This is a genomic window from Corynebacterium sp. HMSC064E08 (assembly GCF_001811805.1).
GTDB lineage: Bacteria > Actinomycetota > Actinomycetes > Mycobacteriales > Mycobacteriaceae > Corynebacterium > Corynebacterium jeikeium_D.
In genome coordinates this window covers 57672-151172 of record NZ_KV806703.1, presented here as the reverse complement: position 1 = coordinate 151172, position 93501 = coordinate 57672, and the positions used below count along the sequence as shown (strand labels likewise).

Annotated in this window: 77 protein-coding genes, 1 tRNA gene, 1 pseudogene and 2 riboswitches; of the genes and pseudogenes, 26 read left to right on the top strand and 53 right to left on the bottom strand. The window is 59.2% G+C overall.

Annotation, left to right across the window (positions count from 1 at the left end; translation table 11 throughout):
- The coding region (locus tag HMPREF2820_RS10285) for a G5 domain-containing protein (RefSeq protein WP_083308479.1) at positions 1-4960 on the bottom strand (4960 nt) is incomplete at its 3' end.
- A gap of 441 nt (positions 4961-5401) precedes the next feature.
- Positions 5402-7204: a BCCT family transporter gene (locus tag HMPREF2820_RS10280; RefSeq protein WP_069359126.1), complete on the bottom strand. Its 1803-nt coding sequence runs from the start codon at positions 7202-7204 to the stop codon at positions 5402-5404.
- Positions 7205-7413: 209 nt separating this feature from the next.
- Here HMPREF2820_RS10280 and HMPREF2820_RS10275 point away from each other — a divergent pair, with 209 nt between their 5' ends.
- Positions 7414-9000, top strand: coding sequence for an alkaline phosphatase D family protein (locus HMPREF2820_RS10275; RefSeq protein WP_070603958.1), 1587 nt, complete (start codon positions 7414-7416; stop codon positions 8998-9000).
- 36 nt (positions 9001-9036) lie between these two features.
- On the opposite strand, the gene HMPREF2820_RS10270 is transcribed toward HMPREF2820_RS10275, so the two are convergent.
- The 4 genes from HMPREF2820_RS10270 to thiO are packed head-to-tail and all read right to left on the bottom strand — an operon-like array spanning position 9037 to position 12536.
- Complete coding sequence (locus HMPREF2820_RS10270; protein ID WP_070603957.1) at positions 9037-10239, bottom strand: ThiF family adenylyltransferase; 1203 nt, start codon at positions 10237-10239, stop codon at positions 9037-9039.
- Positions 10239-11084: a thiazole synthase gene (locus tag HMPREF2820_RS10265; RefSeq protein WP_070603984.1), complete on the bottom strand. Its 846-nt coding sequence runs from the start codon at positions 11082-11084 to the stop codon at positions 10239-10241. The genes HMPREF2820_RS10270 and HMPREF2820_RS10265 overlap by 1 nt, the downstream gene beginning before the upstream one ends.
- A 29-nt stretch (positions 11085-11113) precedes the next feature.
- Positions 11114-11347, bottom strand: coding sequence for a sulfur carrier protein ThiS (gene thiS, locus HMPREF2820_RS10260; RefSeq protein ID WP_070603956.1), 234 nt, complete (start codon positions 11345-11347; stop codon positions 11114-11116).
- Between the two features lie 13 nt (positions 11348-11360).
- On the bottom strand, positions 11361-12536 hold the full coding sequence (thiO, locus tag HMPREF2820_RS10255; RefSeq protein WP_070603983.1) for a glycine oxidase ThiO: 1176 nt from the start codon (positions 12534-12536) through the stop codon (positions 11361-11363).
- A 7-nt stretch (positions 12537-12543) separates the two neighbouring features.
- A riboswitch (TPP riboswitch) is annotated at positions 12544-12666 on the bottom strand.
- Between the two features lie 71 nt (positions 12667-12737).
- Here thiO and HMPREF2820_RS10250 point away from each other — a divergent pair.
- Positions 12738-13496: a thiamine phosphate synthase gene (locus tag HMPREF2820_RS10250; protein ID WP_070603955.1), complete on the top strand. Its 759-nt coding sequence runs from the start codon at positions 12738-12740 to the stop codon at positions 13494-13496.
- Between the two features lie 4 nt (positions 13497-13500).
- The gene (locus tag HMPREF2820_RS10245) at positions 13501-13842 is read left to right on the top strand and encodes a cupin domain-containing protein (protein WP_070603954.1); all 342 of its coding nucleotides are present in this window, start codon (positions 13501-13503) and stop codon (positions 13840-13842) included.
- Positions 13843-13852: 10 nt separating this feature from the next.
- Here the strand turns inward: HMPREF2820_RS10245 and HMPREF2820_RS10240 are convergent, their stop codons facing one another.
- Positions 13853-14554 carry a potassium channel family protein gene (locus tag HMPREF2820_RS10240; protein ID WP_070603953.1) on the bottom strand — a complete coding sequence of 234 codons (702 nt, stop codon included), beginning with the start codon at positions 14552-14554 and terminating at the stop codon, positions 13853-13855.
- Positions 14547-15977 carry a TrkH family potassium uptake protein gene (locus tag HMPREF2820_RS10235; RefSeq protein WP_016421426.1) on the bottom strand — a complete coding sequence of 477 codons (1431 nt, stop codon included), beginning with the start codon at positions 15975-15977 and terminating at the stop codon, positions 14547-14549. Before HMPREF2820_RS10235 ends, HMPREF2820_RS10240 begins: the two co-directional genes overlap by 8 nt.
- Before the next feature lie 435 nt (positions 15978-16412).
- On the opposite strand from HMPREF2820_RS10235, the gene trpB reads away from it, so the two are divergent.
- On the top strand, positions 16413-17738 hold the full coding sequence (gene trpB / locus HMPREF2820_RS10230; RefSeq protein WP_016421427.1) for a tryptophan synthase subunit beta: 1326 nt from the start codon (positions 16413-16415) through the stop codon (positions 17736-17738).
- Positions 17739-17804: 66 nt separating this feature from the next.
- Here trpB and HMPREF2820_RS10945 read toward each other — a convergent pair whose 3' ends face one another.
- The 3 genes from HMPREF2820_RS10945 to purD form a co-directional block, all read right to left on the bottom strand.
- The gene (locus tag HMPREF2820_RS10945) at positions 17805-17960 is read right to left on the bottom strand and encodes a hypothetical protein (RefSeq protein WP_016421428.1); all 156 of its coding nucleotides are present in this window, start codon (positions 17958-17960) and stop codon (positions 17805-17807) included.
- An 813-nt stretch (positions 17961-18773) separates the two neighbouring features.
- Entirely contained in the window at positions 18774-19901 is a 1128-nt protein-coding gene (locus tag HMPREF2820_RS10225; protein WP_042388927.1) for an aminotransferase class I/II-fold pyridoxal phosphate-dependent enzyme, read from the bottom strand.
- A gap of 239 nt (positions 19902-20140) precedes the next feature.
- Complete coding sequence (purD, locus tag HMPREF2820_RS10220; protein WP_070603982.1) at positions 20141-21415, bottom strand: phosphoribosylamine--glycine ligase; 1275 nt, start codon at positions 21413-21415, stop codon at positions 20141-20143.
- Between the two features lie 80 nt (positions 21416-21495).
- On the opposite strand from purD, the gene HMPREF2820_RS10215 reads away from it, so the two are divergent.
- From HMPREF2820_RS10215 to HMPREF2820_RS10205, 3 genes are all read left to right on the top strand, one after another.
- On the top strand, positions 21496-21918 hold the full coding sequence (locus HMPREF2820_RS10215) for an HIT family protein (protein WP_005511554.1): 423 nt from the start codon (positions 21496-21498) through the stop codon (positions 21916-21918).
- A 122-nt stretch (positions 21919-22040) separates the two neighbouring features.
- Positions 22041-22808 carry an esterase/lipase family protein gene (locus tag HMPREF2820_RS10210; protein WP_369449590.1) on the top strand — a complete coding sequence of 256 codons (768 nt, stop codon included), beginning with the start codon at positions 22041-22043 and terminating at the stop codon, positions 22806-22808.
- Positions 22798-23571 carry an alpha/beta fold hydrolase gene (locus tag HMPREF2820_RS10205; protein ID WP_070603952.1) on the top strand — a complete coding sequence of 258 codons (774 nt, stop codon included), beginning with the start codon at positions 22798-22800 and terminating at the stop codon, positions 23569-23571. Before HMPREF2820_RS10210 ends, HMPREF2820_RS10205 begins: the two co-directional genes overlap by 11 nt.
- Before the next feature lie 9 nt (positions 23572-23580).
- Here the strand turns inward: HMPREF2820_RS10205 and HMPREF2820_RS10200 are convergent, their stop codons facing one another.
- From HMPREF2820_RS10200 to HMPREF2820_RS10190, 3 genes are all read right to left on the bottom strand, one after another.
- The gene (locus HMPREF2820_RS10200; protein ID WP_038626554.1) at positions 23581-24423 is read right to left on the bottom strand and encodes a PaaI family thioesterase; all 843 of its coding nucleotides are present in this window, start codon (positions 24421-24423) and stop codon (positions 23581-23583) included.
- 126 nt (positions 24424-24549) lie between these two features.
- Positions 24550-24924, bottom strand: a complete 375-nt coding sequence (locus tag HMPREF2820_RS10195; RefSeq protein ID WP_141698013.1) for a hypothetical protein — start codon at positions 24922-24924, stop codon at positions 24550-24552.
- Positions 24925-25531: 607 nt separating this feature from the next.
- A tRNA-Thr gene (locus HMPREF2820_RS10190) sits at positions 25532-25607 on the bottom strand.
- A 359-nt stretch (positions 25608-25966) separates the two neighbouring features.
- Here HMPREF2820_RS10190 and HMPREF2820_RS10185 point away from each other — a divergent pair.
- The 3 genes from HMPREF2820_RS10185 (at position 25967) to HMPREF2820_RS10175 (ending at position 28702) form a co-directional block, all read left to right on the top strand.
- Entirely contained in the window at positions 25967-27595 is a 1629-nt protein-coding gene (locus HMPREF2820_RS10185) for a threonine/serine exporter ThrE (RefSeq protein ID WP_070603950.1), read from the top strand.
- Positions 27596-27833: 238 nt separating this feature from the next.
- A complete protein-coding gene (locus HMPREF2820_RS10940; RefSeq protein ID WP_070603949.1) occupies positions 27834-28211 on the top strand; it encodes a hypothetical protein in 378 nt (125 codons plus the stop codon).
- Between the two features lie 14 nt (positions 28212-28225).
- Complete coding sequence (locus HMPREF2820_RS10175) at positions 28226-28702, top strand: META domain-containing protein (protein ID WP_070603948.1); 477 nt, start codon at positions 28226-28228, stop codon at positions 28700-28702.
- Here the strand turns inward: HMPREF2820_RS10175 and HMPREF2820_RS10170 are convergent.
- Positions 28684-29307: a flavin reductase family protein gene (locus HMPREF2820_RS10170; RefSeq protein ID WP_070603947.1), complete on the bottom strand. Its 624-nt coding sequence runs from the start codon at positions 29305-29307 to the stop codon at positions 28684-28686. The two genes, HMPREF2820_RS10175 and HMPREF2820_RS10170, sit on opposite strands and share 19 nt — an antisense overlap.
- A gap of 103 nt (positions 29308-29410) precedes the next feature.
- Positions 29411-30517 (bottom strand): LacI family DNA-binding transcriptional regulator, encoded by a 1107-nt coding sequence (locus tag HMPREF2820_RS10165; protein ID WP_070439686.1) that lies wholly within the window; start codon positions 30515-30517, stop codon positions 29411-29413.
- Positions 30518-30834: 317 nt separating this feature from the next.
- On the opposite strand from HMPREF2820_RS10165, the gene HMPREF2820_RS10160 reads away from it, so the two are divergent.
- From HMPREF2820_RS10160 to HMPREF2820_RS10150, 3 genes are read left to right on the top strand one after another with little or no spacing between them, the layout of a single operon-like run.
- Positions 30835-31887 (top strand): metal ABC transporter solute-binding protein, Zn/Mn family, encoded by a 1053-nt coding sequence (locus HMPREF2820_RS10160; RefSeq protein WP_070603946.1) that lies wholly within the window; start codon positions 30835-30837, stop codon positions 31885-31887.
- Positions 31888-31889: 2 nt separating this feature from the next.
- Positions 31890-32570, top strand: a complete 681-nt coding sequence (locus HMPREF2820_RS10155; protein ID WP_070603945.1) for a metal ABC transporter ATP-binding protein — start codon at positions 31890-31892, stop codon at positions 32568-32570.
- On the top strand, positions 32570-33442 hold the full coding sequence (locus HMPREF2820_RS10150) for a metal ABC transporter permease (protein ID WP_070603944.1): 873 nt from the start codon (positions 32570-32572) through the stop codon (positions 33440-33442). The genes HMPREF2820_RS10155 and HMPREF2820_RS10150 overlap by 1 nt, the downstream gene beginning before the upstream one ends.
- A 560-nt stretch (positions 33443-34002) precedes the next feature.
- On the opposite strand, the gene rlmB is transcribed toward HMPREF2820_RS10150, so the two are convergent.
- The 3 genes from rlmB to HMPREF2820_RS10135 all read right to left on the bottom strand — a co-directional run bounded on the left by rlmB (position 34003) and on the right by HMPREF2820_RS10135 (position 37101).
- The gene (gene rlmB / locus HMPREF2820_RS10145) at positions 34003-34944 is read right to left on the bottom strand and encodes a 23S rRNA (guanosine(2251)-2'-O)-methyltransferase RlmB (protein ID WP_070603943.1); all 942 of its coding nucleotides are present in this window, start codon (positions 34942-34944) and stop codon (positions 34003-34005) included.
- 38 nt (positions 34945-34982) lie between these two features.
- Positions 34983-36386: a cysteine--tRNA ligase gene (gene cysS, locus HMPREF2820_RS10140; protein ID WP_070603981.1), complete on the bottom strand. Its 1404-nt coding sequence runs from the start codon at positions 36384-36386 to the stop codon at positions 34983-34985.
- A 139-nt stretch (positions 36387-36525) separates the two neighbouring features.
- Positions 36526-37101, bottom strand: coding sequence for a CarD family transcriptional regulator (locus HMPREF2820_RS10135; RefSeq protein WP_005510159.1), 576 nt, complete (start codon positions 37099-37101; stop codon positions 36526-36528).
- A 154-nt stretch (positions 37102-37255) separates the two neighbouring features.
- On the opposite strand from HMPREF2820_RS10135, the gene HMPREF2820_RS10130 reads away from it, so the two are divergent.
- Positions 37256-37942: a hypothetical protein gene (locus HMPREF2820_RS10130; RefSeq protein ID WP_070603942.1), complete on the top strand. Its 687-nt coding sequence runs from the start codon at positions 37256-37258 to the stop codon at positions 37940-37942.
- Between the two features lie 292 nt (positions 37943-38234).
- On the top strand, positions 38235-39794 hold the full coding sequence (gene radA / locus HMPREF2820_RS10125) for a DNA repair protein RadA (RefSeq protein WP_070603941.1): 1560 nt from the start codon (positions 38235-38237) through the stop codon (positions 39792-39794).
- Here radA and HMPREF2820_RS10120 read toward each other — a convergent pair.
- Both HMPREF2820_RS10120 and HMPREF2820_RS10115 read right to left on the bottom strand, forming a co-directional pair.
- Positions 39791-40501 (bottom strand): hypothetical protein, encoded by a 711-nt coding sequence (locus HMPREF2820_RS10120; RefSeq protein WP_070603940.1) that lies wholly within the window; start codon positions 40499-40501, stop codon positions 39791-39793. The genes radA and HMPREF2820_RS10120 overlap by 4 nt on opposite strands.
- A gap of 4 nt (positions 40502-40505) precedes the next feature.
- A complete protein-coding gene (locus tag HMPREF2820_RS10115; RefSeq protein ID WP_070601110.1) occupies positions 40506-41138 on the bottom strand; it encodes a carbonic anhydrase in 633 nt (210 codons plus the stop codon).
- Between the two features lie 29 nt (positions 41139-41167).
- Here HMPREF2820_RS10115 and HMPREF2820_RS10110 point away from each other — a divergent pair, with 29 nt between their 5' ends.
- Positions 41168-42100: an HhH-GPD family protein gene (locus tag HMPREF2820_RS10110; RefSeq protein WP_070603939.1), complete on the top strand. Its 933-nt coding sequence runs from the start codon at positions 41168-41170 to the stop codon at positions 42098-42100.
- 137 nt (positions 42101-42237) lie between these two features.
- On the top strand, positions 42238-43425 hold the full coding sequence (locus tag HMPREF2820_RS10105) for a lipase family protein (RefSeq protein WP_070603938.1): 1188 nt from the start codon (positions 42238-42240) through the stop codon (positions 43423-43425).
- Between the two features lie 39 nt (positions 43426-43464).
- Here the strand turns inward: HMPREF2820_RS10105 and HMPREF2820_RS10935 are convergent, their stop codons facing one another.
- Entirely contained in the window at positions 43465-43641 is a 177-nt protein-coding gene (locus tag HMPREF2820_RS10935; RefSeq protein ID WP_005510144.1) for a hypothetical protein, read from the bottom strand.
- A 333-nt stretch (positions 43642-43974) separates the two neighbouring features.
- Entirely contained in the window at positions 43975-44808 is an 834-nt protein-coding gene (locus tag HMPREF2820_RS10100) for a DUF1266 domain-containing protein (protein ID WP_070603937.1), read from the bottom strand.
- Between the two features lie 133 nt (positions 44809-44941).
- Between HMPREF2820_RS10100 and HMPREF2820_RS10095 the strand changes: the two genes are divergently transcribed.
- Entirely contained in the window at positions 44942-45502 is a 561-nt protein-coding gene (locus HMPREF2820_RS10095; RefSeq protein ID WP_070603936.1) for a hypothetical protein, read from the top strand.
- A gap of 260 nt (positions 45503-45762) precedes the next feature.
- Positions 45763-46347 (top strand): hypothetical protein, encoded by a 585-nt coding sequence (locus tag HMPREF2820_RS10090; protein ID WP_246822269.1) that lies wholly within the window; start codon positions 45763-45765, stop codon positions 46345-46347.
- 123 nt (positions 46348-46470) lie between these two features.
- Here the strand turns inward: HMPREF2820_RS10090 and HMPREF2820_RS10085 are convergent, their stop codons facing one another.
- Both HMPREF2820_RS10085 and HMPREF2820_RS10080 read right to left on the bottom strand, forming a co-directional pair.
- Positions 46471-49203 (bottom strand): ATP-dependent Clp protease ATP-binding subunit, encoded by a 2733-nt coding sequence (locus HMPREF2820_RS10085; protein WP_070603934.1) that lies wholly within the window; start codon positions 49201-49203, stop codon positions 46471-46473.
- 159 nt (positions 49204-49362) lie between these two features.
- Positions 49363-49635: a hypothetical protein gene (locus tag HMPREF2820_RS10080; RefSeq protein ID WP_210398721.1), complete on the bottom strand. Its 273-nt coding sequence runs from the start codon at positions 49633-49635 to the stop codon at positions 49363-49365.
- 366 nt (positions 49636-50001) lie between these two features.
- Here HMPREF2820_RS10080 and HMPREF2820_RS10075 point away from each other — a divergent pair, with 366 nt between their 5' ends.
- The gene (locus HMPREF2820_RS10075) at positions 50002-51720 is read left to right on the top strand and encodes an AMP-binding protein (protein WP_016421472.1); all 1719 of its coding nucleotides are present in this window, start codon (positions 50002-50004) and stop codon (positions 51718-51720) included.
- A 112-nt stretch (positions 51721-51832) separates the two neighbouring features.
- Here HMPREF2820_RS10075 and HMPREF2820_RS10980 read toward each other — a convergent pair whose 3' ends face one another.
- From HMPREF2820_RS10980 to dacB, 26 genes and pseudogenes are all read right to left on the bottom strand, one after another.
- A complete protein-coding gene (locus HMPREF2820_RS10980) occupies positions 51833-52660 on the bottom strand; it encodes a hypothetical protein (protein ID WP_070603932.1) in 828 nt (275 codons plus the stop codon).
- 149 nt (positions 52661-52809) lie between these two features.
- The gene (locus HMPREF2820_RS10065; protein WP_070603931.1) at positions 52810-54267 is read right to left on the bottom strand and encodes a purple acid phosphatase family protein; all 1458 of its coding nucleotides are present in this window, start codon (positions 54265-54267) and stop codon (positions 52810-52812) included.
- 219 nt (positions 54268-54486) lie between these two features.
- On the bottom strand, positions 54487-55698 hold the full coding sequence (locus tag HMPREF2820_RS10060) for an acyl-CoA dehydrogenase family protein (RefSeq protein ID WP_016421475.1): 1212 nt from the start codon (positions 55696-55698) through the stop codon (positions 54487-54489).
- Positions 55699-55740: 42 nt separating this feature from the next.
- A complete protein-coding gene (locus HMPREF2820_RS10055) occupies positions 55741-57147 on the bottom strand; it encodes an acyl-CoA dehydrogenase family protein (RefSeq protein WP_070603930.1) in 1407 nt (468 codons plus the stop codon).
- A 122-nt stretch (positions 57148-57269) separates the two neighbouring features.
- On the bottom strand, positions 57270-58775 hold the full coding sequence (locus HMPREF2820_RS10050; RefSeq protein ID WP_070603929.1) for a metallophosphoesterase family protein: 1506 nt from the start codon (positions 58773-58775) through the stop codon (positions 57270-57272).
- Between the two features lie 71 nt (positions 58776-58846).
- Positions 58847-60379 (bottom strand): lysine--tRNA ligase, encoded by a 1533-nt coding sequence (gene lysS / locus HMPREF2820_RS10045; protein ID WP_038626637.1) that lies wholly within the window; start codon positions 60377-60379, stop codon positions 58847-58849.
- Positions 60380-60449: 70 nt separating this feature from the next.
- Positions 60450-62012: a polyamine aminopropyltransferase gene (locus HMPREF2820_RS10040; RefSeq protein WP_070603928.1), complete on the bottom strand. Its 1563-nt coding sequence runs from the start codon at positions 62010-62012 to the stop codon at positions 60450-60452.
- Positions 62013-62534: a DUF350 domain-containing protein gene (locus HMPREF2820_RS10035; protein ID WP_083276369.1), complete on the bottom strand. Its 522-nt coding sequence runs from the start codon at positions 62532-62534 to the stop codon at positions 62013-62015.
- 2 nt (positions 62535-62536) lie between these two features.
- The gene (locus HMPREF2820_RS10030; protein WP_069358987.1) at positions 62537-63001 is read right to left on the bottom strand and encodes a DUF4247 domain-containing protein; all 465 of its coding nucleotides are present in this window, start codon (positions 62999-63001) and stop codon (positions 62537-62539) included.
- Between the two features lie 4 nt (positions 63002-63005).
- Complete coding sequence (locus HMPREF2820_RS10025; RefSeq protein WP_083280594.1) at positions 63006-63545, bottom strand: DUF2617 family protein; 540 nt, start codon at positions 63543-63545, stop codon at positions 63006-63008.
- A gap of 11 nt (positions 63546-63556) precedes the next feature.
- Positions 63557-64171: a DUF4178 domain-containing protein gene (locus HMPREF2820_RS10020; protein ID WP_168157921.1), complete on the bottom strand. Its 615-nt coding sequence runs from the start codon at positions 64169-64171 to the stop codon at positions 63557-63559.
- Between the two features lie 170 nt (positions 64172-64341).
- Positions 64342-66519: a PhoX family protein gene (locus HMPREF2820_RS10015; RefSeq protein WP_070603927.1), complete on the bottom strand. Its 2178-nt coding sequence runs from the start codon at positions 66517-66519 to the stop codon at positions 64342-64344.
- A 247-nt stretch (positions 66520-66766) separates the two neighbouring features.
- Positions 66767-67189 carry an aspartate 1-decarboxylase gene (gene panD / locus HMPREF2820_RS10010; protein WP_016421480.1) on the bottom strand — a complete coding sequence of 141 codons (423 nt, stop codon included), beginning with the start codon at positions 67187-67189 and terminating at the stop codon, positions 66767-66769.
- Between the two features lie 314 nt (positions 67190-67503).
- Positions 67504-68445, bottom strand: a pseudogene (gene panC, locus HMPREF2820_RS10005) (pantoate--beta-alanine ligase); the annotation flags it as partial.
- Positions 68446-68542: 97 nt separating this feature from the next.
- Positions 68543-69463 carry a Rossmann-like and DUF2520 domain-containing protein gene (locus HMPREF2820_RS10000; protein WP_070603926.1) on the bottom strand — a complete coding sequence of 307 codons (921 nt, stop codon included), beginning with the start codon at positions 69461-69463 and terminating at the stop codon, positions 68543-68545.
- A gap of 64 nt (positions 69464-69527) precedes the next feature.
- Positions 69528-70787, bottom strand: coding sequence for a DUF6779 domain-containing protein (locus HMPREF2820_RS09995; RefSeq protein WP_070603925.1), 1260 nt, complete (start codon positions 70785-70787; stop codon positions 69528-69530).
- The gene (locus HMPREF2820_RS09990) at positions 70784-71290 is read right to left on the bottom strand and encodes a DUF3180 domain-containing protein (RefSeq protein ID WP_049190665.1); all 507 of its coding nucleotides are present in this window, start codon (positions 71288-71290) and stop codon (positions 70784-70786) included. The genes HMPREF2820_RS09995 and HMPREF2820_RS09990 overlap by 4 nt, the downstream gene beginning before the upstream one ends.
- Positions 71291-71292: 2 nt before the next feature.
- Positions 71293-71805, bottom strand: coding sequence for a 2-amino-4-hydroxy-6-hydroxymethyldihydropteridine diphosphokinase (gene folK / locus HMPREF2820_RS09985; RefSeq protein WP_016421485.1), 513 nt, complete (start codon positions 71803-71805; stop codon positions 71293-71295).
- Positions 71802-72206, bottom strand: coding sequence for a dihydroneopterin aldolase (folB, locus tag HMPREF2820_RS09980; RefSeq protein WP_016421486.1), 405 nt, complete (start codon positions 72204-72206; stop codon positions 71802-71804). Before folB ends, folK begins: the two co-directional genes overlap by 4 nt.
- A 5-nt stretch (positions 72207-72211) precedes the next feature.
- Positions 72212-73153: a dihydropteroate synthase gene (gene folP / locus HMPREF2820_RS09975; RefSeq protein ID WP_069359001.1), complete on the bottom strand. Its 942-nt coding sequence runs from the start codon at positions 73151-73153 to the stop codon at positions 72212-72214.
- A gap of 86 nt (positions 73154-73239) precedes the next feature.
- Positions 73240-73815, bottom strand: a complete 576-nt coding sequence (gene folE, locus HMPREF2820_RS09970) for a GTP cyclohydrolase I FolE (protein WP_016421488.1) — start codon at positions 73813-73815, stop codon at positions 73240-73242.
- A 9-nt stretch (positions 73816-73824) separates the two neighbouring features.
- Entirely contained in the window at positions 73825-76509 is a 2685-nt protein-coding gene (gene ftsH / locus HMPREF2820_RS09965; RefSeq protein WP_070603924.1) for an ATP-dependent zinc metalloprotease FtsH, read from the bottom strand.
- 269 nt (positions 76510-76778) lie between these two features.
- Positions 76779-77363 carry a hypoxanthine phosphoribosyltransferase gene (gene hpt, locus HMPREF2820_RS09960; protein WP_070603922.1) on the bottom strand — a complete coding sequence of 195 codons (585 nt, stop codon included), beginning with the start codon at positions 77361-77363 and terminating at the stop codon, positions 76779-76781.
- A gap of 121 nt (positions 77364-77484) precedes the next feature.
- Entirely contained in the window at positions 77485-78558 is a 1074-nt protein-coding gene (gene tilS / locus HMPREF2820_RS09955; protein WP_246822268.1) for a tRNA lysidine(34) synthetase TilS, read from the bottom strand.
- Positions 78551-79831 carry an amidase family protein gene (locus HMPREF2820_RS09950; protein WP_070603920.1) on the bottom strand — a complete coding sequence of 427 codons (1281 nt, stop codon included), beginning with the start codon at positions 79829-79831 and terminating at the stop codon, positions 78551-78553. The genes tilS and HMPREF2820_RS09950 overlap by 8 nt, the downstream gene beginning before the upstream one ends.
- Before the next feature lie 48 nt (positions 79832-79879).
- Entirely contained in the window at positions 79880-81364 is a 1485-nt protein-coding gene (gene dacB, locus HMPREF2820_RS09945; protein ID WP_246822267.1) for a D-alanyl-D-alanine carboxypeptidase/D-alanyl-D-alanine endopeptidase, read from the bottom strand.
- Between the two features lie 124 nt (positions 81365-81488).
- On the opposite strand from dacB, the gene HMPREF2820_RS09940 reads away from it, so the two are divergent.
- The 4 genes from HMPREF2820_RS09940 to HMPREF2820_RS09925 all read left to right on the top strand — a co-directional run bounded on the left by HMPREF2820_RS09940 (position 81489) and on the right by HMPREF2820_RS09925 (position 87431).
- Positions 81489-81962: an inorganic diphosphatase gene (locus tag HMPREF2820_RS09940; protein WP_005510088.1), complete on the top strand. Its 474-nt coding sequence runs from the start codon at positions 81489-81491 to the stop codon at positions 81960-81962.
- A gap of 153 nt (positions 81963-82115) precedes the next feature.
- Positions 82116-82412, top strand: coding sequence for a rhodanese-like domain-containing protein (locus HMPREF2820_RS09935; RefSeq protein ID WP_016421494.1), 297 nt, complete (start codon positions 82116-82118; stop codon positions 82410-82412).
- A 157-nt stretch (positions 82413-82569) separates the two neighbouring features.
- Positions 82570-83388, top strand: a complete 819-nt coding sequence (locus HMPREF2820_RS09930; RefSeq protein ID WP_070603916.1) for a MarR family winged helix-turn-helix transcriptional regulator — start codon at positions 82570-82572, stop codon at positions 83386-83388.
- Complete coding sequence (locus HMPREF2820_RS09925; RefSeq protein WP_070603914.1) at positions 83385-87431, top strand: Pls/PosA family non-ribosomal peptide synthetase; 4047 nt, start codon at positions 83385-83387, stop codon at positions 87429-87431. The genes HMPREF2820_RS09930 and HMPREF2820_RS09925 overlap by 4 nt, the downstream gene beginning before the upstream one ends.
- A 277-nt stretch (positions 87432-87708) precedes the next feature.
- Here the strand turns inward: HMPREF2820_RS09925 and metE are convergent, their stop codons facing one another.
- Entirely contained in the window at positions 87709-90018 is a 2310-nt protein-coding gene (gene metE / locus HMPREF2820_RS09920) for a 5-methyltetrahydropteroyltriglutamate--homocysteine S-methyltransferase (protein WP_070603912.1), read from the bottom strand.
- Positions 90019-90056: 38 nt separating this feature from the next.
- A riboswitch (cobalamin riboswitch) is annotated at positions 90057-90239 on the bottom strand.
- A 207-nt stretch (positions 90240-90446) separates the two neighbouring features.
- Here metE and HMPREF2820_RS09915 point away from each other — a divergent pair.
- Positions 90447-91568, top strand: coding sequence for a Dyp-type peroxidase (locus HMPREF2820_RS09915; protein WP_070603911.1), 1122 nt, complete (start codon positions 90447-90449; stop codon positions 91566-91568).
- 297 nt (positions 91569-91865) lie between these two features.
- Here the strand turns inward: HMPREF2820_RS09915 and ppk2 are convergent, their stop codons facing one another.
- The gene (gene ppk2, locus HMPREF2820_RS09910; RefSeq protein ID WP_005510168.1) at positions 91866-92765 is read right to left on the bottom strand and encodes a polyphosphate kinase 2; all 900 of its coding nucleotides are present in this window, start codon (positions 92763-92765) and stop codon (positions 91866-91868) included.
- A gap of 153 nt (positions 92766-92918) precedes the next feature.
- Between ppk2 and HMPREF2820_RS09905 the strand changes: the two genes are divergently transcribed.
- Entirely contained in the window at positions 92919-93395 is a 477-nt protein-coding gene (locus tag HMPREF2820_RS09905) for a DIP1984 family protein (RefSeq protein WP_070603910.1), read from the top strand.
- The last annotated feature ends 106 nt before the right edge of the window (positions 93396-93501 follow it).

Sequence of the window (93501 nt, the reverse complement as noted above, 5' to 3'; positions counted from 1 at the left end):
TGGAGCCCGAAGAGCTAGAACCTGAGCTGCTTCCGCCCTTAGAGCTGGAGCTCGAGGAACTTCCGTCCTTGCCCGGCTTGTCACCTGGCTTGTCGGAATCATCTGGCTTGCCTGGCTTGTCCGGCTTGCCTGGCTTGTCCGGCTTGCTTGGCTTGTCACCTGGCTTACCCGGCTTGGTCGGGTCAGTCGGTTCGTTCGGCTTGGTCGGGTCAGTCGGCTCGCTCGGGTCCGTCGGCTCAGTCGGCTCGCAGTCGAGCTTGGTGCCCACGCGAATCACACGATCCTGCTTCTCCTTGAGAACCTCTTCAGAAGTTTCCGGCTCGCCCACAAACTCACCGTCCTCGAGATTCCAGGTGTTGGTGATTTCCTTCTCACCAGTGACACCAGGCTGATCCTCAATAACCTTGCCGGCTTCGAGGGTCTCGTCGTACTCGATGATGGTATCGAACGGAATCGGCGCAGTGTGCTTATCCGTCAGCTGGGCCTCACCCTCAGCAGGACCGACCTCGACAATGCGGTCGACAGGATCGCTGATTGTCTCAGACGAATCCTCCTTGACCACATTGCCGTCGCTGTCAACCGTAATCGTGACAGTGTGCTTGACCTCGCCTGGAGTTCCCTCCTGAACAACCTTGGTTTCGCCAGGCTCCAGATCCGGGTTAGTACTGACCAGGGTGTCGAACGGAGTCTTTTCAATCCACGAGTCAGACGTGGTCACCGGCTCACACTTTTCAGTCGGCTCACTCGGGTCCGTCGGCTCACTCGGGTCCGTCGGCTCGCTCGGCTCAGTCGGCTCGGTCGGGTCCGTCGGCTCACTCGGGTCCGTCGGCTCAGTCGGGTCAGTCGGCTCGCTCGGGTCAACAGGAGGCGTCGGCTCGCACTTGCACTTAGTGCCCACGCGAATCTTTCGATCCTGCTTGTCCTTAGTAACGGTCTCCGAAATCTCCGGATCGCCTACTGGCTCACCGTTCTCGAGCTTCCAGGTCTTGGTGATTTCCTTCTCACCGAACTCACCGGCCTGTTCCTCGACAACCCTGCCGACTTCCAGGTTCGGGTCGTACTCAATGAGGGTGTCGTACGGAATCTTCTCCGTGTGCTTATCCGTCAATGCGGTCTCGCGACCCTTGGCCGGGCCAACCTCGATGATCTGGTTTACCGGGTCGCTGATTTTCTCAGAGGACTCATCCGTGGAGATTTCCCCGTTGTCAGCATTCACCTTAACGGTGTGCTTGATTTCGCCCTGCTTACCTTCCTGGACGACCTTGGTCTCACCAGGCTTCAGCTCAGGGTTGACCCGAACCTCGACCTCGAACGGAGTCTTTTCAGTCCACTCGATGGTCGTGGATGCAGGCTTGCCCTTGGTACCGACCTTGATGATCTTCTTGACCGGCTCAGCCACTCGCACGGTTTCGGTCTTGGAATCCACAACCGTCGAGTTCTCGATGGTCTGGGTCGTTGTGACCTTGTCCTTGCCTAGCTTGCCTTCCTGGACAGTCTCCTGCGTGCCGGCTTCCAGATTCTCGTCGAAGATGATCTCAGTCTCAAACGGGACGTCTACCTCGTACTCAGTAGTGTGAGTGCCCACGGTCTTCGTGCCAACACGGATGATCTGCTTGACTGGCTCCTTGGTGCGCTCAGTGGTCACCTTAGGGTCACCGGACGGCTTGCCGTCCACAATCTTCTGAGTCGAAGTTTCGACCTCAGTTCCGAGTTGACCCTCCTGATCAACGACCTGCTTACCCTTTTCCAGGGTGTCGTCGAAGACAATTTCAGTCTCAAATGGAATCGGCTTCTCGGTCTTGGTCACCAGTTCCGATGGCTCCACACCAGGACCGTACTCAATAATGCGAGTAACAGGTTCCTTGGTGGTCTTCTCCTCGGTTACCTCAGCCTTGTCGCCCTTGGCGGTGAAGTTAGCAGTAAAAGTCTTCTCACCGTTTTCGCCTTCCTGGACAACCCTGATTTCACCAGGTGCCAGGTCCGGGTTCTCGCGAACCTCGGTCGGGTACGGAATCGGAACCGTCCAAGTTACAGTCTCGGCGCTTTCGCTTTCAGTAACCTTGGTTCCGATGACGACGACCTCATTAACCGGCGCCTCGGTCTGCTCCCACTGGCCGTCCTTGGTCATCTTTTCCTTGCCAGGAACGCCCTTGGTTTCAACCTTGTACTCGCCGGCAGGAATGGTGTCGTCGTACTTGTACTCGACCCTGAACGGGACCTCACGCGTCGGAACGTCGACAACGTTAACCACAGCGTAAGCGGTATCCGTAGAGCCGTCCTCGTAGGTCACGGTGACCGGAATCTTGACCTGGTCACCCGGCTTCGCATCCGCAGGGGCGGTTGCGGTGATCTCGCCATTGTCGTCAATACTGACAGTCCAACCAGCCGGAACTTCGCCCAGCTCGTATGGGTTATCCTTGGCGACGTTTACGTTATCCGGCTTGTCGAGGTTTAACGGCAGCTTTGCGGTATCCCCCGGGTACACCATCTCTGTTGGGTAAGACGGATCTGCTTCCCAGGCATTAGTCAGCTTCACGACGGTAGTAACCGGCGTCTGAGTAGCACGACCGCCTGGGGCATTAACCGTCACGGTGACGGTATTCTTGTCGCCCGGCTTCGCATCGGCCGGCGGAGTCGAGGTAACGACACCGGTGTTCGGGTCAACCTTGTACTCCCAGCCGTCAACATTCTGAGTGAGGACCGGCTTGCCGTCTTTCTGTCCGAAGGAGAAAGTAGAGCCCTCCGGCGGACCGTCGACATGATGTTCGACGGACTGACCCGGTCCAGTGGTCTGGACATCGTAGTTTGCCTGCAGGTCACCCTTAATAACGACAACGGTGCCTACAACCGTCTGCGGCTTCTGCTTGCCCTCATCACTGTAGTGCGCGAGGACTGGGACATTAAGAATGTCTCCTTCGTGCGCGTCCCTCGGAATGGTGGTCTTAATCTCACCAGTCTTCTCATCAACGTAGACAGTCCACGTCTTGCCATCCTTGCTGGTGAGGGTGGTCTGGTTAGTGCCGTCCTCAAAGGTGTAGCGCGACGGGGCCTCATCGGTCGTGTTGCCGCTCAGCCCGCGCTCGGGGAGTTCCGGAGTGAGGCTGACGTTCGCATTTGGCTGACCAGTTACAGTGTCGTAAGTCGGGATCTTGATGTCCACGATCGCCTGGAACTGGACCTCGATCTCATCGGTGGTCTGGTCCGGATAGGTCGCCTTCACCTTCGGAGTGATGACGGTTCCCGGCGCGACAGAGTCGTCCGCCTTCGCGGTGACCTTACCTGTTTCGTCGACCTTGACGGTCCACCCTTCCGGGACAGTGGACGGGTCAATCTCAAACTTGGCCGGGGGAACCGGCTTATGGCCCTTCATGATGGACTTGGTGGTGATCTGAGAGGTGATGTCTTCATTCACCTTGCCCTTGGCAAGGCCCGGGCGCACCAGGTCAGTGACCTGGGTATTGTTCGGGTCGACCACGACGAGCAGCTCAAGTTCATCGGTGGAGCCATTCGAGTACTCGACGGTGACCTTCGGGCGTGCGAAGGTGCCCGGCTTCGGGTTCTCCGGAGCGGTGACGGTGACGTTATAGTCCTCGTCCATCTCGACGGTCCAACCCTCGTAGACGTACTTCTCGTCCAGCTCGACCTTGGCCTCGAAGCCGCCGTCACCCTTCTTCTTCACCAGATCCTTGATCTTATCTGGTACCTGCTTGAAGACGACTTTCTGCGGCTCGGTTGCCAACGGGCCGGTAGCGCTATCCACGCCCGAGATGATCGACGCGTCCTCCTTGTCGTACTTCGGGGAGTGGAACTCGGTGTCGTCCAGGGAGAACGCCTTGGAGTCGATGACGTTTGCCTTGTTGTAGCGCGTCAGCGAGTTGGAGCTGTCGAAGGTAGCGCCTTCACCGAAGTTGTTGTTCTCAGCAGCCGCCTGGAGCTGGTCGACGGTACGTGGCTTCGCCAGAACTGAGAAGTTCACGTTCTTGTCAGTTGCCAGGTCAGTACCGCGGTACTCAGGCCAGGTGAAGAAGATGTCTCCGTTGTCCGCGATACGTAGCAGCTGCTCGCCGCCGGATGCTGCCGGGTCGGTGGTGCCGATGAACCTGCCGTTGCCGTCGTATGCCTCTACGACCATGCGGGACATCGAATCGTCCGTGCCGCCGTTCTCAACAGCAGGAACGTTGATTTTACCGACCTTGGTTTGCTCACCGGGGACGATGACGTGCTTCTCGAAGTTCTCCCACGACACCGTGATCGGGTTACACTCGATGTTCTCGCTCGGCCACGGGTTCACGATGGCCGTAAAGGATGCACTGTCTCCCTGGGTGGCAAACGGGCCGGAGGTACGGTCGACCTTATAGTTTCCCTGCCAGGCGTAACGTACCGGGTTAGCGGCAGCGGCCTCAGCGAACTGCTTGACTTTAGCATCGGTCAGTTCCGCGTAGAGGTTCAGGTTTCGCTGTTGCCTAGAAGCAGTAATTCCGAGGATTTCGTCGGCCTTGTGCGTGACTGACTTGTCAACAAAGGTCTCACCGGCACCCATAGAGGAAACCTGTCCCGCATCGAGGTACGCACCCATAAGGCCTGAATTGGAAAAGCTCCAATCAGCGAACGTGCGGTCTTTCGAGTTATCAAAGGCGACGCTCAAACCCCACCGGGTTTTGTTGGGGCTGCTCCCGCTTGGTTCCAGGGTGGTCCAGCTGAAACCAGCCTGGCTGCCCTGCGGAGCGTTCTCCGAGACAACACACGAACCGGCCGGCAGGTCGGAGGCCTTCTGGGCATCCTTCTCCACCGCGCCGGACTTCTCGCGGATGCCACCGGAGAGTTCTGCAGCTACCGCCTCCGGCTGTGAAGAGACAAAATTCGGAGCAACTCCGATTGCACTACCAACTACGGCTGTGACTGTTAGCACAGCCAAAGGAGCGCGTACGGAGCGCTTCTTGAGCACTTCCGGTAATTTCATACGCATTTTGCGTCCTTATCCAATTTCCCTATCCTTACCCACCTGGTACGGGCCCGCTGGCACCTCGCCGATTCTGTTAGCGAGACTTTGATGTTCAACACCTGGATGTTCACCACCCAGAAAGCTCCATAACACTTCAACATGAACCGTAAAAAGGGCGTTCACCACAGTTTAGCATGCAAAATTAACACCATATACCCTGGTAATACCCCCAAACACCCCTGAAATTTCGACGAAAGCAAGGCTTGACAAACTGACACAACGAATACAAAAACACCGCCCACCGAAACTACTTTTGGTTTCCGTGGGCGGCGTTTTTGTTTGGCTACAGCCTTTGCCTTCGCTCTTATCGATGCACTACTCACTTATGGCCACGCTACAGCGCAACGATAGGTGAATAGCGTGGCCACAAGTGCCGGGCACTACTGCGACCATGCTCTCCTACGACTCAGACTTGGTATCCGATTCCTCTGATTCCGACTTTTCGCCAGACGCAAACTCGCCTTCAACGACCACATCGGACTGAATAACCAGGCGCCCCTCTTCATCGTGGGTGTACTCAAAGCGCGGCAGCTCATTGCCCTCTTCGTCGTAGCCCGGCGCGGGTGCGGCTTCGTGCTTCTCCAACTTCTCTGGAGTATCGGTCTTCTCCCACTGGCGGGTAACCGGCTTGCGCACTGCCATGTGGTCATCACTCATGCCTTTGACCAAGGAGTACATCATCACAAAGTGGAGGAAGAAGAACGGTACACCGATGACAATCACCGCAGATTGCAGCGCTTCCAGTGCGGTTTCACCAGAGATCAGCAGCAGAGAAGCTGCCACAGCACCGATCATGACGCCCCACAGCACTCGGTAGAAGGTCGGAGCCTTGTTTTCCTCACCGGTGGACATCATGTCCATCACCATCGAAGCGGAGTCAATGGAGGTGACGAAGAAGATCATGATCACAAAGAGCGCAAACACACTGACAAGGGTTGCCAGTGGGTACTGCTCCAGCAGGATAAATAGAGCCGGCGAGGGATCCCCTCCTTCGACGACTGGTTCCGTCAGAATGCCCGGCTGCTCATTTTCCAGTTCGAAGCCAGCGCGGCCGAAGATAGAGAACCACATGATTGACACGATTGTCGGCAGTGCAATCACACCGGCAATGAACTGACGGACTGTACGGCCGCGGGAAATACGGGCGACGAACATGCCCACAAATGGCGACCAGCAGATTGTCCAGGCCCAGTAGAAGACCGTCCAGGCGCCCTGTTTCCAATTCGGGTTGACGTCGTAGGAGTCAGTCCAGAACATGATGCGAGGCAGCGCATCCAAGTAGACACCTGTCGTATCGACGGTCTGGCGCAGCAGCGTCAATGTCGGGCCCATGAGCAGCACGAAGACCATCAATGCCATGGCGGCCCAAATGTTCGCATTGGACAACACCTTAATACCTTTGTCCAGACCGCGGGCCACGGAAATCGAGGCAATCACAATAATGATGGCAATCAGAATGAGCTGCACCATCGAGTTTTCCGGGGTACCGATTACACGAGCAGCACCGGAGTTAATCTGCAGCGCACCCATGCCCACCGATACCGCGATACCGACGACGGTACCGATGATGGCGACGGCGTCGATAAGCTTGCCCGGCCATGAGTAGATGCGGGTACCGAGCAGCGGCGCGAAGATGGAGGAGACGCGCGGCGGCAGGTGACGCTTGTAAATGAAGTACCCGAGCGCGAGCCCCGGCAGCGCCATGATGACCCACATGTGAATACCCAGGTGGTAGATGGTAAATGCCATCGCAGTGTTCTGAGCTTCGCGGCTCATCGGCTCTTGACCGAACGGCGGGTTGTAGGCATGGTTGAGCGGTTCAGCCACGCCCCAGAACATCAGCATGGAGCCAGTACCACCGGCGAAGAGCATGCCGAACCATTCGGCGATGGTGTATTCGGGCTCTTCGTCATCATCGCCAAGCTGGATGCGTCCGTAGCGGGACACAAACAAGCCGATGAGGAAGATAAAGCTTGCCGAGACACCACCGATGAACAGCCAGCCCATGTTAGACGTAACCCAATCGGAAGCGGCCGAGTAGGCATCCCGAGCGGTATCCCCCAGCGCTATGGTCACTGCCACAAAGAGGACAATGAAACCCATCGCCGTCGTGAAGATCAACGGGTCGGTCGGCAGGTTCTTAAGAAAACCGCCCGACTTCTTTTCTTGCGTTTTTACTTGTGGCGTTTGTGTAGATCCCATTATCGGGGTCAGCGCCTTTCACTTCTAGATTGTCTGTCTCAGAAAAGACAGCTCGGAAGACACATTCCTCCCAAGTCGGTTATCTACGTTACAAAAGGAAGCCCAGTCATTCTCAATAACTAAGCCTTTGTGCTGTAATTGCGACTTTTTCCTTCGAGTTCACGCTGGTTTAACTGAACGTCAAAGTGGAAAACCTATCGTTCGACTCCATGCAGCTTTCCCGTCGCAGCGCTCTACGTTTAGGCGCATCCACCGCACTTGCCACTTCAGTCACGCTCGCTCATGCCTCTAGAGCTGCGGCTTCAGCTACACCGGGTTCGCCGTCACTGGCCTCCCCAGGGTTACTGCGTTCTCGGCCACAGCTCACCCACGGCGTTGCAAGTGGCGATATCCGCGGCGACGGCGCATTGATTTGGGCTCGCTCAGACCGCCCCGCCCATATGGTGGTTGAAACTGCTGCAACTGAGAGCTTCCAGAATGCCAAGGTATTCCGCAGTAACTCTCTGTTAACTCCAGACACTGACGGCACCGGACGTCTACGTGTCGTCGGTCTCGAACCGGGGCAGGAAATCTTCTATCGCGTCACGCTCGAAGAGGCAGATACTGGAATCTGCTCTGATCCCGTTATCGGCACCTTCCGTACTGCCCCAAACCGCGCATCCAACATCCGCCTGCACTGGTCCGGCGATGTCGCAGGTCAGGGTTGGGGAATTAACGACAAAATCGGTGGCTACACCGGCTTTTCCACCATGATGGAGCGCAATCCAGACCTATTCATTCACTCAGGCGACACCTGCTATGCCGACGGTCCGCTGGATGAATCCGTCACGCTTTCCGACGGCACTGTGTGGCGCAACCATGTCACTCCGGCCAAATCCAAGGTTGCTGAAACCCTCGAAGAGTATCGTGGCCAGTACTCCTACAACCTCATGGACAAGAACTACTTGGCCTTCAATGCGCAGGTTCCGCAGCTAGTCCAGTGGGATGACCACGAAACAGTCAACAACTGGTACCCCAACGAAGTCCTAGACGATGATCGCTATACCGAGCGCGATGTCAACACCCTGGCCAAGCGTGCCTACCAGGCCTTCCATGAGTGGCAGCCAATTGATCAACAAATGGCTGTAGATGGGCGCGTCTACCGCAAGGTTTCCTACGGCCCGTTGCTAGACATATTCATTCTGGATATGCGCAGTTACAAGGGAGAAAACACTTCCAATAATCCGCGCTCGACAACCGAAGAACCAATCCTTGGCGAAAAGCAGACCAACTGGTTAATCGACTCCCTCAAGGACTCCCGCGCGACGTGGAAGATTGTTGCTAATGACCTACCGCTTGGAATCATCGTCCCCGACGGCGACGATGGTGACCAAGAAAGCGTATCCAATGGTGCCGCCGGTGCACCTGCAGGACGTGAACGTGAAATCGCCCGCCTGCTCAGCGCCATTAAAGATGTTTCAAATGTCGTCTGGCTCACCGCCGATGTGCACTACACCGCGGCTCACCACTACAGCCCAGAGCGCGCACAGTTCACCGACTTCGCACCCTTCTGGGAATTCGTCTCCGGTCCTCTCCACGCGGGCGCTTTCGGCCCCAACGAAATGGATTCGACCTTCGGGCCGAAGGTGGAGTACGTCCACGCACCGGGTAAGGACAATGCCAACGCCGACCCCACACAGGATTTCCAACACTTCGGCGAAGTCGACATCGACGGCGACTCACGTGAGATGACCGTCCGTCTGCTCACCACTCGTGGCACCGAGTTGTGGTCGACAACGCTGAAGCCGCAGGCGTAGGCAGACTGTTCAACAGCGCGTGGCGGTAGCCACTAATTAGTGCGTTCCGCCACGCTTTACGACGGTCTCCTGCCCCGCAGCCTTCCAGGCCACAATGCCCCCGTCCAGATTGATGAGCTCCGGTATGGCGCCATCAGCCTCGGTATCGCTGGCCAACAGCTCAATTGCCTGTTGTGAGCGGGCTCCCGAGTGGCAGTGAATAATGATGCCCTCTGTCTCAGTAGCGTCGCCGGCAGCCTGTGCAAGTGCCTCATTCACAGCAGCCCACCCACGGCTGCGAATGTCGCCGAGTGGCACAAGCACAGATCCGGCAATGGCAGCCTCCGCGTGTTCTTCAGGCTCGCGTACATCGATGAGAGGCACACCCTCGGCAAGAAGCTCGTGCGCCGTGTTGGGGCCAATGCTGCGCATGCTCTGCGCCGGGGCCTCCTCGTGCTCGGTCCACGAAGCTGCGCACACCTGCGCAATTTCGGTCAAGTCGGAAACGGGTTCGCGCTCCGGGTCGGCCGCAAAGGACAGTGTGCGGGTGGTTGCCTCCAGGGCGTCGATAAGCACGAGTTTGCCGACGGCGACCTTGCCGACACCGGTGAGCACCTTGATAGCTTCGACGACCATCATGGAGCCAATCTGTCCGACCATTGCGCCGAGGACACCGCCTGCGGCGCACGACGGCACGGAGCCGGGGTCGGGGATGTCGGGGTAGAGATCGCGAAGCATGGGGCCGTGGCCGGGCCAGAAGACGGACAGTTGTCCTGCGAACTGCAGAATTGTGGCCCAGACCAGTGGCGTTCGGGTCAACTCCGCGGCATCGGAGGACAGGTAGCGCGTGGCGAAGTTGTCCGCGCCGTCGAGCACTACATCGTGAGTGGCGAAGAGCTCCTCAGCATTGTCGACGCTTAACCTGCCGACGATTGCGGTCACCGATGCCTCGGAGTCAAGGCGCCGCACGGCATCCGCGGCGGATTCGGCCTTCGGGCGACCAATGTCGGACTCACGGTGAATGACCTGGCGCTGAAGATTGGATTCGTCGACCACGTCATCGTCAATGATGGTGATGTGCCCGACCCCTGCCCCGGCCAGGTACAACAGCGCAGGCGATCCCAAGCCGCCAGCTCCGATAACGAGGACGCGGGAGGCTCGCAAAGTTCGCTGACCCTCGGCACCAAAGCCCGGCAATGTTAGGTGCCGTGCGTACCGGCGCAGGTCGCGGTCCGAAAGATTGACACCCTGCTCCGCCATTACAGAGAATCCTGCTCGCGTGCGCCGCTGACGCGCTCAGTGATGATTCCCTCAAACGACGAGCTCGCCTGGGCCAGTCGACGCCGTGGGATGCGACCCGACTCGCGAGCAGTCAGTCCTGCCTCAACGCCGAAGCGCATCGCTGTGGCCATGCCCACCGGATCATGTGCACGGGTCACTGCGGATGCCAACAGCACTGCATCGCAGCCAAGCTCCATCGCCTGCGCGGCCTCAGACGCGGTACCGATGCCCGCATCCAGGATGATGGGCACTTTCGCCCGGTCCACAATCAGCTCGATGTTGTGTGGGTTAAGAATTCCCAGGCCAGTACCGATAGGCGAACCCGCCGGCATGACAGCTGCACAGCCCAGATCCTCCAGCCGCTTGGCCAGCGCCGGATCGTCGTTGGTGTAGGCGAAAACGACGAAGTCGTCAGCTACCAACTGCTCCGCTGCCGCGACCAGCTCGACCGGGTCCGGCAGCAGCGTGTCCTCGTCGGCGATGACCTCGAGCTTCAGCAGGTTGGTTTCCAGCGCCTCGCGGGCCAACTGCGCAGTCAGCACCGCGTCACGAGCGGTATAGCACCCCGCAGTATTCGGCAGCGCCGCAATATTGTTGCGCTGCAAAATCTCAAAAACGTTCTGCTTCGTGCCGGGCGTAAAACGGCGCATCGCCACCGTAGTCAGCTCGGTGCCCGAAGCCACCAGCGCGCGCTCCAGCGTATCCATGCTGGTCGCACCGCCAGTTCCCATAATCAGACGGGAGTTCAACTCCAGCCCGCCAATGCGCAGCGGTTCGCGTGTAACTTCGCTTGCCGCCCCGGTTTCATTTTCCTGTGCAGACATCTTTGCTTGTGCGGAATTCGCGGTCATCTCTAGCCTCCCTGAACTGCTGTCACGATGTCGATGGCGCCTGCCACGGGTGTGGTCGTCCACTTGGCACGCGGGATTACCGCGCCATCCACGGCTACCGCGATTCCCAGGCGGGTGCCGTCCGCGGCAGTGCCGTCGTCGTTAAGCACGTGCCCCGTGTGCTTTGCGACGAGATCTGCGACCATCTCCCCCGCAGCCGGTGTGTAGCCTTCGCCATTGAGTGTTGTGGTGGACATAAGCGAGCCTCCTCTAATCGCTGAAGCGGAATGGATTGACGGCGGAAAGAAGCACCGGGTCGTTGTCAGTTTCTCGACCTGCGACGACATCGGCCGTGAGCTTGGAACCGATGGCGGTAAGCAGAATGCCGTGGCGGAAGTAGCCGGTCGACACGGTCAGTCCTGGAGCCACGCGACCAATCATGGGGACATCGTCTGGGGAGCCAGGCCGGGCGCGGGCGGTCATCTCGTAGATTTCGCAGTCGAGAATGCCGGGCACCAGGCGGTATGCGTCGCGGAGTAGCTGGTGGACTCCTTCGGCGGAGACACCGGTCAGGTCATCTTCACGCGAGGTAGCGCCGAGCACGACGGTGCCGTCAGCACGCGGGACGATATAAACCGGACGCCCCTGAACCACACCGCGAATAGTGCGAGTGACCAGCGGCTGCAGGCGCTCCGGTACACGCAGACGCAGCACATCCCCATAGACCGGGCGCAGCGGCAGATTCAGATTCTCCGGCAGCCCCGCGATGTCAGCAGTGTTCAGCCCCGCAGCCAGAACGACCTCATCGGCGAGGTATTCATTTCCGTCCGTACCGCGCAGCCCAATGGCTTGGCGGGGGTCGGCATCGGAAGCGTAAATAACCTCTTCCGCGCGGGTGCGGATGACGCGGTCTCCCAGAATGGTCAGCAACGCCTCGGCGAGCAGACGCGGATTGACCTGGTGATCTCCCGGAATATCCACCGCACCAACACAGCCCGGGCCCAACGCTGGTTCTGCCTGGCGCGCCTCGGTAGCGGTGATGCGGTTGATCTCCATGCCCATGTCGTGCTGCAGCTCAACAAGCTCGCTGAGTGTCTGCCGGTCGGCGGCATCACCCGCACACACGAACGTGGAATTCTCGATATAGCCAACATCGTGGCCCGATTCCTCGGCGATAGCCAGGGCAAAGTCGCGGTAGAGCTTGCCCGATTTCACCATCAGCGGATACAGCGTCGGCTGATCCCACACGACTTCGGCTACCGGCGCCAGCATGCCTGCTGCGGCGAAGGTTGCGCCGGAAACGGGCTCGGCATCGAGGACGGTCACATCGAATCCCTGGCGGAGTAGTCTCCATGCCGTCGCCAAGCCGATAATGCCCGCGCCTGCGATAACAACGCTCGACGACGTCTCCCCTGTGCCGCCCTCACTTGTCGAGGCAGCACCCATAGCGGCAGCATTCACTGCCATTCCTCCCTCCGGCGGCATAACCCGCATCAGGTAAAAGCGGTCGGCGTTACTCGCCCTCTCAGCCAGCGGCATCTCATCGATACCGAGTACGGCTCCCGCGGAACGTGGTACTCCCCCCATCATATGACTTCGGACTCACCGCCACGACACCGCATCCCCAACCTCGCCTAACATGGGGACATGAACGCCTCATCAGCCGCCACTCGCACAACACGACGCGCCCTGCTTGCCGACGCCCGCCTGTACCTCTGCACCGACTCGCGCGCATCCCGCGGTGATTTGCGCGAATTCCTGCACGCCTGTTACGAAGGCGGCACTGACATCATCCAGCTGCGCGACAAGAAAGTCGACACCCGCGACGAGATTGCCGCTGTGGAGACCCTCGCCGAGGTCGCCGCTGAACACGGCAAGCTCTTCGCCGTCAATGACCGCGCCGACATTGCCGCACTGACCGGCGCAGACATCCTGCATGTGGGTCAGGAAGACCTCACCACCGAGCAGGCCCGCCAGATCGTTGGCCCCGAGGTTCTCATCGGCCGATCCAACCGAAATCTGGACATGTTCGCCGCCTCGCTTGCCGACGATGGCATCGATTACGCGGTAATCGGCCCGGTGTATGCCACCCCGACGAAGCCCGACCGTCAACCCGTCGGAGTCGAGATGGTCCGTGAAGCTGCGGCACTGGTACGGAGGGTGCGCGCTCAGGGATCAGCGGAGTCCCACCAGGATTCCGTGGCCGATATTGTGCGCCCACACGACCGCGGCGCAAGTGACCCGGTAAAGCCATGGTGGGCAATCGGCGGTATCAACGCCGAGACCGCCGGCGAAGTTATCGCCGCTGGCGCGGAGCGCATTGTGGTGGTTCGCGCACTGACCGAGGCAGAAAATCCGGAAGAGGCAGCGTGTGCTCTGCGCGCTGTGGTTTCACCAAGGAGCTAGAATCATGAGGATTCTTTCCCACAAGGACGAACTTCTCGCTCAGGCCAAAAGCAACAGTAATGGCCGTGCTGCGGAAATTGTTGTCCACGACGGCCCGCTGCGCCAGACTCTCATCGCATTGACTGAAGGAACTGAGCTTTCCGCCCATAACTCACCGCCCGCAGCCTCGATGCTTGTTCTTGTTGGCGAAGTTGAAATCACCGGTGCCGATGAAACCACGATTTCAGAGGGCAATCTCAAAGTGCTCACCCACGTCAAGCATGGCGTGAAAGCTCTAACAGATTCCGTGTTTTTGCTGACCACGGTCACAGGCGTCGACGGAATCGACAGCCACGGCGACAAGTAGCAATCAGCGCCTACTCCCCGGCGAACGTCTCCAACTGCCGAATGGCACCGGAGACAATCAACAGGTCACCTGCGGTAATGCGGTCGTCGGCAAGCGCGGGGCGGAAGCGCTGACCGCGCTTTTGTACGGCGACGACCGTAATCGGTGCGCTCTGGTTAATCTCCGCCACTGTCTTATCCAGACAGTGAATCGGCGGGGCGACCTTACCGACTGCGTAGTCGCGATCGAACTCAAGGAAGTCCTGGACCTTGCCGCCGATTAGGTGCGCAATACGACGGCCAGTGTCGGCCTCCGGGCGAATGACGTGGTGAACACCGATCTGGCCCAGAATCTTGGCGTGAGCCTGGTTATCAGCTTTCGCCCAAATCAGCGGTACATCCATGTCCACCAGCGCGGACGCGGTCAGTAACGACGCTTCGATATCACTGCCGATTGCAATGACCACGCGTTCGGCTTCATCGACACCGAGCTGCTTCAGTACTTCCGGCATGGTGGTGTCGGCGGTAACCACGTGGTCGAAGGTCGAGGACAGCTCCTGAACCACCTTTTCGCGATGGTCTACACAGAGAACCTCGATACCGCCAGCGACCAGCTCCTCGCCGAGCGCCTGTCCGAAACGCCCCATGCCGAGAATGACAACAGGAGAAGAGCTGGCTTGGTTGGCGAAATGCTCTGCAAAACCAGCAAACGGGTTGAATTTCGAGTTAGCCAATGAAGGGCCTTTCTTCCGGATATTCGTAGATGCGCTGGCGTGGGCGGGCGGCCAAGGCCGTCGCCAAAGCGATCGGGCCAACACGTCCGGTGAACATCAGCACGATGAAGATTGCCTGTGCTGCCACCGGCAGATTAGCGGTTATGCCTGTGGATAGGCCTACCGTGGCGAAGGCACTGACTACTTCAAAAAGGATTTGATCAGTAGAAAACTGTGGCGCTAGGAAACTGACGGCGATCACTGCCAGAAAAACCTGGCCAATACCGAATGCAAGAACGACGAGGGCCTGACGCAGCACCTTTGGATTGAGGCGCCGCCGAGCCACGGACACGGAGGTGTCACCGCGAATCTCCGCGAGAACGGCGGCGAGAATGACTGCCGACGTCGTGATTTTCACGCCACCTGCAGTACCACCGGTGCCGCCGCCAATGAACATGAGGAAGTCAGTGCCCAGCAGTGTCGATGGGTGGAAGTCCGCGTAATCGAGCGCGTTGAACCCCGCGGTACGCGGGCTCACACTAGCGAAGAATGAGTTGAGTATCTTCTCCCCTGTAGTGAATCCAGACATGGCATTGGACCACTCACCAAATGCCACCATGATTGTGCCCAAAGCAATCAGCAGGATGGTGCCTTTGATAGTGAAGCGAGTAGTCAGAGACCAGCGTTTAGGCAACTGCCCTCGCGTGCGGACACTAAGCCACGCTTTCAGGTGTCGCCAAGCCTCGAGCAGAACAGAAAAACCCAGACCACCAACGATAAGAGAGAAGGCCAACGGCAAAAGTATCCAGGCATCACTGCGGAACCCAATGACGTTGTCCGTATACAGAGCAAAACCGGCATTGTTGAAGCTTGAGATGGCATGGAACAAGCCCTCCCACGCAGCTCTCCCCCAGCCGTACCCATAACCTAGGTGGAACCGCAGCATAAGTGCCACTGCCACAACAAACTCCACCAACAGCGTGAAGCTAACGGCAGCACGGACAACCCACGAGATCTCGCCCATGTCCATACCGCGGCCCTCAACGCGCGCACCGGCACGGCGGTTCAGGCCGAGCCTTCCTGCTACGAAGAGGCCAAAAAGAGAAGCCAAGGTCATGAACCCGAGGCCACCCAGCTGAATCAACAACATGATGACGACTTTGCCGAAGGTTGACCAATGGGTAGCCGTATCTACGGTGATCAATCCGGTCAGGCTCGTTGCCGAGGTGGCTGTGAACAGCGCATCAGACAGCGCCGTGGGCAGGCACATATCCCCAGGGCTCGGGGCACACTGCCCCGTGGGGTGGCTATTGGCTGCCGAAATCGGCAGCATTAACAAAACCGTGCCAACGGTTATGAGGGCGACATAACACCACACCACCAACGTCGTGGGACGAACTCCCCGACGTGATTTAGTGGTCTGCCGCGACAGCGTAATCACCATCGAAACGTTAGTCCTCGTGGCCAGCGGTGTCGAGGGGATCCGAGAATTCTGCCCCTTACGCGTACCCGACTAATAGGGGAACTGCCTTACGCCCCATGCACAGTTGCAATATCCGTACACAATTCGCGCTTAATCCCCGCCCCCACACCCCACCCCGCTTTGGCTACTGCGGAAACCTTGAGTTATGGTCAGATTCATGATGACACCCCTGATGAACACACCCGCGCCGTGCGGCGCACAGTGGTGGTGGCTCGCTTAAGTCTGCGAGCAACGTCACGTCATCTCATTAATGTCGACGGCAAACCCGTCAAGTACGAGCTCGCAAGAAGATAAATCTGGCGGGCTCTTTTCTTTTATCGGTTCGAGACTTTTATCGGTTCGACAAAGAGAACCAGGGCCCGCTGAAATAAACAACAGCAACGAAAGGCCCCCTCAATGACTGATTACAACCCCAGCGCGGATGCCATCGCCAAGGCTTCAGCACCGACTGCAACTAGGGTGCCGTCGGCAAGCGTTAACGGCGCGGGCGAGGTGCGCGAAACCCTCTTACCTGCATTTTTCGGTCGCTTCGGCGGACAGGAAGTGCCAGAGTTCCTGCTGCCAGCTCTCGATGAACTGGAAGCGGCTTACATCGAGGCGATGAGCGATCCGGAGTTCCAGCGCGAGCTGGAAGAACTGCGTCGCGATTTCCTCGGCCGCGCGACCCCGCTGTTCGAATGCCGTCGTCTATCCACGCCGAACACGACGATTGTGCTGAAACGCGAGGATTTGAACCACGGCGGCGCGCACAAGGGCAACAACGTGGTCGGCCAGGCGCTGCTGGCAAAGCGCATGGGAAAAACCCGCCTCATTGCTGAGACGGGTGCAGGCCAGCACGGCACGGCCACCGCGATGGCCGCAGCGCTGCTGGGACTTGAGTGCGAGATTTACATGGGCGCGCACGATGTCGCCCGCCAGCACCCCAATGTCGAGCGCATGGAGCTCATGGGCGCGAAGGTCGTTCCCGTCACCACCGGCGAGGCCGGTTTGAAAGATGCTATTGACGAGGCACTGGTCGAGTGGAGCAAGACTCTCGACTCCACTTTCTACCTGCTGGGCACCGCCGCCGGTCCGCACCCATTCCCCACTATCGTGCGTGAATTCCAGCAGGTCATCTCGGAGGAATCACGCAGCCAGATGGTCGAGCGTTACGGCAAGCTTCCCGACGCTGTGATCGCAGCCGTCGGTGGCGGCTCCAACGCCATCGGTGCATTTGCTAACTACATCGACGACTCCGATGTCGCCCTCATTGGCGTCGAGCCCGCAGGTGAGGGACTCGACACCGATCGTCACGGCGCGCCCATCAATGCGGGCAAGACTGGCGTCCTTCACGGCATGCGCTCATTTGTCATGCTTTCCGACGACGGCGAGGTGTTGCCATCGCACTCCATCTCGGCGGGCTTGGATTACCCGTCTGTTGGCCCGGAGCACGGCATGCTGAAGGAGAATGGCCGCGCCAGCTATGTCGGGATTACCGACGAGGAGGCGCTGGAAGCGTTCCAGCTGCTCAGCCGCATGGAGGGCATTATTCCGGCGATGGAATCCTCGCATGCGCTGGCGCAGGCCATTAAAATTGCGCGACTCCGTGAAACCGACCCTGCCGCTGGTAGCGAGCTCGGGCTGCCGGTTCACGAAGGCGATGAGCCTTTGCTGTTGCTCGTGAACCTGTCGGGTCGCGGTGATAAGGATATGGAGCAGGTCCGGGAGTACCTGAACCAGTAGGAATAACCAGTAGGGATTGCTTCCCCACTAGCTGCCTAGCAGGAATCGGACCAAAGCTAATTCTTGTTAGGCAGCGCGGCGGTCGTCGGCGGCGATGCCCTGGTTCGGGTTCGCCTCCACGATGGCTTCGGCAAGCAGCGATGCCAGCGCATCCTGCTTAGATTCCTTGCCGTCCCGGAAAATCGGGGACACAGTATCCATAATCTCGTTGAATGCGTTCATCAGAGGTCACCTCTCTTAAGATCTCTTTGATCTTTATTGTTGGACTTCTCCAACCGATTCTTTGCGATTCCGCAGTTGAAACAATGTTTCATCGAACCGATTGGAACTTATGACTTGCAACCGTAGACCACAACACAAGACCTGGCAAGCACTAAACTTTATTTTTAGTTAACCTTTTGTTAACTTTTGGACGTTTTTTAGCGCAATCACTGCACCACAAACAGCGCCCCTCAGCGCCACCCCAAGCCTCGCTTCACCGCTCCCGACAACGGTTTCAAAAATCACGCTTTTACACAGCCAAAAACAGGGCGCGGAAGCATCTTTCGGTCGGACATAAACTATCCCCACTAAAAGCGCTTGCAACCATCGTTGAACATGAGTTACACACCGCGCTCAATCGTCACCCCGTGCGGGGATAGCCGCCAACTCCTCAGAGGCCAACCCCATCGGCAATTAAAGAAAAAGGGTCCCCTGCCAGCGGAAATAGACCACCGACAGAGCTGCCGGCTGTCAAAGATGCTGCCACGAAGGCCACCCCACCCCACTATCGACCCAACCCCAGCCTCACTTGATGTGACCGCAGCCACAGAGCCCTCAATCTGAGGCGGTTTTCCGCCTTTACAGCGAACGGGCGATCAAGAAAACAGAGGCCCAACGGCCCCTTCCAGGAATGCCCCAACATCGGCTCTACCTGTGGCCGCCGGTAGAGGATTTAAAGCAGCGATTTGCTCGTCGAACTCCCTATCTCGACCGGCTGAAAAACACCCCTGAAAGGGTGAGGTAAATCACACCGTGAGCGCCACTAAAGCCGCTTTAACCACGACCAGTAAATACCCCAATACGCCGAACAGCCTCTTCCATCTCGGAAGTCTCACCGGCGAAGCAGAGGCGAACCCACTCATGGCCGTTCTCTGTGTCGAAGTCGATTCCAGGGGCAACGGCCACGCCCGTTGCGGCCAACAGTTCCCGAGCCCATGTCATGGAGTCGACGGAGTTCGGGTCGTCGTAAAGCCCTGCGATATTGGCGTAGATATAGAAACCGCCGTCGGGTGGGGCGATATTACCGAGACCGACGCGGGGCAGTCCCTCGAGCAAAACGTCGCGGTTGCGTGCGTAACGCGTCACGTGCGAATTGAGCTCGGCAATGGACTCGGGGCTGAACGCTTCCACCGCCGCTGCCTGCGAAATTGCCGGTGGACAGACAGTGAGGTTGGCTTCGAGGCGATCAAGCGGCGCACGCAGCCACTTGGGAACGATTAGCCAGCCGACGCGCCAGCCGGTCATCGAGAAGTACTTACTGACACTGCCGACCACGACTGCCGCGTCGGAGAACTCGCGTGCAGACGCACACTGTCGGCCATAAGTAATGCCGTGATAAATCTCGTCGGAAATGAGCAGGCAATCGTGCTGCTCACACCACTTCGCAATGGCACGCAGCTCGTCGGCATCGATAATGGTGCCAGTGGGGTTGTCCGGGCTGGTGACAATCACGGCCTTGGGCACGCGCGGAAGTGCCTGCAGGTGCTGGGCGGTGAGCTGGAACCGGGTCTCAGGACCACAGTCAATCTCGACAATGTTGGCGCCGAGCGCCTGCAGCGTATTGCGGTATGCGGGATAGCCCGGGCGCGCGAGCACAATGTCATCGCCAACGTCGAGCGCTGCGAGGAAGAGCGCCACGAAACCGCCGGAAGAACCGGTAGTGATGACAACATCAGCGGCCTCCGTGGCCGTGCCGTAGTTTTCACGATGCCAGGCGGCGATAGTTTCACGCAGCTCAGGCGTGCCGACGGCCGCTGTGTAGCCCAGAACCTGATTTTCTAAATCAGCACGCGCACGGGCAATCGCGGCAGCCGGGGCCGCGGTCGCGGGCTGTCCCACGCAGAGGAATAGAGCGTCACCATGAGTACGCTGACGCTCCTGTGCGAGCGCGAGAACATCCATCACATGGAAGGGTGCGACCTCACAGCGGCGGGATGCTAGGTCGCGCTGGGGCTGGGATGCCTGCGGTGACTGCGAGGAGTTTAACGGCTGCGGTGACTGCGACGACTTTGGCGACTGCGGAGATTCGGCGTGCATACCTTCATCTTTGCAGCCACCGAGGCCACCCGGGAAATCCAGTTCATCCCGGGTGGGTGCACCAGTGAGGTATCCGAGTGCAGCCTGAACACCTCGGGCATTATTTAGATGGAAATGCGGCCCTCAACTGCAGGTAGTGCAATGTCGGTGCGGTAGTGCGAGCCCTCGAGCTTAATGGTCTTGATGGTCTCGTACGCCTTGTCGCGGGCCTCTTCCAGCGTGTCACCAACGCCGATGACGTTGAGCACACGACCACCAGCGGAGACCAGCTCACCCGCAGCATTGCGGGCAGTACCTGCGTGGAGAATGCCATCTGCCCCACGGCCAGGCTCTGCACCTTCAATGACATCACCCGTGCGCGTCGACACCGGGTAGCCTTCAGCGGCCAGCACAACAGTCAGAGCGTAACCATCACGCCAAGACAGCGGACCGAAGTCCGCCAATGTTCCGGTAGCAGCGGCGTTGAGCAGCTGCGCCACCGGGGACTCCAGCAGCGCCAGCACGGCCTGGGTCTCCGGGTCACCGAAACGGCAGTTGAACTCAATGACAGCCGGGCCGTCCTCGCCCCAGGCCAGACCTGCGTACAGCAGACCCTGGAACGGGCAGCCACGAGCGGCCATCTCACGAGCGACCGGCTCGCAGACCTCGGCGACAATGCGCTCAGTTGCGCCTTCCGGCAGCCAGGACAGCGGGCTGTAAGCACCCATGCCACCGGTGTTCGGCCCCTCGTCATTATTACCGACGCGCTTGTGATCCTGAGCCGGCAACAGCGGGACGACGGTTTCGCCGTCGACCAGGCAGAACAGGGAAACTTCCGGGCCGTCCAGGAAGGACTCCAGCAGCACCGGGTTACCGGCTGCCAGCACCGCCTTTGCGTGTTCGAGAGCCTCAGCGCGGTCCTTAGTGACCACGACTCCCTTGCCAGCAGCCAGACCGTCATCCTTCACGACCCAGTTCGGGCCAAAGCGGTCAATGGCGGCCTCGATGTCTTCGTCGGAAGCCTCCGGTTGGATGGCCTCTGCCGAGGCGGTCTTTACCCCAGCCGCCTTCATGACGTCCTTAGCGAAAGCCTTGGACCCCTCAATCCGAGCTGCATCAGCATTCGGTCCGAAGACTGCGAAACCAGCGTCGCGCAGCGCGTCTGCCACACCCGCGACCAGCGGAACCTCAGGGCCAATAACAACCAAATCGGCCCCAATTTCCTTGGCCAGCGCAACAGCGCCAGCGGGGTCATCCACGACCAGTGGATGCATGGTTGCAATTTCACTCATACCCGCATTACCAGGGGCTACGTGAAGATCAGTAGCCTGCGGGTCCTTACTCATTGCGTACAACAGGGCGTGCTCACGGGCACCGGAGCCAATTACGAGGATGCGCATAGCAATCATCTTACTAATCAGCCCGGATAACTCTCATCGCACCCAACCCCTCAATCCGCTATTCGGGTTACCCTTGGCACATGAGCACAGTATTTACCAAAATCATCAACGGTGAACTCCCCGGTCGTTTTGTCTACCGCGATGACAAGGTCGTCGCATTTTTGACCATCGAGCCAATTGCGCCTGGTCATACGCTGGTCGTCCCTGTTGAAGAGGTGGACAAGTGGACGGACGCCTCGCCTGAGCTATGGGCTCACCTCAATGAGGTTGCCCAGAAGGTTGGTCAGGCTGTTGTCTCCGCTTTTGACGCTCCGCGTGCTGGCTATCTCATCGCCGGCTTCGAGGTTCCCCACACCCACATTCATATCTTCCCTGCCCACGATATGTCCGGGTACAACCTACAGTCGGTAGATCGCAATCCTTCCGCAGAGTCCATGGATGAGGCCGCCGCTAAGCTACGGGAGGCCCTCGGGACTGACGAAGACGGAAAGTTGGTGCGCTAATCGCCGCTTCAAACGAGGATTTTCGGGAAGAACAACTTCCGGTAGTCCCTGCCCCTGAAGCGCAGGAACCGGAGGCGCAACAACCGGCTGCAGCTGAAGGATCAGCATCGCTTCCCTATGCCATCTTCCGTCCGCTGCGCGGTGTTTTCGAAGATAACTGGGGAGCCAAAGTATCCAAGTCCCGGCCGTGGCCGGTCATCCTCCTGCACGGAACAGGCCAGGTCAAGGGCATTTGGGAGGCCCTTGGCGGTCAGTTGCGGGAGGATGGCTGGGCTGTCTTCGCGCCAGACTTTGGGCACCGCGCAACAGACCCCATCAATCAGTCCATCGACATGCTCGTGCCCTACATCAAGGCTGTCCTGCACGCCACTGACGCAAAGCACGCCGTTATCGTGGGGCACTCGCAAGGCGGCTTAATCGCCACCCTGCTTTCTCTACGCATTTCCAAGTACATCAAGCATGTTGTCTGTCTTGCCGCCCCCAATCACGGCACCAACCTGGGCGGCATCGCTTCCGGCATCACTAAGATTCCCGGCACGAGGTCGCTGATGAGCAACTTTGTTCAGAGCTACTGGGGCGTTTCCGGCTTGGAACAGCTCACGGGCTCAAAGATGGTTTTGAACTCCAATTCCCACGATATTCTCGGCCCCGGCGTTACTTACACCTGTATTGCCACTAAGTATGACCAGCTCATTTCCCCGCCACAGTCCTGTTTCTTGGATGATGGTGACACAGGCATGGTCACCAATCTCTATGTGCAGGACACGTTCCCTCAAGCCATCGTTTTGCATGAGCAGATGGCACACGATTGGCGTCCCCGCACTCTTACTCGCGAGGCACTATTCAAGCTGGTAGGCGAGGATTTTGACCCAACCGAGCATGCGGAATAGACCGCTCCTAACGCGGATTTTCCCGCCGACAGCCGCTCGCCCGTCCCAGCCAAATCCGAGTCCGGCAGCAGGGAACCTCAGCGACCCCGTTCCGGTTATCGCATTACATGGCACGCTCGATAGTCCCGGCGCGTGGGCACCGCTTGCCGACGGACTCCGTTCCCTCGGCCGCCGAGTCTATGTACCGGCCTACGGAAACCGCGGCACTGCTGCCCTTGCGGATTCTGTCGCCGAAGTCGAGGACTATATCAACGGAGTTTGCGCTGAAACGAACTCGGACACGGTCGACATTGTGGCTCACTCTCAGGGTGGGCTATTGGCTTTCCTGTTATTTACACGCCTAGCGAACCTTGAATACGAGCGCATTTCATTTCGCCGTGTCATCAGCGTGTCGGGCTCTGTCGGCGGCGTAAATCTGACTGGAATTTCCCGCATTTTGGGCTGGCGAAATGGGTCTCTTGCCCGCTGGCTAATGGGACAGGCTTTAGCCGATCAAATTGCGGTAGCGGCAGAAAAATATGACCTTCCTGCCGCCAACACTGCCCCACACCTCCGAGGGCGCAAGGCAGCTGCACCTGACTGGATTAACGTCATCAGCCACCATGACAGTCTGGTCATTCCGTGGTCCGATACCGCGCAGAGTTTCCTGCCGGACAGTCGAACTGTTTTGCTCGAATCCGAGCTGGAGGGCAGGTCTGTTGCGCATTGGAAGCAGCAAACAGACCCCGAAGTGATCGATCTGATCACTCGGCTATTGGCGTAGAGCTTCGACCTAGAACTTGGTCAACGACTCGCGCGCGGTGACGACATCCGCAAGCAGCTGCTGCGCAGCTGGCGAGGGGTTATCGGAGGTGAGGGCCTCGATGACGACGTCGGGAAGCCCTGCGGCGCGGTAGTCGTCGACAGTGACATCGCCGTACTCAAGGACGCCGTGGAGCCATGCGACTGCACGCGACTCTGGCGAAATGCAGCGTCGTGCGGTGCGTTCCTGCTGAACGAGCACATCGCGGTTTTCCACCCCGCGCATCCCCAGCCGCGCAAGAGTGCGAGCAGCAGAGATAAGGTTCTCACCGGCGACACGATCCTGCTGATTCGGGTTGGCCGGCGGCTTCTTCCGACCACGACGGCGCACGTAGAGCTCCTGCTGGCCAATACCGACCAGGGAACCATCGCGGTTTCGGATTACAGAGGTGTATGGAACGACCGTCGAATAGCCGCCTTCTGTTTCCGCCTTAAGCTTTTCGACCATCTCATCCGGCACCTCTACCTCGAGGTACGCACCGTTCTTACCTGGGCGGATGAACTCAAACGAACCAGTTCGCGTCCATGCCTCGTACTTCTTGACGTCCAGGCGCTGCATAACCAACGTGCCGAACAGCACATCCGTCATCGAAAACAGCGCACCGCCAAATGCCGCGCCATGCATATTCGCAGTCAGAGCGTTCAGGCGCAGCTCCAATCGCCCCTCAGACCAGTCATCCGCAATCTCGGTGATACGGATGCCGGTGCCAAACAGCGGCGGCCAAATGTTCAGCAAGAACTTTGCCTTAGCCGGGGACATCTCTTTCTCAGCAAGTTTGTACAGGGTGCGTCGCAGCGAGGGACCAATAGACATAACTACTTACATTAGGTGCTGACCGGACAGACGCGGGCATTATTGTCAGAAAACAAACATGTGTCGGCTTCAGCACATGCTTTACGACGGTTCCAGCGCCCCACCTTTTAATAAGACAGCGACTATTTAGGCAGCAAACCGTTCCGCCAGCGTATTGACGCGCCGAGTAAAGAAATCCCGCAATTGCGCGTAGCGGGGATAACCATAAATGCCGCGGTCAGCTGGGTCATCATATTCCCAGCGCTCAGTTTCTACATCTGGCGCAATGTAGTCCGATACATCGATTTTCCCCACAACAATGACCACATCCGCACTATCCGCGAGAGATGGCGTGAGCTGATGAGGATCTCCATCGCACCGTGCCCCCACCTCACAGAGTGCACGCCGCGCGTCTTCATCCAGACCGCGGTCATCATCATCGATGCTGATACCTGCTGACAAAACTGTCAGGCCCGGGGCAGCTTGCCGCAGCAGCCCTTCTAGTACGCGTGAGAGTCCCATGTTTGAACTACTGACAAAGAGCACCTCTGACATGGCTCTATCGTAGAATATTTTTCTCAGAGAAATCACCCCAGCTTGTGGGGTTTTCTGGAAGGTTTTACAGAAAAATGCCAAAAGCGCCCATAGCGCAGGCCCTTCCCCGAGACCAGCCCTATCGACGCTTATGACTTAAAAACAAAGCCCACTTTACATACGCACGTAACCCCTGTGAAGCATGGGGCTGGAGTTGCGGATGTGAATGCTCCGTGACCTGTGATTTTCCGGCTGTCGGTGTTGCGTGTCCTGTTGTCAGTGTTGCGTTGTCCCACTGTCGGTGTTGCGTTGTCCCGCTGTCGGTGTTGCGTTAACTTATCGATGCGATATTCACCTATCGATACGCAGCAGCGTGGCCATAAGTGAATAGCTCATCCATATGTTGACCGGGACTTCCGACAGCGTGGCCATAAGTGACAGAGAACTGCCCGACACCCAGCCCCGACAGGCATTTGCCCCTTAATCAGCCTTTAAACGCATCCTTTGCTCCCCCCCCAAAAAAAAGCCCCCTTCAAAAGCCCCACCCCCTAAAACCAAAGAACCCCAGGCCAGAAAACTTCCTGACCTGGGGTTTTGGAGCCGGAAACGGGACTCGAACCCGTAACCTACTGATTACAAATCAGTTGCGCTACCAATTGCGCCATCCCGGCAACTTTAAAGCGACCTTTTGGCGTTAGCCGTCGCTGGCTCGAAAGAATCAGAGTCAACCTGAGAATCGAACTCAGCTGTGCCGCTGACAGGCGATTGTACAGGTTGGCAAGCAGAAGTTAAAAACGACACCACAGGAAAACTGCAACCGCACTTCTTGAACACTTTTCCACACGCTAAAAGCCCCGCTCAGATAGGCAAATTCACCGCCTCAAAAACGAATTGAGATTCTCGGTCACTGACGGGGTAGTGTGACTATCGCTAAATCACTGGGGCTATGTTTCTGCAACGTCTCCGCATCGCGTCTTTGCAGCATCACTGCAATGCACCCCAGGCAGTATCGGGGAAAGGAAGTGTCGACATGTCATTCGCTAGTGACAGCAATTCCAACGCCGGAGAAAACTCCGCTGCGAAGAATGATCTCTACGACGCTGAAGCCACTGTCTCTTACGACGACACTCCGCAGACCCAGTTTCCTGCAATCGAAGATCAGTCCACCTTCAAGCAGCGCGTGATTGATTTCGTTTCCGGCCCAACGGCAACTGTCGACCTAGTGCACTCGACTACTACCCCGCTGCCGCTGGCACCGATCGATTATTCCGACCCGAGTCAGGTCACGGCCGTACTCGATCTCGCTGCTCGCATCGGCGGGCTATTGCTGGCATGTGGCTCGGGCAACCGCGATACCGAGCTGCAAATTAAGGCCGTGACCTCAGCCTATGGCCTCACCCAAATCCAAGTCGATATCACGTTGACCTCTGTGACGGTCTACCACCTCATCGGCGCGCGCCGTACCCCTATTACCGCGATGCGCGTTGTCACCGCACCAGTGCCCGACTTCGAGCGCTTGCGTCACACCGACCGTGTCATCCGCCGAATTCGCGCGGGCCACCTGAGCTTGGAGGAGGCTATTGAGGCTATCGACAAGGTCGAGCGTGAGCCCGCAAAATACCGCCTCCGCGTCATCTACACTGGCTGGGCATTGCTGGCTTCATCTGTGACAGTGCTGCTCGGCTCGAGTTTCGAGGTCGCCCTTATCGCGGCTGCGGTCACACTGGCCATCGTCATCGTGATTGGTGAACTCGCTGCCCGCGAGTTGCCCACATTCTTTCAGAATGCAGTCGGCGGTCTCATTGCCACGCTCTCCGCTGCTGTGCTCAATGCGGCGCAGGCGTATCTCCCCTTTGAGATGCAGCCATCCAGGCTGATCGCCTCGGGAATTATCGTGATGCTCGCCGGCCTAACCCTCGTGCAAGCACTGCAAGACGGCATCACCGGCGCACCTGTGACTGGCTCCGCGCGCTTCTTCGACACCATGTTGTTGACCGGCGGAATCGTCGCTGGCATCGCAATGGGCATCGAGTTTTCCGGAATGCTGGGCATTCCGCTTCCCGACGTCATCGCGGGTTCTGACCTCAACCTGGCACAGGCGACAGTGAGGGTGATAGCGGGAACTACCGCCTCAATCGCATTTGCGTTGGCCTCGAATGCTGGGTTCACCGCGTTGTCAGTGTCCGGAACGGTCGCTCTGCTGGGGTCGATGACCTACTACTACGTGTTGACTCCGCTGGGAGTTCATCCGGTGACCAGCGCAGGCGCGGCAGCAACGCTGATTGGTCTCATCGGTGGCCTGCTGGCACGACGTTGGTCCATCCCGCCGCTGATTACGGCAGTGGCAGGCGTAACCCCGCTGCTTCCGGGTATGACGATCTACCGAGGTATGCACGCACTGCTGCACGACCACCCGACCAAGGGGTTTACGGCGCTGGCCTCAGCGCTAGGCATTGCGACGGCACTAGCTGCGGGTATTGTCCTCGGTGAATGGATGGCGCGCAGACTCCGTCGCCCTCGCGCACTGCGCGAAGACAGTGGCCTGACCCGCCCAATCCGGGCTGGTATGCGTCGCATCCGTCCTGTGAATCCGCGGAACAAGCCTCGCCGTCCACGCAACTACCGCTTCAAGGGCGGTATGAACCCGCGCGTGGACTAGTCGCTGCGTGAACTGGTCGCTTCCGGAACCAGGTTCTCCACACCGCGCGACCTATCAACAACGTGGTAGAATAAGGTTTTTGAATTGTAAGTAGCGCTTAAAGCTGAAACTGCGTCATCACAATCCCATTCCTTCTTCACTGAACTCGGTTGAGCTCAGTGCCGGGAGCATGTGGCGAGATGGCTGGCAGAAGTAGGTGTATGGGGCGCAATTAAGGCCATGCTTGCCAGGAGGATTCGTGCCACCGAAGGTCACAGACACTCGCACTGCTCAGAACGAGGCTCTTCACAAGGTCGAAGAAAAGACCGCTGCTGGCGCACGGCGAATTGTGGCTACCTTCGCCGAGGACTTCTACGATGCCGTCACTCTGATGTGCATGCTCGGAGTGGAGAAGGAAGGCCTGAGCTTCAAGAAGGTTCACGAGGAGTACGAGAAGGAAAACGCTCCGAAGACCGCAAAGCGCACACGCAAGTCCACTAAGAAGACTGCGAAGAAGTCGACCAAGAAGGCCGCAAAGAAGACCACTCGTAAGACGGCGAAGAAGGCTGCCAAGAAGGCCTCTAAGAAGACGACGAAGAAGGCTGCTAAGAAGACAACCAAGAAGGCAGCTAACTAACGGGGTCACGCAGCATGGGTCTGAGCGGGAAAAAGGCGGTTGCCGCAGTAGCTGTCGTTGCGGCAGTGTCCATGACGGCTACCGCATGCCAGGCAAAGCCGGCAGCGGAGATCGTCGGCAAGCAATGGCAGATAACCGCAATTTTTGATGACCCAAACCTGCCCCACGGTGTGCCGGACGGAACTCAGGCGCCGACTATTACGTTGGGGCAGACAACATATACCTTCGCTGATTCCTGTGGCAACGGCTCTGGTTCGCTGCAGTGGAAGGGCGAGGCGGTCGAATTCGGCACCCCGGAGCAGACTCGCAGTTTGGACTGCTCAGACCAGGCGCAGACCTATTCGGAGCGCTTCCACAAGATTGTGGCGGGCGAATTCGTCTACACGCAGGACAACAATGGTCTGCGCATGCGAGAGATGAAAGACCCCAAGCCAGGCGAGGATCGCCGTGGCTGGACTGCGACAACCTCGGGTTACACCGAGGGGCGCTGACGCCACTTCTGATCGACAGGCGCATCGGTGCCGGGGTGCGAAACCCGCGCGTAAGAACCGCGGTGGTAAATGAGCGGATTGATTTCTTCACGCTTGCCGATAGCCACAATATCCGCCGTCACAATCCAGTGATCGCCGCCTTCGTAAACATCAACGACGGTGCAATCAATCCACACGGAGCAGCCGTGCAATAAAGGGTTGCCCAGCTCAGAGCGGGTCCACTTCCCCGTCTTGAACTTTTCGCCATTACTGCGGCCGAAGGCTGCCGAGATATCCTCCTGATCCTCGGCCAACACATTGACGGAGAAGCGTCCAGCGTTCCCTATATGCGGCCAGGACCGCGAGGTCTTCATGACAGTAAACAGAACCATCGGTGGAGTGAGACTCAGCGAGGAAAAAGACTGGCAGGCGAAACCGTACGCTTCGCCTTCATCCTCGGTGGCGATAATGGTCACGCCAGTGGTGAACTCACTCATCGCGCCACGGATAGACATTTCATCCAATTCGACGGGGCCGCCAAGTTCGACATGGTCGTCGCGGGTAGCTTCCGGACTGTTGAGAGCCGCAGCTGATCGGTCGGTGCTCGAATTTGTTGAATCTGTCATGTAATAGACCTTAATCTGAATCCGAACACAGTAAAGACGAGGTGGGGTTTACCACCCCAAGAGCCCCCGATAGCGCCACGATGTTGTTACCGTCGTCGGCCCGCTACCCGGCTGACGGTGCCGACGGCGCTGCGGTTGTCGATCCAACGACAAACTCAGTCTCCAACAAGACGCGAGGAGCGCGACCGCTGTCCTCGCGTGCGGCCTCAAGTTCCTCGGCCAGCGCGCGGCCGACGGCAATGCCCTTCTGCCTATTCGGCTGAATTACAGTGGTCAGCTTGTGGAAGAGGGCGCGCTCGATTCCGTCAAAGCCTGTGATGGACAGGTCCTCCGGAACACGAATTCCGTTCTCCTTGGCATATTCCAAGACCGCAATTGCCTGAGTATCCGTGGTACAGACCACCGCCGTGAGATCCGGGTTGTCGGTCAGCAGCTGGCGAGCCGCATCGCGGTTATTCTCGCGGTCATTGAGGTGACGCTCAATGATAGGCACATCTGCCTGCTGAATACCGGCCTCGGCAAGCGCTTCCAGCGCACCTTCGACGCGGTTCTTCTGCACCTGGTGATGAGCTTCTGCCAGCCGCTTCTCCGTGACATATCCCGAGTTCGGGGTACGCGACAATCGCACTGACAAGATTCCCACCTTGCGATGTCCCAGTTCAGTCAGGTGTCGCACCGCGGGCTTGATGGCCTCACGGTCATCGATGCCCACAAACGGTAGAGCCACCGCATCTGCAGGCTGGTCGCACACGACCGTCGGCAAGCCACGGGCGCGCACGGCAGCGAGGAACGGATCGTTGTCCGCGACGGAGTAGACCACGAAACCGTCGACCACCGCTTGCCGAATCAGATTGAGATCTACGTCCCCACCCTCCTCGGAGGAAGCTGGAATGACCAACATGGAGTCGCCCATTTCGCCGAGCTCCTCTGCGAGGCCGGCGAGAAAATCCACCGACGCAGGGTCTTCAAAAGCGAACGGGAGGTGCTCGGTGAACAGCACGCCGATGGCGCCAACCCGGCGCATGCGCAGACCGCGAGCCATTGGGTCCGGCCCGGGATAGCCAAGCCGCTCCGCAGTTTCCAAGATGTGCTCCCGCAACTTCTCCGAGAGCTGGTCAGGGCGGTTGTAGGCATTGGATACGGTCGTGCGCGAGACCCCAAGTTCTGCAGCGATGGAAGCCAAGGTGCCACGACGACGCCGACTTTGCACGGAATACCGACCCTTCTTGAAAAACCAACAGCGACTGCCCGCTCAGATATCTTCGTCCAGCTACCTCAGGTAGAAAACCTCGATTTTATGGAAAAGAACTACAACGAGCCTCACACGCATCTAATCGCGGACAACTTTACCCAACGAATGTGCGCGACTGTCATTTCGGCCACTCCGGCAGAGGCCCGCCTTGTGACTGGGTCTCCGCAGCCCCTACTATGTTCTTTGAACTAAAAGACAACTGTTTTCAATAGCGGTTAATGCTCAGGAGCTGAATAAAAGGAATAATTCAGCCCGCAACAGGATTGGATACATATATGAAGGCACGCTTTTCCACGCGCATCGCGGCGCTAGTCGCCAGCGCCGGCCTCGTCGCAGGTCTCGGCGCATGCTCCAGCAATGATGACAGCGCTACGTCCGCGGGCAAGTCCGAAGACACCATTAAGGTGGTCACCTCCACCAAGGTCTGGGCAGACGTCGCCGACGCAGTCACCGACGACGAGAAGGTCTCCATCGACCCGATTATCGCGTCCAACGACATCGACCCTCACTCCTACGAACCGGCCGCAGCCGACATGGCAAAGGTAGAGGACGCCGATATTCTCGTCGCAGGTGGCGGGCATTACGACGCATGGCTGACCTCCTCTCTGCGTGACGCAAAGGACAAGGTCATCATCTCTGCGCTGCCGCAGGAAGAAGGCCATGACCACGAACATGACCATGATCACGAGGGCCACGACGACCATGATCACGAAGGTCACGACCACGACCACGAAGGTCACGACCATGATCACGAGGGCCACGAGCACGACCATGAAGGCCACGAGCATGATGGCGAAGGTCACGACGACCACGAAGGCCACGAGCACCACCACCATGACGGCGAAGCCAACGAACACGTCTGGTACGACACCGATGCGGTTGAAGAAACTGCAGAGCAGCTCGCCGAAGCTCTGACCAAGCTGGGCGCCAAGGCCGACACCAAGGCCGTCGATAAGGAAATCAAGGACATCGAAGAGGCCAAGAGCAAGCTCAAGGCCGCTAAGGTTGCTCAGGTTCACCCGCTGGCCGATGACATCCTGAAGGACACGAAGGTCGAGGACATCACCCCGAAGGGCTACCGTCAGTCCACGCTGAATGAGTCCGAGCCGTCGGCAAGCGATGTCAATGAAATGCTGAAGCTGATTGAGTCCGGCGAGTTGGACTACCTCATCGACGCACCGCAGACCCACGACCAGGTCTCGCAGCGACTCGTCGAGGCTGCCAAGGCAAAGGGCGTTAAAATCGTCGATGTTTTTGAGTCGCCGAGCGCTGACCAGTCGTTCTTTGATCTCTACAAGCAAACCCTTTCCGATATGGAGTCCGCATAACTTTGCCCTCACTGACTTTTACTGACGCAGCCGTCGAGCCGCTGTGGTCCGGTCTCAATTTGAATATCGAACCTGGCGAGTTCTTGGCCATCCTGGGCCCCAACGGCGTCGGCAAATCCACGCTGCTGACCACTGCCCTTGGCATGCGCCGGCTGACTCACGGTTCAGTAAAAGTCGACGGAAACCTGGGCTACATTCCACAGCAGCGGATGTTCGAGCCCTCACTGCCCATTCGGGTTCGCGACCTCGTCGAGCTGGCAGCCGGCAAGAGCCGCTCCGCCACCGACGAAATGCTGGACTTTGTCGGCGCGGGCGGTATTGCGGACCGTCGCGTCGGCACGCTCTCTGGCGGTCAGCAACAGCTTGTCCGTCAGGCGCAGGCGCTCGTTTCGGCGCCGGATTTTTTGCTTTGCGACGAGCCTCTGCTCTCCCTCGACCCTGCGGCACAACGGACCACGGTCGAGCGCCTGGACCGGCATCGCCGGGAAAATGACACGGCAGTCGTCTTTGTCACCCACGACATCAATCCCATCCTGGGTGTCTGTGACCGGGTGCTCTACCTGACGCCGCATGGACATGCGGTCGGATCGGTCGAGGAAATCATCACCTCAGAGACGCTCTCGGAGCTCTACCAAACCAACATTGCGGTTGCCCGTGTCGAGGGAAAGTTGGTTATCGCCTAATGACCCTACTGGCTCAGTATTTCTCCGACACCGCCGCCCTACTCCAGGTCGGATTCGTCCACAATGCCCTCATTGCAGCAGCACTGCTTGGGCTGATTTCCGGCATCATCTCGCCACTGATCGTCATGCGGCAGATGAGCTTCACTGTCCACGGCACCAGTGAGCTCGCACTCATGGGCGCATCCGCGGCTCTACTACTTGGTGTCAGTGTCAGCAGCGGTGCCATTATCGGCTCGGTGCTCATCGCAATAGTCCTGGCGGCGCTGTCACTTCGAGGGCGCCAAGATGCGGTTGTGGGCGTGGTTTTGAGCTTCGGCATGGGCTTATCGGTGCTGTTTATCCACCTCTACCCTGGCCGGACAAGTACCGCGTTTTCACTTCTCACCGGCCAGATCATTGGTCTGACTGACACTTCTCTATGGACGATGGCCATCGTCGCGGTCATCGTCGTCGGCGGCGTTGCCTGGAAATGGCGGCCGCTGCTATTCGCCTCCGCTGACCCCATCATGGCCGCCGCCTGTGGTGTCAACGTCAAGGCGCTATCGATCTACTTCGCGATTCTCACCGGTCTCGTCGCCGCCCAAGGCGTGCAGATTGTCGGCTCCCTGCTCGTCATCGCCCTGATTATCACCCCGGGTGCCGCAGCCGCATTCGTTACTGCCTCGCCGGTGAAGGCCATCATCCTCTCGACCATCTTCGCCGAGGTCGCGGCCGTCGGCGGCATCGTTCTCTCACTCGCACCGGGCATCCCGGTCAGCGTTCTAGTGACGACAATCGCGTTTGCCATCTACCTGATTTGCTACGCCATTGGAGCGGTGCAGTCGCGTAAGGCAACACGTGACGACGTTCAGGCTGCCAAGTGGAGAAAATAGACACATACGCTTTTCGGAGTAGCTGTTAAAACAACAAAAATATCGGGCAGCTCCTCGAGTGACGATTGCGGAGAAGGTGCGTCCACCTTCCCTCTCGCCACCGAGGGGCTGCCCGTATTTTTACTGGATTCTCTAAAAGCAGACTCCAATACCCCCAGCTCTTTTTAAGACTGCGAGGCTGCCGAAATGGGGTGACCCGGCAGACAGAAAAACTAACGCTGAGGATGTCGTGGTCTGACATCTCAGTGACCCAAAAGCTAGCTGTACAAGCCACCGCTAGGTCCGTGCGCTTCCCTAAACTACGGCCAATTACGCCCCTATTTCTAGGAGCATGATATGCCCGCCCTCCCCTTCAGGAAACTACGGATAATTTTCTGTTGGAAGTGATAATAACGCCGTCATTTCTGCAGCGCACGCCGGAAATAGAATTATCTTTAAAGCGCTGAACTACTGGGGGTAGCCATAAGTACCGGCCGCCTTTTAGAACGCAAAATACCCCACGTAAACGCTATTACTATAACGAATTGATAATGGCACCTCCGGGGGTATCAAATGCGCTACTAACTACTCTTTGCCCGGCGCTGGCGGGCAAACTCACTCAGAGTCACACCGGCAGCAACGGAAGCATTGAGCGACTCCACCCAACCGGTCATCGGAATGGACATGATGGTGTCACAGGTATCGCGCACCAGGCGCGAAAGGCCCTTCCCCTCGGAGCCGACGACCACGACCACCGGGGTGGTGCCGTCGTAAGTGTCCAGAGTGTGGTCGCCACCGGCATCCAGTCCAACGACCTGATAGCCAGCCTTCTGGAACTGCTTGAGCGAGCGCACCATGTTTGTCGCCCGTGCAACTGGCAGACGTGCAGCAGTACCAGCCGAGGTACGCCAGGCCACGCCCGTAATAGCGGCCGAGCGACGCTCCGGAATCACCACACCGTGGCCGCCAAAGGCCGCCACCGAGCGAATGACCGCACCCAGGTTACGGGGGTCGGTGATGTTATCCAGGCAGACGATAAGGCCCGGCTCCCCGGTCTTGGCCACCGAATCAATCAGATCTTCGACAGACGAGTACTTGTACGGCGGAATCTGCAGGCCGATGCCCTGGTGCATGGTGTTGCCGGTCATGGTGTCCAACTCGTGGCGGGGCACCTCGCGAATCGGGATACCACGGGAGTTAGCAATACGCACTGACTCCTGCAGGCGCTCGTCATTGTCGGTACCCAGCGCCACAATCAGCGCTGCCGCTGGCACCTTTGCATGCAGGCACTCCACGACCGGGTTACGGCCAACTACCAGCTCGGTGCCATCCCCCTTGCGCTCATGACGCCCCGAGTCACGGCGGCGCTTCTCTTTCGCCCGCTTATGAGCTGCGTGATAAACGCGGTCCTCTGCTTTCGGGGTCGGCCCCTTGCCACGCAAGCCACGCTTTTGGCCACCGGAGCCGCCAACGTTCTTCTTGCTTGCCTTGCGCACTGCACCACGACGACCGTTGCCTGCCATAGCTACCTGCTTCCTGTTGTTAATAGTTTTCTTTAGCTTTAGTCAGCGACAGACCATGCCGGACCATCCGCGGTATCAGTTACCTCGATACCCGCTTCCTTCAGCCGGTCGCGTACAGCATCAGCCGTAGCCCAGTCCTTCTCGGCACGAGCCCGGGTGCGCTCCTCCAACTGGTGCTCAACCAGCACACCGAGCGCATGCATTGCTGCATCAGAACCAGAATCGGAGGTTGCCCACTGCTCATTCAGCGGATCGAATCCCAGGACTGCGGCCATAGCGCGGACAGCGCCAGCAATCTCCTTGGCCTTGGTCTCGTCGCCGTCGGCAAGCGCCTGATTGCCCCCACGGACAGCGTTGTGGATTTCCGCGAGCGCGCGGGGGACGGCGAGGTCGTCGTCGAGCGCTGCTTCGAACGCCGGCGTCCACTCACCGATTTCGATATCGCCGAGCTTATCGACGGCACGGTGCATAAACGCCTCGATACGACGGTAGCCCGCTGCCGCTTCCTGCAGAGCCTCCTCGGAGTACTCCAGCACGGAGCGGTAGTGCGCACTACCGAGGTAGTAACGCAGCTCAACCGGACGAACCATGGTCAGGATATGCGGCACGGACAACACGTTGCCGAGCGACTTCGACATCTTTTCGCCGGCCATTGTGACCCAGTGATTGTGCATCCAGTAGCGAGCAAAGCCGTCGCCAGCCGCGTGCGACTGCGCAACCTCGTTTTCATGGTGCGGGAACTGCAGGTCGAGACCACCGCAGTGGATGTCGAACTCCGAGCCCAAGTAGTAGGTGGCCATGGCGGAGCACTCCAGGTGCCAGCCCGGACGGCCATTGCCCCACGGCGTCGGCCACGAGGGCTCGCCCGGCTTGGCAGCCTTCCACAGTGCGAAATCGTGCGCACCGCGCTTGCCCGGAGTATTGGTCTCGCCCTGCTCCATCTCGTCGACGCGGTTGCCGGACAGGCTGCCGTAGTCGCTGCCTTCAGCCTTGGACCAGGCATCCACGTCGAAATAGACGCTGCCATCGACAGCGTAGGCGAAGCCGTTATCCATCAGACGCTGCATGTACTCCACCATCTGAGTGACATGCCCGGTAGCGCGCGGCTCAACGCTCGGCGGGAGAACACCGAGCTGGTTGTAAGCCCAGGTAAATTCGCGTTCAAAGCGGGAGACCCATTCCCACCAAGGGCGGCCGTGCTCGGCGGCCTTGTTCAAGATCTTGTCATCGATATCGGTAACGTTGCGCACAAAGGCGACGTCATACCCCTTGGCGATCAGCCAACGGCGCAAGATATCAAAGGCCACGCCGGAGCGAACATGGCCAATGTGCGGCTGAGCCTGCGGGGTCGCACCGCACAGGTAAATGGAGGCATGCCCCTCGCGGAGAGGCTCAAAATCCTTCAGTTGGCGGGTTGCGGTATCGAAGATTTGAAAAGTCACAGCCCCGAGCATAGCGGGGAAATAGATACGGGTGAAAAAGAGAAAACGGCTAGCACACACGGGCAATGTGTGTGCGCTAGCCGTTGACCGGAAAAGTGCAGAAAATCCCTACTGGAAGGAACCGGGGAAGGGAAACGATTTATGCGTCTGCGTCCAGGTCCACCGGCTTATCGTCGGCCTCGTCCTTCTTCTCACCGGCGGCACCTTCCTGTGCCAGGGCGCGGTGACGCTCGATAGTGGCATCGACGCGGGCAAAAACTTCCTCGACCTTGGCCTCATCAACGCCGTCGGCAAGCGCGAGCTCACCGACGAGAACCTGGCGAGCCTTGCTCAACATACGCTTTTCGCCGGCGGACAGACCACGATCCTGATCGCGGCGCCACAGGTCACGAACTACCTCAGCGACCTTGTTAATGTCGCCCGAACCCAGGCGCTCCTGGTTGGCCTTGTAGCGACGGGACCAGTTGCCGGCCTCTTCCACGTCGGTCTCACGCAGAACGGAGAAGACCTTCAGCAGCCCCTCTTCACCGACAACGTCGCGGACACCGACCAGCTCGGCATTCTTGGCGGGCACCTGGATATTCAGATCACTCTGCAGAATCTGCAGTACGAGGTACTGAACGGTCTCACCGTTAAGCTCTCGTTCAATGATGTTTTCGATTTTCGCAGCTCCGTGGTGCGGATAAACTACGGTATCGCCAATGCTGAATTCCATGTAATGCACACGCCCTTTCCAACGGCCTTCCACCCTATCATGTCCCCCCATGATTTTACGGGTAGTATGAGAACATCTTAGGAAGACACTAAGGTGTTCTTTAAATACTGAAAATCCTATCGCCCATCCTCAAGCTACTGGAGGAAATCTAGTCATGGCCTTCAAGTCCGTACTTCGCCGCAGCGCCCTCATCACCGTCTCCGCAGCATCCGCAGTTGCACTTGCTGCTTGTGGCGCCGGTCAGATTTCGCAGACCGCAAATCAGCACCCGGCTGTAGACGGTGCGATGAACGGCGGCGAAGATGCTGCCGGCAAGGGTGCTGAGAACACCAACTCGGCTCTTGGCTTCGTCAACATCCGCGACGCTCACATCCTGGTTGACCCGGAGGCTGGTACCGCTGGTCTGAAGTTCTCCGCCAGCAACCAGCAGCGCGCTACCGAGTCGGTCTACACGCTGAAGTCCGTCACCGTTGAAGGTATCGGCGAGGTTGAGCTGAAGAAGGTCGCTGAGACACCTTCCTTCGCTAAGGCTGCAAAGGGCGAGGACTCCCTGCCGCGTGAGTGCCAGATTGTTGCCGGCCCGAAGTCCGTCATCGATCCGCTGGCTAAGACCGCCAAGGACAACACCGGCTGCATCGCGTACTACACCAATGAGCTGGACCCGAGCACCCTGGTTGGCGACAAGAGCAGCGCTGCTGGCCAGAACCGCGAGGCCACCTTCGAGTTCACTGACCCGCAGGGCCAGACCAACACCTACGACCTGGACATCACCATCTCCGCTGACATTCTGGAAGCTGGTGCACCGAACCGCGGTGCTGACGGCATGATTGAATCCAAGTAATCGCAGCACAGTGGTGTTCCTGCGCTGTTCGCGCGCAGCGCACTTTTAGGCGCTGGTACAGCGCAGTCCTGTCCCGCAAATAACGCGAGGCGCTTCATCGAGCGGGCATGGGCGATTGGTCGCTTGATACGGGTCACGGCAGTACAGTCATCCTTGACACAAGTCATTGACACTGCCCTGGCCCGCTCTCGCGTATCTGGGGTGAATTTTCTCGCGACATTCACCGCATACCGCACAACACACGTTGTGGAGTCTGTCGTGTCCCCTCTCTTGAAGCAAAGGTGGTTGCACCGTGGCCAAGACCAAAGACGAAGCCTACGAATGCTCAGCATGCGGCTGGCAGGTGTCGAAATGGGTCGGCCAATGTCCCAACTGCAAAGAGTGGGGCACGCTAGAGAAGGTCACTATCCGCTCCAGCGGTGGGAAGTCCGCCTCCACGCTGGAGGACAAAATTGCCGCACGGGCAGCCAAGCAACGTCGCCGTAGCGCTGCCGCAACGGAGCCCGGCGCGCGGGGTGGTCGTCGTAAAGCATCTTCCACTTCCGTCGCAGCTGAAAGCCAGCGTCTAGCACAGCGCGCGCTTGACGACGAGGCGGAGGAACGTTTCCTCGCCGAGACCTCCGCAACAGATCGAATCCCCACTTCATCTTCCGAGTTGACCGCGATTACGGGGATTTCCGCCAAGGCTGCGCACGCGGTGCGCACGGGCATCGGTGAACTGGATCGAGTGCTCGGTTCCGGTATTGTGCCGGGTTCGTTGGTGCTCTTGGCGGGCGAACCGGGGGTTGGTAAGTCGACGCTGCTACTTGAAGTGGCCTACCGCTGCGCGGACGGCGATTTGGGGCCGACGCTTTACGTCACCGGTGAGGAATCGGTCGGCCAGGTGCGGCTGCGTGCCGAGCGCACTGGCGCACTGTCAGACTCGCTGTACCTGTCGGCGGTGTCGAATATCGAGGACGTCATCGATCTGACGCTGGAGCTCTCCCCCGGTCTGCTCATTGTGGACTCTGTGCAGACGATGCGTGCCGACGTCGAAGGTGCTCGCGGTGGCGTTGCCCAGGCTCGCGCCGTAACCTCTGCTCTGGCGGCGCTGGCAAAGGAGACCGGAACTGCGGTTTTCCTGGTAGGACACGTAACCAAGGACGGCAATGTGGCCGGCCCGCGCACAATGGAACACCTGGTTGATGTGGTGCTCAACTTCGAGGGTGATAGGCATTCGGGGCTACGCTTCTTGCGCGGCCTGAAAAACCGTTTCGGAAGCACCGATGAAGTGGGCTGCTTCGAGCAGACGGCGGGCGGCATTGCGGAAGTTGAGGATCCCTCGGGGCTGTTTTTGCATCACCGAACGCCGACCTCGGGAACTGCAATTACCGTGGCCATGGATGGCCGCAGACCGCTGCTGGCGGAGGTGCAGGGGCTGGTAATCAACACCGAGGCCCATAATCCCCGACGCAATGTCTCTGGTCTGGACCCGCGGCGCGTGCCGATGGTCGCGGCCGTGCTGACTGAACACGGGAACTTCAAGCAGTTGGCTCGCATGGAGATGTACGTGTCCACCGTCGGCGGTATGACGCTGTCGGAGCCTGCCGCGGACCTGGCAATCGCGCTGGCGCTGGCCTCATCCATGACTAAGCGGACCTTCCAGGATAAAACCATTGCACTCGGCGAACTGGGGTTGGCCGGCGAAGTGCGCCGAGTGACCGATTTGGAGTGGCGGCTTAAGGAAGCTCATCGAATGGGCTTCGACACGGCAATTGTGCCCAGAGGCGCAAAAGGCCCGGCGGGGATGCGGCTGCTGGAAGCAGGCACCGTTGCCGAGGCCATTGAGCTTGGGTTAGGGACTAAGCGCTAGCGCATGTTGAACGTGTAGGCGTCAGAGTTGTTGTCACCAATCACGCCGTAGAAGATGTACGACCCGGAGGGCGCTGGGACGCGGTCTTCTTCGGAGCACTTGTTCGGCGCCGAGGTCAGACGCGACCAGGTGGCGGCATAGTTGACTTCCTCGCCCGGTGCCAATACCAGTTCGCCGTGGCCTTCGGAGTCGTTGCAGTCCACATCCGACCAGACTCGCTCATACGTTGCCAGGTCGTACACCTCGAAGCGCAACTGCTGCTCATTAAGGTTCACGCGGCATTCACCGCCGGTGGGATTGTGGACGGTAATCGCCAGAGTCGGCTGCTCATCGCCGTAGTTCGGCTGATCCGAGGTGGCTGTCACCTGCAGGTCTGCAAGGCTACAGTCCTTTTTGTTCGCAAGAGCCGCCTGAGCGTCATCCTTCGCGGAGTCTTCGCCTTCCTTGTCGCTCTTCTTGGCGTCCTTGTCAGACTTGTCGTTCTTCGAGTCCTTGTCAGACTTAGGCGCGTAAGGTTCCTTGGACTGTTCCGGAGGAGTCACCTCTTTCCCGTCATCCCTGGTGACATTCACCGGTTCAGAATCCTCGCTGTCCCGGTTTACCAGTGCGGAAATACCCCAGCCCAGGAGAACGAGGATGATAACGAGCAACACCGCCGCGGCGATACGCCGACGCCGGTAGATTTCTGGAGGCAGCTTATTGGTCACACATTTAGGTTAGCGGGTTCTCGCTGACTCCATGGGTAACGACAGTCTCAGCGCGTCCGTCCTCCAAGCGGTACCGCATACCGACAACGCCTACCTCGCCGGTCTCCAGTCGCGACGAAATCTCCGGCGAGCGATCAATAATGTGATTAACAATCTCGCGCACGTGGCGACGCTCAAATTCGTCGATTTCAGTCTCACCATCCTTGCGAGCCGCCAGCAGCGACGGGGTGACCTTTTCAATCAGCACACGCTGGAAACCACCCGGCAGTTCGCCACCGTCCAGTGCATTCTTCGCCGCAGCCACAGCGCCGCAGGACTCGTGACCGAGAACAATCACCAGCGAAACTCCAAGACCATCAACTGCGAACTCCAGCGAAGCCAGCACCGACAAGTCCGTGATCTCACCGGCGGTACGGATCACAAATACATCGCCCAGACCCTGATCGAAAATGATCTCCACCGGAGCGCGGGAATCCGAGCACGCCAGCACAACGGCCTTCGGCTTCTGCCCCTGCGTCAGCTGCTTACGACGAACCAAGTCCTGGCGGGGATGCGCAGTCTTACTCTCGCAGAAGCGGAGGTTTCCGCGCACCATCGATTGCCATACACTTTCAGGAGTCCTCTCAGAATTGCTCATAGTTATATTGTGCAACGACTCCGCTGTTTATGGGAAAGCGAGAATGTAGATTGACCTCTGCAATTAGCCAATCCGACGACTTCGACGAACACGTCGATGCCGCCTTACGTGATTGGTATCGCGCCAACATGCGGCCACTTCCTTGGCGCGAAGAAGGCACTTCCCCGTGGGCCGTGCTCGTCAGCGAAGTGATGAGTCAACAGACTCCCGTCGCCCGCGTCATCCCCTCCTGGCACGCCTGGCTGGAAAAATGGCCCACCCCAGCCGATTTGGCAGTCGCGCCCAAGGATGAAGTCCTGCGTATGTGGGGAAAACTCGGCTACCCCCGACGTGCACTCCGGCTGCGTGAATGCGCAGAAAGAATCGTCGAAAAGCACGACGGCGAAGTGCCGAGTGACGTGGACACACTGTTAGCCCTTCCGGGGGTAGGGGACTACACCGCTCGGGCGGTAGCGGCGTTTGCTTTTGGCGCGCGCACGCCGGTGGTGGACATCAACGTGCGCCGCGTACTCCGGCGACACCGCCAGGGCACGTACCTTCCCGGCATCGCCAAACGCGCCGACATGGCGCTCGTCGAAGAGTTGCTACCACTCGACCCCACGACTGCGGCCGAGACTTCCGTCGCGCTCATGGAACTCGGCGCTACCGTCTGCCGAACGACACCCGAGTGCGAGGCCTGCCCCATCGCCACCAGTTGCGCCTGGATTGCCGCCGGTCGCCCCGAACCCGAAGACCATGAGATCGCCGCTGCTAAACGACGCGTGCAGAAGTTCGAAGGCACCGACCGCCAAGTCCGGGGCTTGCTTCTCGACGTGCTCCGCGCCGCCGACTCCCCCATCGAACAGGCCGCTCTCGATGCGGTCTGGGATGATGCACATCAGCGTTCCCGCGCACTGTTTTCCCTGCTTGACGACGGGCTTGCGGAGCAAACTCCCGATGGCCGCTTCCAGTTGCCCCGTTAAAGCCGAGGCAATGCTCCGGTAAAGACCAGATTCGGACAAGTGCGTTGCCTAGAATTAGGAGCATGAATGCCTCGCTCCATCGATCTCAGCGCCAACGCTGTCTCTTTGGGGCTAGTAAGCGCAGAATTGCGCTGAGCATGGTGCTCGGAATTTCTCTGATTGGCGCTAGCGCGGGTGTGATTAGTGGTTGCTCAGCGTTGGATGGTCTAGGTGCGATTGACTTCGACTCCTCGGATTCTGACTCTTCTGCGGTGAAGCGATTGCCTCCGGGGCAGGTAATTACGCAGACACCATTTCCGGTCAATGCGCCCGCACGCGCACAGCGGGTCGTGTTTTCCTCCACAGGTGCACGCGACCACCGCCAAACAGCAGTATCTGGTACCGTATTGCAGCCCTATGCCCGCTGGTCGGAGAAGTCCCCACGGCCTCTGGCGGTGATTGCGCCGGGGACTCTCGGGATGGCCGATAACTGCGCGAGTTCGGTTGCGCTGCGCTACGAAGCACCTCCGACGCCTCCGGCACCTCAGCTGCTGGCACAGGGATGGAATGTTGCCATCGTGGATTACCAGGGGCTCGGCACGCCCGGGGTACATCCGTATCTCAACCGTGAGATTGCCGGGAATAACACGCTCGATATGGCACGAGCGACTATTGAAGCTTTACAACTACCTGCAGATACTCCCATTGCGCTCTTCGGCTACTCACAAGGCGGAGGTGCCACCGCTGCAGCCGCCGAGCTAGCCGATGAGTACGCCTCGGAGCTGAACATCCGCGCTGTCTACGCCGGGGCTATTCCGGCCGATCTCACCGACACTGCGCTGCATATTCGCGGCTCGGCGCTGGCGGGACTCGTCGGTTACTTCATGAACGGCTTGATTGCAGAGTACCCAGAGTCCAAAGAACCAATCGAGCGCATGCTCAGCCCACTGGGGCAGGACTTCCTGAAGCTCACCGCCGATGAATGCATTGGCGCCACTGTCGAACGTTGGCCTCGCAATGACACCAAGGCATTTACTGCCAATGACTTGGGGATAGCGGAGAATCTGCGCTCGCCCGAGCTCTCCCCCGTCGTTCGACGCCACGTGGACGAACAGGCTCTGGGCACAAAGACTCCCAGTATGCCCGTGTTCGTTACCCATAACGCATTGGATGATGTGTTACCCGTGACGTCGGCACGCGAACTTGTGCAGAAATGGCAAAAGGCCGGCGCCGACATCACCTACGTGGAGGTCGACACTGACCTCGGTGATGGGACGCACGGCCTTGCCTACGTGCTCACTCACGAAGAGATGCTTGCGTGGGTGAATCAGAAAATGGGGTACTAGCGGCGACATTCGCCACTTTCCTCCATCTAGCAAATACAGCTACTTTTTCTTCCAGCGACCACGGAAGGTCAAGCCTTTGCCCAGTCGGACGGTGTAACCGCCACGGCTGTTAATGGTCACTGGACCGATACGCTTAGAACCAGAGACTCCCGAACCCGAGTAGTTCAGCCACGTGTCCTTGTCCAGGTTCTGCTTCTTGCGAAATTGAATCCCCATTTAGTTCTCTCCCTCGGAGTTATCAGATTCGGTCTCTGCCTCGGCAGTATCTTGATTGGCAGTACCTTTGATGTCGCCAGATACAAACGCTCAGGATACCGTCAGCACTGCCGAGAACGCCCGTCATCTTCCTCAGAATCGGCCAAGGCACCGCTCATCGGCATCAACGTTACCGACCTTGCCTCATATTGGTGAAGATAACTTCGCCTTGCAGATGTCATTGAACTCGCCGTCCCTGCGCCATAGATGCCTCAATCCGTTATTTGTGACCGCCCCTAGTGAGCTCATGAAACCGGCCACCGCCACAGCGTGCCGAACAATGACGACAGCTAGTTAGTGCAAACCACCCAAGGATGCGAATGGCTCCTCGGCCTGGATGTCGTGCAAGGGCACGCGCACCCAAGGCGAATCACTGTGTGCGAGCAGCTCGGTGAGCCGTTGCGATTGATCCTTCATCGCAGCGGTGACGTCGGGCTCACCATCACTCGCCCAAATCATTCGACCCCACCAGAAACTTGCGGCTACGTCAGCCCACGACACGAAGTAGCGCTGCAGCACCGCCACGGCCTTGTCTGAAATCTGAAGGAACTCTTCTGGAGAGATCCACCCCAGCTCCGTTGCCGGGCCACCAACGTTGTGAACACGGATTATGTCCCATGCGCGAGTAGTGGCGGGCAGTGCCGGGGCCGCTGCTTTGGCAAAGCCCTCCGAGCGCAACATCCTTACGAGGTAGCGGAACTTACGTTCTCCACGACGCGGATCCGCGCCTTGGGCAATAAAGAAGTCTTTGAGGAACTCGACCTTTTCCTCCACTTCCACATCTAGCTCGCGCTCGGGGACGTCCTTCACGGCGTATGCGAGGGGTAAAACCAGGTCATCTTCCACGTGCTGGCCACCTTCGAGCAGAGCATCAATAACCTGATACGCTTCCTGTGCACCAGTGACCCCCCAGTTTTGCTCGAGAGAAGTTTTGTAGTACTTGGCCGCCCTTGCGTTGATGGCCTCAACCCCTAGCGGGGTCGCAAACGCCTTATTGCTCTTGTACACCATTGCCCAAGAGTGGCGGCGCACCTCATCTTTGCTCGGCGCCGGTTCCGGCCATGGGAACTTTGTAAGGCGGTAAATCCAAGTATCATCAAACTTTGCTGGCGTGAACGTTGAGCTCATATCCACACAACGTACCGAGGTTTCTGGCGCGGTTCCGCGGTGCCCCATCCATCACCCCTATGCTGGGGAATGATCTACGCCATAATTCAGCACACCCAGTCACAGTTTTTGATGTGTTGTTAGTCTCGTGTGCATGACAGGATCCCAAATTGCATTGACAGACCGGCCAGATCTCGGTGCTGCGCTTAAGCGTGCTGGCGATTCCGAGATTGTGCACGCTGCCGCCGCAGCCGTTGCAGAAGGCCTTGGTGTCGACGAGATTGTGCTGGAAGCCGCCGCCACGAAAGCTAGCGGGGTGGACGGTGCCGCGTTTGTCACCAACCGCAGGATCCTCGTGACCGCCGATAAGAAGGATCCATCTCATTTTGAGTTCCTTGAACTTGACAACCTGGGCAACGTCACAGTTCTGCCTTACAAGGGTGGCTGGGCCGTCGTGGCCCAGCTCTACAACACATATAAGGTGTGGAGCGGTTTCACAGAAAAAGCTGCGAAACGTGTGCAATTTGCCGCCCAGTGGGCCCTGACCGCAGGCCGAGAGGCACGAACGGAGGCCTCGCGTGCAGTGTCGTCGACGGAGCTTTTTGAGCGATGGAAAGAAAACAAGCACCGTCTCAATCGCAATAGTTTGGAAGAGCTTGCAGAGTCGATGCGCTCCCTGTATTCCGACATTGATTCACGGTGGTGGACTGAATAATGATTCGACTTGCATACCCGGGTTCGCCCGACCGATTTAATGGGGCAGAAGACACATCACACATCGAGCAAAACCTGGCTATTGCGGAAAATGGCTATCGCCATTACATCAAGCATGGCTCGTTACTAGAAACTGGAGCATCTCCGGCAAATACGACTGCTACCTCCAGGTCAAACTCCAGTGCGGGCACGACAGGTGTTCAGGCCAGCGGCGCATCGAAAGGTCTCAGTGTAAAGAAGCAGCTATTACTCCTCCCCTTAGTGATAGCGGGCATCGTAGTGCTAGCGATTGCCTACGTTGCGGCTAAAGACGCGCTCTTTAGTGACAAGTCAGACGAGTCCGCTGCTCCCGCACAGTCCGCCGCTGAAGCACCTGCCGATTCCGGCGCTTCCAACGGTGGCGCTACCGGTGCCACTGGTGGGGATACCGCTGGCGGCCTCACCCCTGCCGACCACGCACCCGAACCGATTGCTAGTTTCGTGCGGGCCTGCACAGACTATGAAGTGGTGTTTAGCTACTACGGTGCGGATAACGCCCCTGCCCCACAGGCAATGGGTACCAACTGTTCCGTGGATACTACGAAGGCACCCGACGTTGGTTACGTAGTCTTCACCGATGACCCTGCCGCCACCGCCGCCGTTCGTGACGGCAAGCCTGTCTTGGATGCCGTTGAGATTCCGGCAGAATCAACGCGCGGTTCCACATTCAAGGCGCAGCGAGTGGAGTCCCTCATCACAGTTGCGGAAATCCTCCCAGATGATCAGGGAATCGTTGAGTACATGATCAAAAATGATGACCCCGAAGTGGCAAAGAAAGCATTGGTCGACCTCGGCGTGGCCAAGTAGAACTACAACTCTCCGCGCTTTTAGGAAAGACCGCATATAGACACACTGCCGCCCCAGTTCCTCCCATAATGGAATCGGAACTGGGGCGGCAGTGTTCGTTGGTACTGCTAGCGGCTAAACCTCTTAGAGTGGCTGGCCAGCACCCGCACCAGCCGGTGGCGGGTTGTGGCCGTCGTCATCGGAGTCCGAACCGGACTCTAGGTCGGTTTCAGCGGCGGTGGAGCCGCCGTCACCCAGTACATCCGGGGTGATGATATCGGGCTCGCTGGTACCAGCGCTGCCGAGAACGTCCTTGCCTTCCTCGGAGTCATCCAGAGCACCGCCGTCGGCATCGACGTTACCGGCCTTGCCCTTGTTGGTGAAGGTAAACTTCGCCTTGTCGACGTCCTTGGACTCGCCATCCCAGCCTTCGACATCGATGAAGACGGTCTCGCCGAGACCAACCTCACCGTAGAGAATCTTCTCGGAGAGCTGATCCTCAATCTCGCGCTGGATCGTGCGACGCAGCGGACGGGCACCGAGCACTGGATCAAAGCCACGCTTGGCCAGCAGGTTCTTGGCGCGGTCGGAAATCTCCATGGTGATGCGCTTCTCGTCGAGCTGGTCGCTGACGCGGGCCAGCATGAGATCGACCATCTGGACAATCTCAGCCTGGCTCAGCTGCTTGAAGACCACAATCTCGTCGATACGGTTCAGGAACTCCGGACGGAAGTGCTTCTTCAGCTCGTCGTGGACCTTGTCCTTCATCCGCTCGTACTTGCCATCTTCATCGGCCTCGCCGACACCCGAGAAGCCCATACCAACAGCCTTGGAAATGTCGCTGGTACCCAGGTTCGAGGTGAAGATCAGAACCGTGTTCTTGAAGTCCACCACTCGACCCTGCGAGTCAGTCAGACGACCGTCTTCCAGGACCTGCAGCAAGGTGTTGTAAATCTCCTTGTGGGCCTTCTCAATCTCGTCGAAAAGCACGACGGAGAACGGCTTGCGGCGCACCTTCTCGGTGAGCTGGCCGCCCTCTTCGTAGCCGACGTATCCGGGAGGAGCACCGAAGAGACGCGAAGCGGTGAATCGGTCGTGGAACTCACCCATATCAATCTGAATGAGTGCGTCTTCCTCACCAAAGAGGAACTCGGCCAGGGCCTTCGACAGCTCGGTCTTACCAACACCGGACGGACCGGCGAAGATGAACGAACCGGACGGACGCTTCGGGTCCTTCAGACCAGCGCGGGTACGACGAATAGCGCGGGAGACAGCACTGACGGCCTCTTCCTGACCGATGATGCGCTTGTGCAGCTCATCCTCCATGCGCAGCAGACGCGAGGACTCTTCCTCAGTGAGCTTGAACACCGGAATTCCAGTCCAGGAAGCCAGGACCTCCGCAATCTGCTCCTCGCCAATCTCAGCGATGGTGTCGGACTCGCCCGCACGCCACTTCTTCTCGCGCTCGCGGCGCTCTTCGCCCAGCTTGCGCTCCTTGTCGCGCAGACCAGCTGCCTTCTCGAAGTCCTGCTCGTCGATGGCGGCTTCCTTCTGGCGGCGCACATCGGCAATCTTGGAGTCAATCTCCTGCAGGTCAGCCGGGGCAGTCATACGCTTGATACGCATACGAGCACCGGCCTCATCAATAAGGTCAACAGCCTTATCCGGCAGGAAGCGGTCGTTGATGTAGCGATCCGAGAGAGTAGCGGCGGCAACCAGTGCCTTGTCCGAGATGGATACGCGGTGGTGAGCCTCGTACTTATCGCGGACACCACGCAGAATCTCAATAGTGAGATCCACGCTCGGCTCCGGCACGTTCACCGGCTGGAAACGACGCTCAAGAGCGGCGTCCTTCTCGATGTGCTTACGGTACTCATCCAAAGTGGTAGCACCGATGGTCTGCAGCTCACCGCGAGCCAGCTTCGGCTTCAGAATCGAGGCCGCGTCAATTGCGCCCTCTGCGGCACCGGCACCGACCAGCGTGTGAATCTCGTCAATAAACAGGATGATGTCACCGCGCTGGTTAATCTCCTTGAGCACCTTCTTCAGACGCTCCTCGAAGTCACCGCGGTAACGGGAGCCCGCAACCAGGGAACCCAGGTCGAGGGAGTAAAGCTGCTTATCCTTCAGCGTCTCCGGCACACGACCGTTGACGATGTCCAGCGCGAGCCCTTCCACAACGGCGGTCTTACCAACGCCCGGCTCACCAATCAGCACAGGGTTGTTCTTGGTACGGCGAGAAAGAACCTGCATAATGCGCTCGATTTCTTTCTCACGACCAATAACCGGATCCAGCTTGCCCTCACGTGCAGCCACGGTCAGGTTACGACCGAACTGATCGAGCACCAGCGAACCGGACTGGTGGTTTCCCTCCTGCACACGAGCGCCGGAAGTAGCGCCGACCGGACGCTGCTCCGGAGAACCATCGGACTCATCGCCCTGGAAACCGCTGAGCAGCTGAATAACCTGCTGGCGTACGCGCGGCAGGTCAGCGCCGAGCTTAACCAGGACCTGAGCGGCAACACCTTCGCCCTCGCGAATCAGGCCGAGCAGCAGGTGCTCAGTACCGATGTACTTGTGCCCCAGCTGTAGTGCCTCGCGCAGAGAGTACTCCAGCACCTTCTTTGCACGCGGGGTAAATGGCACGTGACCGCTCGGCGGCTGGGAGCCACGGCCAATAATGTCGACTACCTCAGAGCGCACAGCGTCCAGGGAAATACCCATGGACTCGAGCGCCTTGGCAGCCACACCGTCGCCTTCACTAATCAGGCCGAGCAGGATGTGCTCCGTGCCGATGTAATTGTGATTGAGCTCGCGTGCCTCATCCTGTGCCAGGACGACAACGCGACGTGCTCGGTCCGTAAACCTTTCGAACATCACTGCCCTTTCAAGTGTCTATTTTTGCCGTAATTCAATAAAGGTTGTTTCACCTAGCTTAAACGCGACGCGTCGCAGATTAATCCCTATAGCCGTACGCCAGTAGCGAACAGTCTGGTCAAGAGAGGTACAACGGCGGTTTCATCCTGGAACGGACACCTAGTTGTTCACGCGGTCGTCGTGGCCGTCATCTTGGTCGTCGTCATCATCGTCGTGGTCATCATCATGATCGTCGTCATCGCGATCATTGCGATTGTCGTCCACGCTCTCGGTCGAAGTCACCGTAGTGGTCTCGACAGGTGCCGGATCGACGTCATCGCTATCGCCACATGCTGCAAGACCGAAAGCCGCACCGGTTGCGGCTGCTCCGACCACGGCAACTCGGGCTGCCGAAATGCGTAGGAAAGTTTGATTTTTGAGAGTGGACTTCATGGGTTCCCCTAAGTCATATCGAATGGCCTCACCCTCCACTACGGCGACGAGGGCGCAGTTGGATTGGAACATCTTTCAACAACTTTTCCTAGAGAAATTACCTCAAAACGGAGCCTCTATGTGCGGCGACAACATCTCTCGAGATAGAAGAAGCCCCGCTCCTTTGAACGTATTCCCTGTTTACCTCGCATATCTTCACAATCATTCGTTTCTGATAAAAAAATTTTGCAAAAAGCTACACAAAAGTGACCTAGGACACTTATTCTTACTGTAAAAGAAACTAAATCGGCGGTCCTACCGATGAGGTTTCGCCTGATTAGGCCTCTCCGAAGACCACAGGACATGAACCACGGAAGATGAGTGACTATGACATCTGATCCACAGACCTCGATTCTCAATAAGGTGCGCAAAGCTTCGCGAGCTACCTCGGACCTCGTTCTCGGTCTCGCACCGGTGACGCAAGCTGGTGTCCTCGGCTCGATGGGACCCGGCGCGGCTGGTAAGGCATTAAATTCCATCTACCGCTGGGACTTCCTGCCAGCTGGTCTCCTCGGCATTGCAGCCGGCCGTGATCCGCACCACACCGCGATTATTGATGACGGCGGCTCGCTGACCTACGAGGAGCTGCACGAGCGCTCCACTGCCCTGGCGCGGGCACTCCGCCACGGCGATATTCAGCAGCGCAACCGCATCGGTGTGCTGGCTCGCAATCACCGCGGTTTCATTATGGCTCTGTGCGCCCACGGTCGCCTCGGCACCGACCTGGTGCTGCTCAATACTGGCGCCGCTGCCGAGCAGACTCTAGCTGTAATTCGCGAGCAGAAGATTGACTTCCTGTTCATTGATGAGGAATTCACTCACATGCTGCCGGAGGACTTCGATGAGTGCCCGGTCGCAGTGTCGTGGTTTGAAAACTACGGTGATACCTCCTGTGTTCGCGAGGGCTGGACCTCCATGCAGGAGATGCTGAAGACTGCACCGCCGGCAAAGTGGCCGACCGCCGAGCTGCCAAGCCGTCCGCGCCGTGGCCGCGTTATTATTCTGACCTCCGGAACCACCGGCACTCCAAAGGGTGCCAAGCGTCCGGAGCCGCGCAGCTGGATGCCGGCATCTTCCATCATGAGTCGCATTCCACTGCGTCAGCGCCGCCCGGCTTACCTTGCGGCTCCGCTGTTCCACACTTGGGGCTTCGCAACCGCACAGCTGTGCATCGCACTGCGTTCCACCATGATTATGCGCCGCAAGTTCGATCCGGCCGACAGCCTCCGCATTATCGAACAGCACTCTCCGCACACCATCTTCCTGGTGCCGACCATGCTGCAGCGCATGATTGAGATTCTCCCAGACAACTACGACATCGGTGCGACATCGCTGAAGGTCATCGCATCCTGTGGTTCGGCCATTCCGGAGGGAATTGTCACCAAGACCCTCGAGCGCTTCGGACCGGTTCTCTACAACCAGTACGGCTCCACCGAGGTCAGCTGGGCAACCATTGCTACCCCGGATGAGCTCAAGGCAAATCCGACCACGGCAGGTCGCGCACCGCTGGGCACTCGTGTCCAGATTCTCGACGAAGACGGCAACCGCGTTGCCGACGGCGAGACCGGTCGAATCTTCGTGGGTAACAACATGTTGTACGAGGGCTACACCCGCCCGGGTGCGGACAAGCAGGTCATTGACGGCATGGTCTGTACCGGTGACCTGGGTCGAATGGAAAACGGCCTGCTCTACATCTCCGGTCGCGAGGACGACATGATTGTCTCCGGCGGTGAGAACGTCTTCCCACGTCAGACCGAAGATGCACTCAGCCAGCTCGAGGGTATCCGCGAGTGCGCAGTCGCAGGCGTTCCGGATGAGCGCTTCGGCCAGGCCCTGGTCGCCTGGGTTGTCCGCGACGATTCCCCTGAGGGCCGCGCCCTGACCAATGAGCAGATTCGCACATACGTCAAGCAGCGCCTCAGCCGCTTCGCTGTTCCGCGCGAGACCGTGTTCCTCGATGAACTGCCACGCAACGCAGTCGGCAAGGTGGTTCCTCGCCACCTGCCGAAGCCGTGGGAGAATGCCGCCGAGGAGAAGGCTGCTTAGGGCGCGGGGACCGTCGTAAAGCGAACGGCAGACACGAAAAGGACGCGGTACAAACTTCCAGTGTGGAAGTTACCGCGTCCTTTTTGCGTGTCCTAGAAAGAACCAGTGCTGATTAGCCTGCGTTCAAAACACCGTAGTCCGTGACGGGTTCACGGAAAATTTCTTCGCCGTCCTGGGTCACGGTTACCGCATTTGGAGTGACGGTATACGTGTAGCCACCATTCTTCGCGACAGCACGGTTCCCGGAGAAACTATCTACTGTGTATGCATCCGGGCTGTCCGAAATCTCACCGAAGTCACCGATGTAATGGCGCTGCTGGCGGTTATTGGAATTCTCGCAAATCACGGCCTTGCCCGACGACGTCTCCGCCAGCACACGCGCGTAATACCCACCCGAGCAGCGAGCGGTACTGCCAACCCAACCTTTGGCGTCGATATCATCGCGATCCATACCGAACGCGCGAAGACCAAAATTTCCCCTCTGCGTAGTGGTAGGAGCGCTGCTCTCCGGCTGCTTCGTCGTTTCCGGCTCGACGGTCTGGGTATAGGTTTCCGTGTGCGTCTCCACCGGCGCCGGGGACGCAGTGCTTGACGACGAGTCCCCTGCCGCAACCGTATCGGGAGACTGCGGGGAATTTTCGGAGGAATTATTCAGGTAGTACGCGCCACCGATACCGGCGACCGCTGCAAGTGCGACACCGACGATGCCCAAGACCACGTACAGACCGTTGTTGTTCTTCTGCTCAGGTGCCGGATACTGCTGATAAGCCGGATACTGCTGGGGGTAACCGCCCTGGTTCGGCCCCTGCGTTTGGTACTGGTACTGAGGCTGGTACTGGCCTTGAGCCCCACCCTGTGGCTGCTCCCAGGCAGATGTTGCATAACCGTCCTGCTCCCAATCCTGCGGGGAGGACGAGCGCGGGTTGTACTGGTCGGTCATCGCTAAATTCCTTATTACGTCAGAGCCACACTTGTGCTCGGCCAATAACGTGGCGGCTTGCGACTACGCCCACAGCGGAACTTGCCACTACGTATTTTCCATTAACACCATGCATTGCCCAGCGTACCCTGCTTGAAGCTAGGACTAGCTCAGAGCGGCACTTTGTTCTTGAAGAAATTGACGTAGTTCCGATCGGAGATCTTTCCCAGCATAAACTCTGGCTCCAACCCGAACATCGACCAACGAGTTTTCGTTGACCAGGTCAGCGACTGCGGTGTTGTAGTGCGGTGGTAGCTAATTTGGTAACCGTCAGTGTGAACTCGAATCTGTGTGTATCCACCCGGATAGCCGAGTGCCGCACCCCGCTCACAGAAGTCCGTATCCCCGTAGTCAGCGATACCACGGCGGCTGCGGTGCGTATGACCAGCGAACACGCCTTTGGCACCCGGCGTGGCGGCCAGAATCTCCTGGAAAATCTTGGCCTGCTGCGCCTCGACCATGAATGCCTCACCACCGAAATGCGAACGCACCGCATCCTGAGTAAACGGGTGATGCGCAAACAAAATTGTCGGACGCTCTGGATCGTCTGCGAGTTCGGCACGCAATGCACGCATCTGACGCTCATTAATACGTCCACCTGCATAACCAAACTCGGCGGTATCAACACCGATGAGGCGCACTTCGCCGACGCGAGTCGACCAGTGTTGCTGCGTCGGCACAAGACGCTGGCTGAAGTAATCCGGAACCGCGGTCTTGCCCTTGCGGATTCCGCGTCCCCGGAAACCATTGATATTGGGTAGCCCGGGCGGGTGCACATCGTGATTACCACGGGTGACAAACCAGTTTTTCCCAAACTCACCGAAAGTATCCAAAACCCTGATGAGTTCGTCATACTCCTCAGGGCGGTTGCTATCCGTGCAATCGCCATTGATGACGAGAGTGTCTAACCCGGCAGCCTTTACCGTGTCCACCAGACCCTGCAATTGCATAGAGGCAAAAGGCTGCTCTCCCGGACCGGAGGAAAGACCGAGGTTGCCAATGCGAATGCCGTCATGATTGGGCTTACCAATGTGTGTGTCATTCGTCAGCGCGAACGTCGCCAAATGTGCACCCTCCAACGCTGGCAGAGTGCTTACGACGCCTGTCTTCTCCGGTGCCGTTTTGCTCATGGTGATATTCAGCGACGGAACCGCGCGGCAGTTGTGTGACCAGCACTCAAAGCGGTACTCCCGTCCCGGCTCCAACCCGTCAATGACCACATGGTGGTAGCCCGACTCTGAGTACCCCTCGTGCACGAGCTCTAACTGCGTTGAATCCGCAGGACCAAGCAGCACCCGCTCATCCGAAGGAACGGTCGGCTTAATGAAGCCATACGCCGTCTGCACTCCCGGAGCATATGTTGCCCATGTAAATGCCACTGACGTGTCTGTGACAGTGATGACCTCCAAGTCGCTAGCCAGTACCTGCCACGACTTGGAATCCGACTGGGTAAGCCCCAGACCCGACGTGACGTACTCCAGGCCGTACGCTCCCGAGGTTTTCGCGACGGCCATTGAACTTGCAGCAAGAGTTGCAACAGAGAGGTAGGCCCGGCGGGAAATGCTCATGTCCAATAAGCCTAGAACCTAAAGATGAAAATTAGATGAACTCTCCCTCTAATCTCAGAAAAATAGGAACGCAACGACAAGAGACACACGGCCAAAACAGCGCAAAATAAAACACCGCCCTACCAAGTCATGGCAGGACGGTGTTTTAAGAAATGTGGCTTGAGCATCTTTGTGAGCTTTTACCGGCTCACCAGTATGTAGATTGCTCTGAAACTGTAACTACTTCAGTTCCTTGGAGGACAGGCCCAGGGTGCGGCGAGCAACGACCAGCTGCTGAATCTGCTGGGTACCTTCGAAGATGTCCAGGATCTTGACGTCGCGGGACCACTTCTCCAGCAGGTTACGCTCAGAGTAACCGAAGGTACCTGCCAGCTGAACGGCACGGAGGCAAATCTCGGTGCCTGCACGGCCGGCCTTGGCCTTACACTCGGAAGCTTCCAGAGTGTTCGGCTGCTTGTTGTCAGCCATCCACGCAGCGCGCAGAGCCAGGAGGTATGCAGCCTCCCAATCGGACTCCAGCTTCAGGTACTCAGCTGCAGCAGCGCTCTGGGTGTGTGCCGGGGCATCGTAGTCAATCTCGATGCCAGCCTCTTCCAGGATGCGACGCAGCTCTTCCAGCGAAGCACGGGAGACACCGATGGCCATACCCGCAACCAGCGGACGAGTGTTGTCGAAGGTCGCCATTGCGCCGGCGAAGGACTTCTTAACATCAATGTCCGGGGAACCCAGCAGGTTCTCCTTCGGAACGCGGACATTGTCCAGGCGGAGCACTGCGGTATCCGAGGAACGAATACCCAGCTTCTCCTCCAGGCGCTCAACGGTGAAGCCCGGAGTGCCCTTCTTCACCAGGAAGGACTTGATGGCAGCGCGCCCCTTGGACTTGTCCAGGGTCGCCCACACAACGACGGAGTCGGAACGCTCACCAGCAGTGACGAAGATCTTCTCACCGTTGATGACGTACTCATCACCATCGAGCTTGGCGGTGGTGGAAACTGCGGAGGAGTCAGAACCAAAGGACGGCTCGGTAATTGCCATGGAAGCCCAGGTCTTACCAAAAGCCTCCAGCTGCTCATCGGTAGCAACAGCTGCGATAGCTGCGTTACCCAGACCCTGGTACGGCAGGGACAGGGTCAGACCCACGTCACCCCAGCAGGTCTCAATAACGTTGAGCAGCGAAGCCATGTTGCCACCGTTTTTTACACCGGTGCGCTTCGGCTTCTTATCGTCACCACGTCCACCGGAAGCACCGGAGAAGCCACGGCCACCATCTGCCATGCCGTCCATCATGGAGGCAAGGGTGTCGAGTTCCTTCGGGTACTCGTGCTCAGCGAGATCGTACTTACGGGAAATCGGTCGGAAGATCTCAGCGGCGGCCTGATGCGACTGGGACGCGCCCGCCTTGAGGAACTTCGGCAGTTCGAGGTTAATCATTTTCTTTCCTCTTAATTCTTTTCGGCTGAAGTATCTAGCGGTTTACAGAACGACGATGCCTTCGGCGACACCAATTGCGCGGAGGTCACGGTACCAACGCTCAACCGGGTGCTCCTTGGTGAAGCCGTGTCCACCGAGCAGCTGCACACCGTCGGAACCAATCTTCATACCCTTTTCAGTGGCGAAGGTCTTAGCCAGAGCTGCCTCGCGAGCGAAGCCGCGACCCTGGTCAGCGCGGGAAGCACCGCGGAGGGTGATCATGCGGAGACCATCGAGCTCAATCTTGATGTCGGCGACCATGAAGGCCACTGCCTGGCGGTGGGAAATCGGCTCGCCGAATGCCTGACGCTCGTTGACGTAAGGAATGACGTAGTCGAGAACTGCCTGAGAAGTACCCATTGCAAGAGCGGCCCAGCCGAGGCGGGAACGACGCAGAATGTCGAGGTATGCCTCTTCACGATCTGCAGCCGAGGTGCTAGCGCCGCCGAGAATGTTCTCAGCCGGAACCTTGACATCCTTCAGGATGACGCGACCCATTGAGGCACCGCGCAGACCCATGGACGGGTCAGCCTCAACGTGGAGACCCTCAGTGTCGGACTCAACGATAACCAGAGCCGGCTTACCCTCGAGCTCAACACCGATGATGAACAGCTCAGCTGCGCCGGCGTTCGGAACGAAGGACTTAACACCGTTGAGGACCAGCGAATCGCCCTCGCGCTTTGCGGTGGTTTCAGGCTTGCGTGCGTCGAAAAGCGGGCGCGGCTCTGCGAGAACAACAGCGGCGGCCGGGACGTTCTCGCCAGCGAATGCCGGCAGGTAGGTCTTCTGCTGCGAGTCGGAGCCGTGAGCGGTCAGGGTGGCAGCGACACCGGCCGGAGCCAGCACTGCCAGAGCCAGACCCATGTCACCGTAGGACAGAGCCTCCGCGACCAGCGCGTTGGTGGTGACGTCCTCGCCGGTAGCGATGCCCTCGAAAGCCTCCGGGACGTTGATCATAGTGACGCCCAGCTCAGAAGCCTCAGAGACGAGATTCTCCGGGGGAGTTGCCTCGTGGTCGGACTTGTAAGCAGCCTCGCGCAAGCGCGACTCAGCAAACTCCTTAACCGTCTCGACGATCATCTGCTGATCCTCGGTCGGGGTGAGGTCGAAGAGCTTCTTTGCCTTCTCCTCGGCTGCGGCCTCCTGTGCAGCCTGGGCTTCCTCAGCCGGACGCTCCGGCTTACCGGAACCGGAAATCTTCTTAAACTGACGGTTCGCGGCACCAAGGGTCTTAAAACCGGACTTGGTGGACTGGTACACCACGCGGTCGATCTTTGGCTGAAGGTCGTACTTCTGGGCGAAGTCCGAACCAGTAATGGACGTGATGAACCGCATTGCCGCTCCGATAGCGTCGCGACCAGGGTTATTGCGGCCGACAGTCGAATCTTCGCGGTTCTTCTTCTCGCTCATGTGATCATGGCCTTTCGAGTCAGAACTATTACTGGCATAACAATAAATCAATCACGTGACCGTTGTCACAAGAATTGAAAAAACATTGCCAAGTAACAGAAAACTTTCAGGCTTCTAACTCGTCAGGCGATAACGCGGTTAACAACGTAGTTGCGATCAGAGAGCTCACCAAGCAGAGCCTCGGGCTCGAAACCGTACATCGCCCAACGGGCACGCGCAGTCCACGCAAGCGCATCTTCGCTGCTCAAACGGTGAAAGTTAACCTGGTAGCCACCGGAGTAGACATGCAGCAGTGTGTAGCCACCGGGGTATGCTTTGCACGCGCCGGTCTCCAAATAATCAACGCCGGCCCCAACATCACCGCGAGTACGCTTTGCACGGTGGGTGTGACCTGCCCCCGCGAAGAATACACCCGGAGCGTCGTTAAGCAGCTGCTGCAAACGTCGTGCATCAGCGCTATTGAGAATGAAGGTGGGGCCGGCAGCGTTTGTCCAGCCAGCCTCGGAAGTAATCGGGTGATGAGCCAGCACAACCGTCGGCTTGTTGGGGTCACGCTGCAATTCCCGCTCCAGTGCATCGAACTGTTCCGGGCTAATTTCGCCGCCGGACTCATCCAACTTCGATGAATCCAGCCCTATGACACGGACCGGCCCCTGCTGAGTGACCCACAGTTCCTGCCGCGGACGCCCCAGGAGAACACCGAAGGGATCGCGATGATTCTCGGTACCCTCCAAAACCGGGAATTCGTCGTAGCCAGCAGATGGATCGGCATCCGGCTTATGCGGACGATCATGATTGCCGCGGGTGACAAACCAATGCTGGCCTTGAGCACCAAAAGTATTCATAATCTCGGCAAATCGACGCACCTCCGCCGGACGTGCTTCCGACGTGGCATCACCGTTGACGAAAACCTTTTCAATACCCATCCCGCGCAGCTCGGCGAGCGCAGCCGTCAGCATGACCTCGGGGTACGGTCCGGCACCCGGTTCAGAAAAGATAGGAGCGGGGAAATTGCCGGTGATAATACCGTGCCCATTTTCGCCAATATGCGTGTCATTGAGGATGGCAATCGTGGTCAGGTACTCCCCTTCCGGAGCTACCAACGTCGTGAACTGTCCAGTTTGCTCGGGTGTATTGGGGAGGTTTCGGGTAATTAATCCCGGCTCGGCGACCCGCCCATTCGATCGGCATTCGAAACGGTACGTGGTTCCAGGACGCAGCTTATCGACGGTCACAAAGTGGTAGCCAACCTGCGCTTCGTCCTTGTGCACCACGGGCAGTTCGCCGCCCTCATCGGCATCGACTGGCACTAGAGCAACTTCAGTGTCGGCCGGCGCCAGTGGAGCCAGCTTTCCCCACGCTGGGTGTGGGCCTGCATAGGTCGCCCACGAAAATGTCACCGACGTATCGGTCACGGTCACGACTTCCAGGTCCGTCACAACAAGGCCGCTGGTCAACCCGGTGAATGGAAACGGCGCCTGGTTCGGGGCCGCCGATGCAACTGCTCGCGTCCCGACGCTATTGACGGCAACCGCTACAGCCCCCGCACCCGCTACTGCTCCCGCTGCTGCTCCCAAGCGCAATACGGATCGCCGATTAATTTTCTTATTCCCATTTGCCGAATTCACGGGTGAAGAAATTACGGGATAAAAATAATCCCGGTGATAACACCGGGATAACTACACATGAATTCAGTCGCTTACGCTTCCGGCTTCACGATCGGGAACAGCACGGTTTCGCGAATGCCAAGGCCGGTCAGGGCCATCAGCAGGCGGTCAATGCCCATGCCCACACCGGTCGTCGGCGGCATGCCCTGCTCCATTGCGTGCAGGAAGTCCTCATCCAGAACCATGGCCTCGTCGTCGCCACCGGCGGCCAGTCGCGCCTGATCCTCGAAGCGCTCACGCTGGACAACCGGGTCAACCAGCTCGGAGTAGCCGGTAGCCAGCTCGAAGCCACGGACGTAAAGATCCCACTTCTCGGTCACGCCAGGCTTGGAGCGGTGCTGACGAGTCAGCGGAGAGGTCTCGACCGGGAAGTCGCGGACAAAGATAGGACCGTCGAGCTGGTCTTCACAGAGCAGCTCCCAGATTTCCTCAACCAGCTTGCCGTGGCCCCAGCCGCCCTTTTCCGGAACCTCAAGTCCAATCACATCGGCGATTGCCTTTAGCTCCTCGACGGTGGAGTCGATGGTCACTTCCGGCTGACCAGGGAACTTGCGAGCAAGTGCCTCGTTCAGCGACGGGTACATCTCAATCTGCTTCCACTCGCCGCCAAAGTCGAACTCCGTACCGTCGGCAAGCGTAACAGTCGTCGAACCGAAGACCGCGACGCAGATTTCCTGAATGACCTCGCGGACGGTGCGGGCGGAGTCATCGTAGGTGCCGAATGCCTCGTAGTACTCCAGCATCGCGAACTCCGGGCTGTGCGAGGAGTCGATACCCTCGTTGCGGAAGTTACGGTTGATCTCAAAGACTCGCTCCATACCGCCGACGACGCAGCGCTTGAGGAAAAGCTCCGGCGCGATGCGAAGGTAGAGATCAATGTCCAAAGCGTTGGAATGAGTCACGAACGGACGTGCAGCTGCACCGCCGTGCAGAGTCTGCAGCATCGGGGTTTCGACCTCGAGGAAACCGCGACGCTCAAGGGCGTGGCGCAGCTCGCGGATGACCTTGATGCGAGTCAGTGCGTTAGTACGAGCCTGCTCACGCATAATCAGGTCCGTGTAGCGGTGACGCACGCGACTGTCCTCGGACAGATCAGCGAACGACACCGGCAGCGGACGCAGAGCCTTCGAGGCCATCTGCCACTTGGTAGCCATCACGGACAACTCGCCGCGGCGCGAAGAAATTACGCGGCCAGTAATGAGGACGAAGTCGCCCATATCTACGTCCGACTTCCAAGCAGCCAGGGCGTCCTCGCCGACCTCAGCCTTGGAAAGCATGGCCTGCAGGGTCGTGCCGTCACCCTCCTGCAGAGCGGCAAAGCAGAGCTTGCCGGTGTTACGAATAAACATGACACGACCAATGACGGTCACGACATCCTGAGTCTCCTCGCCAGCCTCGAGGTGGCCCCACTCTTCACGGACATCCTTGAGGGAATGAGTACGGGGAACCTCAACCGGGTACGGCTGAATTCCAGCCTCGAGCAGGCGGTCACGCTTCTCGCGGCGAATGCGCAGCTGCTCAGGAACGGTGGCGGTGTTTTCAGGGGTCTTCTTCGCGTCAGTCACGGCTATAAAGGTTAGCCGACTACACCGCCGACCTGCTACTCGCCCGCCCCTTTGCGAAATACTCGGCGGGCTACTCCCCCGCCTGCCGCCAACCTCGACGAATATCCTCCACAATTCGAGGATGAGCAAGTGTCGACGGTTCCAATTGTTGCGGACCGTTATCGGCACCGAACACGGTCGCAGCCCGGGCCACGTCAGGAGTGAGGAATTTCAGCGGCGGGGCGTCGTCGTAAAGCTCGAGCGTAGGAGGCTCAGGCTCGGCCTGCGCGAGTACAAACCCCCAGTCCCCGAAGGTGGGAACATGCACGTGGTACGGAGTGGTCGACCAGCCTGCGGCGCGAATCGAACTGTCGGTGCGCCAGAAGGCCTGCGGCGTCGAAAACGGCGAACCCGACTGCACCACCAGCTTCGCGCCCGGCGCGGCCACCGTGCGGATCAACCCGTAGAACTCCTGAGAGTAGAGCTTGGCTAGCACTGCGTTGTCGGGATCGGGAAGGTCTGCATAGATGGCGTCGAACTTCTGCACCTGCGCCTTACCACGTGCCTGCTCGTGGAGCCATGCGAAAGCATCCGCAGCAATCTTCTCCACTCGGGGATCGTCCAGGCTGCCACGGTTGTCCTCCCGCAGCACAGTGCGCGCGACCTCGATGACGTCCGGATCCAAATCGACCTGAACAATGCGCTCGATGTTGGGCATCCGCAGCAGCTCCCGGGCAGCCAACCCATCGCCTCCGCCGAGGATCAACGCCGACTTCGTTTCTTTATCCACCGCCGGGTAGACCAGCGACTCGGTGTAGCGGTACTCGTCACGACTGGAGTACTGCAATCCCCCGTCGAGATATAGCCGCCGGTCCCCGCCAAATCGAGTGACGACGATGTCCTGATACTTCGAGTGCTTGGCGAAAACAATGGGCTGGGCGTAGAGCGACTGCCGGGCGGTCGCCTCGATGTCCCGGATTCCGGCCAGTAACGCTACCAACCCAACCAGTGCCGCGACGAGGGCGGCGACAGATGCGGCTAGTGCCCGGCGGGTCAACATCTGCTTCAGTAGCAGCGCGGCGATTATCAATGCCGCGGTGACGTTAATCAGTCCAGCGATGGCAGTAGCCTTCAGCATGCCCACCGTAGGCAGGAGCACAAATGGCCAGATTAAACCGCCGACCAAGGCTCCGAAGTAGTCCGCAGCATTGAGATTCGCCAGCACGCGACCGGTGTCCTCGGCGGAGGACGTCCGGCCGGTCTGCAAAAGTGTCATGAGTAACGGCACCTCGGCACCAACCAGCGTTCCGATTATGAAAGTGGCGGCGACCAATGCTCCGAGGCTCTCACCTGTAACCGAAAATACCCAGTACAGAACGGTTGCGGACACACCGCCGAGCAAACCCAAAGCACACTCGATACCGAGGAAAGACACCGCGGCACGGCGCACAAACGGCTTCGCCGCCACGGCGCCAAAACCCAGCGCTGCGACATAACCGGCCACAATCAGGGAATTCGCAACGACGTCGCCGCGGCCAAGAGAAGCCGACAGCGCCAGTAGTGCCAGCTCATAGACCAGGCCGCAAGCAGCACAGGCCGCCACAGAGCCCAGCAGGAGAGCCCGCCAGCGCCGGGAAGTCGTGGTGGTCTCCATTTATGACAGCGCCACCGCGTTAATCACACCGATAACAATGAAGGTGGTCGCAGCCAACACCGCTCGGGGGCGTACCTTCGCGTCCATTACGACATCGCGGAAGCGCCCCGGGATCAGGGCTTCCAGCACCAGCAGCGATGCTGCCTGCAACACAATGCCGAGTGCACCGTAAACGAGGGTCTCCCCCAGGCCAATCATCAGAGCGTCGTCGGATGCGCGGATTACCGAAACGACAATGCAGGCCAGCGCAATCTGCTGTGAGCCCGCTATCATCGCGGCGCCCGCACGGTTTTCGAGAAACACCAGGTCGCGCAGTTTCCCAGGAGTAATCAGATCAAGGACAATGAATCCAACTACGAGCACTAGGGCACCCGCAAGGAAGTAACCGACGGTGGCCGGCACTCCGACGGCCAGATGCTCGCCCACAGTTGAGGCCACGACCGACTGCGCTGGCTCCGATGTCTCCGACTGCGCCGTGAGGATAGCCGTCCCGGTGGTGTCCATGTACGTTACTGGTCCCATGTTTATTTCGCTCCTCCGAATGATCCGGCCGATCCACCCGAACCGCCGGAGGGGGCGGAGGGACCGAAACCGGGGCCGAGATAGATGAAGTGCCCACCCGAATAGCGGCCACTAAGTGATTCTCTGGTTATCAGGCACGTGTCCTTTGACCCTGCCTCAGGGGTCTGACGCGAAACGATGAACAGGTGCTTCTTCGTCCTCAGGTACGCTGCCCCGCCATCTTCGTTGTAAGCCTGTGGCTTAATCTCTTCTTTCAGCTCACGCCCCACCTCAATGGGGTCGCGGTCGCCACAGGTCCAACGTCGATCAATTCCGCTGCTGACCTGCGTCGCAGATGCTGCGCCGGGCGCGGACTGATAGCGCTCGCTAATCCTCTCTTCCGCAGATTTCCCGCCGACGAAGAAACCGGCCAGAGTGACCACAATGCCGACAACGATCAGTGCGTAACCAATACTTCCGCGTCCCATAGACTCAGGAACCTCCCTTTACGCGGTCTGCCTCGGCCCCATGGTTACCAGCGACGGCAGTCCAAGTATTCGACGTCCACACGAGCTGCCCCGGCGGGTAGCCGTGCCACGTATCCCAGCGATACCCCTGCTCAATCGGCTCTGCAGCCAACACAGTCAGCGCGCCGGGCGAACCGGGGAACTCCGCGACAACCGAATGAGGATGCCCTGTACCGAACTCGCGTCGTAAAGCATCTGCGCGCTGAACGAAGGCTTCTGGCGAGAGGTTCTCCACACGAGCTTTCACCATCACTCCCGCCTCACTCAGGGGCACGCCGTGTGCCGCGGTACAGGAAATCTCCTCGGTAAAGCACGGGTTCTCCCGCTTACCGACGAAAACCACATGCGACGCTCCGAGGACTCCGAGCGTCAGCGGCGGTGTTGTGCCGTCGGGGTGAGAGATAACCGCCTCGCAGAGGGTGTCCGGGACTTGGCCGTCAAAAGCAATGCGGAGTTGCTCCGCAGCAGTGTCTTTGAACGGCACATCTAGAATTGCCAGCGACATAGCGACCGCCACTAGCGATTGTCCGCGTCCGGATTATGGTCCGGCGCTGCCATGACATCAATCTCACCGGGGAGAATCCTAATACCGGTGGACGCTTCCCACATCGAGTCACCGTAGCGTTCCAGTCCGAGCAAGCGACCGTCACCGGATTTGTAGTCGACGAAGTCCGTAGCCCCCTCCGGCGGCAGCCCAGTGGTGCCAATCGCGGTGTAGCGGGCGGTTCCCCGCTCCTCCTCCCAGTACTCCACACCGTCGACAACGATGGGATTAGTTGGTTCGAAGCTACCTGGAAGCTTGCGCCACCAGGTGAGGATGACTTCACCTTCATCTTCCTCAACGCCGAACCAAGAACCATCCGCCCCACCATCGACGAGATGTTCCCACCAGCGGAACGGCCCCTGAGAGAGCTCAAGGGATCCGCGCACAACATGGGAGGCACCACCGTAATTCAGGATTGCGCCCGGCGCGACAGAGGTTGGACCGTACTTACGGTACTCATCAGTCATCAGCGGGTCGACGAAGCGCTCCCGATCAGAACCCGGAACCTGAGTATTCCGACGCGCTACAACAACGACGATGACCCCGATGACAACGAGGATGATGCCGATTATGACAATGCTGTTCACTAGGATTAATCCCATCGATAGTGTGGTGGCGCTAAGTAAACGCCCGATTACTAACTTTCTACCGAATACAGTCGCGGCGCGCCGTCGAACATTATTTTCGTTCGAGACGCGCCGCGATAGGTCTACGCGCTAATCCGCGCGTTTCTGCTTAGCTCCTTGCCAAGGGCAACCTACACACCAATCTTCTTGCCATCAGTGCGTACAACCTGAACGACGGCCGGGCGTGGCTGCTCCTTGCCGCCGTCCGGCCAGTGCGAGGTCGGGTTGGTGGTCGGGTCCGGGTTGTCGCCGACTGGATGACCCTGATCCGTCTCGATTTCGCCCGGGTGCTGGACGTTGACCATCACGCGGTTGGAGAAGATCTGCGGACCACAGGTCTCTGCAGCAACCGGAACAGTCAGGAAGCACTTGGTTTCACCACGACGCTCGCCTTCGACGGCAACGGCGAAAAGGCCGTCGTTGGAGTCCAGGGCGTTGCCGTCGGTGGAAACCCACAGGTTGCCGTACTCGTCAAAGGCGACGTTGTCCGGGCAGGAAATTGGCGAGACCGATTCCTTGTCGAAGCCACCGAAGTAGGTGTAAGCCTCGTTCGGGTCACCACAGACCAGCAGAAGGTTCCACTTGCCCTTGGTACCGGCGTGGTCATCTTCCATCTCCAGAACAAGGCCATTCTTGTTCTCGGTGATTGGTGCGACCTCGACGGCGTCGGCAAGCGGGCGCCCTGCACCATCCTTGCGTTCCTTGCCCTTGTCGTCCTTCGCGCCAGCCTTACCGCGGTACTTGTTGTTGGTCAGCGCCGCGTAGACCTTACCGGTCTTCGGAGACGGCTCGATATCCTCCGGGCGGTCCATGCGGGTCGCACCGACCTTATCACCGGCGATGCGGGTGTAGATGCAGACCTCTTCGGCGGTCATGCCATCAACGTGGGACTCGTGCTTGCCGTCTGCCTTGGCGGTCATCAGCGGAAGCCACTCAATGTCACCGTCGAAACGGCCGTCCTTCGGCAGCTCACCGGAGCCGTCAATCTCGGACTCGGAATTACCGTTGAACTTACCGACGTAGAGCGTGCCCTCGGACAGAATGCCCATGTTGTGCTTGAGGTCCCCTTCCTTAATCTTGCGGGAGGAGACGAACTTGTAGATGTACTCGAAACGCTCGTCGTCGCCGGAGTAGCACACAACCGTGCCGTCGTCGGTGACGTAGATTTGACCAGCTTCATGCTTGAAACGGCCCAGTGCGGTGTGCTTGACCGGGGTGGAGTTCGGGTCAGATGGGTCAATCTCTACCAGCCAGAAGAAGCGGTTCGGCTCATTCGGCTCCTTGGAGACATCGAAGCGGTCGTAGTACTTCTCCCACGCGCGGTCGGACAGTTCTTCATTCTTGACCGAGTAGCGCTTGAGCTTCTTAACAGCTTCTTCGTCGTCGAGCTTGCCAACGTTGCCGAAGTACTGGTCAACGTTCTCCTCACCGGACAGGTAGGTACCCCACGGAGTAACACCACCGGAGCAGTTGTTCAAAGTTCCCTCGACCTTCATACCGGTCGGGTCAGCCTTGGTCTTCAGCAGATCGTGACCAGCAGCCGGGCCGTCGACTGTGAATTCGGTGAAGCCGGTGATACGACGGTTACGCTTGTCGCTCAGAATCGGCTTCAGGAATCCCTTGTCATCCTCTTCCACAGCAAGGATGGTCTGGCCGTGGGCAGCCAGTCCGATGTCGACCTGCTCCTTAGTGGCATCTTCTTTCTTGTAGGCACGGAACATCATCGGCTCGGTGGTGTACTCGTGCGAGCAGACGTACAGCAGTGTGCCGTCTTCAGCCTTAATCAGGCCAGCGAAGTCATTGTTGAAGCCGAACTGCTTCAGCTGGTTTTCCGGAGTCTGCTTGTCAAAGTCGAACTCCGGGCCACCCTCGTGGATTGGGTCGCCCCAGCGAATCAGAACATTCTGCTCGTAGCCGTCCGGGATAACGACTGCGTCTTCCGTGTTTGGCTTGACGGCGTCGAAACGCATACCCTCCGGCGATTCGCCCTTGCTACCGTCACCGGCAGCAGCGGTACCGGAGGCGTCGGAGCCACCTGCGGCGCTGCCCGAATCATCAGAGGAGCAAGCGGCCAGCACGGCGCCACCGCCGACCGCAAGAGCACTAGCACCAGTGACCTTCAGTGCCGCGCGACGGGAGAACGCGCGCTGGGAGAACGCCTCCTTCGCAACATCACCGAAGTACTGGTTGTCCGAGAACTCGTTCGGAGCATCGTCAGCACAGGCATTACCACACTTGTAAGTGCAGGTCAGAGAGCTGCGAGAGGTAGCAAAAGGATTTGTCAGCAGATTCTTGCCAATACGAACCACGGGGAGACCGCCTTTGTATAGCTTCGACTAGGTGAGGAAATGGAAAACTAAAACTTTTAGATCCTCTAAGAAGCTAAGGACGTTGCGTTACCTTTCGGTTTCTAAAAATCAACTCGCCAATGAGCTTTAGCTGACGGTCTAATGACTTGCGCTTTAACACAAAGTGAACACCCTGGTGTTGTGGTTCTCCAGCTCGACTCTTCTCTCCAACTACGCAGTCGAGCCCCAGCTCTGCGGGCTACGTGGACTAGCCCTGGTTCTCCGGGCTACGCGGATTCTTCAAATCAGAACCCTCCGGCACATCCGCCGGGTCATTGCCACTTTCCAGAATCTTGTTGTCCTCATCGACGAAGATGACATTCGGCTTGTACGTACGCGCCTCAGCGTCATCCATCATTCCGTAGCCGATGATAATAACCAGATCACCCGGCGATATCAGACGAGCGGCGGCACCATTGATAGAAATGATGCCCGAGCCGCGCTCTCCGGTAATGCAGTAAGTAGTAAGCCGGTTGCCATTATTGATATCGACGATGTCGACGGCTTCACCTTCAAGCAGGTCGGCCGCTTCCATCAAATCAGCGTCAATCGTGCACGATCCAACGTAGTGAAGATCAGCCTGAGTCACCGTGGCGCGGTGAATCTTGGACTTCAACATAGTGCGAAACATGAAAAAGGTAGGTCCCTTCCTGGATTTGTCCCCTGGATGCTTGCCTACCGCGGCACCCCTTAGCGTGGCAGGTTATTAGTCGGCACACTATAATACGACAACTTCCCAGCCACGAGAAACTACTTCTAAAAGCCGTCCTACTCGCTGTCCTGCTCAACGCCAAAGCCAGCGTTCTTCAGAGTTTCTCTGCTGGACTCATCTTTCAGACGAGCATCTCGAGCAGCACGAACCTTTTCCTGCAGCTCAGCCAACTCAGCGGCCTCTTCCTCAGTCAATTCGCCGTCCAGCCCCGCCGCCGACAGAGCCGCCGACGCAATTTCGGCGTCCTTCTGCCCGAGCTGCCCGAAACCGTTTGCCGAATCCGGGCGCGGCGCACCCAGAATCAAGCCAACATTATCAATGAGACGAGTAGTGCCGACCTTCGCAGCAACCAGCAGGCGAGCTTCAGTCTCCTGGCCGTCGCCGCGCAACGCCTCGTCGGAAAGCGGGGCGAGCGCAGCGTCACGCAGCTCCAAGTAATCCAACTCGACTTCAGGCTGGCTGGCGAGCACACCACGCGCGGTTTCCAGCACAGCATCCGCACCACGGTCCGCGACAAAAGCACCAGCAGTCAGCGCGGCGGACAGGGTTACTGCGAGATTGCGCTGCTCCTCGGACAGATAGCGGTTGCGGGAGCTCATAGCCAACCCGTCGGCCTCGCGAATCACCGGTACACCGTGCAACTGCACCGGCATATTCAGGTCAGTGACCATCTGCTGCATCAGGCACAGCTGCTGGTAGTCCTTCTCACCAAAAACGGCATCAGTGCAGTTGGTGATGTTGAAAAGCTTGTTGACCACCGTCAACGCACCGGCAAAGTGCCCCGGGCGAGTAGCACCTTCGAGCTCCGAAGCCAGCGGCCCCGGCTGCACCGTCGTGCGGAAACCGTTGGGGTACATCTCCTTCGCGTTCGGCGCAAAGACCAGCTCAGCACCGACAGCGCGGAGCTTCTCAACGTCTTCCTCCAGAGTCCGCGGGTAGGCGTCAAAGTCCTCCCCCTCACCGAACTGCAGAGGATTGACGAAAATCGACACCACCACAACAGCGCGCGGCAGCGTCTTCGCGGCCTGTACTAGTTCAAGGTGCCCCTGGTGTAGCGCACCCATCGTAGGTACGAGCACCACCGGCCGCCCGGTCTTCCGCAACGCACGGGTGACCTGCGCGATTCCCGCAATAGTCTTGTGAACAGTTGTCTCTCCGGCGGTATAACCCGTCATGTTTCCTCCGCGTTCAGATCTACCGGACCAAACTTTTCGCCCGACGGCAATACCTTACGCCACATCCCGGATGACCAGAACAGCCAGTCCGCTCAGCTCATCGGCGTAGGTACCGCAAAACCTCGTTGGCACCGCGCAGCTCGGCGATGCGCTCGGCAAGAGCCAGGTAGGCGGTTCCCATTTCCGGTGCCACCGCTTCAATTTCACGTTCGTGCTTGACGACGGTCCCAAGGTCGTCCCGCGTCACCGGGCCAGTCAGCCCCCGGGAACCCCACCTCAAGGCATTGTCCAATGAAGCTTCCAGCAGTGGGCGGAGCAGCTCGGCGGCCTGGCCTCGACGCAGCTCAGCTATGTCGGTGTCTTCGGCTGCTGCATCTCCGCCGATAGTGGTTGCCAGCATTTCTACTGCATCGACCACAACTGCGCCCAGACCGTTTGAGCCATGGGCCATAGCCGCGTGATAGAGACCGCGGTGACGTTCGTTGATGAACACCGGACGACCGCCGAGTTCACCAATGAGCAGTTCACTGACTGTTTTCGCGAGCTCATCCCCAACAGTGATGCCCCATGGGCAGCCGGTCAGGAGCTCGGAGTCGTCGTCAAGCCCTGCGAATGTCATTGCGGGATGGGCGGCGATGGTCAGCGCGCCGGTGAGTGCGACCGGATCGAGCACGGCACGCCCGAGGGAACCAGAAGTATGCATGACGATGCGTCCGGGGCCGACATGGCGGGCGACGTCCTCCGCGACCTCTGCGATGGCGCGATCCGGCACGGCGATGACGATGAGCTCGCAGGTGGAAGCTGTGTCGGCAATGCTACTAACCTGTGCGTTCGGGAGACGTAGATGCGCTCGTGTGACAGATTCTGGTGAGCGCGCGACCACGTGAGTGACACGATGCCCACAGCGCTCTAACGCCTGGCCGAGCGCGACCCCGACTTTTCCGGCAGAAATAATCCCCACCGCCAACCGCGGAGCGGTAGTCCGATGGGGATGGGATTCATGCTGGCTTTGCGTCATGACTGACTAGGTTAGACCAAACCAGCTATGTGCGGTGAGTAGGCCGCGCACACTCGGTAAGCGACTAGGCCTCTTCGTCCTCGCGCTGCTCCCTCTTCTTGCGCATCTGCGCCATCAGCTCGGCAACCGTCAGGCTGCCCTTGTTGTCCTCAGCACGGCGCCGACCGTGGCTTGCAGGCTCCTGCGCCGTAGCCTGAGCTGGCTCTTCTGCGAGGTCCTCATCGCGAATGGTCTGCAGCTGGCGAGTCGGAGAGTCCGAGGCGTCGTCCGATTCCGGCGCAGCGAATGGGTGCCGTGCACCGTGTGCCTCGTGAGCACCGCCCTGAGAATCATCCTCTGCAGCGTCCTCGGCCGGGGTTTCCTGCCAGTTGATGGCGCGGAAAGAGTTAGTGGAGAACTTCTCCTTGGAAACGGTTTCGTCACCCTTGGAATCGGCGACTTCGTGGACGTCAACCGGCTGGCCAGACGGCGAGAATGTACGGCGCATGTCGGTGGCCTCGGCGTCTTCAACCGGCGAAGCGGAGGAATCGGAGCCCGTGCCGCCGTGCTGGGTATGAACGCCAACAGTGCCGTTAGCGGTCATCTCAGCGCGGTGGGAAGTCGCGCGTGGTGTCGGCCGGTCGTGACCGGTCGGATCCTTCATCGGCGAGGCCTGCTGTGGCGAGTCGAGCTCACGCAGACGCTCGGCCTGGGCGCGAAGAGCAACCTGCTCGTCGTCGAAATCCTCCCCCATGAACTCAGCAAGCTGGGCACGCAGTGCAAAGACCTCAGCGCGCAGCGCCGCAATGTTGTCATCGTTGTTGCCCTCAAGCGAGTCCAGGTAGTTCTGCTCGAGAATCAGCTCCTGCTCACGGTGAGTAGCCAGCTCGCGGTCAAGCTCCACCTTGTGCAGTTCCTCGATTGTCTCCAACCGCTTGCGCTCCAGCGCAATGGTCTTGCGGTATCGAGTCACCAGCACAGCCCCGATAACTGCCGACCACAACGCCAGCAGCACGGCAACCTTCATCCACCCGGCAGAGGAGGCAAAGAGCATGACGATACTGGCAATCACCGCGAGCACCAGCAGCACAACCATGAGAATGACGGCGGTTTTCTCCGTCATACCATCGGTAGAACTGAATTTCGTCACATCATTGCTCTGCTCATCTGCATATGCCGCATCAGCCCCGGAGTTAGCCCCAGCGGAGTAGCTTTCGAAAGCCGAAGAAGGCGACGGAGACGGAGACTCGGCCATATCCGACGAAGTAGCTGCCGCGTCGCCCTGAAAATATGCGGCATCACCCGAGCGCTTCGGGTCATTACCGGCGTTGGAGAGGTCAGTCATAACTCCCACCCTACCGAGTTAGTTCCCATTTCCCCGCTAGGAGGCGAAGAATTTTCGCCATCAGTTGGCAATTGGCAAACTTTTTCCAGCCACAGCCCCGCCGCAGCGAGCAAAATGCCGGATACTGTGCCGACAATCATGATCGGCCCGTCGGCCTGTGCAGCCGCAAGCTCCGTCCACTTCGGCAAAGCCCACAGCACGCCACCGGCGTACAAACCTCCGAGAATCGCACCCAACCACGCGGATGCCGTACCGACCACCAGCCATCGCGACAACGTTAACGGCTGCACCTGGCTGCGATCCTGCCCGACCTTCCCCTCTTTCAGCACCGACTTAATCCACCGCGCTGCCGCCACACAGACAGCTGTGAGCAACCAGGGAAACCCCAGGTCCCACCAACTTCGTGGCCCGAGCGCACCGAAAAACTGTGCCACGATCATCCATGACGCCAGTGCGAGAACCAGCGCAGATGCAGCCAACGTAATCGGTGAGGTCGGTTTCATCTCTAGGCCTCTTCTCCATCTGCGCTGTCTGCTAGACGCACTGCGTTTACGTCTTCAGGTGCCAGCTTATCGACGAGTGCCGCGACCCGAACTCCCCCCAATTCGGCATCCGGGTCGGCATCGAGCCACGGCACCAGTACAAAGGCACGCTCGGTTGCCCACGGATGCGGCAGGGTCAGAGTCGAATCGTCAGAGATGATCTCCTCGCCGGTGTCCTTGTCAGTGACCTGCACAATGTCCACGTCGAGCGCCCGTGGTCCCCAGTGAATTTCGCGCACTCGACCAGCGTCATTTTCCAGTTTCCAACCAGCTTCCAGCAGCTCCATTGGTGTCCGGGACGTATCGACAATGAGCACGGCATTGAGGAAGTCACCCTGCTCTACCCCACCCCAAGGTGGGGTGGCATAAATTTTTGAGGCTGCGACCAATTCATCGGCGAAGAAGGCCTGCACACCAGTTAGGTTTTCTCGCGCGCGGTCCATGTTCGCGCCGATAGAAAGAACGGCGCGAATCATGCCAACCGCTTCTTCCGCGAACGGCGGGCTGTTACCGCAGCGTCATCAAAGTCGAGCGGAATGGGCGCATGCGGTTTGTGAATGGTTACTTCCACCGCATGTAACAGTGGGGACAATCCGCGTTCGGCGCGGCCATCGTCGTCGGCAAGCACTGCTTCGGCAATCTCGGTCGCGACGGTTTCGATGAGGTTGCGCGGAGTGCCGGTCAAAATTCCGTGCGCTGTGGCTGCGATGTCGGCGTAGTTGACGGTGTCGTCCAGCTCGTCGCTGGCAGCGGCACCGGAGAAATCCAACCACAGGGTGACATCACAGATGAAGTCCTGGCCATCGCGGCGCTCGAAGTCGAGACAGCCGTGGTAGCCGCGGGCTTTCAGACCTTTGAGTTCAATGCGATCAGCCACTGTTTCTACTCGTCTCCTTCCAGAGCCGCCTCGGCTGGCGATTCAGCAGGAGACTCATCGTGCTGTGCAGCGCGGTTAGAGCCACCTTCCGGATAGTCGCCGGCCGCGGTGTAACCGGTCAGTGAGCGGCCAAGGTTCCATGCCTGCGCCACCCGCACTGCGTCGAGGTTGTCGGCCACATTGTGAACTCGAACCGCCCATGCGCCCGCCGCTGCGGACAGCGCGGAAATTGCGGTAGTCGCAGCATCAGCCTGCTTTGGTGCGCGTGCCTCACTACCGACGGCGGCGGCGAAACGCTTGCGGGAAGCACCGACCAACACGGGGAAACCGAGGTCAATAAGCTCCGGCAGGCCGTGGAGGAGCGCCCAATTGTCATCGGCGTTCTTGGCAAAGCCCAGGCCTGGGTCGAGGACAATATTTTCCTCGGCGATGCCGGCGCCCATGGCACCGTCGACAAGCTGAAGCAGGTGCTCACGTACATCGGCGACAATGCCGTCCGGGTGAGTTTCGGCGCGTCCAGAAGCGGAGCCGAAGCGATCGGTCTTCCAGTGCATCAGGCAGATGGGCACATCGGCATCGGCGCAGACTGCGTACATGTTGGGGTCTGCGAGACCGCCGGAGACATCGTTGATGAACACCGCGCCCTCGGCGATTGCTGCCTCTGCGACACTTGCGCGCATAGTATCGACGCTGATCAGGTGCCCGTCTGCCGCGAGCTCACGGACCACCGGCACGACTCGGGCAATTTCCTCATCCTCGGAAACGCGGTGTGCGCCGGGGCGAGTGGACTCGCCACCGATGTCGAGAATATGTGCGCCTTCAGCGAGCAGCTCGTGCGCATGGGCAATCGCCGCGTCGAAGGTCTTGTACAGGCCGCCATCGGAAAAGCTGTCCTCGGTGACGTTGACAATGCCCATCACTTTGCAGAGCTGATTCTCGATACCCATCTCCGCCGGCTGTCCTGCCTGCGCTTGCAAGGGGGATTCAGTCACCTTGTTGTCCAGCCTTTCCAATCGACCATTTAACTGTTGCGTTAGCTCTTGCGGATGAGCGCCATTGCCTCTGCGCGCGAACGGGCATCCGTCTTGAAGCCACCGCGGACGGCTGAGGTCACCGTGCGCGCACCCGGTTTGCGGATACCGCGCATGGCCATGCAGAGATGCTCCGCTTCAATGACGACGATTGCCGAGGCCGGATCCAGCCGCTCCACCAAGGCATCCGCAACCTGACTGGTCAGACGCTCCTGCACCTGCGGGCGCTTCGCATAGCCATCGACCAGACGAGCGAGCTTGGACAAGCCCGTCACACGACCGTCCTTGCCCGGGATGTAACCAATGTGAGCAACGCCGAAGAACGGCACCAAGTGGTGCTCACAGGTGGAGTAAATCGGGATGTCCTTGACCAAAACGAGTTCCTGGTGATCCTCATTGAAGGTCTTTGCCAGCACCTCAGACGGATCTTCAAACAGGCCCGCGAAAACCTCACGGTAGGCTCGCGCCACTCGCGCCGGTGTCTCCTTCAGGCCTTCCCTGTCAGGATCCTCACCGACGGCAATCAACAGTTCACGAACCGCAGCCTCGGCCCGCCCCTGATCGAATTCGCGCTCCATGATGTGTACTTATCGCTCCTCGTTGGTGTCCGGCTTGTCCTGCCAGGCGCTGTTGTCTTCGTTTCGCTTGACGACGCCGTCCTTATCCGAATCGTGCATCTGTGCACCCTTGTCATCGGAGTTGTCGGCGTTCTTCGCGTTTTCCGGACGTTCTGTGTGTTCCGGCTGCTCGTTATCCGGCAGGCGGAATCCGCGCAGCTCCTGCTGCTGTCCCGCCGACGGCATCACCGTAGTCGGGGTGGCATCGCTGCCAGAGTTGTCCTGGCGGTGGCGTCCACCCTGCCTGTCCCACGGCATCTTCGGAGGGGCAGGGATATTCGCGGGGCCGTTGCCACCGCTGCTACCAGTACCGGTTGCCTTCGAGCCGAAGTCCGGCGAGCCTGCCGGGTAGTTAGCAGTGCCCGGGTGCTGGCCGCGCGCGTTGCCCTGACTTTCCTGCGAACCCGGCTGGCTCTGCCCCTCAGGGCGAGGAGTCGGCGCAGGTGCCGGGGCCGGTGCTGGTGCGGGAGCCGAACCGTGCGTGCTGCCGGTATCCTTCGGCGGCCAACCTGGGGCGGTCCAACCAGCCGGCGGTGGGGTGCCGCCGTACACCGGAACATTCGGTCGGTCCTGCTGGGCGCCCGGCAGACCCGGGACACTAGCATTACCGGCACCAGCGGAGCCTGCCGGCCCCTGACCATTGCCGTTGTTGCCCGCGTCCTGGTTATCCGGTTCGCGGCGACGCACCGGCGCGAAGATGTTGACACGCTTCGGCGGTTCCTCGCCGCGCTCGATTGCCAACTCCACCGGTGTCTTCACCGGCTCGCGGCCATCGGCCGGGTGCTTAGTGTCGCTATCGAAGAAGTTCAGGCGCTCACGCGGAACGACATCGGTGAAGATAACTTCCAGATCCGGACGACGCAGGGTCTCCTTCTCCAGCAGTTTCTCAGCCAGAACATCGAGAGTGTCGCGGTTTTCCTTCAAGATGGCGTAGGCCTCGTCATGAGCCTTATTGATCAGCAAACGAACCTGCTGATCAATGGTTGCTGCCACCTCCGGAGAGTAGTCCAGAGAGCCGCTGCCACCGCGGCCAACGAACGGGTCGCCCTGCTCCTCCCCGTACTTCACCGGGCCGAGCTCCGGCGACATGCCGTACTCGGTCACCATGGCGCGAGCAATCTTGGTGGCCTGCTCAATATCGGCAGAAGCACCGGTAGTCGGCAGTCCGAAGACCAGCTCCTCGGCAGCGCGACCACCCATGGCGAAGACCAGACGGGCAAAGAGCTCTGGCAGGTTATACATGCCCTTGTCGTCCTCGGGGACGGTCAGCGCATGTCCACCAGTACGACCGCGAGCCAAGATGGTGACCTTGTAAACACGCTCAATGTCCTTCAGCGCCCATGCGGCCAAGGTGTGGCCACCCTCGTGGTAGGCGGTGACCTTCTTCTCCTGCTCGGAAATCACCTTGGAGGTACGGCGCGGACCGCCGATAACTCGGTCGACTGCCTCTTCCAGCGCATCCGCAGTAATGATGTTGCCGTTGACGCGAGCGGTCAGCAGCGCAGCTTCATTCAGCACGTTCTGCAGATCAGCACCGCTCATACCGGCGGTGCGCTTCGCCAGCGACGTCAGATCCGCATCCGGTCCAAGCGGCTTGTTCCGGGCGTGGACCTTCAGAATTGCCTCGCGGCCCTTCAGGTCTGGTGCGCCCACCGGAATCTGTCGGTCAAAACGGCCCGGACGCAGCAGCGCCGGGTCGAGAATATCCGGACGGTTGGTCGCAGCCATGATGATTACGCCCTGACGATCACCAAAACCATCCATCTCCACCAGCAGCTGGTTCAGGGTTTGCTCACGCTCATCATGGCCGCCGCCCATACCGGCACCACGCTGGCGACCGACGGCGTCAATTTCGTCGATGAAGATAATGCACGGGCTGTTTTCCTTGGCCTGATTAAACAGGTCACGGACACGAGAGGCACCGACACCGACGAACATTTCAACGAAGTCCGAACCCGAGATGGTGTAGAAAGGCACTCCTGCCTCACCAGCGACGGCGCGGGCCAGCAAGGTCTTACCGGTACCTGGAGGACCGTAGAGCAAAACACCACGCGGAATCTTCGCGCCGAGCTCCTCGTAGCGAGCTGGGTGCTGCAGGAAATCCCTAATCTCGTCGAGCTCCTGGACGGCCTCATCGGCACCAGCAACATCCTCGAACGTGTTGGTCGGGGTCTCCTTGTTCAGCAGCTTGGCGCGGTTGCCACCAAAGCCGAACATGCCGTTCTTGCCGCCTTGCATGCGGCTGAAGAAGTACATGATGACGAAGAAGAAGATCACCATCGGCAGCAGGAAGCCCAAGGTGGACATCAGGAAGGAATCCTGCGTGACCTTGGTATCGAACTTCTCCATGCCCTCGGCGGCGGTGACCTTGTCAAAGACTTGGTCGGTCGCACGCGCTGGGTACTTGGTCATCACCTTCGTGACGTCCTCAGTGCCCTCGACCTCCACGCCCTTCTTCAGGGTGAGGCGAATTCGCTGTTCGCGATCGTCGATCTGAGCTTCCGTGACATTGCCCTTATCCAACTGGGTCAGGGCAACGGACGTATCCACCTCGCGGTATTCCCGGGAATCATCCGCCAGCTGAGTAATAGCAAAGAGGATAATCAGGATGATGCCGGCAACGGTGGCAAACCGGAACACCTTTTTCTTGTCCATACAGTGGGTTCGCTTTTCGCTCTCTACATCTATTAGTTGCTTTTATTAATTGTACGCATCAACGAGTTCTTCTCGAAGACACATCAATGACACAACGTGGGGCCAGGGCTCATGGCACCTGACCCCACAGTAGGCATAACGCATCGCAACCGAAAAAAGTTTCCAACTCCTACTTTTCACAGCTAGAAGACAGCTAGAACTGCGGGAGGGTAAGCGCGCAATGCCCGTCGTCAAGCATCGGCACTGTGCAATAAGCGCCGAAGACAGACCTAGCCCCGGTAAACGCGCGGGTGAAGCGTGCCGACGTACGGCAGGTCGCGGTAGCGCTCGGCGTAATCCAGGCCGTAACCGATGACGAACTCGTTCGGAATGTCGAAGCCAACATCCGCAACATCCAGGCTGGTGCGCACAGCCTCCGGCTTACGCAACAGCGTAATGACCTCCAGGGAGCGCGGATTACGGTTGCGCAGGTTCTTCATCAACCAGGACAGGGTCAGGCCGGAGTCAATGATGTCCTCGACAATCACGACATCGCGTCCCTCAATATCGCGATCCAGGTCCTTCAAAATACGCACCACGCCTGACGACGAGGTGGAGTTTCCGTAACTGGAAACCGCCATGAACTCCATCTGGCTGGGAATGCTGAGCTGACGGGCGAAGTCAGTCAGGAAGAACACCGCGCCCTTCAGCACTGCGACCAGAATCAGATCGTTGCCGGCATCCTTGTACTTCTCATTCACACGATGCGCCATCTCGGCAATGCGAGCATGCAGCTCCTCTTCGCCAATGAGAACTGCCTCTACCTCATCGCCGTAGGGGTTTGCGGGGACGTTGAAATCCTTCACATCATGCATCGCATTTCCTTTCCGCACTTCTATGGCGGCGTGTCGATGGAGCGTAACTGCCCCAGTGCAAGTTCAGGGTTATGGCAACCGATTGTTCTCAGCCGCCGGAAGTTGGATTGCGGCACCCTTCTTAAGGCACCGCGGGACGATTCATTACCAATTGTAGAGTGCCATCTTTTCGCTCAACGACCAACCTGGCATTTCTGTCAGCACCATCGCGACCGCGGGTCACCGGCACTTCGCCCTGGCCGTGATAGCGGTGCACGAGCGCCATCACCATGTCGATCTGTTTACTGCTGGGCTCCGCACCCGCCTGCCGCAACCAACGTGCGAGGACACGCACCGCGATGGCATCGTCAAGCTCAGCCACCCCTCGCACAGACAGGCTCCCGCTTGCCGACGCCTCTTCCTCCCCCAGCAGCGCATGCAAAGCTGACTCGGCGTGAGCGTCCAAAAAGTCATTGTCGACTGCTGCAATCGCCGCAGTCTTAGCGAGATTTTCCGCAACTCCCGGACCCAGCTCCTGCTCCAGCAGCGGCAAAATCGTCTTTCGAACCCGGACGCGGGCGTAATGGTCGTCATGGTTGTGCGGGTCATGCCACACCTTCAAGCCCAGCTCTTCGCAGCAGAGCTGCGTGTCGCTGCGTCGTACACCGAGCAGCGGGCGCAGAATCCGAGTCCCGTCAGACCACGTGAGGTTGTCGCGGATGGCGGACAGCGCCTGCGGACCGCCGCCCCTGGCCAGCCGCAGCAAAACTGTTTCCGCCTGGTCGTCCAAGGTGTGGGCGAGCATCAGCGCCGCACCTCGAGATTGGGCGACTTCCCGTAGCACTGTGTGTCGTGCCAAACGCGCCTCGTATTCGGGACCACGGTCGGAATTGTTGTTGATATCGACCGCGATAACCTCGGCCGTAGCCCCCATCCCCCGAGCTATGTGGGCGGCGCGCTCGGCGACTTCAGCAGAGCCCTGCTGAAGCTGATGATCCACGACGACGGCGTGGACTTTACGCCCGGCCAGCGCACCCTTCGGCCCGAGAGCTTCCGCACAGGCCCCGGCGGTCAGGGCCAGCGAATCCGCACCGCCGGAAAGCCCAATGACAATACCGCTGCCCAATTCCTGCCCCACCTGCTGCACTATCGCGCGGACAGCGTGCCGAATGATGAGGAAATGAGGGCTGCGGTCCGGCCAAAAAGGTCTAGCCAACGCGCCCACCACTTGCGATGGTTTCCATCGCGGTAAGCAGAATTCGCTCCTGGGTCGGGCGCGCAATCAGTTGCACCGGCAACCCAGAGGTCGGTTCCACAACGATGCCAGCCGGGAATCCCAGGTAATTCCACGTCGAGACGTAGGGAGTGAAACGCAGATTGGACAGCAGGTTCACAATCCAGGGCATGCGATGCCACGCGCGGATTCGCGGTGGGTTCTTGGCCAGAGCCGGGGTAATCAAGATGGTGTCACCCGGTAGCTCACGCTCGATGCGAGCGCCATCGCGTGCCACTTGGCGGCCATTGATTGTGAAACGCAGCAAGCGACCAATGCCGGCGTGGACTCGATTGCGCCACTCCAGGTGATCAGGGCGCGGCTCGTCGCGAAGCTGATCCGCCACCCCCGCAGTCCAGCGCGCGAGCATCGGCAGTGGGTTCAGCGGGTACGGCATGTTCTTTTCCGAGACGGCAAAGCCCTTGTCCGCGAATACTCTCGCCGCCTGTTGTGCCGCATCGACGTACTCCGGTGCAGCCTTCAAACCGAATACGGGCGCAGTGGTGTCCACGCTGACTGCGAAGTTTTCAGGCAGGGTCTTCGCCGGGTCCTCCGCATCCACCATGCCATTTGTGAGGATCTTGGTGATCAGGCGCAAGTCATCGTTATTGACTGTGAGCACCCCTTGGACAGACATTCCGTACCAGTCATTGCCGCCCACGCGCCCCGGCATTGTTCCCGGGGTCGCCTTCAGAGTCGAAAGCCCGCAGCACGCTGCAGGGATACGAAGTGACCCCATGCCGTCGTTGCCCTGCGCAAACGGAACCATCCCAGCGGCGACAGCCGCTGCGGATCCACCGGAGGACCCACCCGGAGTGTGCCCCGGCAGAATCGGATTATCGACTGCCAGCCCCGGCAGCGTCGTCGTCCCCCACGTACAGAACTGCGGATTCACCGTAGTTCCCACCGCGATTGCACCGGCGCTAGTCAACTGCTGGACAAACGGGTTCTCTAGAGCGGTGTTTTCCTTCAGCGCAAATGGCACACCTGCAAGCGGCAACTCCGAGAGTTTCTCGCTTTGCTCGAGTTCCCGCGCAGCCTGCAGAGCCCTATCCGCCCACACTTCGCGGAAGGCATGAATCCCTCCATCCAGTCTGGCGATAGCGTCGAGACTGCGCTGCACGCTGTCCACGGGGCTTAGCTTTCCCTCGCGGACCTGTGCGGCAATCTCGCGAACGGTTGGCAAATTCCTAATCGCGGAAGTGTGAGAGGCCATTGCGGATTCATCTCCTCAAATTATTTTCAGTGGCAAATGAATCTCAGTTTAGATATCCGCAAGGGCGCTCGCTGCCTTATCGGACGCAGCTCTTGCCGGCAACAGGCTCGCCTCGTTGGAAATCAGTGCGAACGTCAGCACCTGCCCCGACTTCGTCACCACATATCCCGCCAACGCCGAGGCTTTATTCAGCGTGCCTGTCTTCGCACGGACGATGCCCGCCCCGGACTGACCAGCAAAGCGCGTCGCCAGAGTGCCGGACACTGCCGCCACCGGCAGGCTGTCCAACAGTGGGCGCAACCGCAACGCAGTGCTTTCCGACGACTCCTGCGACTCCGCCAGTCCCCCCTGCTCGGCCGATTCCACCGGACCCGCGGCCGAATTAAGCACCTCGGAGAGATGCTGCGGAGAAATACGGTTATCCGTGCTCAGGCCGCTGGAGTCCGACAGCACCGCGCGATCGAGAGGAAAACCGTGCTCCGAGAGAGTGTCACGCACGGCACGTGCGGCCCCCTCAAAGGTCGGCGGCAGACCGCGAGAGATAGCCACCTCACGGGCAATGGACTCGGCAAGCACGTTGTCGCTATAGTTCATCATCTCGTGCACACGGGTAACCAGCGGTGCCGACTGCACGAGCGCGACGGGGTCTGGATCCAGAGGCAGTGACTGACCATCCTTGGCCGCATCCCTCAGGCTGCCTCCGTTTTCCGCACCAAGCACCTTGGCCAGTGCATCAGCGGCATCCGCGGCGGGCGTGGCGCTGCGCTGCGATTCTTCATTCGTCGGATCGATACGACCGGCGTCCATCATCACCGACTCCACCGGTGCGATGTAGCCGTCCTCCAGCCCCGCACGCTCCCAGGTCTCGTGGAAACTCTCGGTGAATAGAGAGTTGTCGAGATAAACCTTGCCGACCCCCTCCGGAATGACCACGGAAATCTTTTTCGCCAACTCAGCGATTGAAGCCGAGTCCTGGAAGAACCCTTCCCCGTCCTTGCTTAAGGTGGGGTCACCCCCGCCGTGCAAAACGATGTCGTTAGTCCCCGTAACCCGGGAGACGCGGGTGGAAACCCGATGATCTTCACCTAAGTCCAACAGTGCGGCAGCCGCAGTGAGAATCTTCATGCTGGACGCCGGCATGGCCACCGCGGTGTCATTGATCCCCCACAGTTTCTGGCCGGTAGTAGCATCGCTAACAATTCCATGCAGCTCACCGAAGGCTGGATCGGCCGCAGCAGCGTCCATGATGGCGCTGACTTTTTGGGCCAGAGCGCCGTCGTCAAGCGAAGACTGCGCCGCCGTCACAGGAGCAGAGACATGACTGACCGCGGGCGGTGCATCGACAACAATCTGACGATTGTTATTGACGACAACCGCTACGCCGCTGCCCGCTGCGATAACGAGAACACCGGCGATGGCACCGCCGATTTTCAGTCCGCGCGACTTCTTGGATTTGCCGGATTTTACGGAACTGGGCGATTTTTGCGTGCCCTTAGCGGCGGTTTTGGAGCTGTCAGAGTCGGTACTACCCACGGTCACAAACACCTTCTTCCTGAAAACAAAACCTCACTTAAGGTGCACAAATAAACGGTTTTGAGCGGGTTTCGCATAAGATAGCCGTCAGAGAAGTGTACACCGATTATAAGGAGTCATCGCCGTGAGCGTTGAGGTCACTATTGAGATCCCGAAGGGTCAGCGCAACAAGTACGAAGTCGACCACGAGACCGGCAAGGTCTACCTCGACCGCTACCTGTTCACCCCAATGGCCTACCCGGCCGACTACGGCTTCATCGATGAAACCCTCGGCGAGGATGGCGACCCGTTGGACGCTCTCGTGATCCTGCCGGAGCCGGTTTTCCCGGGCGTTATTGTCAAGGCTCGTCCGCTCGGCGTTTTCAAGATGACCGACGAGGCCGGCGGCGACGACAAGCTGCTGTGCGTCCTGGATGATGTCCGCTTCGACCACTACCAGGACATCGACGATGTTTCCCAGTTCACCAAGGACGAGATTGAGCACTTCTTCGTCCACTACAAGGACCTGGAGCCGGGCAAGGAAGTTTCCGGTTCGGGCTGGGGCGACAAGGCTGAGGCTGAGCGCATCCTGGCTGAGGCTATCGAGCGCCACAAGTAAGAGCCACAAGTAAGAATTGCGCTAGCCAATCTCCCTTTCTGGGGCTCGCACCTTTGACGCAGTTCCTGTGATTCAGCGCTACGGCCGTCGGAGTTTTCCTCCGGCGGCCTTTGTGCTTCCGGCGATAAGGCCAGATTGCGTATAGTGCGCACTATGGAAACCGTAAACGTATCTGAAGTACCCGAAGACGCACAGATCATTGATGTCCGCTCACAGATGGAGTGGGATGACGGCCACGCCACCGGCGCCGTTCACATCCCCATGGAAGAGATTCCGTCCCGCTACGGCGAGCTGGATTTGGATTCCGACATTTACCTGATGTGCCGCTCCGGTGGACGTGCCGCTCAGGTTTCTTCCTGGTTGGAGAAGAACGGTATCGACACCATCGTCATCACCGGCGGCATGATCGACTGGGAGCACTTCGGCCGCCCAATGGAGAAGGCCAACTAAACCAACTACAACTGCCCTGCCTACCCGCAGGGCAGTTTTTCTTTTATCTACCCACCCCAAAGCACAGACCTTCTAACAATCCGCAGGCAAACAGGGACATTATTAGTTGGCCATGTCCCATTATTGATGGTTCCCCAGATTGTCTAGTATGGGAAGTATGTCTGATTCATCCGTACTTTCCTCGGCGGACTCAGCCGACACCAGCGGTGGTGTGGCACCCGACGTAGACGCGAAGGTGCCTGCTGTCGACGCACAGAGCAGCACCAAGGCGAAGAAGGCTCGCAAGGGAGCGAAAGCCAAAAACAAGGCCAGCGCTAAGTCCAAGTGCAAGCCCGGCTCCGCAAGCGAACCCGCCGTCGCACCGGCCGCCCTGCGCAAATCCGCGTCCTGGTGCCTGGCACAGCTCGATGCGGCTGTCCGTGCCAGCGTCAACGCGACTCTTGGCCGCACTCAGATTGAGTCGATTTCCATCCGCGGTTATTGGGTTCTGGAGGCCATCGCCGATGGCGGCGACATGGCTCAAACCGAGCTGAGCGCGCTGCTCGGCATGGACCGCTCGGACATGGTTCGCCTGATTGACTCTCTGGAGTCGGCAAATCTAGTCGAGCGCACCCGAGACTCCAAGGATCGTCGCCGCCAGCTCATCGCACTGACAGAAACGGGCAACACCACCCGCGCATCTCTGCGACGCTCACTCCGCAGAGCCGAACGCGCCGCCGTCGCCGAATGCGCACCCGAGGTACGCGCGCTGCTTGCATCGCTTGCCGACGACTCCGCTGCAAGCCCCGAAACCGATGCCGGCGCGAAGAACCCCGAGACCACTACCCCAGAGGTCACGGCCACTGAGACAGACACCAAGGACATGGCGGAGAATAAGACGCAGGCGACGTCGTCAAGCGATTCCCAGCGTCCTAAACGGAAGAAGTCGAAGAAGAAGAAAAAGCGCAAGAAGAATAAGAAGGGGGCTCTCAAGTGACAACCACTGAAGCGAAGTTCCTACGTGCTACGGAACAGCCGCTTGAGCGCACACTCATTGACATTGTCCGGGCGACCGCGCGAAGGTTCCCTGAGGCTGAGGCCATCGATGACGGCGAGGTTGTCGTCACGTATGCGGAATTGATCAACGAGATTGATTCCACAGCTACGTGGCTCTACGAACAGGGCATCCGTCGCGGCGACCGCATTGGTGTGCGGATGCCGTCGGGAAGCCGCGAGCTCTACCTGGCAATTTTGTCCATCATGGCTGCCGGTGCCGCCTACGTTCCGGTGGATGCGGACGACCCCGACGAGCGTGCCGAAATGGTCTTCGGCGAGGCCGGTATCGCCGGTTACTTCGATGCTGAAGGCCTACATTTGGCTGGCTCTACGGCGCGTAATCGCCCCCGCCCGCTGGACTCCGACACCGACTCCGACGAGGAAGAGACGGAACCGACGCCGCCGAACGCACGCGAGATCATCTCGCAGGAGCCCACTCCTGACGATGACTGCTGGATTATTTTCACCTCTGGCTCCACCGGTAAGCCCAAGGGCGTGGCGGTCACCCACCGCAGCGCCGCCGCTTTTGTCGATGCGGAGGCCCGCTGGTTCTTGGCCAACCACCCGGAAGGGCCGCTCGGCCCGGACGACCGCGTTCTCGCCGGCCTGTCCGTCGCCTTCGACGCCTCCTGTGAGGAAATGTGGCTGGCCTGGCGAAATGGCGCCTGCCTGGTGCCGGCCCCACGTTCGCTGGTGCGCTCCGGTGTAGACCTGGGCCCATGGCTGATTTCCCGCCACATCACGGCCGTTTCCACGGTCCCAACACTGGCCGGCCTGTGGCCCGCTGAAGCACTCGACAGCGTGCGCCTACTCATCGTCGGTGGCGAAGCCTGCCCGCAAGAGCTGGTCGAGCGCCTGTCCACCCCTGAGCGCGAGATGTGGAACACCTACGGCCCCACCGAGGCCACCGTCGTGGCCTCCGGCATCGAGCTGAAGCCTGGCAAGCCCGTGACCATTGGTTTTCCTCTGGACGGCTGGGACCTCACCGTTATCGACGAGGAGGGCAACCCCGTCCCACCGGGCACGAAGGGTGAGCTAGTCATCGGCGGTGTGGGACTCGCGCGCTACTTGGATCCGGAGAAGGACGCCGAGAAGTACGCGCCGCTGCCAGCCCTGGGCTGGGAGCGCGCGTACCGCACCGGCGACCACGTCATCATGGATGAGGGCGGACTGTACTTCACCGGCCGCGTCGACGATCAGGTGAAAATCGGCGGGCGCCGTATTGAGCTCGGCGAGGTCGAGGCGCACCTGGCTGCCCTCCCCGGCGCTACTCAGGCGACTGTCGTGGTGCAGAAGACCGGTGCTGGCGACTCCATCCTGGTCGGCTACGTCGGCGCCGGTGGCGACGCCGCAGCCATGGACTACGACAAGTGCATGGACACCCTCCGCGATGCCATGCCAGCCGCGATGGTGCCACGCCTGCACATCATGGATGAGCTGCCGGTTCGTACCTCCGGCAAGGTCGACAAGGCGGCGTTGCCGTGGCCACTGCCTGCGCGTGCGGGTGAGGGCGACGTCGACAAGCTGAGCCCTGTGGAGAAGTGGCTGTCCGATATCTGGGCGGACGTGCTGTCCGTACCTGCGCCCGGCGCGGCCTCGGACTTCTTTGCCCTGGGCGGCACGTCCCTGGCGGCGGCGAGCGTCATCGCGCGCATTCGTCAGCGCGCCCCGCAAGTCGCCGTGCGCGACCTCTACGACCACCCGCGCCTGGGCAATCTCGCCGAAGAGCTAGTCGCGCGCGGTTTCATCAGCGACGACATGCTTGCCGACGACGCCAGCGACCCCACCGCTCACCTGGAAAAGGTGCCCGAGCCGACGCCTGTCTCCCGCAAGACCCGTTGGGCGCAGGTCGGCTTCATGGTGCCGCTGCAGTGGGCACGTGGTATGCGCTGGGTAACGTGGCTTGCGATTATCAACTGGGTTATCGGCGGGCCGCTGGCACTACCAGGCTGGTTGGTGGCCGTACTGGCCGTGTTGTTCCTGACCCCACTGGGGGTTATGCCCATCAACGCGGCGACGACACGCCTGCTCACGCGCAACATCACCCCGGGCGACTACCCGCGTGGCGGTTCGGTGCATCTGCGCCTATGGGCGGCTGAACGCCTGGCAGAGAGCTCCGGCGCCCACTCAGTGGCGGGCGCTCCGTTCGTGCTGTGGTATGCCCGCATGCTGGGTGCCCGCATTGGTAAGGGCGTGAATCTGCACGCGCTGCCGCCGGTGACGGGTCTGGTCAAACTGGATGATTACTGCTCGATCGAGCCGGAGGTAGACCTGTCCGGATACTGGGTCGATGGTGATGTCGTCCACGTCGGCGAGGTCACTATTGGCAAGCACGCCCGCATCGGTGCCCGTTCAACGCTGCTGCCCGGCGCGCGTATCGGCAATGACGCTCACATCGAGGCGGGTTCCACCGTCACCGGTGAAAAGAAGGTCAAGGCTGGTGCGCGCTGGTCGGGTTCCCCGGCTCGCAAGGTCGGCCGGTCCAAGCACCGCTTCCCGGAGGAAGTCCCGCCGGCGCGTCGCCACTGGGTGGCTATCTACGGTCTTACCGCGGTGTTACTGACGCTGGTGCCGCTGTCCGCTGCGGTCGCGATGGCTGCTGTCATCGGTTGGGGCACGGGACTTATCGACGGCACCACCGAGCTAACCACCTCGAATCTCTGGCCAACGCTGGGCAGCGCCGTGCTGTGGGCTATTCCCGCCACCTTCGTCGGTGTTGCGGTGTATGCCCTGCTGACGCTGATTCTCGTGCGCCTGTTCAGCATCGGCCTGAAGTCGGGAGTGTTCCCGGTGCGTTCGCGCGTGGGTTGGCAGTCCTGGGCGACAATTCGCCTGATGGACGCTGCTCGTCATGACTTGTTCTTCATCTACGCCTCCATGCTGACTCCACTGTGGCTGCGTGCGCTGGGTGCCCAGATTGGTCGCGACAGCGAGGTCTCCACCGCGATTGGTATTCCGAAGTTCTTGCACGTCAAGGACGAGTCCTTCTTGGCTGACGACACCATGGTCGGCAGCTACGAGCTCGGCGGCGGTTGGCTGCTGGTGGGCGACTCCCGCATCGGCAAGCGCGCCTTCCTGGGCAACTCCGGCATCACGCTTCCGGAACGCAAGCTGGCGAAGAACTCACTGGTGGCCGTGCTGTCCTCTACTCCGAAGAAGACCAAGTCCGGCTCCAACTGGTGGGGTTCGCCGCCAGAGCGCATGCGCCGTGTGGGCACTGTCTCCAGCGATGAGTCGGCGCAGACCTACCGTCCGACTACGGGATTGAAGGTCGCCCGCGGCATCGTCGAGACACTGCGCGTCCTGGCACCGATGGTCTCTCTCATGCTGGCGACGATCACGCTGTTTAGCCTGCAGGGAATTGTTATGTTCACCGCGGAGCTGGTCACTGCAGGTGGCGTTGGCGCTGCCCTGCTCGGCCTGGTGGTTGCGTGGCTGCTCTCCCCTGCCGTGCTACTGATTGTTGGTGTGCTGGGGCTGCTCATCACGGTCGTGGCCAAGTGGGTGTGCGTCGGCAAGCACAAGCCGGGTAATCACCCGCTGTGGAGCAAGTTCGTCTGGCTCAATGAGCTGCAGGATACGTTCGTCGAAATGGTCGCCGCGCCGTGGTACCTGAACCCGGCGATGGCCACCGGCGGCATCGCACGCGCAATGCGACTGCTCGGCGCGAACGTTGGCCACGGGGTGTGGCTGGAGACGTACTGGCTGCCCGAGACCGACCTGGTCACCATCGCGCGGGGCGCCTCTGTCGGCCGCGGCTGTGTCGTCCAGACGCACCTATTCACCGACCGCGTGATGACGCTCGACACCGTCCACATCGGACACGGCTCCGTCCTAGGACCGCACTCAGTCGCACTGCCGGCATCTGTGCTTGACGACGGCTGCCGCGTCGAACCCGGTTCTCTCGTCATGCGCGGTGACCACGTTCCTGCGCACACCTCCTGGCGAGGTAACCCAATTGAGCCAGTGGTGGCCAAGAAGTAGCCCGGCTTGTGTAGGGGCTTTGTTGGCACAACGGGCTGCAAATGTGAAACTGTGTAAGTTTATAGCACTTTCAAGCCATTTTTCGGGCAATTTTTGCTATAAACGCAGTCAGTAACTCACATTGGCCCGCTGCCGCCAGCCATAAACGCAGTCAGCTACTCACATTGGGGCTAAGTAGGGCTGAGTAGCAAAAAGTGTGCCCACCCGGCGACGCGCCGAGCGGACACACTTTTGCTACTTAACCCGCTATTTGTTTTTCGGCTTTTTGGTTTGCGACCTACTCTGCTAGCTGCAACCGAGCCTGCTGAGCTGCGGCCACTAATACCTTCAGTGAAGCCGTAACCTCTTCCCAACCTCGGGTCTTCAGCCCGCAGTCCGGGTTGATCCACAGCAGGTTGGGGTCAACGCTTTCGAGCGCATCTTCCACGAGCTGGTTGACTTCACTGTCCGTCGGCACGCGGGGCGAGTGGATGTCCCAGACGCCTGGACCAATCCCGCGAACGTATCCCTCGTCCTTCAGCGCTGCGAGCACCTGCATCCCGTTGCGAGCTGCTTCGATGGACGTGACATCGGCGTTGAGCTCATCGACGGTGTCAATGAGCTCATTGAAGTCCGAGTAGCACATATGCGTGTGAATCTGAATGTCGTCAGTCACGCCAGAGGTAGCCAGGCGGAAGGACCCCACAGCCCACTTCAGGTAGGCGGGCTGGTCCGCTTCATTCAGGGGCAACAACTCGCGAATGGCAGGCTCGTCGACCTGTACGATCTGCGCTCCAGCGGCCACGAGATCTGCAATCTCATCGCGCAAAACCAGCGCAACATTATCCGCAGTGTCACCGATTGGCTGGTCATCACGGACAAACGACCATGCCAACATAGTCACTGGCCCGGTGAGCATTCCCTTGACGGGAAGGTCAGTCATGTCTGCCGCTGCCTTGTACCACTGCACCGTCATCGGCTCTGGCCTGGTGATATCACCGTAGAGAATCGGCGGCCGCACGCAGCGGGAACCATAGCTTTGGACCCAGCCATTGGTGGTGGCAAGGTAGCCGTCCAGCTGCTCCGAGAAGTACTGCACCATGTCGTTGCGCTCAGGTTCACCGTGAACCAGCACATCGAGCCCCAGTTCTTCCTGCTGTTCAATGGCAGATCGAATTTCAGCGAGCATTGCCGACTCGTAGTCAGCTGGGGTCAGCTCTCCCGTGCGCAGCTGCGCACGTGCACGACGAATACTATTGGTCTGCGGGAAGGAACCGATTGTGGTGGTCGGCAGCGGAGGCAGGTTAAGGGCCTCAGCCTGAGCCGCCTGGCGAGCTGCAAACGGGGAACGAGTCCGGTCGCTGGCCTCGATTGCCGCCAAAGCTTCACGAACTTCAGGCTTAACAATCCGCTTCGACTCTGCCCTCGATGCCAGTGCGGCCCGGGACTCACTCAACGCCTTCAAATCCGCGGCATCGAGTTGGTGGTCATTCAACCTGGCATCAAGCGCTCTCGCCAAGAGGGTCACCTCGGCGATTTTCTCATCCCCGAAGGCCAGCCACTGCAGCACCTCGGCATCCTCTTCGCTCGGGTCTTCCGCTGTCAGGGAATACGGCACGTGTAGCAGCGAACAGCTAGTCGACACCGCGATGGGGCCTCGGGCTGCCAGCTTCTCCAGCGTCGCCAGAGCTGCATCCAAGTCGGTGCGCCACACATTACGACCATCGACAATGCCCGCAACCAGCAGTTCCTTGCCAGTCCAATGCGGCAACTCGGAGCTACCTGCTACCAGGTCGCAACCAATGGCCTGCACGCCTGTGCCAGAAAGGGTTTCCAGCGCCTGATCACCATCACCAAAGTAGGTCTGCACCCACAACTTGGTATTCGCAGACTCCGCCACGTCGGCCAACTTCTCGTAGACCTGGCGAGTCCTAGCAAGAGTCACTTCATCGAGGTCAGTGACCAATACTGGCTCATCGAGCTGAATCCACTCAAAGCCCTTATCCCCCAGTTGAGCGATGATTTCCGCGTACGCATCGGTCAACTTTTCCAGCAGGCCGAGTGGGTTCGAACCATCGTCGGTACGCGACAGGCTCAAGTAGGTCACAGGACCAATCAAATGAGGGCGCAGCATCGTTGTGGCGCCATTGTTCAAGCTGCAGGAATCATCCAACCAGTCAGTGAGGTCAGAGGTAAATTCAGTATCGGCTGACAGCTCCGGAACGATGTAGTGGTAATTAGTGTCGAACCACTTGGTCATTGCGGATGCCGGTTGCGTCTTCGTACCGCGAGCGGTGGCGAAGTAGTGGTTGATCCATTCCGGCAGGTTGGAACCGTCCGTTTTCGGGACATCCTGAAAGCGAGCTGGAAGCACTCCGAGCAGCGCCGATGTATCCAGCATGGAGTCGTAGAACGAGCGCCCAATTGTCGGAACCGAGTCGATTCCTACCTTCAACGCTGCGCCAATGTAGCTATTGACAGTGTTGCGCGCCGTCGCGGCCAACAGGCCGCCGGTCGCCGGGTCGCGCCAGTAGTTTTCCAGAGCTTTTTTGAGCTCACGATTACGCCCTATCCGCGGAATGCCCGCGAGGGTTGCGTGAATTGCCATGATCTCGTGATTTCCTCGTCAGTCGTGATCAGCATCGGATATGAAATTGCACAACCGGCAGGCATTCGGACTTGTCATCACTGCAAGATTGGTTATCAACTCGTCGGATAAACCAAAGCTCTGGCAGTGATGCTTACCGTTGCGGGACAGTTCCGGACTTGCACCGGGATTCCCCTGCATAACTCGAGGGCCTCATGCGCGCTAGGCTCAAAACACACCTTGCGCGGAAAACGTGCGATATGCAGCACTTTCCTTTATGAACACCTTCGAGGCGGCTGTGGATGTGAAGTATATCGCAATATACAAATATGTCATTCACTTAGCCCCTCCCCGAGCCTTCGCTTTAGTGCTCTCCTGCTGGGGCCAATGCGATTAAGCTCGTAGTCATAAAAGCTATTCATTCCACCGCTTTCAAGGAGTGACCTCGATTGACACAGGCTTCCGAAACTTCCCTGAGGGGCGCCAAGATTCCGTTCGATGGCCCGGTCCAGTCAGGCGTTGAACAGCCCGGCCAAGCACATCTCCGCCTCGTCGCATTCGATTTGAAGGACGGCGTCGACGCAGCAGATCTGAAGGCACTGTTCTCCTCGCTTACCGACGTTGCCCGCCGCCTCACCCAAGGCCAGGACATCGAGGGGTATCTGGAACCGGAAATGGTTGCAGCCACTGCAAACCTGACCATTACCGCAGGTTTCGGTGAGCGCATCTTCGATGTCCTCGGCAAACCAGAGCGCAAGCCGGCTGGTCTGCACGATATCCCGTCATTCCAGCATGACATGCTCCGCCCTGAGTGGGGTCAGTCTGACTTCGCTCTGCAGTTGTGCGGTGATGATCTCGTCACCGTTTCGGCCGCGTCCCGTCTACTGGAAAAGAAGGCGGCTCCGTGGGCTCGCGTGAAGTGGTTCCAGAAGGGCTTTTCCTACGCCTGGGGTTCGCAGCCTCACGGCGCTACCCCACGCAACCCGCTGGGCCAGCTTGACGGCACCGTCAACCCGTCCACTCCGGAGGAATGGTCCGAACAGGTGTGGATTGACTCCAAGGACAAGGCGATTAACAACTCCTGCGTGATGGTTGTTCGCCGTATTGCGCTCGACTTGAACAGTTGGGATGAGCTCAGCACCGACGAACGCTCCATCGTTATCGGTCGTGACTTCCACACCGGCGCTCCTCTTTCCGGCGGCAATGACGAGTTCGATGAAGAGGACATGGATGCCGTCGACGACCAGGGCGAGTATCTCATCCACCGCCAGTCTCACTTGGCGCTTTCCCGTGAGCAGGATGGTCAGCCTGACGACGCCCTGCGTCGCCGCGCCTATGCCTACGAAGACCAACCCGGTGAGCCGGCCTTCCCGTTCGAAGGACCGAACGTTGGCCTGGTCTGGGTTGCATTCCAGAAGAACCCGGACAACCAGTTCAGCGCAATCCAGGCCCGTTTGGATCGCGGCGATTTGCTCAATGAGTGGAACCGTCACATCGGCTCCGCTGTGTATTGGATCGCCCCTGGCACTACCCCGGATTCCTACTGGGGGCAGGAGCTGATCGAGGGGTAACGGCTGCAGCTGGCGGCGAAAAACTGACTTGGCGGGCTAAGGCCTGACGGACTAAAAGCTGACGGGCTGCAAATGTGAAACTGACCTAGTTTATGACATTTTCGGGCCAATTTTCTGGCCGTTTTTGACATAAACTCAGTCACTAACTCGCATCGCCCCGGCGCTGCCAGCCATAAGGGCATCGCCCCGGCGTCGTCACACGCCGCCGCCAGCCATAAGAAAACGCCCGCCGAGTGCCTGAGCACACCTGCGGGCGTTTCTTCTAGACAAGAACTTTGTCAGTCACGGACCACCGAACTAGTCACCAATCTGGTCACGGCCACGCTTAACAATCTTCGGGTCCGGAGTACCAACCAGCTCGTGGTCCTTCTCCGTGTACTCGAACTTGCTCAGCACATAACGCATTGCGTTGATGCGGGCACGCTTCTTGTCGTTGGACTTAATGGTAATCCACGGGGACTCATCGGTATCCGTGTAGCGGAACTGCTCTTCCTTTGCGCGGGTATAGTCACCCCAACGGTCCAGCGATGCGAGGTCCATTGGAGAGAGCTTCCACTGACGCACCGGGTCAACCTGGCGAATAGCGAAGCGAGTGCGCTGCTCCTTCTGGGTCACAGAGAACCACAGCTTGGTCAGCGAAATACCGGAGCCCAGAATCATGTTTTCCAGCATCGGGACCTCGCGCAGGAACTCTGCGTGCTGCGACTCAGTACAGAAACCCATCACGCGCTCGACGCCCGAACGGTTGTACCAAGAACGGTCGAAGAAGACGATCTCGCCAGCGCACGGAAAGTGCTCAATGTAGCGCTGGAAGTACCACGAGGTGGACTCACGCGGAGACGGCTTTTCCAGAGCCACAGTACGAGCACCACGCGGATTCAGGTGCTCGTTAAAACGCTTAATGGTACCGCCCTTACCAGCGGCGTCACGGCCTTCGAAGAGGATGATGTGCTTCTGACCAGTTTCCTTGGTCCAGTTCTGCCACTTCAGAAGCTCAATCTGCAGCTTCCTCTTAATAGACTCATATTCCTTGCGCGTCATGCGCTCCTCGTACGGGTAGCCATCGCGCCAGGTATCAACCCGCTCACCGTCTGGAGTGACCAGTACCGGATCGTCCTCATCAGAATCATCGACGACGTAGCCTTCGGTCTTCGCCAAATCGACGATGTGGAATTCCTCTTCATTCTTGTCAGCCATACCCCTTATCCTACTGAATTTCTCTGCCACGCGTCCCCCATGCGGGTGCCCTTACCTGCAATTTCCCAGCAGTTAACGTTCCGTCTTACCGAAATTGAGGGGTGGGACTGCACGCAGCGACCGTCGATGAGCACTGCGCGTACAATAAATGCCATGTTGTTATCCGAAGCTCTTGCCGCACGATCCGAAGTTTCCGACCGGCTGACTGAGATTAATCGCCGTCTTTCGCTAGTAGCGCAGGTGCAGGAAGGCGATACGCCTGATGAAGATCCGCAAGCACTTATTGCCGAAGCCGAGCGTCTGATGGCGCGCTTTGAGTGGCTGGTGCGCTCGATTAACGCAACGAATTCCGCTACTGCCTTCGAGGACGGAACGCTTAGCGACGCACTTGCGAAGCGCGACCACCTGCTAACACGGCGGCGGTTCTACACCTCCGCAGCCGATCAGGGCTCGGGTCGGCGGGATCGATACTCAGCTTCGGAGATTCGCTATGTCGCCACTGTGGATATCCGGTCGCTGCGCCAGAAAGCCGACAAGGCGGCGAAGGAATACCGGGACTTGGATACCCGTATTCAGCAGGCGAACTGGTCAACCGAGCTTATCGAGGCCGCGGATAAGCCGGCCGAATAGCAAGCAGGGTTCGGTAGCGAGACCAGAAGAATTTCACACTTTTGATAAGTCGGTAGTTGCATCCAGATTGTCGGCGAGCGCGACGGCCTGTCTCTGGCCTTAAAGG

Excerpts from the sequence above, each read along its gene's own strand:
- HMPREF2820_RS10280 (WP_069359126.1), bottom strand. The coding sequence starts at position 7,204 with ATGGGATCTACACAAACGCCACAAGTAAAAACGCAAGAAAAGAAGTCG.
- HMPREF2820_RS10275 (WP_070603958.1), top strand. The coding sequence starts at position 7,414 with ATGCAGCTTTCCCGTCGCAGCGCTCTACGTTTAGGCGCATCCACCGCA.
- HMPREF2820_RS10270 (WP_070603957.1), bottom strand. The coding sequence starts at position 10,239 with ATGGCGGAGCAGGGTGTCAATCTTTCGGACCGCGACCTGCGCCGGTAC.
- HMPREF2820_RS10265 (WP_070603984.1), bottom strand. The coding sequence starts at position 11,084 with ATGTCTGCACAGGAAAATGAAACCGGGGCGGCAAGCGAAGTTACACGC.
- thiS (WP_070603956.1), bottom strand. The coding sequence starts at position 11,347 with ATGTCCACCACAACACTCAATGGCGAAGGCTACACACCGGCTGCGGGG.
- thiO (WP_070603983.1), bottom strand. The coding sequence starts at position 12,536 with ATGGGTGCTGCCTCGACAAGTGAGGGCGGCACAGGGGAGACGTCGTCG.
- HMPREF2820_RS10250 (WP_070603955.1), top strand. The coding sequence starts at position 12,738 with ATGAACGCCTCATCAGCCGCCACTCGCACAACACGACGCGCCCTGCTT.
- HMPREF2820_RS10245 (WP_070603954.1), top strand. The coding sequence starts at position 13,501 with ATGAGGATTCTTTCCCACAAGGACGAACTTCTCGCTCAGGCCAAAAGC.
- HMPREF2820_RS10235 (WP_016421426.1), bottom strand. The coding sequence starts at position 15,977 with ATGGTGATTACGCTGTCGCGGCAGACCACTAAATCACGTCGGGGAGTT.
- trpB (WP_016421427.1), top strand. The coding sequence starts at position 16,413 with ATGACTGATTACAACCCCAGCGCGGATGCCATCGCCAAGGCTTCAGCA.
- HMPREF2820_RS10945 (WP_016421428.1), bottom strand. The coding sequence starts at position 17,960 with ATGAACGCATTCAACGAGATTATGGATACTGTGTCCCCGATTTTCCGG.
- HMPREF2820_RS10225 (WP_042388927.1), bottom strand. The coding sequence starts at position 19,901 with ATGGATGTTCTCGCGCTCGCACAGGAGCGTCAGCGTACTCATGGTGAC.
- purD (WP_070603982.1), bottom strand. The coding sequence starts at position 21,415 with ATGCGCATCCTCGTAATTGGCTCCGGTGCCCGTGAGCACGCCCTGTTG.
- HMPREF2820_RS10215 (WP_005511554.1), top strand. The coding sequence starts at position 21,496 with ATGAGCACAGTATTTACCAAAATCATCAACGGTGAACTCCCCGGTCGT.
- HMPREF2820_RS10205 (WP_070603952.1), top strand. The coding sequence starts at position 22,798 with ATGCGGAATAGACCGCTCCTAACGCGGATTTTCCCGCCGACAGCCGCT.
- HMPREF2820_RS10200 (WP_038626554.1), bottom strand. The coding sequence starts at position 24,423 with ATGTCTATTGGTCCCTCGCTGCGACGCACCCTGTACAAACTTGCTGAG.
- HMPREF2820_RS10195 (WP_141698013.1), bottom strand. The coding sequence starts at position 24,924 with ATGGGACTCTCACGCGTACTAGAAGGGCTGCTGCGGCAAGCTGCCCCG.
- HMPREF2820_RS10185 (WP_070603950.1), top strand. The coding sequence starts at position 25,967 with ATGTCATTCGCTAGTGACAGCAATTCCAACGCCGGAGAAAACTCCGCT.
- HMPREF2820_RS10175 (WP_070603948.1), top strand. The coding sequence starts at position 28,226 with ATGGGTCTGAGCGGGAAAAAGGCGGTTGCCGCAGTAGCTGTCGTTGCG.
- HMPREF2820_RS10170 (WP_070603947.1), bottom strand. The coding sequence starts at position 29,307 with ATGACAGATTCAACAAATTCGAGCACCGACCGATCAGCTGCGGCTCTC.
- HMPREF2820_RS10160 (WP_070603946.1), top strand. The coding sequence starts at position 30,835 with ATGAAGGCACGCTTTTCCACGCGCATCGCGGCGCTAGTCGCCAGCGCC.
- HMPREF2820_RS10150 (WP_070603944.1), top strand. The coding sequence starts at position 32,570 with ATGACCCTACTGGCTCAGTATTTCTCCGACACCGCCGCCCTACTCCAG.
- rlmB (WP_070603943.1), bottom strand. The coding sequence starts at position 34,944 with ATGGCAGGCAACGGTCGTCGTGGTGCAGTGCGCAAGGCAAGCAAGAAG.
- HMPREF2820_RS10135 (WP_005510159.1), bottom strand. The coding sequence starts at position 37,101 with ATGGAATTCAGCATTGGCGATACCGTAGTTTATCCGCACCACGGAGCT.
- HMPREF2820_RS10130 (WP_070603942.1), top strand. The coding sequence starts at position 37,256 with ATGGCCTTCAAGTCCGTACTTCGCCGCAGCGCCCTCATCACCGTCTCC.
- HMPREF2820_RS10115 (WP_070601110.1), bottom strand. The coding sequence starts at position 41,138 with ATGAGCAATTCTGAGAGGACTCCTGAAAGTGTATGGCAATCGATGGTG.
- HMPREF2820_RS10110 (WP_070603939.1), top strand. The coding sequence starts at position 41,168 with ATGGGAAAGCGAGAATGTAGATTGACCTCTGCAATTAGCCAATCCGAC.
- HMPREF2820_RS10105 (WP_070603938.1), top strand. The coding sequence starts at position 42,238 with ATGGTGCTCGGAATTTCTCTGATTGGCGCTAGCGCGGGTGTGATTAGT.
- HMPREF2820_RS10935 (WP_005510144.1), bottom strand. The coding sequence starts at position 43,641 with ATGGGGATTCAATTTCGCAAGAAGCAGAACCTGGACAAGGACACGTGG.
- HMPREF2820_RS10100 (WP_070603937.1), bottom strand. The coding sequence starts at position 44,808 with ATGAGCTCAACGTTCACGCCAGCAAAGTTTGATGATACTTGGATTTAC.
- HMPREF2820_RS10095 (WP_070603936.1), top strand. The coding sequence starts at position 44,942 with ATGACAGGATCCCAAATTGCATTGACAGACCGGCCAGATCTCGGTGCT.
- HMPREF2820_RS10085 (WP_070603934.1), bottom strand. The coding sequence starts at position 49,203 with ATGTTCGAAAGGTTTACGGACCGAGCACGTCGCGTTGTCGTCCTGGCA.
- HMPREF2820_RS10080 (WP_210398721.1), bottom strand. The coding sequence starts at position 49,635 with ATGAAGTCCACTCTCAAAAATCAAACTTTCCTACGCATTTCGGCAGCC.
- HMPREF2820_RS10075 (WP_016421472.1), top strand. The coding sequence starts at position 50,002 with ATGACATCTGATCCACAGACCTCGATTCTCAATAAGGTGCGCAAAGCT.
- HMPREF2820_RS10980 (WP_070603932.1), bottom strand. The coding sequence starts at position 52,660 with ATGACCGACCAGTACAACCCGCGCTCGTCCTCCCCGCAGGATTGGGAG.
- HMPREF2820_RS10065 (WP_070603931.1), bottom strand. The coding sequence starts at position 54,267 with ATGAGCATTTCCCGCCGGGCCTACCTCTCTGTTGCAACTCTTGCTGCA.
- HMPREF2820_RS10060 (WP_016421475.1), bottom strand. The coding sequence starts at position 55,698 with ATGATTAACCTCGAACTGCCGAAGTTCCTCAAGGCGGGCGCGTCCCAG.
- HMPREF2820_RS10055 (WP_070603930.1), bottom strand. The coding sequence starts at position 57,147 with ATGAGCGAGAAGAAGAACCGCGAAGATTCGACTGTCGGCCGCAATAAC.
- HMPREF2820_RS10040 (WP_070603928.1), bottom strand. The coding sequence starts at position 62,012 with ATGGAGACCACCACGACTTCCCGGCGCTGGCGGGCTCTCCTGCTGGGC.
- HMPREF2820_RS10035 (WP_083276369.1), bottom strand. The coding sequence starts at position 62,534 with ATGGGACCAGTAACGTACATGGACACCACCGGGACGGCTATCCTCACG.
- HMPREF2820_RS10030 (WP_069358987.1), bottom strand. The coding sequence starts at position 63,001 with ATGGGACGCGGAAGTATTGGTTACGCACTGATCGTTGTCGGCATTGTG.
- HMPREF2820_RS10025 (WP_083280594.1), bottom strand. The coding sequence starts at position 63,545 with ATGTCGCTGGCAATTCTAGATGTGCCGTTCAAAGACACTGCTGCGGAG.
- panD (WP_016421480.1), bottom strand. The coding sequence starts at position 67,189 with ATGTTTCGCACTATGTTGAAGTCCAAGATTCACCGCGCCACGGTGACT.
- HMPREF2820_RS10000 (WP_070603926.1), bottom strand. The coding sequence starts at position 69,463 with ATGACGCAAAGCCAGCATGAATCCCATCCCCATCGGACTACCGCTCCG.
- HMPREF2820_RS09995 (WP_070603925.1), bottom strand. The coding sequence starts at position 70,787 with ATGACTGACCTCTCCAACGCCGGTAATGACCCGAAGCGCTCGGGTGAT.
- HMPREF2820_RS09990 (WP_049190665.1), bottom strand. The coding sequence starts at position 71,290 with ATGAAACCGACCTCACCGATTACGTTGGCTGCATCTGCGCTGGTTCTC.
- folK (WP_016421485.1), bottom strand. The coding sequence starts at position 71,805 with ATGATTCGCGCCGTTCTTTCTATCGGCGCGAACATGGACCGCGCGCGA.
- folP (WP_069359001.1), bottom strand. The coding sequence starts at position 73,153 with ATGGGTATCGAGAATCAGCTCTGCAAAGTGATGGGCATTGTCAACGTC.
- folE (WP_016421488.1), bottom strand. The coding sequence starts at position 73,815 with ATGGAGCGCGAATTCGATCAGGGGCGGGCCGAGGCTGCGGTTCGTGAA.
- ftsH (WP_070603924.1), bottom strand. The coding sequence starts at position 76,509 with ATGGACAAGAAAAAGGTGTTCCGGTTTGCCACCGTTGCCGGCATCATC.
- hpt (WP_070603922.1), bottom strand. The coding sequence starts at position 77,363 with ATGCATGATGTGAAGGATTTCAACGTCCCCGCAAACCCCTACGGCGAT.
- HMPREF2820_RS09950 (WP_070603920.1), bottom strand. The coding sequence starts at position 79,831 with ATGGCCTCTCACACTTCCGCGATTAGGAATTTGCCAACCGTTCGCGAG.
- HMPREF2820_RS09935 (WP_016421494.1), top strand. The coding sequence starts at position 82,116 with ATGGAAACCGTAAACGTATCTGAAGTACCCGAAGACGCACAGATCATT.
- HMPREF2820_RS09930 (WP_070603916.1), top strand. The coding sequence starts at position 82,570 with ATGTCTGATTCATCCGTACTTTCCTCGGCGGACTCAGCCGACACCAGC.
- metE (WP_070603912.1), bottom strand. The coding sequence starts at position 90,018 with ATGGCAATTCACGCAACCCTCGCGGGCATTCCGCGGATAGGGCGTAAT.
- ppk2 (WP_005510168.1), bottom strand. The coding sequence starts at position 92,765 with ATGGCTGACAAGAATGAAGAGGAATTCCACATCGTCGATTTGGCGAAG.
- HMPREF2820_RS09905 (WP_070603910.1), top strand. The coding sequence starts at position 92,919 with ATGTTGTTATCCGAAGCTCTTGCCGCACGATCCGAAGTTTCCGACCGG.